The organism is Micromonospora globbae, assembly GCF_003610785.1.
Lineage (GTDB): Bacteria > Actinomycetota > Actinomycetes > Mycobacteriales > Micromonosporaceae > Micromonospora > Micromonospora globbae.
Genome location: NZ_RAQQ01000020.1, coordinates 1 through 115,343, shown reverse-complemented (window position 1 = coordinate 115,343; position 115,343 = coordinate 1). Strand labels below are relative to the sequence as shown.

89 protein-coding genes, 2 tRNA genes and 1 pseudogene (1 of these 92 running past the window's edge) are annotated in these 115,343 nt (G+C 74.7%); 61 read left to right on the top strand and 31 right to left on the bottom strand.

Annotated features, from left to right (window positions below; genetic code table 11):
• Positions 1-141, bottom strand: partial view of an ABC transporter substrate-binding protein gene (locus D7I43_RS24645; protein ID WP_120330936.1) — the beginning only. The gene continues 1,251 nt to the left of window position 1, outside the view; 141 of the gene's 1,392 nt are visible here — the first part of the coding sequence; the start codon lies at positions 139-141; its stop codon lies beyond the left edge, outside the window.
• A gap of 117 nt (positions 142-258) precedes the next feature.
• Between D7I43_RS24645 and D7I43_RS34165 the strand changes: the two genes are divergently transcribed.
• From D7I43_RS34165 to D7I43_RS24630, 3 genes are all read left to right on the top strand, one after another.
• Positions 259-1,299, top strand: coding sequence for a zinc-binding dehydrogenase (locus tag D7I43_RS34165; protein WP_120330935.1), 1,041 nt, complete (start codon positions 259-261; stop codon positions 1,297-1,299).
• The gene (locus D7I43_RS24635; RefSeq protein ID WP_120330934.1) at positions 1,296-2,114 is read left to right on the top strand and encodes a sugar phosphate isomerase/epimerase family protein; all 819 of its coding nucleotides are present in this window, start codon (positions 1,296-1,298) and stop codon (positions 2,112-2,114) included. The genes D7I43_RS34165 and D7I43_RS24635 overlap by 4 nt, the downstream gene beginning before the upstream one ends.
• A 77-nt stretch (positions 2,115-2,191) precedes the next feature.
• Entirely contained in the window at positions 2,192-3,565 is a 1,374-nt protein-coding gene (locus tag D7I43_RS24630; protein WP_120330966.1) for an MGH1-like glycoside hydrolase domain-containing protein, read from the top strand.
• 7 nt (positions 3,566-3,572) lie between these two features.
• On the opposite strand, the gene D7I43_RS24625 is transcribed toward D7I43_RS24630, so the two are convergent.
• A complete protein-coding gene (locus D7I43_RS24625) occupies positions 3,573-3,932 on the bottom strand; it encodes a winged helix-turn-helix transcriptional regulator (RefSeq protein WP_120330933.1) in 360 nt (119 codons plus the stop codon).
• A gap of 142 nt (positions 3,933-4,074) precedes the next feature.
• Here D7I43_RS24625 and D7I43_RS33270 point away from each other — a divergent pair, with 142 nt between their 5' ends.
• Both D7I43_RS33270 and D7I43_RS33265 read left to right on the top strand, forming a co-directional pair.
• The gene (locus tag D7I43_RS33270) at positions 4,075-4,944 is read left to right on the top strand and encodes an NAD(P)-dependent oxidoreductase (RefSeq protein WP_120330932.1); all 870 of its coding nucleotides are present in this window, start codon (positions 4,075-4,077) and stop codon (positions 4,942-4,944) included.
• Complete coding sequence (locus D7I43_RS33265) at positions 4,941-5,837, top strand: NAD(P)-dependent oxidoreductase (RefSeq protein WP_240033132.1); 897 nt, start codon at positions 4,941-4,943, stop codon at positions 5,835-5,837. Before D7I43_RS33270 ends, D7I43_RS33265 begins: the two co-directional genes overlap by 4 nt.
• Before the next feature lie 62 nt (positions 5,838-5,899).
• On the opposite strand, the gene D7I43_RS24610 is transcribed toward D7I43_RS33265, so the two are convergent.
• Positions 5,900-6,439 (bottom strand): hypothetical protein, encoded by a 540-nt coding sequence (locus tag D7I43_RS24610; protein WP_147427287.1) that lies wholly within the window; start codon positions 6,437-6,439, stop codon positions 5,900-5,902.
• 297 nt (positions 6,440-6,736) lie between these two features.
• On the bottom strand, positions 6,737-8,050 hold the full coding sequence (locus D7I43_RS24605; protein WP_120330930.1) for an aminotransferase-like domain-containing protein: 1,314 nt from the start codon (positions 8,048-8,050) through the stop codon (positions 6,737-6,739).
• A 48-nt stretch (positions 8,051-8,098) separates the two neighbouring features.
• Between D7I43_RS24605 and D7I43_RS24600 the strand changes: the two genes are divergently transcribed.
• The 11 genes from D7I43_RS24600 to D7I43_RS24550 all read left to right on the top strand — a co-directional run bounded on the left by D7I43_RS24600 (position 8,099) and on the right by D7I43_RS24550 (position 38,046).
• Positions 8,099-9,406, top strand: coding sequence for an MFS transporter (locus tag D7I43_RS24600; protein WP_120330929.1), 1,308 nt, complete (start codon positions 8,099-8,101; stop codon positions 9,404-9,406).
• A gap of 130 nt (positions 9,407-9,536) precedes the next feature.
• On the top strand, positions 9,537-9,941 hold the full coding sequence (locus tag D7I43_RS24595; protein WP_120330928.1) for a DUF2267 domain-containing protein: 405 nt from the start codon (positions 9,537-9,539) through the stop codon (positions 9,939-9,941).
• 330 nt (positions 9,942-10,271) lie between these two features.
• The gene (locus D7I43_RS24590) at positions 10,272-13,739 is read left to right on the top strand and encodes an AMP-binding protein (protein ID WP_120330927.1); all 3,468 of its coding nucleotides are present in this window, start codon (positions 10,272-10,274) and stop codon (positions 13,737-13,739) included.
• Positions 13,736-16,930 carry a thioesterase domain-containing protein gene (locus D7I43_RS24585; RefSeq protein WP_120330926.1) on the top strand — a complete coding sequence of 1,065 codons (3,195 nt, stop codon included), beginning with the start codon at positions 13,736-13,738 and terminating at the stop codon, positions 16,928-16,930. Before D7I43_RS24590 ends, D7I43_RS24585 begins: the two co-directional genes overlap by 4 nt.
• Positions 16,927-19,236, top strand: a complete 2,310-nt coding sequence (locus D7I43_RS24580; RefSeq protein ID WP_120330925.1) for a lantibiotic dehydratase — start codon at positions 16,927-16,929, stop codon at positions 19,234-19,236. The genes D7I43_RS24585 and D7I43_RS24580 overlap by 4 nt, the downstream gene beginning before the upstream one ends.
• Entirely contained in the window at positions 19,233-22,748 is a 3,516-nt protein-coding gene (locus D7I43_RS24575) for a non-ribosomal peptide synthetase (RefSeq protein ID WP_120330924.1), read from the top strand. The genes D7I43_RS24580 and D7I43_RS24575 overlap by 4 nt, the downstream gene beginning before the upstream one ends.
• An 11-nt stretch (positions 22,749-22,759) precedes the next feature.
• Positions 22,760-28,228: a type I polyketide synthase gene (locus D7I43_RS24570; RefSeq protein ID WP_120330923.1), complete on the top strand. Its 5,469-nt coding sequence runs from the start codon at positions 22,760-22,762 to the stop codon at positions 28,226-28,228.
• A 26-nt stretch (positions 28,229-28,254) separates the two neighbouring features.
• Entirely contained in the window at positions 28,255-29,208 is a 954-nt protein-coding gene (locus D7I43_RS24565) for a TauD/TfdA family dioxygenase (protein ID WP_120330922.1), read from the top strand.
• Positions 29,208-29,396, top strand: coding sequence for an MbtH family protein (locus D7I43_RS24560; RefSeq protein WP_120330921.1), 189 nt, complete (start codon positions 29,208-29,210; stop codon positions 29,394-29,396). The genes D7I43_RS24565 and D7I43_RS24560 overlap by 1 nt, the downstream gene beginning before the upstream one ends.
• Positions 29,393-32,512, top strand: a complete 3,120-nt coding sequence (locus D7I43_RS24555; protein ID WP_120330920.1) for a non-ribosomal peptide synthetase — start codon at positions 29,393-29,395, stop codon at positions 32,510-32,512. Before D7I43_RS24560 ends, D7I43_RS24555 begins: the two co-directional genes overlap by 4 nt.
• Positions 32,512-38,046, top strand: coding sequence for a non-ribosomal peptide synthetase/MFS transporter (locus tag D7I43_RS24550; protein ID WP_120330919.1), 5,535 nt, complete (start codon positions 32,512-32,514; stop codon positions 38,044-38,046). Before D7I43_RS24555 ends, D7I43_RS24550 begins: the two co-directional genes overlap by 1 nt.
• Positions 38,047-38,208: 162 nt before the next feature.
• Here D7I43_RS24550 and D7I43_RS24545 read toward each other — a convergent pair whose 3' ends face one another.
• The 3 genes from D7I43_RS24545 to D7I43_RS24535 all read right to left on the bottom strand — a co-directional run bounded on the left by D7I43_RS24545 (position 38,209) and on the right by D7I43_RS24535 (position 41,110).
• Positions 38,209-39,453, bottom strand: coding sequence for a hypothetical protein (locus tag D7I43_RS24545; RefSeq protein ID WP_120330918.1), 1,245 nt, complete (start codon positions 39,451-39,453; stop codon positions 38,209-38,211).
• A gap of 56 nt (positions 39,454-39,509) precedes the next feature.
• Entirely contained in the window at positions 39,510-40,334 is an 825-nt protein-coding gene (locus D7I43_RS24540; RefSeq protein ID WP_120330917.1) for an LLM class flavin-dependent oxidoreductase, read from the bottom strand.
• Between the two features lie 80 nt (positions 40,335-40,414).
• Positions 40,415-41,110, bottom strand: a complete 696-nt coding sequence (locus tag D7I43_RS24535) for a YdcF family protein (RefSeq protein WP_240033131.1) — start codon at positions 41,108-41,110, stop codon at positions 40,415-40,417.
• Positions 41,111-41,251: 141 nt separating this feature from the next.
• On the opposite strand from D7I43_RS24535, the gene D7I43_RS24530 reads away from it, so the two are divergent.
• Positions 41,252-41,746 carry a type II toxin-antitoxin system PemK/MazF family toxin gene (locus D7I43_RS24530; RefSeq protein WP_120330916.1) on the top strand — a complete coding sequence of 165 codons (495 nt, stop codon included), beginning with the start codon at positions 41,252-41,254 and terminating at the stop codon, positions 41,744-41,746.
• A 22-nt stretch (positions 41,747-41,768) separates the two neighbouring features.
• Here D7I43_RS24530 and D7I43_RS34160 read toward each other — a convergent pair whose 3' ends face one another.
• Entirely contained in the window at positions 41,769-42,419 is a 651-nt protein-coding gene (locus D7I43_RS34160) for a flavodoxin family protein (protein ID WP_120330915.1), read from the bottom strand.
• Positions 42,420-42,575: 156 nt separating this feature from the next.
• On the opposite strand from D7I43_RS34160, the gene D7I43_RS24520 reads away from it, so the two are divergent.
• From D7I43_RS24520 to D7I43_RS33765, 3 genes are all read left to right on the top strand, one after another.
• Positions 42,576-42,920, top strand: a complete 345-nt coding sequence (locus D7I43_RS24520) for an ArsR/SmtB family transcription factor (protein WP_120330914.1) — start codon at positions 42,576-42,578, stop codon at positions 42,918-42,920.
• Positions 42,904-43,377, top strand: coding sequence for an SRPBCC family protein (locus D7I43_RS24515; protein ID WP_120330913.1), 474 nt, complete (start codon positions 42,904-42,906; stop codon positions 43,375-43,377). The genes D7I43_RS24520 and D7I43_RS24515 overlap by 17 nt, the downstream gene beginning before the upstream one ends.
• A 278-nt stretch (positions 43,378-43,655) precedes the next feature.
• The gene (locus tag D7I43_RS33765; RefSeq protein ID WP_240033130.1) at positions 43,656-43,811 is read left to right on the top strand and encodes a hypothetical protein; all 156 of its coding nucleotides are present in this window, start codon (positions 43,656-43,658) and stop codon (positions 43,809-43,811) included.
• Between the two features lie 71 nt (positions 43,812-43,882).
• Here the strand turns inward: D7I43_RS33765 and D7I43_RS34290 are convergent, their stop codons facing one another.
• The 3 genes from D7I43_RS34290 to D7I43_RS24495 all read right to left on the bottom strand — a co-directional run bounded on the left by D7I43_RS34290 (position 43,883) and on the right by D7I43_RS24495 (position 48,727).
• Positions 43,883-47,206 (bottom strand): glycosyltransferase, encoded by a 3,324-nt coding sequence (locus D7I43_RS34290; protein WP_120330911.1) that lies wholly within the window; start codon positions 47,204-47,206, stop codon positions 43,883-43,885.
• Positions 47,206-47,814: a hypothetical protein gene (locus D7I43_RS24500; protein WP_120330910.1), complete on the bottom strand. Its 609-nt coding sequence runs from the start codon at positions 47,812-47,814 to the stop codon at positions 47,206-47,208. Before D7I43_RS24500 ends, D7I43_RS34290 begins: the two co-directional genes overlap by 1 nt.
• A gap of 265 nt (positions 47,815-48,079) precedes the next feature.
• Positions 48,080-48,727 carry a GGDEF domain-containing protein gene (locus D7I43_RS24495; protein WP_120330909.1) on the bottom strand — a complete coding sequence of 216 codons (648 nt, stop codon included), beginning with the start codon at positions 48,725-48,727 and terminating at the stop codon, positions 48,080-48,082.
• 263 nt (positions 48,728-48,990) lie between these two features.
• Here D7I43_RS24495 and D7I43_RS24490 point away from each other — a divergent pair, with 263 nt between their 5' ends.
• From D7I43_RS24490 to D7I43_RS24470, 5 genes are all read left to right on the top strand, one after another.
• Positions 48,991-49,230, top strand: a complete 240-nt coding sequence (locus tag D7I43_RS24490) for a DUF397 domain-containing protein (protein ID WP_120330908.1) — start codon at positions 48,991-48,993, stop codon at positions 49,228-49,230.
• A gap of 130 nt (positions 49,231-49,360) precedes the next feature.
• Positions 49,361-50,242, top strand: coding sequence for a helix-turn-helix domain-containing protein (locus D7I43_RS24485; RefSeq protein WP_396844142.1), 882 nt, complete (start codon positions 49,361-49,363; stop codon positions 50,240-50,242).
• Positions 50,243-50,368: 126 nt separating this feature from the next.
• Positions 50,369-51,433 carry a LacI family DNA-binding transcriptional regulator gene (locus D7I43_RS24480; RefSeq protein ID WP_120330906.1) on the top strand — a complete coding sequence of 355 codons (1,065 nt, stop codon included), beginning with the start codon at positions 50,369-50,371 and terminating at the stop codon, positions 51,431-51,433.
• Position 51,434: 1 nt separating this feature from the next.
• Positions 51,435-51,638: a hypothetical protein gene (locus tag D7I43_RS24475; RefSeq protein WP_120330905.1), complete on the top strand. Its 204-nt coding sequence runs from the start codon at positions 51,435-51,437 to the stop codon at positions 51,636-51,638.
• 137 nt (positions 51,639-51,775) lie between these two features.
• Positions 51,776-53,227 (top strand): serine/threonine-protein kinase, encoded by a 1,452-nt coding sequence (locus tag D7I43_RS24470; protein WP_120330963.1) that lies wholly within the window; start codon positions 51,776-51,778, stop codon positions 53,225-53,227.
• Between the two features lie 99 nt (positions 53,228-53,326).
• On the opposite strand, the gene D7I43_RS24465 is transcribed toward D7I43_RS24470, so the two are convergent.
• Positions 53,327-54,163 (bottom strand): MOSC domain-containing protein, encoded by an 837-nt coding sequence (locus D7I43_RS24465; protein ID WP_240033129.1) that lies wholly within the window; start codon positions 54,161-54,163, stop codon positions 53,327-53,329.
• 207 nt (positions 54,164-54,370) lie between these two features.
• On the opposite strand from D7I43_RS24465, the gene D7I43_RS24460 reads away from it, so the two are divergent.
• The 5 genes from D7I43_RS24460 to D7I43_RS24440 all read left to right on the top strand — a co-directional run bounded on the left by D7I43_RS24460 (position 54,371) and on the right by D7I43_RS24440 (position 58,829).
• Positions 54,371-55,162 carry a DedA family protein gene (locus D7I43_RS24460; RefSeq protein ID WP_120330903.1) on the top strand — a complete coding sequence of 264 codons (792 nt, stop codon included), beginning with the start codon at positions 54,371-54,373 and terminating at the stop codon, positions 55,160-55,162.
• Positions 55,159-56,289, top strand: coding sequence for a sensor histidine kinase (locus D7I43_RS24455; protein ID WP_120330902.1), 1,131 nt, complete (start codon positions 55,159-55,161; stop codon positions 56,287-56,289). The genes D7I43_RS24460 and D7I43_RS24455 overlap by 4 nt, the downstream gene beginning before the upstream one ends.
• Positions 56,280-56,924: a response regulator gene (locus tag D7I43_RS24450; protein WP_120330901.1), complete on the top strand. Its 645-nt coding sequence runs from the start codon at positions 56,280-56,282 to the stop codon at positions 56,922-56,924. Before D7I43_RS24455 ends, D7I43_RS24450 begins: the two co-directional genes overlap by 10 nt.
• A gap of 551 nt (positions 56,925-57,475) precedes the next feature.
• Complete coding sequence (locus D7I43_RS24445; RefSeq protein ID WP_120330900.1) at positions 57,476-58,066, top strand: hypothetical protein; 591 nt, start codon at positions 57,476-57,478, stop codon at positions 58,064-58,066.
• Positions 58,067-58,409: 343 nt separating this feature from the next.
• A complete protein-coding gene (locus tag D7I43_RS24440) occupies positions 58,410-58,829 on the top strand; it encodes a protein-tyrosine phosphatase family protein (RefSeq protein WP_420870237.1) in 420 nt (139 codons plus the stop codon).
• A gap of 241 nt (positions 58,830-59,070) precedes the next feature.
• Here the strand turns inward: D7I43_RS24440 and D7I43_RS24435 are convergent, their stop codons facing one another.
• Positions 59,071-61,344: an ATP-binding cassette domain-containing protein gene (locus tag D7I43_RS24435; protein ID WP_120330898.1), complete on the bottom strand. Its 2,274-nt coding sequence runs from the start codon at positions 61,342-61,344 to the stop codon at positions 59,071-59,073.
• 169 nt (positions 61,345-61,513) lie between these two features.
• On the opposite strand from D7I43_RS24435, the gene D7I43_RS24430 reads away from it, so the two are divergent.
• The 3 genes from D7I43_RS24430 to D7I43_RS24420 all read left to right on the top strand — a co-directional run bounded on the left by D7I43_RS24430 (position 61,514) and on the right by D7I43_RS24420 (position 64,509).
• Positions 61,514-62,239: a MerR family transcriptional regulator gene (locus D7I43_RS24430; protein WP_120330897.1), complete on the top strand. Its 726-nt coding sequence runs from the start codon at positions 61,514-61,516 to the stop codon at positions 62,237-62,239.
• Positions 62,240-62,343: 104 nt separating this feature from the next.
• Entirely contained in the window at positions 62,344-63,600 is a 1,257-nt protein-coding gene (locus D7I43_RS24425; protein ID WP_120330896.1) for a D-alanyl-D-alanine carboxypeptidase family protein, read from the top strand.
• A gap of 93 nt (positions 63,601-63,693) precedes the next feature.
• Entirely contained in the window at positions 63,694-64,509 is an 816-nt protein-coding gene (locus D7I43_RS24420) for a peptidylprolyl isomerase (RefSeq protein WP_240033128.1), read from the top strand.
• A 17-nt stretch (positions 64,510-64,526) separates the two neighbouring features.
• Here D7I43_RS24420 and D7I43_RS24415 read toward each other — a convergent pair whose 3' ends face one another.
• Positions 64,527-65,576 carry a LacI family DNA-binding transcriptional regulator gene (locus D7I43_RS24415; RefSeq protein WP_120330894.1) on the bottom strand — a complete coding sequence of 350 codons (1,050 nt, stop codon included), beginning with the start codon at positions 65,574-65,576 and terminating at the stop codon, positions 64,527-64,529.
• A gap of 154 nt (positions 65,577-65,730) precedes the next feature.
• Positions 65,731-66,804 carry a LacI family DNA-binding transcriptional regulator gene (locus tag D7I43_RS24410; RefSeq protein ID WP_120330893.1) on the bottom strand — a complete coding sequence of 358 codons (1,074 nt, stop codon included), beginning with the start codon at positions 66,802-66,804 and terminating at the stop codon, positions 65,731-65,733.
• A 140-nt stretch (positions 66,805-66,944) separates the two neighbouring features.
• On the opposite strand from D7I43_RS24410, the gene D7I43_RS24405 reads away from it, so the two are divergent.
• The 7 genes from D7I43_RS24405 to D7I43_RS24375 all read left to right on the top strand — a co-directional run bounded on the left by D7I43_RS24405 (position 66,945) and on the right by D7I43_RS24375 (position 75,090).
• Positions 66,945-68,252: an extracellular solute-binding protein gene (locus D7I43_RS24405; protein WP_120330892.1), complete on the top strand. Its 1,308-nt coding sequence runs from the start codon at positions 66,945-66,947 to the stop codon at positions 68,250-68,252.
• Complete coding sequence (locus D7I43_RS24400; RefSeq protein ID WP_120330891.1) at positions 68,249-69,247, top strand: carbohydrate ABC transporter permease; 999 nt, start codon at positions 68,249-68,251, stop codon at positions 69,245-69,247. Before D7I43_RS24405 ends, D7I43_RS24400 begins: the two co-directional genes overlap by 4 nt.
• Positions 69,248-69,249: 2 nt before the next feature.
• Complete coding sequence (locus D7I43_RS24395; protein WP_396844051.1) at positions 69,250-70,110, top strand: carbohydrate ABC transporter permease; 861 nt, start codon at positions 69,250-69,252, stop codon at positions 70,108-70,110.
• 89 nt (positions 70,111-70,199) lie between these two features.
• A complete protein-coding gene (locus D7I43_RS24390) occupies positions 70,200-72,578 on the top strand; it encodes a beta-xylosidase/alpha-l-arabinosidase (protein ID WP_240033127.1) in 2,379 nt (792 codons plus the stop codon).
• Entirely contained in the window at positions 72,575-73,579 is a 1,005-nt protein-coding gene (locus tag D7I43_RS24385; protein ID WP_204985279.1) for an acetylxylan esterase, read from the top strand. The genes D7I43_RS24390 and D7I43_RS24385 overlap by 4 nt, the downstream gene beginning before the upstream one ends.
• A 105-nt stretch (positions 73,580-73,684) precedes the next feature.
• Positions 73,685-74,512, top strand: a complete 828-nt coding sequence (locus tag D7I43_RS24380) for a M15 family metallopeptidase (RefSeq protein ID WP_204985278.1) — start codon at positions 73,685-73,687, stop codon at positions 74,510-74,512.
• A gap of 71 nt (positions 74,513-74,583) precedes the next feature.
• Positions 74,584-75,090: a DinB family protein gene (locus D7I43_RS24375; protein WP_120330889.1), complete on the top strand. Its 507-nt coding sequence runs from the start codon at positions 74,584-74,586 to the stop codon at positions 75,088-75,090.
• A gap of 46 nt (positions 75,091-75,136) precedes the next feature.
• Here D7I43_RS24375 and D7I43_RS24370 read toward each other — a convergent pair whose 3' ends face one another.
• A complete protein-coding gene (locus D7I43_RS24370) occupies positions 75,137-75,952 on the bottom strand; it encodes an alpha/beta hydrolase (RefSeq protein ID WP_120330888.1) in 816 nt (271 codons plus the stop codon).
• Between the two features lie 350 nt (positions 75,953-76,302).
• Here D7I43_RS24370 and D7I43_RS24365 point away from each other — a divergent pair.
• From D7I43_RS24365 to D7I43_RS24355, 3 genes are all read left to right on the top strand, one after another.
• Positions 76,303-76,374 (top strand) — tRNA-Glu (locus D7I43_RS24365).
• A 31-nt stretch (positions 76,375-76,405) separates the two neighbouring features.
• Positions 76,406-76,479: transfer RNA gene (locus tag D7I43_RS24360), tRNA-Gly, on the top strand.
• Positions 76,480-76,513: 34 nt separating this feature from the next.
• Positions 76,514-77,713 carry an RtcB family protein gene (locus tag D7I43_RS24355; protein ID WP_120330887.1) on the top strand — a complete coding sequence of 400 codons (1,200 nt, stop codon included), beginning with the start codon at positions 76,514-76,516 and terminating at the stop codon, positions 77,711-77,713.
• Between the two features lie 27 nt (positions 77,714-77,740).
• Here D7I43_RS24355 and D7I43_RS24350 read toward each other — a convergent pair whose 3' ends face one another.
• The 9 genes from D7I43_RS24350 to D7I43_RS24310 form a co-directional block, all read right to left on the bottom strand.
• A complete protein-coding gene (locus D7I43_RS24350) occupies positions 77,741-78,124 on the bottom strand; it encodes a UBP-type zinc finger domain-containing protein (protein ID WP_240033126.1) in 384 nt (127 codons plus the stop codon).
• Positions 78,125-78,194: 70 nt separating this feature from the next.
• The gene (gene fmdA / locus D7I43_RS24345; RefSeq protein ID WP_120330885.1) at positions 78,195-79,448 is read right to left on the bottom strand and encodes a formamidase; all 1,254 of its coding nucleotides are present in this window, start codon (positions 79,446-79,448) and stop codon (positions 78,195-78,197) included.
• An 87-nt stretch (positions 79,449-79,535) separates the two neighbouring features.
• The gene (locus D7I43_RS24340; protein ID WP_120330884.1) at positions 79,536-79,820 is read right to left on the bottom strand and encodes an FmdB family zinc ribbon protein; all 285 of its coding nucleotides are present in this window, start codon (positions 79,818-79,820) and stop codon (positions 79,536-79,538) included.
• Positions 79,821-79,975: 155 nt separating this feature from the next.
• Positions 79,976-81,463 (bottom strand): DHA2 family efflux MFS transporter permease subunit, encoded by a 1,488-nt coding sequence (locus D7I43_RS24335; protein ID WP_120330883.1) that lies wholly within the window; start codon positions 81,461-81,463, stop codon positions 79,976-79,978.
• A 188-nt stretch (positions 81,464-81,651) separates the two neighbouring features.
• Positions 81,652-82,557 carry a Gmad2 immunoglobulin-like domain-containing protein gene (locus D7I43_RS24330; RefSeq protein ID WP_240033125.1) on the bottom strand — a complete coding sequence of 302 codons (906 nt, stop codon included), beginning with the start codon at positions 82,555-82,557 and terminating at the stop codon, positions 81,652-81,654.
• Positions 82,554-84,056 carry a sensor histidine kinase gene (locus tag D7I43_RS24325; RefSeq protein WP_120330882.1) on the bottom strand — a complete coding sequence of 501 codons (1,503 nt, stop codon included), beginning with the start codon at positions 84,054-84,056 and terminating at the stop codon, positions 82,554-82,556. Before D7I43_RS24325 ends, D7I43_RS24330 begins: the two co-directional genes overlap by 4 nt.
• A 10-nt stretch (positions 84,057-84,066) precedes the next feature.
• Complete coding sequence (locus D7I43_RS24320) at positions 84,067-84,747, bottom strand: response regulator transcription factor (RefSeq protein ID WP_120330881.1); 681 nt, start codon at positions 84,745-84,747, stop codon at positions 84,067-84,069.
• A gap of 95 nt (positions 84,748-84,842) precedes the next feature.
• Positions 84,843-85,421: an AMIN-like domain-containing (lipo)protein gene (locus D7I43_RS24315; protein WP_192902257.1), complete on the bottom strand. Its 579-nt coding sequence runs from the start codon at positions 85,419-85,421 to the stop codon at positions 84,843-84,845.
• 138 nt (positions 85,422-85,559) lie between these two features.
• Positions 85,560-86,162, bottom strand: coding sequence for a CGNR zinc finger domain-containing protein (locus D7I43_RS24310; protein WP_120330880.1), 603 nt, complete (start codon positions 86,160-86,162; stop codon positions 85,560-85,562).
• A 95-nt stretch (positions 86,163-86,257) separates the two neighbouring features.
• On the opposite strand from D7I43_RS24310, the gene D7I43_RS24305 reads away from it, so the two are divergent.
• The 3 genes from D7I43_RS24305 (at position 86,258) to D7I43_RS24295 (ending at position 89,666) form a co-directional block, all read left to right on the top strand.
• On the top strand, positions 86,258-87,004 hold the full coding sequence (locus tag D7I43_RS24305; RefSeq protein WP_120330879.1) for a phosphodiesterase: 747 nt from the start codon (positions 86,258-86,260) through the stop codon (positions 87,002-87,004).
• Positions 87,001-87,672: a LysE family translocator gene (locus D7I43_RS24300; RefSeq protein WP_240033124.1), complete on the top strand. Its 672-nt coding sequence runs from the start codon at positions 87,001-87,003 to the stop codon at positions 87,670-87,672. Before D7I43_RS24305 ends, D7I43_RS24300 begins: the two co-directional genes overlap by 4 nt.
• A gap of 173 nt (positions 87,673-87,845) precedes the next feature.
• Positions 87,846-89,666, top strand: a complete 1,821-nt coding sequence (locus tag D7I43_RS24295; protein ID WP_120330878.1) for a bifunctional metallophosphatase/5'-nucleotidase — start codon at positions 87,846-87,848, stop codon at positions 89,664-89,666.
• Between the two features lie 20 nt (positions 89,667-89,686).
• Here the strand turns inward: D7I43_RS24295 and D7I43_RS24290 are convergent, their stop codons facing one another.
• Together D7I43_RS24290 and D7I43_RS24285 are read right to left on the bottom strand one after the other, a co-directional pair.
• Positions 89,687-90,451, bottom strand: coding sequence for a VOC family protein (locus D7I43_RS24290; RefSeq protein WP_120330877.1), 765 nt, complete (start codon positions 90,449-90,451; stop codon positions 89,687-89,689).
• 164 nt (positions 90,452-90,615) lie between these two features.
• The gene (locus tag D7I43_RS24285; RefSeq protein WP_120330876.1) at positions 90,616-91,872 is read right to left on the bottom strand and encodes an MFS transporter; all 1,257 of its coding nucleotides are present in this window, start codon (positions 91,870-91,872) and stop codon (positions 90,616-90,618) included.
• Positions 91,873-91,947: 75 nt separating this feature from the next.
• Here D7I43_RS24285 and D7I43_RS24280 point away from each other — a divergent pair, with 75 nt between their 5' ends.
• The 14 genes from D7I43_RS24280 (at position 91,948) to D7I43_RS24215 (ending at position 109,356) form a co-directional block, all read left to right on the top strand.
• Positions 91,948-92,931: an ArsR/SmtB family transcription factor gene (locus D7I43_RS24280; protein ID WP_120330875.1), complete on the top strand. Its 984-nt coding sequence runs from the start codon at positions 91,948-91,950 to the stop codon at positions 92,929-92,931.
• Positions 92,932-93,050: 119 nt separating this feature from the next.
• On the top strand, positions 93,051-94,325 hold the full coding sequence (locus tag D7I43_RS24275) for a snapalysin family zinc-dependent metalloprotease (RefSeq protein WP_338042005.1): 1,275 nt from the start codon (positions 93,051-93,053) through the stop codon (positions 94,323-94,325).
• Between the two features lie 156 nt (positions 94,326-94,481).
• On the top strand, positions 94,482-95,201 hold the full coding sequence (locus D7I43_RS24270) for a hypothetical protein (protein ID WP_147427286.1): 720 nt from the start codon (positions 94,482-94,484) through the stop codon (positions 95,199-95,201).
• Between the two features lie 170 nt (positions 95,202-95,371).
• Positions 95,372-96,565, top strand: coding sequence for a LacI family DNA-binding transcriptional regulator (locus D7I43_RS24265; protein WP_240033123.1), 1,194 nt, complete (start codon positions 95,372-95,374; stop codon positions 96,563-96,565).
• The gene (locus D7I43_RS24260; RefSeq protein WP_120330872.1) at positions 96,562-97,494 is read left to right on the top strand and encodes a carbohydrate ABC transporter permease; all 933 of its coding nucleotides are present in this window, start codon (positions 96,562-96,564) and stop codon (positions 97,492-97,494) included. The genes D7I43_RS24265 and D7I43_RS24260 overlap by 4 nt, the downstream gene beginning before the upstream one ends.
• A gap of 1 nt (position 97,495) precedes the next feature.
• Positions 97,496-98,335: a carbohydrate ABC transporter permease gene (locus D7I43_RS24255; RefSeq protein ID WP_120330871.1), complete on the top strand. Its 840-nt coding sequence runs from the start codon at positions 97,496-97,498 to the stop codon at positions 98,333-98,335.
• A gap of 33 nt (positions 98,336-98,368) precedes the next feature.
• Complete coding sequence (locus tag D7I43_RS24250) at positions 98,369-99,661, top strand: ABC transporter substrate-binding protein (protein ID WP_120330870.1); 1,293 nt, start codon at positions 98,369-98,371, stop codon at positions 99,659-99,661.
• 4 nt (positions 99,662-99,665) lie between these two features.
• Entirely contained in the window at positions 99,666-100,853 is a 1,188-nt protein-coding gene (locus D7I43_RS24245; protein WP_120330869.1) for an ADP-ribosylglycohydrolase family protein, read from the top strand.
• Positions 100,850-102,196: an ADP-ribosylglycohydrolase family protein gene (locus D7I43_RS24240; RefSeq protein WP_120330868.1), complete on the top strand. Its 1,347-nt coding sequence runs from the start codon at positions 100,850-100,852 to the stop codon at positions 102,194-102,196. The genes D7I43_RS24245 and D7I43_RS24240 overlap by 4 nt, the downstream gene beginning before the upstream one ends.
• Positions 102,197-102,281: 85 nt before the next feature.
• Positions 102,282-103,220 carry a ribokinase gene (locus D7I43_RS24235; protein WP_120330867.1) on the top strand — a complete coding sequence of 313 codons (939 nt, stop codon included), beginning with the start codon at positions 102,282-102,284 and terminating at the stop codon, positions 103,218-103,220.
• Positions 103,217-105,166 (top strand): SUMF1/EgtB/PvdO family nonheme iron enzyme, encoded by a 1,950-nt coding sequence (locus D7I43_RS24230; RefSeq protein WP_192902256.1) that lies wholly within the window; start codon positions 103,217-103,219, stop codon positions 105,164-105,166. Before D7I43_RS24235 ends, D7I43_RS24230 begins: the two co-directional genes overlap by 4 nt.
• A gap of 4 nt (positions 105,167-105,170) precedes the next feature.
• The gene (locus D7I43_RS24225; protein ID WP_120330866.1) at positions 105,171-107,336 is read left to right on the top strand and encodes an alpha/beta hydrolase-fold protein; all 2,166 of its coding nucleotides are present in this window, start codon (positions 105,171-105,173) and stop codon (positions 107,334-107,336) included.
• A complete protein-coding gene (locus tag D7I43_RS24220) occupies positions 107,333-108,535 on the top strand; it encodes a CaiB/BaiF CoA transferase family protein (protein ID WP_120330865.1) in 1,203 nt (400 codons plus the stop codon). The genes D7I43_RS24225 and D7I43_RS24220 overlap by 4 nt, the downstream gene beginning before the upstream one ends.
• On the top strand, positions 108,535-109,356 hold the full coding sequence (locus D7I43_RS24215; RefSeq protein ID WP_120330864.1) for an HpcH/HpaI aldolase/citrate lyase family protein: 822 nt from the start codon (positions 108,535-108,537) through the stop codon (positions 109,354-109,356). The genes D7I43_RS24220 and D7I43_RS24215 overlap by 1 nt, the downstream gene beginning before the upstream one ends.
• Positions 109,357-109,595: 239 nt before the next feature.
• On the opposite strand, the gene D7I43_RS24210 is transcribed toward D7I43_RS24215, so the two are convergent.
• Positions 109,596-111,032, bottom strand: a complete 1,437-nt coding sequence (locus tag D7I43_RS24210) for an MFS transporter (protein WP_120330863.1) — start codon at positions 111,030-111,032, stop codon at positions 109,596-109,598.
• An 89-nt stretch (positions 111,033-111,121) separates the two neighbouring features.
• Between D7I43_RS24210 and D7I43_RS24205 the strand changes: the two genes are divergently transcribed.
• Positions 111,122-111,664 (top strand): winged helix-turn-helix transcriptional regulator, encoded by a 543-nt coding sequence (locus tag D7I43_RS24205; RefSeq protein ID WP_120330862.1) that lies wholly within the window; start codon positions 111,122-111,124, stop codon positions 111,662-111,664.
• Between the two features lie 30 nt (positions 111,665-111,694).
• Here D7I43_RS24205 and D7I43_RS24200 read toward each other — a convergent pair whose 3' ends face one another.
• The 3 genes and pseudogenes from D7I43_RS24200 to D7I43_RS24190 form a co-directional block, all read right to left on the bottom strand.
• Entirely contained in the window at positions 111,695-112,324 is a 630-nt protein-coding gene (locus tag D7I43_RS24200; protein WP_120330861.1) for a DUF305 domain-containing protein, read from the bottom strand.
• Positions 112,325-112,392: 68 nt separating this feature from the next.
• Entirely contained in the window at positions 112,393-113,286 is an 894-nt protein-coding gene (locus tag D7I43_RS24195; RefSeq protein WP_120330860.1) for a DUF1996 domain-containing protein, read from the bottom strand.
• 291 nt (positions 113,287-113,577) lie between these two features.
• Positions 113,578-113,793: pseudogene (locus D7I43_RS24190) on the bottom strand (C39 family peptidase); the annotation flags it as partial.
• Between the last annotated feature and the right edge of the window lie 1,550 nt (positions 113,794-115,343).

The window sequence follows — 115,343 nt, the reverse complement described above, 5'->3', positions numbered from 1 at the left end:
GCGGTCGGCGACGTCCTCCAGGCTCCACACCGTGATCCGGTTGTTGTCGCTGTCGGCGTCGTCGCCGCAGGCCACGAGGGTGGCGCCGAGAAGGGCGAGGATCAGGGGAGCGGCGAGCGTCCGCATCGGAGTGAATGACATCGACGGCACTCCTCTCGAAGGGTACATGGCGGATTCAACCCCTTCGATTGATCAATGACAAGACATATGCCGATTTTTTGTTCTAGGATGGAACTCAGTGCTACCGGGATGTGACTCATGGTCAACTGGGTTGTCTCCTTGGCCGGGCCCCGCAGGATCAGCCTCGAGCCCTGCCCCCGGGATCCGCTCGGTCCCGGCCAGGTCCGGGTGCGCACCCGCTACTCCGGCATCTCCGCCGGCACCGAGCTGACCCTCTACCGGGGCAGCAACCCCCGGCTCAGCAAGGACTGGGACGAGGCCGCCCGGATGTTCGTGCCCCGCCAGTCCCCGGTGCCCTACCCCCTGGTCGGCTTCGGCTACGAGGAGGTCGGCGAGATCGTCGAGGTGGCGCCGGAGGTCATCGACCGGCATCCCGGTCAGCTCGTCTGGGGGATCTGGGGCCACCGGGCCGAGGCGGTCCTGGCCGCCGACGCCGTCCACCCCCTGCCACCCGGGCTCGACCCGCTCGCCGCCGTCTTCGCCCGACCCGGCGCCATCGCGCTCACCGCCGTGCTCGCCGGGGACCTGCACCTCGGCGACTGGGTCGGCGTCTTCGGGCAGGGCGTCATCGGGCTGCTCGCCACCCGGCTCGCCGTGCTCTCCGGCGCCCGGGTCGTGGCCGTGGACCGCATCGCCGACCGGCTGGCCCACGCCACCCGCTACGGCGCCCGGACCACCGTCGACGCGACAACCGAGTCGGCGGCCGCCGTGCTGCGCGGCGCCACCGGTGGCCGGGGCGCCGACGTCTGCCTCGAGCTGTCCGGGGCGTACCCGGCGCTGCACGAGGCGATCCGGGCCACCACCCACGCCGGCCGCGTCGTGGCCGCCGGCTTCTACCAGGGGCAGGCCGACGGCCTCGGCCTCGGCGAGGAGTTCCACCACAACCGGATCCAGCTGGTGGCGGCCCAGGTCTCCGGGCCGACCCCGGCGCCCGGCCTGGCCGGCCGGTGGTCCGGCGCCCGCGTCGCCCAGACCTTCATGGACCTGGTCGCCGAGGGAAGCGTGGACCCGCTGCCGCTGGTGAGTCATGTCGTCGACGCGGGCGCGGTGGCCGACGCGCTGGCGTTGCTCGACCGCGGTGACGGTGACGTCCTCCAAGTGGTGCTGAGGTTCCCATGACCATCCCCATCGCCTGCCAGGAGCAACTCCTGCCGGGCACCGACCTGATCCAGAAGTACGCCCTGGCCGTCGCGCTCGGCTACGACGGCATCGAGCTGCGCGGGCGCGGCGACCTCGCCTTCGCCCGCCGCCTGCCCGAACTGCGCCGGGCCCGCGCCGCCGGCGTCGTCATGCCCACCGTCTGCGTCGAGATGGACCACTTCATCGGCGACTTCGACCCCGTACGCTCCGCCGACGCCGTCCGTAACCTGCGCTCCCAGCTCTCCGTCATCGCCGAGCTGGGCGGCGTCGGGGCGATGACCCCCGCGGCGTGGGGCATGTTCTCCCGGCGACTGCCGCCGTTCGAGCCGCCCCGCCCGCCGGCCGGTGACCGGCAGGTGCTCCTGGACGCGCTCGGCACACTCGGCGAGCACGCCCGCGCCGAAGGGGTCACCCTCTTCCTGGAACCGCTCAACCGGTACGAGGACCACATGGTCAACCGGCTCGACGAGGCGGTGGTGCTCTGCGCCGCGCTCGGCCTGCCCTCGGTGCGCGTGGTCGCCGACACCTTCCACATGAACATCGAGGAGGACGACGTGCACCGGGCGCTGCGCGCCGCCGCGCCCTACCTGGGGCACGTGCAGGTCAGCGACTCCAACCGGTACCAGCCGGGCGCCGGCCACCTCGACTGGCGCGCGCTGGTCCGCACCCTCCTGGAGATCGGCTACGGGGGGTGGCTGGCCCTGGAGTGCCGGCTGCGCGGCGACCCGGTCCGGGCGTTGCAGCAGGCCGCCACGGTGCTGCGGCACGCCGAGCCCCGGCAGGCCGCCGCGTGAGCGCCGCCGAACCGGCGGGGCCCGGCGTGAGCGCCGCCGCGCCCGGCGGGAACACCGCTGGACCGGAGGGGGACGGCGTGAGCGCCGGTGGGGCGGAGGGGCCCGGCGCCGACACGGAACGGCTGTGGCGGCTCGCCGTGGCCACGCTGGACGGCAACTGGGAGCACGACCACACGGTGCCGTCCCGCACCCTCTACCCGCACCAGTGGAGCTGGGACTCGGCGTTCATCGCCGTCGGGCTGGCGCACGTCCGCCCCGACCGTGCCTGGCGGGAGCTGGAGAGCCTGTTCCGGGCCCAGTGGGCCGACGGGCGGGTGCCGCACATCGTGTTCAACCCGCGGCTGCCCGTCGGCGCGTACTTTCCCGGGCCGGAGTTCTGGGCGTCCGACCGGGCCGACGGCGCGCCGGCCGCGGCGACCTCCGGCCTGGTGCAACCGCCCGTGCACGCGCTCACCGCCTGGCTCGCCTACCGTCGGGCGCCCTCGGACGCGGCCCGCGCGGCCCTGGCGCGGCTCTACCCCCGGCTGGTGGCCCAGCAGCGCTACCTCGCCACCCGGCGGGACGTGGGCGGCGGCGGGCTGGCCTGCGTGGTGCACCCGTGGGAATCCGGCCTCGACAACAGCCCCGCCTGGGACGGCCCGATGGCCGCCGTGCCGGCCGACGTCGCGGTGATGCGCGCGTACCGGCGGCACGACACCCGGCACGCGCCCGCCGCGCACCGCCCCACGGACCTGGATTACGCGCGGTACGTGGCGATCGTCGCCGGCTACCGCGACGGCGGCTACCGCGACGACGACCTGGGCCGGCGGCACCCGTTCCTCGTGGAGTGCCCGCTGTTCAACGCGGCGGCCGGCGCCGCCGAGCACGCGCTGGCCCGGATCGCGCCGCTGGTCGGCGCCGACCCCGGGCCGCACCGGGAGCGGGCGGCCGGCATCACCGAGGCCCTGGTGCGTCGGCTGTACGACCCGCGGACCGGGACGTTCCGGCCCCGCGACCTGCGGACCGGGCGGCTGGTGCCGGCGCGGACGGTGCTCGGGCTGGCGCCCCTGATCCTGCCGGACCTGCCGGCACCGCAGGTCGCGGCGGTCGTGACCGAGGCGTGTTCGGCGCGGTTCGGTGTGGCCCGACAGATGGATCGGCCGTTGCCCAGCTACGACCGGACCGCGCCGGACTTCGAGCCGCTGCGCTACTGGCGCGGGCCGAGCTGGATGAACATCAACTGGCTGGTCCGCCGCGGTCTGCTCGCCCACGGCCGGGCCGATCTCGCCGACGGCCTGCGCCGGTCCATGCTCGGGCTGGTCGCGGGCGCCGGCTGCCACGAGTACTTCCATCCGGACACCGGCGCGGGGCTCGGCTCACCCGCGTTCGGCTGGACCGCCGCGCTCGTGCTCGACCTGCTGGCCCGCGAGCCGGCGCCCGCCGGCGCGGTCGGCGGGCGGCCGGCCGGGTGACGGGCGGTCAGGCGGGCGTGGCGACGCCCTCGGCGGCGAGGCGCTCGGACCGCCGCTGACCCCACTCGCCGAGCGGGCGCAGCGCCTCGTTGAGCGACGCGCCGTGCTCGGTGAGGGAGTACTCCACCCGCGGCGGGACCTCGCGGTAGACCTCACGGTGGATCAGCCCGTCCTCCTCCATCTCCCGCAGGTGCTGGATGAGCATCTTCTCGCTGACGCCGGGCAGGCCGCGCCTCAGCTCACCGAAACGGCGGGTGCCGTAGTTGTTCAGCTCCCACAGGATCAGCGACTTCCACTTGCCCGACACCACGTCCATGGCGGCGTCGATGCCGCAGATGTAGGGGCCGCGCCTGGCGCCGGATGTCATCGGACCTCCAACGGTGTCCCGTCCTCACTTACCTGAAGGTAAGTATTGAACAAATTAGTGGGTACTTGTCGCACCGACGGTACCCGGGAAGCATGGTCATCGGCGCGCCCGTCACCTCACCGACCACAGCAGAGGAAATCCGATGACCACCAGCACCACGTTCCTGGGACTGGGAGCGATGGGCACCGCGCTCGCGACCGCGGCCCTCGACGCCGGCCGACCCGCCGTCGTCTGGAACCGCACCCCGCAGCGGACGCACGACCTCGCCGCACGCGGCGCCGCCGTCGCGGCGACCGTCGCCGAGGCCGTCGCCGGTGACGGCGTGATCGTCGTCTGCCTGTTCGACCACCGGTCCGTGCACGCCGTACTCGACCCCGTCGCCGCCGAGCTGTCCGGGCGTACGGTCGTCAACCTGACCACCACGACCCCGAACGAGTCCCGCGAACTCGCCACCTGGGCCGCCCAGCACGGCGCCACCTACCTCGACGGCGCCATCATGGCCGTCCCGGAGACGATCGGCCAGCCGGGCGCGGCGATCCTGTACAGCGGATCGGACGCCGCGTTCACCCGCCACCGCGCGCTGCTGGACCTGTGGGGCACCAGCAGCTTCGTCGGGACGGACGCCGGCCTGGCACCGCTGCACGACATGGCCATGCTCGTCGGCATGTACACGATGTTCGCCGGCTTCCTGCACGGCGCGGCGATGGTCGGCTCCGAGGGTGTGTCGGCGACGGAGTTCACCGCGCGGCAGGCGCCCTTCCTCGCCGCCATGACCGGCCAGCTCGCCGGTCTCGCCGCAACGGTCGACGCCAAGGACTACACCGGCGCCGGGCAGCAGAGCCTGCGGTTCACCGAGGCCGCCCTGGCGGCCCTGCTGCGGGCCACGGCCGAGCAGGGCGTCAACGGGGAGGTGCTCAAACCCGTGCACGACATCGTCACCCGGCAGATCGCCGCCGGGTACGGCGAGCACGGCACCGCCCGCATCGTCGAGGAGCTGAGGAGCGCCCGGTGAGCGCCACCCGTACCCCTGTCACCGTCATCGGTCTGGGCCCGATGGGCCAGGCCATGGCCGCGACCCTGATGCGCGCCGGGCACCCCGTCACGGTGTGGAACCGCACGCCCGCCCGCGCCGACGACCTCGTCGCCGCGGGCGCCACCCGGGCCGACACGCCGGCGGACGCCGTGGCCGCCAGCGACGTGGTCATCCTCAGCCTCACCGACTATCCGGCGATGTACGACATCCTCGGCCCGGTCGTGGACGACCCACGCCGGGTCCTCGCCGGCCGGGTACTGGTGAACCTGAGCTCCGACACGCCCGACGCGTCCCGGGCCGCCGCCGAGTGGGCCGCCGGACACGGCGCCGACTTCGTGACGGGCGGCGTGATGGTGCCCGCGCCCGCGGTCGGCACCCCCGCCGCCCACGTGTTCTACAGCGGCCCGAAGGCGGTGTTCGACGCGCACGAGCCGGTGCTGCGCCCGATCGGGCGCCCCGCGTACCTCGGGGAGGACCCCGGGCTGGCGCAGCTGTTCTACCAGGCCCACCTCGACGTGTTCCTCACCGCCCTGGCGAGCCTCCTGCACGCCACGGCCCTCGTCACGGCGGCCGGCGTGCCGGCCGGCGACTTCCTGCCCGGCGCGCTCGACCTGCTCACCGACATCCCCGCGATGATCGGCGACGGGCGGGAGCTGGCTCGCGAGCTGGAGGCCGGTGAACACCCGGGCCACCTGAGCACCGCCCGGATGATGGGCGCCACGGCGGACCACATCGTGCGTACGAGCCAGCGGGCCGGCGTCGACCTCGCGCTGCCGGACGCCGTGAAGTCGTACTACGACCGGGCGATCGCCGCCGGGCACGGCGACCGGAACTGGACGGCCCTCTTCGAGGTGGTCAGGGCGCGACCCTGAGCCGGACGCGCGGCGGCCGGGCGGAACCTCCCCGCCCGGCCGCCGGCGTCACCGACCGGCGGCTACAGCAGATTGGTGATCACCCAGTTGGACGGTCCGCCGTTCTGGGTCATGCCCTCCGGCGTGAAACAGGCCGTCTGGTCGCCGGTGGTCTCGGTGATGACCTGCCGCACCTGCGCACCGGCGTACAGGCCCGACGTGATGGGCCCGTCGGCGATGGCCAGCAGCTGGCCGTTGACGGTGTTGGAGAACCGGAGCGTCCAGTTCCAGTTGCTGGTCTCGCCGGTGTTCCAGTGGAACGTCTGTGTGCCGGTGCCGCCGGCGAGCAGTGCGGTGCACGACGTCGTGAACGTTCCCGAGAACGGTGCGACGAACGACAGCTGGGTGAGCGGCCGGGCGAGGTCGACGCACGCCACGGCCGTGTCCTGCCCGCTGATCGTCACCGTCTGAGGCGTGTTGGTGAGCCCCGGGCTGTAGTTGATGACGTTCGTGCCGGTGCAGGTGACCGAGATGAGCGTGGACGCCGACGCGGGCTGAGCGACCGCGAGGAACCCCAGCAGAAGCGCGGCAGCGCTGGCGATCGAGAGGGCCTTCTTCGTCATCGCGAACTCCTCGTGCGATGGTCGGGCGGGGTCGCCGGCCGGGGCGCGGCACACGCGCACAGCCTCTCGTCGTCGATGGGCGGCGGCGAAACCCCCATGTGGAACCTCAGGGGCGTGCACGTCTGGCTGATCCGGCGCGCGCCGGCCCCTGGTATCGGCTGAGTTTGGCTGGGTGGCCACCCAACACACAGCGTAACCAACCCTGCGCCGGTGGTGCATCGCCTGTTGGGACGACTTCGGACGGTTGGGGGCGACCACCGGCCGGGCCGCAGTCGCCGCCGGACGCCGCCCGCCTGCTCAGCCGCCGAGCAGCCGGGCGAGGGCGTGCAGCGCCGTGCGGACGCTCGCGTCGTCGGCGCTGAGGCTGACCCGCAGCCCGGCCGGCGCGCTGCGCCGGGCCGCGAACTCCGCCGTGCCGGCCACCGCGAGACCGCGGCGCCGGGCCCGCTCGGCAACCTGCCCACCGTCGCCGTCGAGGCGTATCCAGGCGAACGGGGCCGGCCCGGGCGCGTACACCCGGTCCCCGAGCAGGTCCCGGGCGAGCGCGGCGCGGGCGGCCAGCTCGGCGGCCCGCGCCGCGGCGAGCGGGACGGCGGCGCCCCCGAGCACGAGCTGGGTGGCCACCTCGGCGACCAGCGGGGCGGGCGCCCAGGCCAGTGCCCGGGCGGCGGCGCTCAGCGGGGCGGCGAGCGACGGTGGGGCGTACCGGTAGCCGATCCGCAGTCCCGGCGCCAGGGTCTTGGTGATGCCGCCGAGCAGCACGGTGCGCGGGTGCAGCGCGGCCACCGGTGGCGGCCGGTCCGGCAGCAGCGCCCCGAAGGGGTCTTCCTCGATGACGGGCAGGTCGTGGGCGGCGGCCACCGCCGCGATCTCCTGCCGACGCCGGGCGGGCATGGTGACCACGGTCGGGTTGTGCAGGGTGGGATGCAGGTGCAGGGCCGCCACCCGACGCCGGGCGCAGATCCGGTCGACGGCGTCCGGTCGGGGCCCCCACTCGTCGCTGGGCACCGTGGCCAGTTCGACGCGGAGCAACCGGGCCGCCGCGAGCAGCCCCGGGTTGGTCAGCTCGGTGGTGACCACGACGTGCCGGGGCTGTGCCAGCGTTGCGAGGGCCGCGGCGAGCCCGTGCTGGCCGCCGGCGGTCACCTCGACGTGCGCGGGGTCGGGGCGCCAGTCGCCGTACGCCAGCCAGCGGGCGCCGGCGATGCGGTGCCGTACGGCGTCGGCGTCCTCGCCGCTGACCGCGAGCGGGTCGGCGGCGATGCGGTGCAGCACCGGCGCCACCGCCCGGTGCACCGCCCCGTGGCCGGGCGGGTGCACCGTGGCGAGGTCGAGCAGGGCAGCGCCCGGGGCGGCCGGCCGGGACGGGGCCGGCGCCACGAACGTCCCGCGGCCGACCTCCCCGGTGAGTAGCCCGCGCCGGACGGCGACCTGGTAGGCCCGTCCCACGGTGGCGACGGTCACCCCGAGCCGCCGGGCCAGTTCCCGCTGCGGCGGCAGCCGCTCGCCGGGCCTGAGCCGGCCGGCGGCGATGTCCGCGCCGATCGCGTCGGCGAGGGCGAGGTAGCGGGGGACGCCGGTCGGCGGCGCGGGGGGCTCCCAGATTGTCACCGTGACAATCTAGCCGCCGGGGTGCTCGCCGCTCACCGGATTGTCACCGTGACAATCGCCGTCGCCGGGTTCCCGCGGCGGGCCGGCGAGGCTGCCCTCATGTCCCTCGACCTGTGGCGGCACGCCACCTTCCGCCGTCTCTGGCTCTCCGACGCGGTGAGCACGCTCGGAACCCACGTCACCGCCGTCGCGCTCCCGCTGGCCGCCCTGACGGTGCTCGGCTCCGGCGCCGCCGGGGTGGCCGCGCTCACCGCCGCGAGCACCGCCCCGTACCTGCTGCTCGGCATCCCGGCCGGCGCGATCGTCGACCGGCTGCCCCGCCGGGCGGTCCTGGTCGTGGCGGACCTGGTCCGGGCGGCGCTGCTGGCCAGCGTGCCGCTGGCCTGGGCCGCCGGGCTGCTCACCCTGACCCACCTGGTGCTCGTGGCGCTGCTCGCCGGGGCGGCGACGGTGCTGTTCGACGTGGCGTACTTCGCCGCCGTGCCGGCCGTCGTGCCGCCCGGTCGGCTGGCCGACGCCAACGCGCGGCTGGAGGCGACACGGGCGGTCGGCCAGACCGCCGGGCCCGGCGTGGCCGGGGTGCTGGTCGGCGCGCTCGGTGCGCCTGCCGCCCTCCTGGTCGACGTGGCCAGCTTCGTCGCCTCGGCGTTGTTCCTGGCGCGTACGCCCCGGCTGGCCCGCTCCCGCGCCGGCCGCGCCGGGGTCTGGCGCGACGCCGCCGGCGGCGTCCACTTCGTCCTGCGGCAACCGGTGGTCCGCGCGCTCACGCTCTGCTCGGGGCTCACCAACCTCTGGCACGCCGGATTCCTGGCCATGCTGATGGTGTACGCGGTGCGCGACCTGCGGCTGCCCGCCGCGACGGTCGGGCTGCTGGTGGCCGGCGCGAACGTGGGCTACGTGCTCGGCGCGGCGGTGGCCCGGCCACTGCGGGACCGGGTCGGCCTCGGCCGCGCGATCACCGGCGCGGCGGCACTGCAGGGCGGCGCCGCGCTGGTCCTGTTGGCGCAGCCGGTCTGGATCGCCGCGGGGCTGGCCGTCGGCGCGTTCGCCAGCGGCCTCTACAACGTCAACGCGGTCAGCCTCCGGCAGGCGGCGACGCCGCCGGCGATGCTGTCGCGGATGACCGCCACCAGCCGGTTCGTCATCTGGGGCGCCATGCCGCTCGGCGCCGCCCTCGGCGGTGCGGCGACCGGGCTGCTCGGCGCCCCGGGCTACCTGGCCCTGGCGTCCGCCGGCATGGCCGCCGCGGCGCTGCTCACCCTCGCGTCGCCGGTGTGGCGCACCGCCCGGTTCCCGCAGCCGCCGACCGACCCGGCGGGCCGGGAGGTGACCGACGCGGGGGCCGTCCGGGCCTGAAGCCCGGCGCTGCCGGCCGGGAGGGGACGCGTACGGGCTGGGCGGCCTCGGCCGGGAGCGGGGTGCTGCGCGGTGTCGTTTGCGCTGCCCGGCGCGGGGTAAGCGCGGTGCCGGACGAGGGAGGGGCGGCGTGCGGTTTCCCCGCTTCATCGACGCGGTGTCCCGGCGGTCCGGGCTTCCGCCGGAGCAGGCCGCCACCGTTGCCCGCGCGGTGTTGCAGACGATGGCCGAGCGCGTCAGCGGCGGGCCGGCGGACGACCTCGCCGGGCACCTGCCGGACGAGGTGGACGGCTACCTGAACCGGGACACTCCCGGTGCGGCGGCGGGCGGTTCCGCGACCGGGCCCGGCGAGTTCCTGCGGCGGGTGGGGGAGCGGGCCGGGGTGGACGACGCGACGGCGCGCATCGGGACCGGCGCCGTGTTCGCGACCCTCCGGGAGGCGGTGACGGTCGCCGAGTTCCGGGAGATGGTGGCGCGGCTGCCGCGCGCCGGGGACGGCGGAGTGGCCCCTCGCCCGCCGTCGTACGATGGCTGATCAGGGACCAGGTGCGGCAAGCTGTCCAAGGTCCGACATCCGGCGAGTTTCCGGAAAGTTTCCGGTCAGTAGCGGTAGTTGACCGCAAAAATATTCGCCTCGCCTCCTCTACGCGGTAACTCCTCAACGCGCTAGGGGGATGATCGGACTATTTCCTCCGTCCCTCGTCTGAGGCTCCGGTCGGCTCTTCGGCCGGACTGTCATCGACGATCTTTTCACCCAGGTATCGAGACTTATGCTGCTTCCATTGTGAAGTCCTGGGGGGGATCATGATCACGCTTGTCCAAGGCTGCGCGTCCGTCCTCTGTGGAGCGCACACCGCGTCCTGAGATGGCGAACGACACCCTGATCCATCGCTTCGGCGATGTCGCCGCCGCCTGCCCCGAGCAGCCCGCCGTCCTCGGCGAGACCCGACGGTTCAGCTACGCCGAACTGGCCGGCCTTGCCGGTGGGTACGCCGACGCGCTCACGGCCGCCGGCGCCCGGCCGGGCGACCGGGTCGCGCTGCTCACCGCGCACGGGGCCCCGACCATCGCCGCGATCCTCGGCACGCTCGCGGCCGGGTGCGCGTACGTGCCGCTGGACCCGGGCTTCCCCCGCCGGCGACTGCGGCACATGCTCGCCGCCGCCGGCGTACGCATCGTCCTGTATGGATCCGAGCACGAGGAGCTGGCCCGCGCGCTGGATGTCGACGGCACCACGGTCCTCGTCGTGGACGACCCCCGCCCGGCGCCGCTGCGCCCGCGACCGGTCGACCCCGACGCGCTGGCGTACGTGCTGTTCACCTCCGGCTCGACGGGCCTGCCCAAGGCGGTCGGCCAGACCCACCGCAACCTCCTGCACGTCGTCCGCAACCAGATCGACACGCTCGACATCGGCCCGGCCGACCGGCTCAGCCTGCTCGCCTCGTTCAGCTTCGACGCGGCCATCCCCGACCTCTACCCGGCCCTGCTCACCGGCGCCGCCGTGATCCCCGTCGACCTGCGCCGGCACGGGCTGGCACACGCCGTCGACCAGCTCGCCCGCCACGGCGTCACCGTCTACCACTCGACCCCGACCGTCTACCGGTTCCTCCTGGACACCCCCGGCGTCGAACGGCTGGACCGGGTACGCGTCGTGCTGCTCGGTGGCGAGCAGGCCACGTACGCCGACGCCGCCCGCGGCCGTGGCCGGTTCGCCCCCGGATGCGTGCTCGTCAACGGCTACGGCGCGACGGAGATGACGTTCGCGGCCCGGTACGTGACGCCCCTGGCCGAGGCCGACCCGGCGGCCACCGGCCCGCTGCCCATCGGCACCGCGCTGCCCGGCTACCAGCTGCGCCTCGCCGACGACGGCGAGATCGTGGTGCGCAGCGTCCACCTCGCCCCCGGCTACCTCGACCGGGACAGCGACCGGTTCACCACCGACCCCGACGGGGTGCCGGCGTACCGGACGGGCGACCTCGGCGAGCGGCTGCCCACCGGCGAACTGCGCTGCCTCGGCCGGCTCGACCGGCAGGTCAAGGTGCGCGGCTTCCGGGTCGAGCTGACCGAGATCGAGGCCGTCCTCGCCGCCGAGCCGGGCGTCGCCGCGGCCCGGGCCATCGCCCGCGACGGCGAACTGCTGGCCTACGTCCGCCCGGCCGCCGGCCCGCTGGACCCGGCCGCCCTGCGCGCCTCGCTCGCCGACCAGGTGCCCGAGTACGCGGTGCCGCGCGCCGTCGTGCCGATCGACGAGTTCCCGCTCACGGTGACCGGCAAGGTCGACGAACGCGCGCTGCCGGACCCCGACCGCCGGGTGCCGCCCGGAGCGGAGCCCCGTACGCCCACCGAGCGGGCCGTGCACGACATCTGGTGCGCCGTGCTCGGCCGCGACGCCGTCGGACGCACCGACAACTTCTTCGACGTCGGCGGGCAGTCCCTGCTCCTGGGCCAGGTGCAGCAGCGCCTCGCCCAGCGCTTCGGGGTGCGGCTGCCGATGCTGCGCCTGTTCGACCACCCGACCGTGGCCGCGCAGGCGCGGCTGCTCGACGACCCGCCGGCCGACCGCGCCCCCGCCCCGGCGCTCGCCGCCCCGCCCGCGCCCTCGGTGGCGGCCCGCGAGTACACCGGCGACGAGATCGCCGTGGTGGGCCTCGCCGGCCGGTTCCCGGGCGCGCCCGACGTGGCCACCTTCTGGTGGAACCTCTGCGCCGGGGTCGACTCCATCCACGACCACACCGACGCCGAGCTGGCCGCGCTCGGGATCGGACCGACGCTGCGCGCGGACCCGCGGCACGTGCGGGCCGCCGGCCGGCTCGACGGCGTCGCCGACTTCGACGCCGAGTTCTTCTCCTTCGCCGAGCAGGAGGCGGCGCGGACCGACCCGCAGCACCGGCTGTTCCTGGAGACCGCCTGGGAGGCGCTGGAGGACGCCGGCCACGACCCGTCGCGCTTCCCCGGCCTCATCGGGGTCTTCTCCGCCACCTCGGCCAACCGGTACTTCCTGTTCCACCTCATGGACAACCCGGCCGTCGTGGGCGACGTGGACCCGGACGACTGGGAGGCCCGGCTCATCGGCCGGCAGTTCACCGACCACCTGCCCGGGCAGGTGGCGTACCGGCTGGGGCTGACCGGCCCGGCGGTCGCCGTGCAGAGCGCCTGCTCCAGCTCGCTGGTCGCCGTCTGCCTCGCCGCGCAGAGCCTCGCCGACTACCAGTGCGACATCGCCCTCGCCGGCGGCGTGAACGTCACCTGGCCCCGGTACCGCCACACCCCCGGCGGTCTCGCCTCGCCGGACGGGCGGTGCCGCGCCTTCGACGAGGCCGCCAGCGGCTCCGGCTTCGGCTCCGGGGTGGGCGTGGTCGCGCTGCGCCGGCTCGCCGACGCGCAGGCCGACGGCGACCGCGTCTACGCGGTCCTGCCCGGCTGGGCCGTGACCAACGACGGCCCCGACCGGGCGGGCTTCGCCGTGCCCGGCCCCGCCGGACAGGCCGCCGCGGTGGCGAACGCGCTCGCCGCCGCCGAGGTCGCGCCCGGCGAGGTCCGGTTCGTCGAGGCCCACGGCAGCGGCACGCCGCTCGGCGACGCCATCGAGGTGGCGGCGCTGCACGAGGTGTACGCGGGCGGCCCGGCCGACAGCTGCGCCCTCGGCTCGGTCAAGACCAACATCGGGCACCTGGACGCCGGCGCCGGGATCGCCAGCCTCATCAAGGCGGTCCTCGCCGTGCAGCACGGCGTGATCCCGCCGAACCTGCACTTCACCCGCCCGCACCCGGAGATCGACCTCGCGGCCGGTCCGTTCTACGTGCCCACGAAGGTGCGGGACTGGCCCGAGGCGCCGCGCCGGGTCGCCGGGGTCAGCTCGTTCGGGCTCGGCGGCACCAACGCCCACGTGATCGTCGAGCAGCCGCCCCCGGCCGAGCCGGTCGACGCGCCGGCGCCCGCCGCGCACCTGCTGCCGGTCTCCGCGCGGACCCCGGCGGCGCTGGCGGAGGCGCTGCGCCGGCTGCGGCGCCACCTCGCCGGCGCGGCCCCGGCGCTCGCCGAGGTGGCCGCCACCCTGGCCCTCGGCCGGCGGGCGTTCGCCTGCCGCGCCGCGGTGGTCGCCGCCGACCTGCCCGGTGCGCTGGCCGCCCTCGACGAGCTGCTGGACACCGGCGTCCCGGTCGCCGGCGAGCCGGGTGAGCTGCGCGAGCTGGCCGCCGCCTGGGTGGCCGGCCGGGACGTGGACTGGACGGTGCTGCACCCCGAGGGCGCCGTGCGGCGCACCGGGCTGCCCACCTACCCGTTCCAGCGGCAGCGGTACTGGATCGACCCCCCTCAGAAAGGCACGCGGTGAACTGGTTCGTCTCCGCCGGTGGCCGTGACCCGGCCCCGGTGCAGCTGTTCTGCCTGCCGTACGCCGGCGCCGGCGCCAGCGCGTTCCGGCACTGGCAGGGCGGCCTCGGCCCGGGCGTCGAGGTGCTGCCGGTGCAGTTGCCCGGCCGGGAGAACCGGATCACCGAGGACCCGCGGTTCCAGGTGGCCGACGTCGCCCGGGCCGTCGCCGAGCGGGCCACCGGCCCCTACGCCCTGTACGGCCACTCGATGGGCGGCCGGCTCGGCTTCGAGGTGGTGCGCGAGCTGCGCCGCGAGGGGTGCCCGCTGCCGCTGCGGCTCTACGTCGGCGGGGCACGGGCCCCGCACGTGACGGCGCCGAGCCTCTTCGACGGCCTGTCCACCGTGGACGACGACGAGCTGCTGCGCCGTCTCGGCGAGGGCGGCGGCCTTCCGGCCGAGGTGCTCGAGCACCCCGAGCTGGTGGAGCTGCTGCTTCCGCTGCTGCGCGCCGACTTCGGCCGGGTGGACAGCTACCGGTACGTGCCCGGCGAGCCGCTGCCCGTGCCCATTGTGGCGTTCAGCGGCCGGCACGACCGGGCGGTTACCCGCGCGCACAGCGAGGCGTGGCGCGAGCACACCGCCGCCGGGTTCACCCTGCACGAGATCGACGGCGGGCACTTCTTCCTGCACGACGCGCTGGACGAGCTGCTGTCCGTGATCCGCGCCGACCTCGACGCGGCCCTCGCCCAGCCGCCGGCCGCGGCGACCGCCGTCGCACCGGCGACCGCCCGCACACCGGCGACCGCCGTCGCACCGGCGGACACCGCCGCGCGCGCCCCGCTGCCGCCGGCGACCGCCGCGGGCGCCGCCCAGCCGACGGGCGGCGCGGCCGGCGCCGCCGGGCACCGGGTGCCGTTGGGGGACACCGGCTGGTCGGTCTGGCGGGACGCCATCCTGCGCACCACCGGCTTCCCCGCCGACGGCCTCACCCTGCTCAGCGCCCCGCAGGCCGCGGCGGCCGCCGACGAGATGCTGGCCACCGGCGCCGGCGCCGAGCAGTTCGACAAGGAGTTCGCCGAGGCCCTCGCGGCGAGCGGCCGCCGGCTCGTCGAGCTGGCCGGTGACCCGCTGCTGCGCGAGGCGGTCACCTGGCAGAACCGCAACGCCCTGCTCGCCCTCGACGGCCTGCGCCGCGGCGGCCCGGACGCGCCCCGCAACGTGCGCCGCCGCGACCGGGAACGGGCCCTGCTCAAGTACTGGCAGCGCTACTGCGGCAAGAACGAGACCGTCGGCTTCTTCGGCCCCAGCTGCTGGGCCACGCTGGACCCGACCAGTCCGGTGGCCGCCGAGGTCCGTCCCGGCCCGACCCTCACCCGCCGCCGCTGGGTGTGGTTCGAGTCGTGGGCGCTCGCCGCGTACGCCGATCACATCGGCCAGGACCTGGCCGTGCGGGCCTGGTGGCCGCCCGTACTGGCCCCGCACCTGCGCCTCGTCGACCGGACGGTGCTGCGGCCCGGCCGCCCGCCGGTGTCGCTGTCCCCGGTGGAGGCCGCGCTGCTCGCCGCGGCCGACGGCCGCCGGCCCGCCCGGGACCTCGTCGCCGACCCGGCGGTCGGGCTGCGTCGCCCCGAGGACGGGTACGCGCTGCTCGACCGCCTCGTCGAGCGGGACCTCGTCACCTGGGACGCCGGCCTGCCGGTCAGCCCGGCCGCCGAGGACGTGCTGCGGGAGCGGATCGACGCCATCGGCGACGCGGCGGCCCGCGAGTCGGCGCGCGCCGGCTTCGACCGGCTCGTGGCGGCCCGCGACGCCGTCGCCGCGGCGGCCGGCGACCCGGACCGGCTGCGCGCCGCGCTGGACGCGCTCGACGAGACGTTCACGGCGCTGACCGGCCTGCCGCCGCGCCGCCGCGAGGGGCAGATGTACGCGGGCCGCACCCTCTGCTACGAGGACACCGCCCGCGACCTCGACGTGGTCTTCGGCGCGTCGCTGCTGGACGGGATCGCCGCGCCGATGGGCGTGCTGCTGCAGGCCGCCCGCTGGCTCGCCGGCGCGCTGGAGGAGGCGTACGGCGCGGTCTTCCGGGAGCTCTACGAGGAGCTGCGCGCCGAGACGGGCGACGGGCCGGTGGCCCTGTCCGATCTGTGGTTCCTGACCCAGGGCATGTTCTGGGGCGACGGTGAGCGCCCGGTCGACGCGGTCGCCGCGGAGTTCGCCGGCCGGTGGGCGGGGCTGTTCGGGCTCGACGCGCTGCCGCCGGGCACGACCGAGGTGCGGCTGCGTGCGGACGACCTCGCCGCACGGGTCGCCGAGGCCTTCCCCACCGTGCGCCCGGAGTGGAGCAACGCTCGGCTGCACAGCCCCGACCTGCAGATCTGCGCCGCCGACGCGGAGGCGCTGGCCCGGGGCGACTACACGGTCGTCCTCGGCGAACTGCACGCCGCCTGGCCGTCCTTCGACTGCCAGGTGTTCACGCCGTCGCACCCCGACGTGGAACGCCTCCGCGCGGCGCTCGCCGCGGACCTCGGCGAGCGGCGCATCCGGCTGCTCTTCCCGACCGACTGGCCCCGCCGCACCAGCCGCGTCGCCGAGGCGCTGATCGGCCCGACGGACCGGCAGCTCGCCTTCGCCCCGGCCCCGGGCGCGGACCCGCAGCGCGCGCTGCCGACGGTGGCGCTGACCGTCACCGACGAGGCCGGCCGGCTCGTGGCGACCGCCCCGGACGGGCAGCGCTGGCCGCTGACCGAGATCTTCGCCGGGCTGCTCGCCGCGCACGCCGTCGACGGGTTCAAGCTGGTGGCCGCCGCCCCGTACACGCCGCGGATCACGCTCGACCGGCTCGTGGTGGCCCGGCAGACCTGGCGTACCACGGTGGGGGAGAGCGGCCTGGGCACGGTGACCGGGGAGCGGGAGCGGTTCCTCGCCGTCCGCGCCTGGCGCCGCCGGCTCGGCCTGCCCGAGCAGGTGTACGTGAAGCTCGGCACCGAGACCAAGCCCTGCTTCGTGGACCTGAGCAGCCCGGCGTTCGCCAACATGTTCTGCGCCATGGTCCGCGCCGCCCGCGGCGACCGCGGCGACGACGTGTCGCTGGTGGTCAGCGAGATGCTGCCGGGCCCGGACGACGCCTGGGTGCCCGACGCGCAGGGGCGGCGCTACTTCAGCGAGCTGCGCCTGCACATCGTGGACGACGCCGTGGAGGTGGCCCGGTGAGCCACCGGATCCCCCTGGGCGACACCGGCTGGTGGGTGTGGCGGGACGTCGTGCTGCGGACCGCCGGGTTCCCGGCGGCCGGGCTGGCCGCGTTCGCCGCCCCCGAGGCGGCGGCCGAGGCGGACGCGCTGCTGGCCGGCGGCGGCAGCCGGGACCTGTTCGACAAGGCGTTCGCCGCCGCGCAGCTCGACGCCTCCAGCCAGGCGAACCGGATCGCCGCGGACCCGCTGCTGCGCGAGGCGGTCACCTGGCAGAACCCGGACATGCTCGTCGCGCTCGACGGGCTGGTCCGCACCGACCCGGCGGCCCGCAACTGGCGTCGCCGCAAGCGGGAGTCCACCCTGCTGCGGTACTGGCAGCGCTACTGCGGCAAGGCCGAGACGATCGGCTTCTTCGGGCCGGTCTGCTGGGCCCGCTTCGACCCCGACGATCCGCGGACCCGGGTGCGCCCCGGACCGGCGCTGGTGTCCCGGCGCGAGGTGCGCTTCGAGGCGTGGGCGCTGACCGCGTACGCCGACCGGCTCGCCGACGACCTGGCGGTGCGCCGCTGGTGGGCGCCGGCCCTCCCGCCGCACCTGAGCGTCGCGGGCCGGCAGTTGCGCCGCCCGCTGCACCCGCCCGTGGACCTCACCGCGGCCGAGGCGCGGCTGCTGTCGTACTGCGACGGACGCACCCCGGCCGAGACGGTCGTCGCGCGCGCCCGCGCCCACCCCGACAGCGGGTTGCGCTCCGCGGCCGACGGGTTCCTCCTGCTCGACCGGCTCGTGGAGCGGTCCCTGCTCACCTGGGACGCGGCGCTGCCGATCAGCCCCTGGGCCGAGCGGGCGCTGCGCGAGCGGCTCGCCGCCATCGGCGATCCCGCGGTGCGGGCCGAGGTGACCGCCGGGTTCGACCGGCTCTGCGCGGCCCGCGACGCGGTCGCGGCGGCGGCCGGCGACCCCGACCGGCTGGCCACCGCCCTCGCCGCGCTCAACAGCGAGTTCACCGCGGTCACCGGGCGGCCGGCGACCCGGCACCGCGGGCAGATGTACGTGGGCCGCACGGTGCTCTACGAGGAGACCGTCCGCGACCTCGACCTCACCATCGGGTCGGCTGTGCTGGACGCGCTCGCGCCGCCGCTGGCCATCGTCCTGCGGGCGGCGCGCTGGCTCACCGCCGAGATCGGCACGGCCCTGCGGCGGCTGCTCGACGACCTGTACGCCGAACTGCGCGACGACGGCCCGGTCCGGCTCGCCGACGTATGGTCGCTGGCCCAGGGTCTGCTGCTCGCGGCCGACGGTCCGCTCGCCGGCGCGAGCACGCAGTTCACCGCCCGCTGGGCGGAACTGTTCGGCCTCGACCGGGTCGACGCCGGGCAGACCGAGGTCCGGCTGCGCAGCGCCGACCTGGCCGAGCGGGTCGACGCCCTCTTCCCGGCGACCGCGCCCGGCTGGCCGTCGGCGCGGATCCACAACCCGGACGTGCAGATCAGCGCCGCCGACGTGGCCGCCCTCAACCGGGGCGAGTTCCTGCTCGTCCTCGGCGAGATGCACCCGGCCACCACGCCGTTCGACAGCGCGGTCTTCGCGCCGTTCCACCCCGACCCGGCGGCGCTGCGCGCCGGCCTGGACACCGACCTCGGACCGGCCCGGGCGCGCGTGCTCTACCCGGAGGGCTTCCCCCGGGTCACCACCCGGACCACGTACGCCTCGGTGGGGCCGGCCGACCGGCAGTTCGGCATCGACACCGCCCGCGGCGCGGACGTGGACCGGCTCGTGGCCGCCACCGAGGTGCGGGTCGACCGCGACGGCGCGGAGCTGACGGCCGTGCTGCCCGACGGGAGCCGCTGGCCGCTCGTGGAGATCTTCGCGCACCTGCTCGGCTCCCTGCTGCTGGACAGCTTCAAGCTGGTCGCGCCGGCCCCGCACACGCCGCGGATCACCATCGACCGGCTCGTGGTGGCCCGCCGCACCTGGCGGACCACCGTGGGCGAGAGCGGCCTGGCCGGCGTGAGCGGCGACGCCGAACGGTTCCTCGCGGTGCGCCGGTGGCGCCAGCGCCTCGGCCTGCCGGAACGGGCCTTCGTGAAGGTGGGCACCGAGGTCAAGCCCTGCTACGTCGACTTCACCGGCCCCCTGTACGCCCACTCGCTGTGCGCGATGGTCGACGCCGCGGCCCGGACCGGCCCGGACGTGTCCGTCGTGGTCAGCGAGCTGCTGCCGGCGCCCGAGGACGCCTGGGTGCCCGACGCGCAGGGCCGGGGACACGTCAGCGAACTGCGGCTGCAGATCACCGATCCGAAGAGCTACCGGGGAGAGAACGGGTGACCGACATCCTGTCCATCAGCGCCGTGGAGGGCGAGCCGCTGCCCTGGCCGGACGCGACGCTGGCCGAGCTGATCGTCGCGCAGGCGGCCCGTACCCCCGACGCGGTCGCCGTGCGCCAGTGGGACGACCGGCTCAGCTACCGCGAACTGCTGGACCGGGCAGCCGGGGTGGCGGCCGCGCTGCGGACGCGGGGCGTCGGCCGGCAGAGCCGGGTCGGCGTGTGCGGGCACCGCCGCCCGGACCTCGTCGCCACCGTGCTGGGCGTGCTGCTCGCCGGCGCCTGCTACGTGCCGCTGGAGCCGGGCGGCCCGCGCCGGCGGCTGCGGGAGATCGCCGCCGACGCCGGCGTGTCGGTGGTCGTCGGCGACGCCGCGGAGACCGAGTTCGCCGACGCGGAGGGCATCGAGGCGGTCGGGCTGCCCGGCCCGGCGCCGCTCGCACCCTGCCCGGCCCGGCCGGGCGACCCGGCGTACGTGCTGTTCACCTCGGGGTCGACGGGCCGCCCCAAGGGGGTGCTCACCACCCACCGCAACGTCGTCGAGTTCGTGCACGGGGTCGTCGCGCTCAGCGGCGCCGACGCCGGGGTGCGCAGCCTCGGCATCGCCTCGCTCGGCTTCGACGCGGCCACCATGGACCTCTTCGTGCCGCTCGTGCTCGGCGGCGCGGTGCAGCTGCTCGGCGCCGAGGACCGCGCCGACCCGGTCCGCCTCGCCCGGTTCATCGCCGCGCACGAGGTGAACTGGGGCTTCATCACGCCGACCGTCCTGTCCATGCTGGACCCGGCCGAGCTGCCCGGATGGCGGGTGATCCTGTGCGGGGGCGAGGCGGTGCCGGCCGACCTGGCCGCCCGCTGGGCGCCCGGGCGGACCTTCCTCAACGGCTACGGGCCCACCGAGACCACCGTGCTGGCGGTCAGCGGCCCGCTCACCGCGGGCGAGAGCGACCCGGTGCCGATCGGCCGGCCGCTGCCCAACCACCGGGCGTACGTGGTCGACGCCGACCTGCGACCGGTGCCGCCGGGGGAGACCGGTGAACTGCTCATCGGCGGCCCCGGACTGGCCGACGGCTACCTGAACCGGCCGGCGCTGACCGCCGAACGGTTCGTGCCGGACCCGTTCTCCGGCGAGCCGGGGGCACGGCTGTACCGCACCGGCGACCTGGTCCGGCAGGAGCCGGACGGGCGGATCGTCTACCTCGGCCGAGCCGACCGGCAGGTGAAGATCCGCGGCCAGCGCATCGAGCTGGGCGAGGTCGAGGCGGTGCTCGCCGACCTGCCCGGCGTCGACCGGGTGGTGGTCGAGGCCGTACCCGGCGCGGCCGGCGCCGAGCTGGTCGCGTTCCTGACCCCGGCCGACGCGCCGGACGACGCCCGGCTGCGCGCGTACGCCGGCCCGAGGCTGACGGCCGCCATGCTGCCGGCCCGGGTGCTGCGCCTCGACGACCTGCCGGTGAGCCCGACCACCGGCAAGGTGGACCGCCCGGCGCTGCGCGCCCTGGCCGCCGCCGACCGCGACGCGACGCCGGTCGCGGAGCCGGCCGGCTCGGACGAGCCGCTGGACGCGGCGGTGCGGCGGATCTGGACCCGCCTGCTCGGCGCGGCGCCCACCCCGCAGACCGACTTCCTCGCCGCCGGCGGCAACTCCATCGCCGCGATGCGGCTGGTCGCCGCGCTCCGCGCCGAACTGGGCCGGCACGTCGACACCCGCGACGTCTTCACCGGACGCACCTTCGCGGCGCTGGTGGAGCGGGTGCGCTCCGCCGCGACGACGGACGGGGACGGCCTCACCACCGGCAACCCGCCCACCCTGTCCCCGCCGCAGCGGCGGCTCTGGTTCGTCGACCAGCTCGCCCCCTCCAGCGCGCCGTACAACATCGCGGTGGCGCACCGGCTGCACGGCCCGCTGGACGTCGCGGCGCTCGGCGCGGCGCTGCGGGCCGTCGCCGAGCGGCACGACGTGCTGCGCTGGCGGATCCCGCAGACCGGTGGCGTGCCGTACGCGGTGCGGGAGGAACCGACCGACGTGGCGGTGCCCGTGGTCGACCTGACCGGCAGCGCCGACCGGGAGGGCGAACTGGCGGGGATGCTCGCCGCCGGCGCGGGACACGCCTTCGACCTGGCCACCGGGCCGCCCTGGCAGGTGACCGTCTACCGGCTGGCGGCCGACGAGCACGTGCTGGCCGTCACGCTGCACCACGCGGTCTTCGACGGCTGGTCCGAGGCGCTGCTCTACGACGACCTCGCGGCCGCGTACGCGCAGGCCCGCGCCGGAGAAACCCCCCGGCTGTCCGCGCTCACCGCCACGTACGCCGACTACGCGGTGTGGCGGGCCGAGCGGGACCGCCGCCGCGGGGACACCGACCTCGCCTGGTGGACGGGCCACCTCCAGGGCGCGCCCACCGTGCTGGACCTGCCCCGGGACCGCCCGCGACCGGCCGTGCAGACCTACGCGGGCGCCGAGGCGGCCGTACGGTTGCCCGAGGCGACCGACCAGGCCGTGCGCGCGCTCGCCGAACGGCGCGGCACCACGGTCGCCGCGGTGCTGCTCGCCGGGTTCGGTGAGCTGCTGTCCCGCCTCACCGGGGGCGACGACCACGTGCTCGGCGCGATCGTCGCGGACCGGCGGCTGGCCGCCTTCGACGACGTCGTCGGCTTCTTCATCGACACGATGCCGGTGCGGGTACGCACCGGCGGGGCCAGCTTCGCCGAGCTGGTCGACCGGTGCGCCGCCGAGCTGCACGAGGTGACCACCCACCCCGGCGCGCCGCTGGAGCGGATCGTGGAGGCCCTCGGCGTCGGGCGGGACACGTCCCGGGCGCCCCTCGTGCAGGTGCTGTTCAACGTGCTCAACTTCGTCCCGCCCCGGCTGACGCTCGACGGACTCACCGCCGAGCCGGTCCCGGTGCCGAAACCCGGATCCCCGTTCGACATCACCGTCTACGTGGTCGAGCGGGCCGGACGGGTCGGCGTCGAGGTGGTCTACAACCCGGACCTCTTCGACGGCGAGCGGATCGACGCGCTCCTGGCCGACCTCGCGGCCCTGGTCGGCGCGCTCGCCGCCGCGCCGGACGCGCCCGCCCGCGACGTGGCCGCCGAACTGCCCCGGCCGACCGTCCGGGTGGCCCAGCTCGGCGCCATGACCGTGGCCGCCGCCGACCCGCCGCGCGCCGTCCTGCCGGCCGGCCCCGACGGGCTCACCGAGACCGAGGAACTCATCGCCGGCATCTGGCGGGCGGTGCTCGAACGCGACCGCGTCGGCGTCACCGACAACTTCTTCGACATCGGCGGGCACTCCCTCGCCCTGGCCGAGGTGCACGCCCGGTTGACCGCCGCCACCGGCCGCTCGATCGCGATGCTCGACCTGTTCCGCCACCCCACGATCCGGGCGCTCGCCGCCAGCCTGGACGGCGCCGCCGACCGGCCGGAGCTGGCCCGCGCGGCCCTGCGGGCCGCCGCCCGACGCAGCCGTACCCGTCGTAATCCACCCCGCCGCCCCGGCGGCACCACGCACTGAAGGACACCGTGATGGACGATTCGACCGCAACCGAACTGTCCGGCGAGGGCGACGGCATCGAGCCGATCGCGATCGTCGGGATGGCCGCCCGCCTGCCCGGCGCCGCGGACGTGAACGAGTTCTGGCGCAACCTGGTCGACGGGGTGGAGTCGGTCACCGAACTCACCCGCGAGGAGCAGCTCGCCCGGGGCGCCTCCGCCGAGGAGGTGGACGACCCCGGCTGGGTCAACCGGGCGCCGCTCGTCGACGGGTACGACGAGTTCGACGCCGGCCTGTTCGGGATGACCGCCCGGGAGGCGGAGATCACCGACCCGCAGCACCGGCTGTTCCTGGAGTCGTGCCACGCCGCGCTGGAGGACGCCGGCTACGACCCGTCCCGCTACGACGGGGCGATCGGCGTGTACGCGGGCACCGGCGGCAACACGTACCTGCACCGCCACGTGCTGCGCAACAAGCGGGTCGGCGGCAGCCCGCACAGCGCCGTCTCCATCGCCACCGGCAACTCGCCGAACTACGTGGCGACCAACGTGTCGTACCGGCTGGACCTGCGCGGGCCGAGCCTCACCGTGCACACCGCCTGCTCCACCTCGCTGGTCGCGTTCCACCTCGCCTGCGAGGCGCTGCGCAACGGCGAGTGCGACATGGCGCTCGCCGGCGGCGTGAACATCGAGCTGCCGCACGTCGGCTACCTGGGCATGGACGGCTTCACCTCGCCGGACGGCCGGTGCCGGCCGTTCGACGCCGGCGCCAACGGCACCGTGTGGGGCAGCGGCGCCGGGGTGACCCTGCTCAAGCGCCTCTCCGACGCGATCGCCGACGGCGACACGATCCGGGCCGTCGTGCTCGGCAACGCCATCAACAACGACGGCGCCGGCAAGGTCGGCTTCACCGCCCCGAGCATCGACGGGCAGATGGAGGCCATCGCCCAGGCCGTCGCCATGGCCGGAGTCGACCCCCGCACCATCAGCTACGTCGAGGCGCACGGCACCGGCACCGCCATGGGCGACCCCATCGAGGTGGCGGCGCTGTCGGCCGTGTACGCCAAGGACACCGACGACCGGGGCTGGTGCGGCATCGGCTCGGTGAAGTCCAACATCGGCCACCTCAGCCAGCCGTCGGGGATCGTGAGCGTCATCAAGACCGTGCTCGCCATGGAGCACGGGCTGATCCCGCCCACCATCAACTACGAGACCCCGAACCCGGCCATCGACTTCGCCGACACCCCGTTCTACGTGGCGAACACCCTCACCAAGTGGGACACCGACGGCGGCCCGCGCCGGGCCGGCGTCAGCTCCTTCGGCATCGGCGGCACCAACGCCCACGTGGTGCTGGAGCAGGCGCCCGCCGCGTACGGCGCCGCCCGGCGGGTGCGCCCGGCACAGCTGCTGCACGTGTCGGCGCAGACGCCCACGGCCCTGGACGCCGCGCTGCAGCGGCTCGCCGCGCACCTCGACGGCGCCGCGGACGCCGGTCCGGAGTACCTCGCGGACGTGGCGCACACGCTGCGCGTGGGCCGCCGGGAGTACCCGCACCGCGCCGCCGTGGTGGCCACCGACCTGCCCGACGCCGTGGCCGCGCTGGCCAACCCGCGGCGCGTGCAGCGGGGCGTGGCCGAGGGCGCGCCCCGCCTGGCCTTCCTCTTCTCCGGCCAGGGCGCCCAGTACGCCGGCATGGGCGCGCAGCTCTACGCCGAGGAGCCCGGTTTCGCCGCCACCGTCGACGAGTGCGCCGAGCTGCTCCGCCCCGAGCTGGGGCTGGACATCCGGGACCTGATCCTCGGCCGCGACCCGCAGGCGGGGGAGAAGCTCACCGAGACCCGCTACACCCAGCCCGCGCTGTTCGTGGTCGAGTACGCCCTGGCCCGCCTGTGGCAGGACGCGGGGGCGCGCCCGGCGGCGATGATCGGGCACTCGATCGGCGAGTACGTGGCCGCCACCGTGGCCGGCGTGCTCACCCTCCCCGACGCGCTGCGGGTCGTCGCCGCCCGCGGCCGGCTCATGCAGTCCCTGCCGGCCGGTGCGATGCTCGCCGTCTCGCTCGACGAGAAGACGGTCGCCGAGCGGCTGCCCGAGGGGCTCGCCGTGGCGACGGTGAACGGCCCGGGCACCTGCGTGGTGGCCGGTGAGACCGAGGCGGTCGCGGCCTTCGCCGAGGTGCTGAAGGGCAAGTGCAAGCTGCTGCGCACCTCGCACGCCTTCCACTCGCCCATGATGGAACCGATCCTCGACGAGTTCACCGCCCTCATGGCGTCGGTGACGCTGCGCCCGCCGACGGTGCCGTTCCTGTCCAACGTGACCGGCACGTGGATCACCGACGCGCAGGCCACCGACCCCGCGTACTGGGCGGCCCACCTGCGCCGGCCCGTGCGGTTCGGCGACTGCGTGGCCACCCTGCTCGGCGAGGGCACCTGGCAGCTCGTCGAGTGCGGCCCCGGCAAGCAGCTGGCCAACCTCGCCCGGATGCAGGTCGCCCGGGCGTCGTCGGACCAGCGCAAGCTCACCCCGCTGGGCAGCCTCCCCGGCCCCGGCGAGTCGACCGGCGACCTGGCCACCCTGCTCGGCGCCGCCGCCGTGCTCTGGTCCGCCGGTGTGCCGGTGCGGCTCGGCGACGACCCGCAGGCGCGGCGGGTGCCCCTGCCCACGTACCCGTTCGAGCGGCGCCGCTACTGGGTCGACCCCGACCCGGAGCCGCAGGGCGGGGCGCCGGCGGCACAGAGCGGCCCCCGTCCACTGCCGGAGTGGTTCGCCGTACCGGTCTGGCGGCAGGCCGCGCCGCAGCCGCCCACCGAGACGCTCGGACGGTGCCTCGTCCTCGCCGACGGGCCGCGCGGCGACGCGCTGATCGCCGGCCTGCGCGCCGCCGGAGCCGACCCCGTCGAGGTACGCCCCGGCGACGCCTTCGCCGCGACGCCGACCGGCTACCGGCTGCGCCCGGGCGTCCGCGAGGACCACGACGCCCTCGTGGCGGCGCTGTCCACCGACGGCGTACCCGCCCGGCTCGTGCACGCGCTCACCCTCGACGGGGTGCCGACCGGCACCGACATCGCCGCCACGTGGGCGGCCCAGGAGCGGGGCTTCTTCAGCGCGCTGCACCTCGTGCAGGCACTCGCCGGCGCCGGCCTGACCGCGGAGGAGAACGGCCTCACGCTGGACCTCGTCACGAGCGGCATCGGCGACGTCCGTGGCGACGACCTGACCCGGCCCGAGCACGCCACCCTCGCGGGACTGACCCGGGTGCTCCCCGCCGAGCTGCCGGGGCTCGCCGTCCGGCTCGTCGACGCCGACCCCGGCGACCACGACGGCCGGGCCGTGGTCGACGAGCTGCGCCGGCCGCGCGACCCGCGACGGCCCGAGGTGGCGTTGCGCGGCGGCCGGCGCTGGGTCGCCGACCACGAGCAGGTCACCATCGAGGGCGAGAGCGAGCCGGGCGCCCTGCGCGAGGGCGGCCGGTACGTGATCACCGGCGGCCTGGGCGGCATCGGCATCACCCTCGCCGAGGACTTCGCCCGCCGGGCCCGCGCCCGGCTCGTGCTGCTGGCCCGCTCCGGCCTGCCGCCCCGCGAGCGGTGGGACGACCACCTCGCCGTGCACGGCAGCGCCGACCGGGCCGGGCGGGCCATCGCCGCCATCCGCCGGATGGAGGCCGCCGGCGCCCAGGTGCTGGTGCTGGCCGCCGACGTCACCGACCCCGACGACCTGCGCCGGGTGCGGGCCGCGGCCGAGGAGGCGTACGGCGGGATCGACGGCATCGTGCACGCCGCCGGCCTGCCCGGCGGCGGCATGGCGGAGGTCAAGGACCGCGCCGAGGCCGAGCGGGTGCTCGCCCCGAAGCTCGCCGGCACCCTCGCGCTGGCCCGCGTCTTCGGCGACCTGCCGCTGGACTTCGTGGTGCTCTGCTCGTCCGTCACCTCGGTGATCGGAGGCTTCGGCCAGGTCGACTACTGCGCCGCGAACGCGTTCCTCGACGCCCACGCCCGCGCCGGACGCGGCTGGCGGGCGCCCGTGCTGTCGCAGAACTGGGGCGGCTGGGCCGAGGTGGGCATGGCCGTGGAGACGGACGTGCCGGCCGGATTCCGGGCCGCCGGACGGGACACCGTCACCACCACCGTCGACCATCCGGTGCTCACCACCCGGGTCACCGGACCGGAGGGTACGGTGCTGCACGGGCTGGTCTCCGCCACCACGCACTGGGTGCTCGACGAGCACCGCATCGGCGGCGTGCCGGTGGTGCCCGGCACCGCCCACCTGGAGTCGGTCCGGGCCGCGGTGGTCGCGGCGCTGCCCGCCCCCGGCCCGGACGCGGCCGTGGAGCTGCGCGACGTGGTGTTCCTGGAGCCGTTCGCGGTGCCGGAGGGCGCCATCGCCCAGTACCGGGTGGAGCTGACCCCCACCGACGACGGCACGGACTTCGCGGTCCGCAGCCTCACCGGCGGCCAGCTGCGCACGCACGTGCGCGGCGCGGCCGGATGGGTCGACGAGCCGGCGCCGCCGGCCCGGGAGGTGACCGTCGCGGGCCGCCGCGTCGACGACGACGCCTCGTTCGGCCGGGGCCGGACCAGCATGCTCACCTTCGGACCGCGGTGGGACGCGCTGCGCGAGCACCACCTCGGCGACGGCGAGGAACTGGCCCGGATCGAGGCGCCCGCCGAGGCCGCCGGCGACCTGGCGTCGTGGGGCCTGCACCCCGCCCTGCTCGACGTGGCGACCGCGTTCGGGCGCGGGCAGGGCTCCGGCACCTACCTGCCCCTGTCGTACGGCCGGATCGTGGTGCGCGGGCCGCTGCCGGCCCGCTTCACCAGCCACCTGCGGCACCGCGACAGCGCCACCGACGAGGTCGTCGCCGCCGACCTGACCCTGCGGGACGAGGCGGGCCGGGAACTCGTGGCGATCAGCGACTTCGTGCTGCGCCGCGTCGACCAGGGCGCGGTCACCGGCGGACTGGCCGCCACGGCCCCGGCCGAGGAGACCCCGGCCGGGCCGAGCGAGGACATCCGGCCGGTGGACGGGGCGGAGGCGTTCCGCCGCAGCCTCACCGCCGGTCTCGGCGCGCAGGTCGTCATCGCCACCCGGACGGTGGCCGACCTGCGCGACCGGGCCGGCCGGGTCACGACCGGAAGCCTCGAGGACGAGCCGGACACGCCGGCCGCCACGCCCGCGGTGACCGGCGGCGGCTCGGCGGCGCCGAGCACCGAGCTGGAGATCGCCATCGCCCAGGTGTGGCGGGACGCCCTCGGGGTGGCCGAGGTCGGCGTCGACGACGACTTCTTCTCCCTCGGCGGCAACTCCCTGGTGGCGGTGCAGCTCATCGCGGCGATGCGCAAGGCCACCGGGGTCCGGCTGCCGATGCGCAGCCTCTTCGAGACGCCCACGGTGGCCGGCCTGGCCGCCCGCATCGGGGAACTGCGGGCCGCCGCGCCCGCCACCGACGAGTCACGGGAACCGGCGGCGATCCCCGCCATCCCGCGGCTGCCGCGCGCCTGACCACGAGACGACAGGAGTAGATAGCCATGAGCGACACCATCGCCACACTGCCGGTGGTCGTCGAGAACGACGGCCGGGCACTCACCGACCTCATCGCCGACCGCCGCGGCGAACTGCGTGCCGCGCTGGCCGAGCACGGCGGGCTGCTGTTCCGCGGGTTCGAGGTCGGCGGGGTGGACGGGTTCGACCGGGTGGTCCGCGCCCTCTCCGGGGAGCCGCTGACCTACACCGAGCGGTCCTCACCCCGCCACGCCATCAAGGGCCGGGTCTACACCTCGACCGACTACCCGCCGGACGAGGAGATCTTCCTGCACAACGAGAACTCCTACCAGGCGCGCTGGCCGCTGACCCTGTTCTTCTACTGCATCACGCCGCCGGAGACGCAGGGCGCCACGCCCCTGGCCGACGTGCGCCGGGTGTACGAGGAGATCGACCCGCAGGTGCGGGAGGAGTTCGTGCGGCGTCGCTGGATGCTCGTGCGCAACTTCCACGAGGACTTCGGGACCCCGTGGCAGCACGTGTTCAACACCGACGACCGTGCCGAGGTCGAGGCGTACGCGGCGGCGAACCGGATCGAGCTGGAGTGGCGCGGCAAGGACGGGCTGCGGACGCGGGCGGTGCGCGACGTCGTCCACCACCGTCCCGGCTCGGACACCCCCCGCTGGTTCAACCACGCGACGTTCTTCCACGTCAGCACCCTCCCGAAGGACTACCAGGAGGGGCTGCTGGCCATGTTCGGCCCCGACGAGCTGCCGTCGAACACCTACTACGGCGACGGCGGCGAGATCCCCGCCGACGTGATGGACCACCTGCGGTCCGTGTACCGGGCCGCGACCGTCCGCTTCGACTACCAGCGCGACGACGTGCTGGTGGTGGACAACATGACCGCCGCGCACGGCCGGGAACCGTTCACCGGCCCCCGCAAGATCGCCGTCGCGATGGCCGAACCGCACACCCCCGAGAGCAACGGAGCGAACTGATGGCCGAATCCCGATGCCTCGTCGTCCGCAACGACGAGGAGCAGTACTCGATCTGGTCGGCCGACCGGGAACTGCCCGCGGGCTGGCACGACGCCGGCTTCGCCGGCAGCCGCGAGGAGTGCCTCACCCACATCGACGGCGTCTGGACCGACATGCGCCCGCGCAGCGTGCGGGAGGCGGCGTCATGACGCGGGAGTGGACCTTCCCGGCCTCGTTCGCCCAGGAGCGGATCTGGATCGCCAACCAGCTCGATCCCGCCTCGCCGGTCTACAACGTCTCCAATCCGTTCCGGTTCCCCGTCGGCGTGACCCCGGAGCAGGCCACCGAGGTGGTCAACCGGGTCGTGGCCCGGCACGAGGCGCTGCGTACGCACCTGCGGGTCGACGACGGGGCGCTGGTGCAGGTCGTCCGCGAGGCGGAGCCGTTCACGCTGCCCGTGGTGGACCTGCGCCACCTCGCCGGCACCGAGCAGGTGCGCCGCTTCGACGCCGAGCTCACCGAGCTGGGCCGCACGCCGATCCCGCTGGACGCCGCCCCGCTGTGGCGGGCCCGGCTGCTGCGGCTCGGCGACGACCAGGTGGCGCTGCTGTTCGTGGTGCACCACGCCGTCTTCGACAGCCACTCGGCGGTGCTGCTCGCCGCCGAACTGGCCGCGTTCAGCCGGTCCGTGCTCACCGGCGTGCCCGCCGACGTCCCCGAGCTGCCCGTCCAGTACGCCGACTTCGCGGTGTGGCAGCGCGAACAGCTCACCGGCGAGGAGCTGGAGCGGCAGCTCACCTTCTGGCGGGACCACCTCGCCGGCGCGCCCGCCGCCACCGGGCTGCCGCTGGACCGGCCCCGACCGGCCCAGCTCGGCTTCGCCGGCGACGAGGTGCACTTCGACCTGCCCGACGGGCTGCTCACCCGGGTCGGCGAACTCGCCACCGGCGCGTCGGCCACCCCGTACATGGTGCTGCTGGCGGCGTTCGCGGCGCTGCTGTCGCGCATCTCCGGCGACGAGGATGTGGTGGTCGGCGTGTCCACCGCCGGCCGCGACAACCCCGAGCTGGCGCCGCTCATCGGCATGTTCGTGAACCCGGTGGCGCTGCGCTGCGACCTCGCCGGCGACCCCACCTTCGCCGAGCTGGTCACCCGGGTACGCGACGGGCTGGTCGACGCGATGGAGCACGGCCAGACCCCGTTCCAGCGGATCGTCGAGGCGGTCGCCCCCCAGCGCGACCCGTCGGTGCAGCCGATCTTCCAGACCGCGCTCAACTGGATCCCGGACTCCGGCCTGGACCCGGTGGCGCTGGGCACCACGAAGGACGACCTGGCGTTCGACATCACCACCACGACGAGCCGGCTGGTCTACCGGACGGCGCTGTTCGACCGCACCACCGCGGAGGCCCTCGTGGCCCGGTACGTCCGGCTGCTCGACGCGGCCGTGACGGCACCCGGGCAGCAGGTCTCCGCGCTGCCGCTGCTCGACGACGCCGAGCGGGAGCGGGTGCTCGTCACGTGGAACGACACCGCCCGCGAGGTGCCGGCGACCACCGTCGTGGAGGAGGTGCAGCGGCGCGTGGCCGCCGCCCCCGACGCCACGGCGCTGGTGCACGAGGGCGTCGCGCTGTCCTACGCCGAGGTGAACGCGCGGGCCAACCGCCTCGCCCGGCTGCTGGTCGCCCGCGGCGCCGGCCCGGAGACCCGCGTGGCGCTGGCGCTGCCCCGCTCGGTGGAGCTGGTGGTGGCGATCCTCGCCGTGCTCAAGTCGGGCGCCGCGTACGTGCCCGTGGACACCGGCTACCCCGCCGGGCGGATCGCGTACCTGTTGGAGGACGCGCAGCCAGCGCTGGTGCTGGCCACCGCGGAGACCGCCGCGCTGGTCCCGGCCGGTGCGCTGGTGGTCGACGCCGGCACCGGCGCGGACCTGGCCGACGGTGACCTCACCGACGCCGACCGGGTCGCCCCGCTGCGCCCCGAGCACCCGGCGTACGTGCTCTACACGTCCGGCTCCACCGGGCGTCCCAAGGGCGTGGTGGTCGAGCACCGGGCGGTCGCCGCCTACCTGGCCTGGGCGCGGCACACCTACCCCGGCCTCGCGGGCACGGCGCTGCTGCACTCGCCGGTCTCGTTCGACCTGACCGTCACCGGGCTGCTCGGCACGCTCACCGCCGGCGGCACGGTCCGGCTGGCCGCCTTCGACGACGCGGCGGCCCGCGCCGGCGGCCGACCGTCGTTCCTCAAGATCACCCCGAGCCACCTGCCGCTGCTCGAGCCGGAGCTGTCGCCCACCGTCGACCTGGTGATCGGCGGCGAGGCGCTCACCGGCGAGCAGCTGGCCGGCTGGCGGCCCGGGCACGAGGACGTCGCGATCGTCAACGAGTACGGGCCGACCGAGGCCACCGTGGGCTGCGTGGCGGCCCGGATCGCGCCGGGGGAGACGCTGCCGGCCGGCCCGGTGCCCATCGGCGGTCCCACCTGGAACACCCGGGCGTACCTGCTCGACGCGGCCCTGAACCCGGTGCCGCCGGGGGTGGTCGGCGAGCTGTACGTCGCCGGCGACCAGCTCGCGCGCGGCTACCTGCGCCGGCCCGGGCTGACGGCGGAACGCTTCCTGCCCTGCCCGTTCGGGCCGCCCGGTGCGCGGATGTACCGCACCGGTGACCTGGCCCGCCGGCGCGCCGACGGGACGCTGGAGTACCTCGGCCGCCGCGACAACCAGGTGAAGGTCCGCGGCATGCGGATCGAGCTCGGCGAGATCGAGTCGACCCTGCTCGCCCGCCCCGACGTGCGGGAGGCGGCCGTGGTGGTGCGCACCGACTCCGGCGAGCCAGAGCTGGTCGGCTACGTGGTCGGCACCGCCGACCCGGCGGCCCTCGCGGCCGACCTGGCCGCCGAGCTTCCCGCGCACCTGGTGCCGACGGCCTTCGTGCCGGTGGACGCGCTGCCGCTCACCCCGAACGGCAAGCTCGACGTCGCGGCGCTGCCCGCGCCGGAGGCCGCCGCCACCGCGGACGGTTTCGTGGCTCCCCGCACCGAGGCCGAGTCGCTGGTCGCCGACGTCTACGCCGAGATCCTCCAGGTGGAGAAGGTCGGTGCGCTCGACGACTTCTTCGCCCTCGGCGGTAACTCCCTGCGGGGCATGCGGGCGATGGCCCGCATCCGCGCCGAGGTGGACGTGGACCTGCCGATGCGGGCCCTGTTCAGCAGCCCGGTGGTGGCCGACCTGGCCGCCCAGATCGAGCAGCGGATCGCCGCCGAACTCGACGGGCTCTCCGAAACCGAGGTCGCCGCCCTGCTGGCGGCGGAGAAGGACACTCCCTGATGACCGACCTGAAGGACCCGGCCCGGGACGCCGCCCGGCAGGCCCTCATCGCGCAGCGGTTGCGGCGGCGTCAGGCCGCCGCGACCGCAGCGCGGATCACCCCGCGTCCGCCGGACGCCGAGGTGCCGCTCTCGTACGCCCAGGAGCGGGTCTGGTTCATGGACCAGCTCGCCCCGGGCGAGGCGGCGTACCACATCGCCGTGCCGATGCGGGTGCGCGGCCCCCTGGACGTGGCGGCGCTGCGGGCCGCGCTCGACGGCCTGACGCGGCGGCACGAGTCGTTGCGGACGCGGTTCCCCGCCGACGCCGACGGCAAGCCGACCGTGGTGATCGAGGAGAGCCTCGAGGTGCCGCTGACCATCGTGGAGGCCGCCGACGAGGCCGCCGCGCAGGAACTGGTCGAGGCCGCCGCCGCCGAACCGTTCGACCTGGCGCGCGGCCCGCTGCTGCGCGCCCTGCTCATCCGGCTCGCGCCCGAGGACCACGTGCTCTTCCTCGGCCAGCACCACATCGTCGGCGACGGCTGGTCGGTCGACGTGCTGCTCCGCGACCTCGTCACCCTCTACCGGGGCGGCGAGCCTCCGGCGCTGCCCGTCCAGTACGGCGACTTCGCCGTCTGGGAGGCGCGGGAGCTGGCCGGGCCGGCCGCCCAGGGGCACCTGGAGTGGTGGAAGCAGCGGCTCGACGGCATCACGCCGTTGGAGCTGCCGCTGGACCTGCCGCGGCCGGCCACGCAGACCTACCGCGGCGACTTCGTGGAGTTCACCCTCGACAAGGCGACCACCGACGGACTGAACGCGCTCACCCGCGCCCACGGCGGCACCCTGTTCATGACGCTGCTCGCGGCGTACCAGGTATTCCTGTCCCGGCACGCCGGCCAGGAGGACTTCGCCGTCGGGGCGTCGGTGGCCGGCCGGTCCGCGCCGGAGCTGGAGAACGTCGTCGGCATGTTCATCAACATGCTGCCGCTGCGCGCCGAACTGGCCGGCGACCCGACGTTCGCCGAACTGCTGGAGCGGACCCGGCGCAGCGTGCTCGACGCCCTGGAGCACGGCGACGTGCCGTTCGCCCGGGTGGTGCACGAGCTGGGCCTGCCCCGCGACGTCAGCCGCTCGCCGGTGTTCCAGGCCATGTTCGTCCTGCAGAACTACGACATGGGCCGGTACGCCGAGGTCCCCGGCACCAGCGAGGTGACCTTCGACTGGACGCCCATGGAGCTGCGGGCCACCCGGTTCGACTTCGAGCTGCACGCCGTGGAGACCGTCGACGGCCTCTGGGGCAAGCTCGTCTTCAACACCGACCTGTTCACCCGCGAGACCGTCGAGCGGATGGCCGGCCGGCTCGGCGCGCTGCTGCGGGCCGTGGTCGCCGCGCCGGACACCCCGGTCTCCGCGCTGGACCTGCTCGCCCCCGGCGAGCGGGAGCTGCTGGCGGCCTGGAACGACACCGCCGCCGACTTCCCGCGTAACCAGACGCTGCACGCGCCGATCGAGGAGCGGGCCGCCCGCACCCCGGACGCCGTGGCGCTGCGCTTCGAGGGCCGTTCGGTGACGTACGCCGAGCTGAACGCCGCGGCGAACCGGGTCGCGCACCGGCTGCGCGCGGCCGGCGTGGGCCCGGAGACGCTGGTCGGGGTCTGCGCGGAGCGTTCGGTGGAGCTGGTCGCCGGCCTGCTCGGCGTACTCAAGGCCGGCGGCGCCTACCTGCCGCTGGACCCGGAGTACCCGGCCGACCGGCTGGCGTTCATGCTCACCGACGCCGACGCGCCGGTCGTGCTGGTGCAGGAGCACCTGCGCGACGTGCTGCCGGAGACCGGCGCCACGGTGCTCGTCCTCGACGACGACGGCGTGTGGGCCGGGCAGCCGGAGACCGACCCCGCCCCGGTGGCCGGTCCGGAGCACCTGGCGTACGTCATCTACACCTCCGGTTCCACCGGGCGGCCCAAGGGCGTGCCGAACACGCACCGGGGCATCGTGAACCGGCTCGACTGGATGCAGAAGACGTACCGGATCGGCCCGGACGACGCGGTGCTCCAGAAGACGCCGGCGAGCTTCGACGTGTCGGTGTGGGAGTTCTTCTGGCCGCTGCGCGAGGGCGCACGGCTGGTCCTGGCGCGGCCGGGTGGGCACAAGGACGCCGGCTACCTGCGCGACCTGCTGGTCGCCGAGAAGGTGACGACCACCCACTTCGTTCCGTCGATGCTGACCGTGTTCCTGGCCGAGGACGGCGTCGAGGCCGCCACCGCTCTGCGGCGGGTGATCTGCTCCGGCGAGGAGCTGCCGCTGGCGACGGCCACCGACTTCACCGCCCGGCTGCCCTGGTGCGGGTTGCACAACCTGTACGGCCCGACCGAGGCGGCCATCGACGTCAGCTCCTGGCACTGCGACCCCGCGCTGCTGGCCGGGCTGGCGAGCGTGCCCATCGGCGCGCCCATCGCCAACCTGCGGCTGCACGTGCTCGACGCGGCCGGCAACGAGTGCCCGGTCGGGGTCGCCGGTGAGCTGCACATCGGCGGTGTCGGGCTGGCCCGCGGCTACCACCGCCGCCCGGCCCTGACCGCCGAGCGGTTCGTGCCGGACCCGTTCTCCGGCGAGCCGGGCGCCCGCCTGTACCGCACCGGCGACCTGGCCCGCTGGCGGATCGCGCCCGCGGCGCCCGACGCGGCTGGCGTCGACGCAACGCCGGCCGGGGTCATCGAGTTCCTCGGCCGCATCGACCACCAGGTGAAGCTGCGCGGGCTGCGGATCGAGCTGGGGGAGATCGAGAGCGCGCTGCGGGAGCAGCCCGGGGTGGTCGAGGCCGCGGTGATCGTCCGCGAGGACACCCCCGGCGACAAGCGGCTCACCGCGTACGTGGTGGGGACGGCCGAGCACGCCGACCTGAAGGCGGCGCTGAAGGAGACCCTGCCGGAGTACATGGTGCCGGCGGCGTTCGTCACCCTCGACGCGCTGCCGCTCAGCCCGAACGGCAAGCTGGACCGCCGCGCGCTGCCGGCGCCCGTGGTCACCCGCGAGGCGTCGGTGGCGATGGTCGAGCCCCGCGACGACACCGAGCGGCTGCTCGCCGGCATCTGGTCGGAGGTGCTCGGCGTGCCGGCGGTCGGCATCGACGACGACTTCTTCGACCTGGGCGGGCACTCGATGCTCGCCACGCAGGTGGTCGCGAAGATCCGCAAGGCGGAGCACGGTGGCCGCGCCGTCGGCGTCATGGACCTCTTCCAGCAGCGCACCATCCGTGAGCTGGCCGCCTTCATGTCCGGCAGCGCCGGCCAGGAGGGGCCGCGGCGGCTGCTCTACGAGCTGACCAAGCCGATCCCGGCGAAGCAGCGGGTGGTGTCGTACGTCTGCGTGCCGTACGGCGGCGGCAGCGCGATCGTCTACCAGCCTCTCGCGGACGCGCTGCCGGCCGGGCACGCGCTGTGGTCGCTGGCGATTCCGGGGCACGACGTGGGGCTCAGCGAGGACGCGGTGCCGTTCGACGAGCTGACCACGCGGGTGGCCGAGGAGATCCTGGAACGGGTCGAGGGACCGCTCGTCCTCTACGGCCACTGCGGCGTGGGCAGCGCGATCGTCACCGAGGTGGCCCGCAAGGTGGAGGCCGCCGGGCGTGAGCTGGAGGCCCTCTACATCGGCGCGATGTTCCCGTTCGCCCGTCCCAAGGGCATCTTCGCCGCGCTGCGCACGCGGATGGAGAAGCTGCGCAGCAACCGGCACTACGCGAGCTGGCTCAAGTCGATGGGCGTGGACACCGACGAGCTGGATCCGGAGCAGGCCGACCGGATCATCAGCAACATGCGGGCCGACTCCCGGGCCTCCGAGGAGTACTTCACCGGCCTGCTCGACCGTCGGGTGACGAAGCTGCGCGCGCCGATCGTCTCGGTGGTCGGCTCCGAGGACCCGGTCACCGACTACTACACCGAGCGGTACGCCGAGTGGCAGTTCCTCAGCGACGACCTGACGCTGGTGGTGCTGGACCAGGCCGGGCACTTCTTCCTCAAGTACCGCGCCGACGAACTGGCCGAGATCGTCACCCGCACCCACCGGGCCGTCGCCGCCGGCGACGTGTCCGCGCTGACCCGGGAGGCGCGGGGCGAGGACGCCGGCTGGGCCGTGCACGACACGATGCGCGTCGGCGTGGACGAGCGGCGGCAGGCCAACACGGTCAAACCGAGCATGGGCCGGTTCGTCGCGGTCACCGCCGGCCAGGTCGTCTCCACGACCGGCTCCGCGCTGACCGCGTTCGCCCTGCCGATCTGGCTGTTCAACCGGACCGGCTCGGTCACCAACCTGGGCCTGCTGTGGGCGCTGGCGCTGATCTGCGGCGTGCTCATGCTGCCGGTCGCCGGGGCGATCACCGACCGGGTGAGCCGCCGCCGGATCATGATGATCGCGAGCAGCAGCGCCGGCTCGGTGCAGGTGGTCCTCGCGGCGCTGCTGTGGACCGACACCCTGGCGCTCTGGCACATCTACGGCCTCGTGGCGTTGAGCCAGGTCGCCGGGTCGTTCCAGCGCATCGCGTTCCAGTCGGCCGTGCCGCAGCTGGTGCCCAAGCGCTACCTCGGTCACGCCATGGGCATCACCCAGCTCTCCAACGGCGTCGCCATGCTGCTCATGCCGGTCTTCGCCGCCGGCCTACTGGCCGCCATCGAGCTCAAGGGCATCGTGATCATCGACGTGGTCAGCTACCTGGTGGCCGTGCTCACCCTCGCGATGGTCCGCTTCCCGAACGCGCTGGGCTGGCGACCCCGGGAACGGCTGCTCGTGGCGATCGCCAACGGGCTGCGCTACTCCTGGAACCACCGCGGGTTCCGGCTGATGCTCGGCTACTTCGCCCTCGGCAACATCTTCCTGGCCCCCGCCCTGGTGCTCGTCACGCCGCTGGTGCTCTCCTTCGGCACGGCGACCCAGGTGGCCCAGGTGGCGCTCGCCGAGGCCCTCGGCGCGGTGGCCGGCGGTGTGCTGATGTCGATCTGGGGCGGCCCACGGCACCGGCGGATGATCGGCGTGCTCATCGGCAACCTCGGCACGGCGATCGGCTGCGTGCTCATCGGCCTCGACGCCTCGGTGGCGATGATCGGCGTGGGGATGTTCTGGCTGGCCATGGCGATGACCACCGCCCAGTCCATCTACGCCACGATCGTCCAGGTCAAGGTGCCGCAGCGCTTCCACGGCCGGGTGTTCAGCCTCAACCAGACCATCTCCTGGTCGACCCTGCCGATCGGCTTCGCGCTGGTCGCACCCGCGACGACCAACCTCTTCGAGCCGATGTTCGCCCCGGGCGGCGCCCTGGCCGGATCGGTGGGCGCGGTCATCGGCACCGGCCCGGGCCGGGGGATCGCGTTCGCGTACATCTGCTTCGGCGCGACGCTGGTCCTGATCACCCTGGGCGGCTTCGCGATCCGGCTCCTGCGCCGCTTCGACATCGAGGTCGAGGACTCGCTGCCGGACGACCTCATCGGCGCGCAGGAACGCGAGCGGCGCCTCGCGGCGCGCGCGGCGGAGCGGGAGTCGGAGAAGGTGCCGGTCGCCGCCTGAACCCGCCCGGCCTCCGGACGTCCCCCGGAGGTCGGGCGGCCTCCGGTCGCTCCAGGCCCGGCGGGCCTCCGGTCGCCGGTGTACGCGCCGGCCCGCGGCCCCGCACGCCGTGACGGCCGGAGGCGGGTGGGGCCTCCGGCCGTCTCCCGGAGGCCCCACCGGTCAGACCGTCCCGGGCGGTTCGGTGAGGTCCTCGTCCGGCAGCTCCGACGGCTGCGCCACCCACGCCGAGTAGACCGGCAGGCCGTGCCACGGCCCGGCCGGCACCCCGCCGCGGGTGTCGGTGGCGACCGCCACCACGGCGTACGGGTGCCCGAACCGCAGTTCGGCGAACCGGGCGACGTTCTCCGGCGGCAGCCCGGTCGCCAGGGCGAACGCCGTCACGGCGGCGGCCTCGAACCCGTACCGGCCGTAGCGCGCCACCGCGGACTGGACCGCCTCGTACATCAGCGGCGGGCCGCCCATCAGCTCGCCGAGGGCCCGCGCCGCCGAACCGAACCCCAGCGCCGCGGCCGTCAGGTCGTGCCGGCTCTCCGCGGACCAGCCGGGCAGCACCGCGCTGACGTGCTCCTCCCGGGCGTACGCCCGGGTCTGCTCCTCCCGCAGCGACCACAGCGGGGTGTCGCCCAGCGGCAGGTCGTAGAGGGAGCGCCGGCCCACACCCTTCTCCACCGTGGACCGGGCCGCCTCCACGGCCACCTCGTGAGCCGCCGCGAGCACGTCGGCCGCCGGGACGTCCGGCATGGCGGCCACGGAGACCACCAGCATCCCCGCGTCGCGGCCGTCGACGCTCTCCGGCCGGGCCGCGGCCGCGTGCACGGCCACGTCCCCGGCCCGCGCGGTTTCGGCGATCCAGCAGTCGTGGCCGTGCCACGGCGTACGCAGCACGTGGCGCAGCCGCCGCCCCCAGGCGCTGTCGGGGCCGAGTGCGTCGCCGGTCGCCACCTGGAACGGGTCGGCCCAGGAGATCCGCGTGGCCAACGCGGTCGCCATGACCAGCAGCGTTTCCGGCGACAGCGTGAGGGGGAACCTCTCGATGAGGCCCAGGGTGCGCTCGCGCGCCCACGCGTCCAACGCCGCCTGGTCGGGCAGCGGGCCCGTCTCGGTGCGCTCCGGCAGCGTGGCCCGCCACCCGGCCAGCGCGTCGGAGGCCGACCGCTCCCACAGCGCGCTCGCCGACGCGACCAGCGGGTGCGGCGCGTCCAGCAGGGACCGCGCGGTGGCGGCCGCCCGGTCCACGTCGGTGCCGAGGACGTCCTCCAGTTCGGCCCGGGCGGCGCCGGTGGCGGCCGGGCCGGCCAGGGCGAGCAGCAGCCACGCACCCAGCGGGGAGGCGACGTGGTGACCGTCGCCGACGAGGCGGTGCATCCGTTCCGCGTATCGGGCCACGGGCCCGGTGAGAACCATCACCGCTCCACTGTGCCCGCTGCCCGCCGCCACGTCAGCCCCGATCGTCGGGCGGGTCAGCGGGGCGGGCCGGCGAGCACGCGTTCCCGGGCCGCCTCCACACCTCCGCGCCACCAGCCCATCGCCTCGATCCACCAGGTGAGCCCGACCGCCGCGTACGGCGCGACGGTCCGCGCGGCGTTCTCCGGTGACGTCCAGCCTTCGAGCCCGATGTCGAACCCGTCGAGCGACCCCCGCTCGGCGGCGACGAACCGCACCGCGTCGGCGAACTGCTCGACCGGCACGGGCACGCCCATGCCCGCGCCGGCGAACGTCGGGACCACTCCGTCCCAGCGGGCGGCGCGGCGCAGGCCGGGACGGTTGGGCCACCGGCCGGCGCACCAGACGGGTACGCGCGGCCGCTGGACCGGCGTGGGCAGCATCCGCACCCGCTCGCCCGACGGCAGGGGCACCTCCTGGCCCGACCACAGTGCCGTGAGCTGCGCGAGTGACTCGTCCAGCCGCCTCCCGCGCACCCGCAGGTCGGGATCTTCGCCGAACGCCGTGTACTCGGCGTCCATCGAGCCGATGGCCGCACCGAAGACGAGCCGACCGCCGGACAGCGTGTCCAGGGTGGCGGTCTCCCGGGCCACCACCTGCACCCGGCGTCGCGGCAGTGCGGTCATGAGGACGCCGAGCCGGATCCGGGAGGTCCGCGCCGCGATCGCGGACGCGACGACCACGGGGTTCACGACGGGCCAGTCCGGCTCGTGGTAGAGCACGTGGTCCCAGACGAACACGCCGTCCCAGCCGCGTTCCTCGGCGGCGACGGCCAGCTCGACCAGGGCCGCGGCGTCGGCGAACGGCCCGACGTTCGGGAGTCCGACTGCGTATCGGGGCACCGAGCAACCCTAACGGCCGCCCGGCGGTGACGCGACGACCGCGCGGGATGTCGCCACGGTCGCGAGCGCGCCGGCAGATGTCAGCCCGGGTGCCCGGTGAGGAGCGCCACGTGCTCGCTCCACAGCCACCGCAGGTAGCGCTTCAGGTCGTCGAGGGAGGCGAGCCATCCGCTGTCCGCGTACCTCACGATGCGTGCGGCCTCGCCGGGGAGCAGGTCGTAGGCGGTCGCGTGCGTCTCCGGGACGGCGGTGTGGGGAGGAACCGTCACCGGGTCGGGCACGAGGGCGATGCGAAGGCCCCGCTCGTCGAGGGCCCTGAGGACCGTGAGGTACACCCGCGGCAGGTGGTACGGCGAGACGGTGAGCCCGAGGCTCGTGATGCCCAGTTCGCCGACCCGGTCGGCGATCCACGCGGCCTGGAGGCCGGTGTGGGGCGCCGGCCCGGTCTGGAGGAGGGCGCCGTCGAGGCGGCTGAGCCCGAGATCACGCAGGTAGGGGAGGGTGAGCTCGCGGTACGTCGCCTCGCGCGGGTTGCCGTTGGCGACCAGCAGATGGTTGATCTCCGGGCGGGCCTGCCAGCGGTCGATGGCGTGGGTGAGGCGCCACTCCTCGCCCTGGCCGGTGGGCACGGCGAGCGCGTCCACCCGGTCGGCGGCCGAGGCGGGCAGCGCCAGGATGGCCGTGAAGGCCGTCATCACGTCCATGAGCCCGCGCGTGGTGACGGCGGTGAGGTCCGCGGCCGGCACGACTCGGGGCAGCGGTCCGTTCGGGTGCACCCATGCCTCCGCTGGGGTGAGGGTCCGGCGTGTGTGCCGGGGGTCGTCGGGAGGGGCCCTCCTCCGTCGGACACGGTAATGGGTTCGTCACGGGTTCCCTGGCTCGGGGAGGGTGGGGCGGAGCGGATAGGCTGCCGGGCCGTGGCAGGTCTGTTGAGGAATGTGGCGGCGCGCATCGGTCGGGTGGGTGGGGTCGTCGTCCCCCGTCCGCGTCGGTCGGGGCCCGCGCCGGCCCAGGTCGCCCGGCGGCGCCAGGTCGCCTCGTTGCAGCGGCGCGAGCTGTCGTACGCGCCCGAGCTGGACGGGCAGGCCGACCCGGGTGAGATCGTCTGGACCTGGGTGCCGTACGAGGACGACCCCCGCCAGGGCAAGGACCGGCCGGTGCTCGTGGTCGGGCGGCAGAGCCGGACCCTGTTCGGGCTGATGCTCTCCAGCCAGAGCGAGCGCGACGGCCAGCGGCACTGGCTCGCGCTCGGCCCGGGCACCTGGGACCGTGAGAAGCGGCCCAGCTGGATCCGGTTGGACCGGGTGCTCACCATGCGGGAGGACAGCATCCGCCGCGAGGGTGCGATCCTGGACCGGGAGCGCTTCGAGCGGGTGAGCCGGGCGCTGCGCGCCGGCTACGGCTGGCGCTGAGCGACGGCGGGGAGCGACCCGTTCAGGCCGGTTCGCGGCTCGGTCCGACCGCCGCGCCCCGGGCGTCCGGCGGCGGGTACGGCTGCTCGGCCAGCAACCGGGCCAGGTGTGCGCTGTTGAGGGCCAGAGCCCTGGTGGTACGCCCGGTCGTGTCGGGCTTCGGCCGGGCGTCGAGGTAGTCGACCTTGTGCAGCGCCTCGCCGACCCAGTACGTCGCCCCGGCGGCGGGACAGGTGAAGCCGACCTCGTTCAACGCCTGCTGCACCTCGGCGATGGTGTGGTGCGCGCCGTCCTCGTTGCCGACGACGGCCACCCCGCCCACCTTCCCGTACGTGAGCAGCCGGCCCTGGGCGTCGGTCTCGGACAGCTCCGCGTCGAGGCGTTCCAGCACCATCTTGGTCACCGAGGAGGGCTGACCGAGCCAGATCGGAGTGGCGATGACGAGGATCTGCGCGGCGAGCAGCCGGGCCCGGATGGCCGGCCACCCGTCGCCGTCGCCCTCGTCGGTGGAGACGCCGAAACGCACGTCGTGATCGATGACCCGGATCAGCTCGCCGTCCACGCCCTGGTCGGCGAAGGCGTCGAGCACCTCCCGGCCGAGCACCTCCGAACTCGACGGCGCCGGGGAACGCTTCAGGGTGCAGTTCAGGACCAGGGCCCGGATGGCCGTCACGGTGCTACCTCCTCGGCCGGTGCCGTGTGCGCTGTCCGTTCTACCCGTGCGACGGCGCGGAACACCTCCACGAGGTTTCCGGATCCGCTTGACACCGCGCCCCGACGGCGTACGTTCAACTTATCGGTTTATCAACCAAGTGGTTGAGAGAAGGTCATGACGGCAGATCCGGTCAGCCTCGTGTTCGCCGCCCTCGCGGATCCGACCCGCCGGGCCATCCTCGCCCGGCTGGCGTCCGGCGAGGCGACGGTCAACGAGCTGGCGGCACCGTTCCCGGTGAGCGTCCAGGCCATCTCGAAGCACCTCAACGTCCTGGAGCGGGCCGGCCTGATCGTCCGCACCCGGGAGGCCCAGTGGCGGCGCTGCCGGCTCGATCCGGCCCCGCTGCGCACCCTGTCCGAGTGGGTCGACCAGTACCGAAGGCTCTGGGACGACCGTTACGACACGTTGGACGACTATCTGCGTGACCTGAAGGAGAGAAGCGATGGGACAGCTCAGTGACCTGGTGATCGACCTGCCGTCGGACCGCGAGATCACCCTCACCCGCACGTTCGACGCGCCGCGCGAGCTGGTGTTCGCCGCCCACAGCGAGGCGGAGCACCTCACACACTGGTGGGGCCGGGGCAACCCGCTCGACGTCGAGATCGACTTCCGGGTCGGCGGCCGGTACCGCTTCGTGGAGCACACGAAAGACGGCAACTCCTACGCCTTCCGGGGCGAGTTCCGCGAGATCGTGGTGCCGGAGCGCATCGTGCAGACCTTCGAGTTCGAGGGCATGCCCGGGCACGTGGTGGAGGAGACCCTCGTCTTCACCGAGCGCGACGGCCGGACCGTGGTGACCGGCACCAGCCGCTTCGACACCACGCAGGAGCGCGACGGCATGCTCGACAGCGGCATGACGCAGGGGGCGGCCGAGTCGTACGCCGCGCTCGAACGGTACCTGGCCACCCTGGTCTGACGACCGGCGTCGGGGCGGACCGACGTGCCGGTGCACGCGTGACAGCGGTGTGTAACGCCGGCATGCGCGCGGGCGCTGCACAGTATGCACTGGGGAGTCGCACCGGGTTCCGCACAGTGGCGGCGACGGGGTCGCCGTCCGGACCGGAGAGGACGGCCGCGATGAACGGTGATGTGCCACGCCCCCAGGCTGGTTCCGAGGATCATCTCCCCGTTACTCCAGGCTGGACGTGCGGTACCTGCGGCGCGGAGTGGCCATGTGCCACGAAGCGGCGCCGGTTGCTGGAGGAGTACCGCCGCGATCGTGCCGCGCTCGGGGTCTATCTGGCGTCCTGCCTCGCCGCGGCGTCCGACGAGCTGCGCCGCGTTCCGGTGTCCGTCCTGCAGCAACGGTTCACGGGCTGGCTGCCCCGGCCACCACGGCACTCCTTCTGAAGCGGTGCGGCCGGCGGCCCACCGGCCGCCGGCCCGCACCGACTGCACCTCCTTTCTGCTGTGACCCGTGGTCAGATCCGGGTGCTCGCCCGGATCTGCCGCGCTGTGGCGGGGACCGGCGCGCGTCGGGCGCGCCTGGTCGCCGCGGGGGTGCCGGTCGGCCAGCCGAGCAGCCGGGGGCGCCGTCGGGCGCTGACGTCCTCGACCCAGCCGACCAGCAGCACGATGACGAACAGCAGGACGAGCGCCACCCCGAGGGCTCCGGCCTGCCCGAGCCACCAGGCGTCGATCCGGTCGTCGACGGCGAAGCAGACCGCGATGGCCGCGTTGTGCCAGAGGTAGATGGTCAGCGCACGGCTGTTCAGCCAGGTGACCAGCCGGTCCAGTGGTCGGGCCCGGGCCAGCCAGCGCAGCGGCGGGCGTGCCCGCAGCAGCACGAGCACGAAACCCAGCGAATAGAACGCCTGGGCCAACGGGACGTCGTTCAGATCGATCCCGTCCGCGGGATGGGTCACGGTCCACCCCACCCCGATTCCCAGGCACAGGGCCGCCGCGGCGAGCAGGGCCGCCAGGGGGAGGCGGTGCAGTGCGCCGTCGCGGTGGGCGAAGCCGACGAGCCAGCAGGCGCCGAACGTGGCCAGGTCGGTCACGACCGAGTTGACCTGGCCGCTGAGCGGCGCCGAGGTGGTCTGCAGCACCACCACGGCGGCGAGGGGCAGCAGCACGGTCGGCAGTGGCCACCGGCGGTAGAGCCCGAGCAGCACGGGGGAGAGCAGCACGAGCCAGAGGTACGTGACCAGATACCACAGCAACCCGGTGACGTCCTGCGCCCAGTCGCTGCCGGCCGGCTCGGCGATCGGCAGCAACCAGGTCGACAGCCCCGGCCACGCCGGCCGGTCGGGCCATCCGTGCCACACCATCAGCGGCACGAGCACCGCGCCGAACACCCACAGGGCGGGCAGGAGCCGCCGCAGCCGGCCGTTGACGGCGTGGGTGGGCGCACGGTCCAGGGACCGGGCCATCAGCGAGCCGCCGAGCGCGAACATCACCCCCATGGCGGGGAACGCGAAGCTCAGCCAGGCGTAGCCCCACATGTGGTAGACGATCACCCGCATCAGGGCCAGCGCGCGCAACGTGTCGAACCAGCGGTCGCGCCCGGCGCCGGCGGGCGCCGCCGGGCGTGGTCCGGGCGGCACGACGCTTCCGTCGACCACCCTGCCCTCGTGACCCGCCGGCGGGTCACCGGCGCGCTTGAGCTTCCGCCAGCGCAGCCGGGTGCCGGTCAGCGCGGTCACCGTCGACTTGACCAGGACCAGGTACATGAGCTGCCGGTACGCGAACTGCTGCAGGGGCAGCGCCAGCAGCGGCAGGAGACGCTCCCGGTCGAGGCGGAAGGCCACCACCGCCGTGACCGCCTGCACGGCCAGCATCAGCAGCCACGCCGTCGCGGTCTCGGTCGTGCCCAGGAAGAACAGGCCGTAGAGGGCCATCACGTCCAGCACGGGCCCGAGCAGAGGCAGCGCCACACCGAACAGGGCGAGCATCGGCAGGCCGAAGCGCCCGAACCGGCCCGAGGGGCCCCGGTCGAACACCGCCCCGCGGTGCTTCCACATCGCCTGCATGGTGCCGTAGCTCCAGCGGTACCGCTGCCGCCACAGCTGGGTCAGCGACGCGGGCACCTCGGTCCACGCCCGGGCGCGCTTCTCGTACACCACGCGCCACCCGGCCCGGAGCACGGCCATCGTGATGTCGGTGTCCTCGGCGAGGGTGTCGTCGCTCATGCCGCCCGCGGCGAGCAGCACCCGGCGCCGGAACGCCCCGATGGCCCCCGGCACGGTCGGCATGCAGCCCAACGTCTCGTACAGGCGGCGGTCGAGGTTGAAACCGATGACGTACTCGATGTGCTGCCACCACCCGAGCGGCCCCCGGCGGTTGGCGACCTTGACGTTGCCGGCGACGGCGCCCACCGACGGGTCGGCGAACGGCTGCACCAGCCGGCGCACGGAGTCCCGCTCGAACACGGTGTCACCGTCGACCATCACGATGATCTCGTGGCTGGCGTGCGCGATGCCGAGGTTGAGGGCGCTCGACTTGCCGCCGTTGGGTTTGCGGATCACCCGGACGTTGCGCAGCCCGAGCGCCTCCACGAGGTCGGCGGTCCCGTCGGTCGAGCCGTCGTCGACGACGATGACCTCGATCCCGCGATGGTCGCCGTTGGCCAGCGACCGGACGCTCGCGACGATGCCGGCCTGTTCGTTGTAGGCCGGCACGACGATCGTCACGGGCTCGGTGACCGGAGGCCCCCAGTACCCGCGCCGGCGACGCCAGGCCAGCCGCGGCGCGAGGACGAGCAGCAGCAGCGTACGGACCAGCATGAGGAGCCCGGCCACCACGAACAGCACGCGCAGCGTGGCGATGAAGAGGTCGGCGACCTGCACCGCCACGACCACCGAGCCGGAGTGCCAGCGGTCGGCCGCCGACACCGGCCGGTTGACCGGAACGGCCGCCACGCCGTCGTCGTCGATCTCGTCCCGGGTCCGGTTCACACCGTCTCCGACGGTGACGAACTCGTAGCCGCGGGCCAGCATCGCGGGGATGAACCGGTCGAGCGCGGCGACCGTCTGGGCCCGGTCGCCGCCCGCGTCGTGCAGCAGCACGACGGCGCCCTGCCCGGCCGGCGGGGTCATGTTCCGCAGGATCGCGTCCACTCCGGGCCGGGCCCAGTCCTGGCTGTCGGTGTCGTTGACCGCCGTGAGGTAGCCGAGGTCACCGGCCTGTCGGATGGCGGCCCAGGCGTCGTCGTCGACGGCGTCCGCCCGCGACGAGTACGGGAGACGCAGCAGGGTCGTCCGGACGCCGGCGGCGTTCATGATGGCCATCTGGGTCTGGGTGTACTCGAGTCGGCGCTGCCAGCCGGGCAGCAGGGTCGCATCCGGGTGACTGAAGGTGTGCACCCCCAGTTCATGGCCCTCCGTGGCGATCCGTCGGGTCAGGTCGGGGTGGCGCGCCACCTGGCTGCCGACCACGAAGAAGGTCGCCCGCGCCCCGTGGCGCCGCAACACGTCGAGGATCCGCGGCGTCCACACCGGATCCGGTCCGTCGTCGAAGGTGAGCGCGATGGTGCGGGGCGGCATGCGATAGGACTGCTGCCCGCCGTCGGTCGTGTCGATTACCGGGCCGCCCGAGATGATCTCGGCCGGTACGCCGCCCTGCTCCCCGGTCTCCCGCACGTGGTCGGGCGTGAACTCGGAGTTCGCGTACGCCTCCACCAGCAGCACGCTGAGCAGGACGGTGACGAGCGTCCCGTAGACCACCCAGCTCGTCCGCAGCGGAAACCGGACCCGACGTGGCCTCCTGGGCGGGGAGGGCACGGGCCGCTTCGTCGTGACGGTCATCAGGCCAGGTACCTCCGTGCGGCGTCGAGGAGGGCCGGTGCGGTCGGTGTCACGGGCGGGGGCGTCTGGGGCGACGGGCTGGGGAGCGTGCCGGTCGGTGACGGTGAGGGTGACGCCGACGGCGGCGTGGGCCCTGCCGTCGAGGGGGACGGGCGGGAGGGATCGCGGCCGGGACCAGGGGATGGCGAGTCCCGACCCGGTTCGTCACCCACCGGCCCGGGTTCGGCGAGGACGGGCGGCCAGGGCCCCGCGTCGTCGGCGCTGTCGCCGGCCGGGCCGAGGCCGCCGCCTGCGACCTCGCTGGCGCCGGCGATCACGGGAGGGAGGGGCGGCAGCCCCTGCTCGGGCGCCTGGTCGGCGGTCTCCATGCCGGTCTCGTCGTCGAGGAGCGGCGCGGGCTGGGGGACGGACGGTCCGGTGAGGACGGCGAGCCCGACGACCGGCACGTACACGAGGGCGCCGGCCGCCAGGAGTACACCGCACCGGCGCATCAGGCGCGCGCGCCGTCCGGTCGCGTCGACGAAGACCGGCACGGGGCCCGGGGACTGCGCGACGGCGATGTCGCGGGCGGCTGCGGGCGAGTTGCCATCGTGAATGCGAACGACCACCCGGCCGAGGCTAGGGATGGCAAAAGCGGCTTATGTCCACTTTGCCGTCATCGGGTCGTGCTCGGGATTTCATATTCCGAACAACCGGATGGACGAGGCGAAGGGGCGACGAACATGCCGGGAGTTCTCATTCACGTCCAGGCGTGACGAGACGTCGATAAGACGCCGATATCGCCCGGCCTGGTCAACGACGGCCCCGTCACGTTTCCCCGCCCGGCGCGTTGAGCGGACGGAAGTTGGCGGGCGGAAGGTGGGAGGTTGCGGGTCACTCAGGAAGGTGGACGGTGTCGACCAGCTGGCGGGTCTGCCGGCCGGCGCTCAGGCTCTTCGCCTGGTACATGGCCGCGTCCGCCTCGCGCAACGCCTCGGTGAGCTGCGTCGGGCCGGTCACCGGCGCGAGGCCGACCGACGCCGTCACCCGCAGGGTGAGCGTGCCCAGCGGGATGGGGGCGGCGAGCATCTCGCAGAGCCGGCGGCTGGCGTGGTCGATCCAGCGACGGTCCACGGTGGGGCTGACGAGCAGGCCGGCGAACTCGTCGCCGCCGAGGCGGGCCACGAGGTTGTCGCCGGCGAAGGCGGCCAGCCGCTCCGCGACGCTGATGAGCACGTGGTCCCCCGCGGCGTGCCCGTAGCGGTCGTTGACCTGCTTGAAGTCGTCCAGGTCGAGCACCACGGCGATCAGGGGCCGCCGGCCGGCGTCGGCCAGCAGGGCGGCGGCCAGCCGGTAGAAGGCGCGGCGGTTGGGAAGCCCGGTGAGAGGGTCGTGGCTGGCTGCGTGTCGTTCGGCGGCGAGTTCGGCCTGCAGGTGCGCGATCTCCGCCTCGGCGCGTAGCGCACGGCGGCGCAGCTGCCAGGAGGAGAGCAGTGCCCCCGCGGCGCAGATACCGGACGCGACACTCATCGGATCCGGCACACGAGCCCTCCCGTCACGCCGCCGCCCGAGCCCCGTCGCGGCCGACGCGCCCGGCCGGGCCCCCGTTTTCCCTGGTCACGGCCCAGGTCAGGTAACTCACTGTGAACGGATGGGTACCGTACACATGGGTTATCATGCTCGCCGTCCGATGCAGATGCAAGAGCAGCTGCACGTGCAGCACCGTCCGATGTCGACACGTCTTCCGCGCCGCCACCGCTCCTCCCCACGGCATCGGCCGGCTATGAACAGAAAGACCCCTCCGCATGCAGCAGCCGATGAACGGCGTCCCCGTCAACCAGCTTCCCCCGCTGACCTGGCAGAAGAGCCGCCGGAGCAACCCGAGCGGCAACTGTGTCGAGCTGGCGGCGCTGCCGGGGGGAGCCGGCATCGCCGTACGGAACTCGCGGTACCCGGACGGGCCGGCGCTCATCTACACCGTCGAGGAGATCGCCGCCTTCGTGCTCGGCGCCCGCGACGGCGACTTCGACCACCTGATCGCCTGACCGGCGCCCCGCGACGCGCGGCACGCCACCGGTCACGGGGAGTGCGGCGCACCGCCGGTCCGTGGCATGCTTACCAGTCGGCCGGGCCGGAGCCCGGTCGTGCGTGGTGCGCGGAGGTCGGCACGTGACGATGGTGGACGCCGACGGCGGCTCGGCGACCGGGCCGACCGTGCTGCGCATGCTGCTCGGCGCGCAGCTGCGGCGCCTACGGGAAGCCAGCGGCGTCACCCGGGAGGGCGCGGGCTGGGAGATCCGCGCCTCCGAGTCGAAGATCAGCCGCATGGAGCTGGGCCGCGTCGGCTTCAAGGAACGCGACGTCGCCGACCTGCTCACCCTCTACGGCGTCACCGACGCCGAGGAACGGGAGACGCTGCTCAAGCTGGCCCGCGACGCGAACAGCCCCGGCTGGTGGCACCGGTACGGCGACGTGCTGCCCGCCTGGTTCCAGTCCTACCTCGGCCTGGAGGCCGCCGCCGTACTGATCCGCACCTACGAGGTGCAGTTCGTGCCGGGCCTGTTGCAGACACCCGCGTACGCCCGCGCGGTCGTGCTGCTCGGGCACGGCTCGGCCGCACCCGACGAGATCGACCGGCGGGTGGCGCTGCGCATGCGTCGCCAGGAACTCCTGCGCCGGGCGGAGCCGCCGCAGCTGTGGGCGGTGATCGACGAGGCGGCCCTGCGGCGTCCCATCGGCGGGCCGGGCGTGATGCGTGACCAGTTGACCGCGCTCATCGAGGCCACCCGGTCGCCCAACATCCGTCTGCAGATCATCCCGTTCGCGGCCGGCGGGCACGCGGCGGCCGGCGGGGCGTTCACCATCCTGCGCTTCGGCGACCAGGATCTGCCCGACATCGTCTACATCGAACAGCTGACCAGCGCCATCTACCTCGACAAGCGGGACGACCTCGACCACTACGCGCTGGCCATGGAGCGGCTGTGCGTCGAGGCCGAGCCGCCGGAGCGTACGCCGGACCTGCTCGCGCGGCTGCGCGACGAGGTCTACCCCGCCTGATTCCGCGCCCCGCCGCCGCGACACGAGGGGCGCGACCTCGGTCGCCGCGCATCCCTGTTGACCGTTTCCCGCCGTCCCGCTAGTCTCTGAATCGATCCAGTTCTGAATCGATCCAGAGGGGGAGCGGTGAAACCCACCCTCCAGGCCGTGGCCGACGCGGTCGGCGTCTCCCGCAGCACCGTGTCCAACGCCTACGCCCGCCCCGACCAGCTCTCCGCGGCCCTCCGCCAGCGCATCCTCGAGACCGCGAAGGCGATGGGCTACCCCGGCCCGAACCCGACCGCCCGCTCGCTGCGGCGGGGCTACGTCGGCGCGATCGGGGTGCTGTTCACCTCGCGCCTGTCGTACGCGTTCACCGACCCCTTCGCGGTGCGCTTCCTCGCCGGCGTCAGCGCGGCGGCCGAGGGGCACGGCACCAGCCTGCTGCTCGTGCCGATGCCCGGCGACCGCGCGGAGGCCCGCCATGCCGTGGAGAACGCGGCCGTGGACGGCTTCTGCGTCTACTGCGCCGGCGACGAGACCTGGGCCCTGAACGCGCTCCGCGACCGCGGGCTGCCCTTCGTCACCACCGCCCCACCCGAGGACGCCGGCCCCGACGACCGCTACGTCGGCATCGACGAACGGGCCGCCGCCCGGGGCATCGCCGCTCACGTGGCGAGCCTCGGCCACCGGCGGGTGGCCCTCCTCGGCGACTCGGTGCTGCCCGACGCGCCCGCCGGCCCGCTGCGACTGCCCGCGGCCGACCGGGTGCCGCACACGACCACCCGCGGCCGGTTCGCCGGCTTCGCCGACGCGTTCGCCGAGGTCGGCGTGGCCTGGTCGGACCTCACGGTCCTCACGGCCCCGGGCAACGACCGGCGGGCGGCCGCCGCCGCGGTCGCCGGCCTGTTCGACGGGCCGGACGCGCCGACCGCCGTGCTCGCCTGTTCGGACGTGCTCGCCCTCGGCGTCCTCGACGTCCTCGCCGGGCCGGAGCACGCCGGCCGACCGCCGGTCTCGGTCACCGGCTTCGACGACATCGCCGAGGCCGCCACCGTCGGCCTCACCACCGTGCGTCAACCGGCCGAGGAGAAGGGCCGGATCGCCGCCGAACTGCTGCTCGACCCGCCCGCCGACCCGGCGGCCGCACACGTCCTGCTGCCCACCGCACTCGTCGTCCGGACCTCCACCGGACCCGTCCCGAGGAGCTGACATGGAACAGCCCACCGGCTTCGTCACCGCCGTCGACGCGGTGGTCCGGCACGTCAACTCGGCCCGCCCCGACGCGCCGGTCCGGGCCGACCGCACCCGCCCACCCCGGCTCACGCCCACCCGACTCGCCGCCGCCGCGGCGCTGCGCCGCCTCGCCGACCGGATCCAGCCCGCACCCGTCCCGTCCACGCCGCCCTGCGCCTGAACCCGCGCCCGCCGGGCCCGTGGGCTCCGGTCCACGGTCCCGGCCATCTCCGCATCCGGGCACGGACACGTCGATCGGTGCCGAATCGGGCGCGTTGAGTGGTGGGTCAGGCCGTCGGCCGGGCACACTGGACGACCATGTCGCCGTTCACGCCCACTCTCCGGTTGCACGATCGGTACGTTCTGCACGAACGGATCGGTCTGGGCGGAATGTCCGAGGTGTGGCGTGCCGACGACGAGGTCCTCGGGCGACCCGTCGCCGTCAAGGCGCTCGCCGCACCGCTCGCCACCGACCCGCACCTGCGGGCCACCATCCAGCGCGAGGCCCGCGCCGCCGCCCGCCTGACCCACCCGCACGTCACCCACGTGTACGACTACGGCGAGGCGACCCTGCCCGGCGGCGAGGTCGTGCCCTACCTCGTCATGGAGCTGGTCGACGGGCGCAACCTGGCCGACCGGCTCGCCGAGGGGCCGCTGCCGTGGGCCGAGGCGGTACGGGTCGGGGGACAGGTGGCCGCCGCGCTCGCCGCCGCCCACCGGATCGGCGTGGTGCACCACGACATCAAGCCCGGCAACGTGATGCTCACCGAGACGGGCGCCAAGGTCCTCGACTTCGGCATCGCCGCCCTCGCCGGTCCGCACCACCCGCTCGCCGGGCAGACCGGCGAGGTGCTCATGGGCACCCCCGCGTACTTCGCGCCGGAACGGCTCACCGCCGGCCCACCCGACCCCGCCAGCGACGTCTACGCCCTCGGCGCACTGCTCTACCGCACCCTCACCGGACGGGCGCCGCTGCCCGTGCAGACGTGGGAGGACGCGCTGGAGGTGCACCGGCGGCGTACCCCCGTACCGCCGCTGCGGATCCCCGGCCTGCCCGCCGACATCGCCGACCTCGTCCTCGCCTGCCTCGCCACCGACCCGGCCCGGCGCCCGCGCGCGGCGCAGCTCGCCACCCGGCTCAGCGCCGTCCCGCCGGCCGACCCGCCCACCGCCGTCGTGCCGGCCCTGCCCACCGGGCGGGCGGCCGTCGCGGGCGCGCAGGCGCCCACCCTCGTCGACCGGCGACCCGCCGCACCGCAACCGGCCGCCGCGACGCCCCGCCGCCGCTCCCGTAGCCCGCTGGTCGCGATCACGGCGGCCGGCCTCGCACTCCTGGTCGCTCTGGGCGCGATGGCCGTCCTCGACGACGAGCGCGGCACACCGTCCGCGACCGGCCCGAGCGCCACGCCGTCCGCGCCCTCGCCCTCCGCCACGTCCGAGTCGCCGACGCCGCCGCCCACCTCGGCACCCCCGCCGACCACGGACGCCCCCGTCGCGATCAGTCTGCGCGAGCTCGCCACCGAGTTCGCCGCGCTCCTCGCGCAGGCGCAGGCACAGGGGCAGATCGACCGGCGGACCGCCGAGGACCTGCGCGACGAACTGGCCGACCTGTTCCGGGGCAAGCCGAAGGACCGGACCAAGCGGGTCGAGGACCTGCGCAAGCGGATCGGCGAGGCCGTCGAGCGGGACCGGCTGTCGCCCGACCTCGCCGACCGGTTCGACGACCTGCTGGACCGGGTGGACGTCGGGGTCGGCCGCGACGACGGCTGACCCGGGCGGGCTGACCCCGCGCGGACCGGTGGCGTCCGCCGGGCGGGAGCGTCGGTTGCGCCCCGCCGGCACTCCGCGCGTCGGTCGCGGGCCCGCCCCTCAGTCCAGCTCGACCCGGTCGCCCACGGCGACCCGGCCCGGCGTGACCACCTGGGCGTACGCGCCGACGCACGGCTGCCGCCCGAGGCCGGGCAGCGGCTCGATCCGGTTCAGCCGGGCCGGCACCCGCAGCGCGTCCGGCTGCCGCGGGAGGCGGCCGTGCACGAGGGTCGGCACGGCGCAGCGCGGCGTCGGCGCGAGCACCCGCAGCACCAGTTCCGCGCCGACGCGCAGGTGGCGACCCACCCAGCCGTTCTCCACGAACCCGGCCCCCGGCGCGTCGACCACGAGGTTGGGCCGGTACCGGTCGGCCGCCACCGGGCCGTCGGGCAGTTCGGCCGAGACACGGTCCAGGGTGGCGGTGGTGACGAGGTGGATCGGCGCGAAGTCGAAGAAGCTGCCGGGCGCCGCCGCGCCGAGCGTCGTGACCTCGACCGGCACCGTGGCGGTGACCCCGGCGGCGAGCACGGCGTCCGGGACCGCCCGGTCGAGGGTCGCGCCCGCGGGCGGGGTGTCGGTGAGCGTCACCGGCGCACCGAGCACCGTGGACAGCACCGTGTCCGCGTCGTCGTCGCATGTGGACACGACGCGACCGTCGGGCAGGGTGATCCGTACCGGGTCCGGAGCGCCGCCGGCCGCCCGGAGGGTGAGCATGCCGCGCCACCGCCGCGGGTCCTTCGCGCTGACCACCCGCCCGCTCCCTGGGTGCAGCAGCGCCCACACCCGGTCGCCGGAGACGCCGGCTGGCCCCACCGCGGCGGCGGCGAGCTGCTCGCCGAGCATCGACTTCACGGGGTAGCGCCAGAGCTGCGCCACCCGCCCGCGGGAATCGGTCACCGCCCGACCCTAACGAGCGCCACGTCCCGCCGTACGCCAGGCCCGCCGCGAGGCACCTGAGGGCCGGGACCTCAGGGACGGGGACGTGCCCACCTGTCCTCCCGGGCGGGGTGCGGTTTCCCGCACCCGGCCGGGTGCGGTTCCGCGGCCCGGTCGGGTGGCCTGCCCCATGGCCGGTTCCCAGGAACGGTTCGTAGCGTTGGAGCCATGATTCGTACCTCGCACGTCCTCCTCGCCGCGGGAAACCTCTCGGCCGACGCCGAACCGCCCCAGGACGGACTGGTCGGCTACGTCACGGACCTCGTGGAACGGCTCGGTGGCCCGGGCGCCGGCCTGGCCGTGGCGCTGGAGAACCTCTTCCCGCCGATCCCGAGCGAGGTGATCCTCCCGCTGGCCGGATTCGTGGCCGGGCAGGGGCGGATGAGCGTGCTGGGGGCGATCTTCTGGACCACGCTCGGCTCGCTGCTCGGCGCCCTGGCCCTCTACGCCATCGGCGCCGCGCTCGGCCGGGACCGCATCCGGGCGGTCGCGGCACGGCTGCCGCTGGTGAAGCTCAGCGACGTCGACCGCACCGAGGCGTGGTTCATCCGGCACGGTGTCAAGGCGGTCTTCTTCGGGCGGATGATCCCGATCTTCCGGAGCCTCATCTCCATCCCGGCCGGCGTGGAGCGGATGCCGGTCGGCGTGTTCGCGCTCTACACGACGCTGGGCAGCCTCATCTGGAACAGCACGTTCGTGTTCGCCGGCTACCTGCTCGGTGACAACTGGCATCTCGTGGAGGGGTACGTCGGCGTACTCCAGAACGTCGTCATCCTGGTGTGCGCGGCGGCCGTCGTCTGGTTCGTGGTGACCCGGGTCCGCCGCGCCCGACGGGGCGGCCGCGACCCGGAACCGGCGGCGGCCCCCACCCTGGGCGCGGGCGTTCCCGACCCGAGCGGCCGAGGCACCCTCTACCGCAGCGGCGGGTGGGGCGACGACGGACGCGGCGCGGCGGGATGACCCACCCCGCCCGGGTCGGGGTCGGCGTCGCCGCCGGTGTGCTGACCGCCGCCGGCGGCCTCGCCTTCCTCCTGGCGGCCGCCGTCGCCGGCGCCGCGTCCGCCCTCGTCGCGCCGGCCCGCCGCCGGATCGGCGCGCTCATCCCGCGGTACGCCACGACACTGGTACGCCTCGAACGACGGCGGCTGGGCGAACTGCTCGGCGCCAGCGAACTGCCTCCGGTCCGCACGGCCGGCTGGCGGGACGTCGCCTACCTGGCGGCCCGGCTGCTCCCGGGCGCGCTCGGCGCGCTGGCGTTCGGGCTGCTGGGGATCGGCGCGGTGCTGGCCTGGATCCTGGTGTCCGCCACCGTGCGCGGTGACCTGTCCCTGGCCGAGATCCTGCTGCAGGTCGTCATCGGCGCGGTCCTGTTGCTGCTCAACGTGCAGGCCATCGCCAGCGTCGGCGCGCTCGACGTCCGGATCGCCCGCCGGCTGCTCGACCGCGACGCCCGCGCGGCGCTGGAGGACCGCGTCCGCGAGCTGGCCAGCACACGCGCGGGCGTGATCGCGGCCGTGGACGCCGAACGCCGGCGCATCGAGCGCGACCTCCACGACGGGCTGCAACAACGACTCGTCGCGCTCGGCATGCTGCTCGGCCGCGCCCGACGCAGCCGGGACGCCGAGCGCACGTACGCCCTCGTCACCCAGGCCCACGAGGACCTCCAGCGGGCGGTCGAGGAGCTGCGCGAGGTGGCGTGGCGGGTCTACCCGTCCGCGCTGGAGGAGAGCGACCTGGGTGAGGTGCTCGGCATGGTCGCCCAGCGGTCCACGGTGCCGGTGCGGATCCGCTGCGACCTCCCGGTACGCCCCGACCGGCAGATCGAGACCGTGCTGTACTTCGTGGCCTGCGAGGCGCTCACGAACGCCGCGAAACACGCCGCCGCTACCCTGGTCACGATCGACATCGGCGTACGGGAGGGGACGGTCCGGATGCGCGTACGCGACGACGGCGCGGGCGGCGCGGACCCCTCCGGGCCGGGCCTGTCCGGGCTGGCGCGCCGGGTCGCGGCGCTCGACGGGCGGCTGCGGGTGGAGAGCCCCGCTGGCGGGCCGACCACCGTGCTGACGGAACTGCCGTGCGGGTAACCCTCGCCGAGGACTCGGCGCTGCTCCGCGAAGGGCTCGTCCGGCTGCTCGCCGAGGAGGGCCACGACGTCGTCGCGGCGGTGGGCTCCGCCGACGAACTCGTCGCCGCCGTCGCGCGCGAACGGCCCGACGTCGTCGTGACCGACGTCCGGATGCCACCGAACCACACCGACGACGGGCTGCGCGCCGCGCTGGAGATCCGCCGCCGCTGGCCCGAGACCGGCGTCCTCGTCCTGTCCCAGTACGTCGAGCGGCGGTACGCGAGCCAACTGCTCGCCGACCGGCCCGAGGGAGTCGGGTACCTGCTGAAGGACCGGGTCGCCCAGGTCGACGACTTCCTCGACGCCCTGGACCGGGTGGCCGCCGGCGCCACGGCACTCGACCCCGAGGTGGTCCGCCGCGTGGTGGCCGGCTCGGACCGGGCCGACCCGCTCACCCGGCTCACCCCCCGCGAACGGGACGTCCTGCACCACATGGCGCAGGGCCACACGAACGCGGCGATCGCCCAGCGGCTGCACGTGTCACTCAGCGCGGTGGAGAAACACGTCAACGCGATCTTCGACAAGCTCGACCTGGGAGAGGCGGTCGGCTACAGCCGCCGGGTGCTGGCGATCCTGAGGTACCTGTCCACCTGAGTGCTCATCCGACCCTCCGGCGGGCGTCTCGACCGGTCGCCGCGCCGATCGAGGGCCGTGCCCCGGGGGCCTGTGAACGCCCCCGATGCCGCAATGTCGCCGGCCCGGGGTGGGTCACCCGTTGTGGCGGGATGACCGGGGGCGGCTTGTCCGATTGTGGGTGGTCTGGGGTGTGGTCGGTGGCACCCTGGGGCCGGAATCGTGGGCGGGCCGGGGTCGTTGAACACCCCTGACGGCCGAGGCAGCAAGACCCCCGGCCCCGGTGGCCCGCCGGCACAGGTGAGGTCCCGGGAATGATGGCCGGCCGCCGGCCGTTGAACACCGATCCACGGCCCCGGTAGGGCGTCGCGTCACCCGGCCTCGCGCCGGGAATGACGGCCGGCCCCGGGTCGTTGGACACGGACCCGGCCCGGTGCGGCACCCCCGCCCACCACAGGCCGCGGAACCCCGAGACTTTCCCCCCTTCGAGCGCACCCGTGTGCTCGTCCCCCGAGATCCACGCCCCGATCCCCCGAACGGGCGTGGGCCTTCACCCCCGAGGAGCTTTCATCATGAACACGATCCTGCGGAAGAGCGTGCTCGGTATCGCTGGTCTGGCGTTCGCCGGTGGCGTGGTCGGTGGCCCGATCGCGGCCCACACCAGCGAGCACCACGCGGTCGACGCGCGGCCGGTGGCGGTCGTGCAGACCGACAAGCCCGACACCGGGAAGCTGATCCCGCACGGCACTCAGGGTGCGCAGTCGCGTATCGAGCTGAACGACGAGCAGGTCGCGAACGTCAAGGCGATCATCGCGGCGACGAAGAAGTCCGGTATGGACGAGCGGGCGGCGGTCATCGCGATCGCGACGAGCCTGCAGGAGTCGAAGCTGGAGAACCTGGGCCACCTGGGTGACCGCAACGACCACGACTCGCTGGGCCTGTTCCAGCAGCGCCCGAGTTCGGGTTGGGGTACGCCGGAGCAGATCACCGATCCGGAGTACTCGACGATGGCGTTCCTCAAGGGTCTGAAGCAGGTCGACGGCTGGCAGGACATGCCGCTGACCGACGCCGCGCAGACGGTGCAGGTGTCGGCGTACCCGGACGCCTACGCCCAGTGGGAGCAGCAGGCCGCTGACCTGGTCGCCCAGCACTGGAACAGCTGACACCCCCACAGCTGACACCGCACGACCCCACAGACCTGGCACAAGGGGGAAACACGCTGGCCGGCACCCGAACGGGTGCCGGCCAGCGGCATGTCCACACCCGTCCGGCCCCGTCCGGCCCCGTCCGGCCCCATCCTGTCCCGTTGATCATGAGGTTGGCGGGGACGAACCGGGCAATCCGCCCCGTCAACCTCATGATCGACCGGAGGATCGGGGGGTGGGAACACCGGCGGGTGCGCCGGAGCCCCGTACGCCGCTGCGGTGCCCGAGCCGGGCCGGCGGGAGGAGAGGGCCGTGCCGGGACTGGTCACCCGATCGTTGCGCGAGACGGCAGAATGCCGGGATGAGCATGGAGTCGTCCTGGGCGGAGCAGTCGGGCGTGGTCGTCCTGCCGAGCGGTGCCGTGGTACGGGGGAGGCGCATCGCCGATCCGGCGTCGCCCGCCGACTTCGCTCTGCTGCTGGCTCCCGGACCGGCACCGACCTGGCCGTACCGCCGGATCCGGTGGCCCGACTTCTGGGTGCCGCTCGACCGCGACGATGCCCTCGACGCGCTGCGCGAGGCGCTGCGCCGCGCGCACGGCGGCGGGCGGGTGGAGGTCGCCTGCCGCGGAGGCCAGGGGCGTACGGGGACGGCGCTGGCCGCGCTCGCCGTGCTCGACGGCATGCCCGTGGAGCGAGTGGTCGACTGGGTACGCGCGAACTACCGGCCCCGCGCGGTCGAGACGCCCTGGCAACGGCGGTGGCTTCGCCGGCTGTCCTGACACGTCGGGCGCGGCCACCACCGAACACGTCGGGCGCGGCCACCACCGGAAACCGCCCCGGCCGGATCGGCCGAAGGCCGGCCCCGCCCTGTCCCGCGCCGCCGTGGCGCCCGCCGGGGTCCGTGGGCCCGAACCACGCGCGCCGGGGTCCGGAGGCCCGAACCACGCGCGCCGGGGCCCGGAGGCCCGAACCACGCGCGCCGGGGCCCGGAGGTCCGGACCCCGGCGGCGTTCGCTGGTCTCAGGCTGCGACGTACTCGCGCAGGTGCCGGGCGGTGAGCGTGTCAGCCGTCGCCACCAGGTCGGCCGGTGTGCCGGTGAAGACGATCCGGCCGCCGTCGTGGCCGGCGCCCGGGCCGAGGTCGATGAGCCAGTCGGCGTGCGCCATCACGGCCTGGTGGTGCTCGATGACGATCACCGTGTTGCCGGCGTCGACCAGGCGGTCGAGGAGCGCGAGCAGTTGGTCGACGTCGGCCAGGTGCAGGCCCGTGGTTGGTTCGTCGAGCACGTACGTGCTGGTCTTCTCGGCCATGTGGATGGCCAGCTTGAGGCGTTGCCGCTCGCCGCCGGAGAGGGTGGTGAGCGGCTGGCCCAGGGTGAGGTAGCCGAGCCCGACGTCGGCCAGCCGGCCGAGGATGAGGTGCGCCGGCCCGCTGGGGAAGAAGTCGTACGCCTCGGTGACCGGCATGGCGAGCACCTCGCTGATGTTCTTGCCGCGCAGCCGGTAGGTGAGCACCTCGTCGGTGAACCGTCGCCCCTCGCAGCGTTCGCAGACGGTCGCCACGCCGGCCATCATGGCCAGGTCCGTGTAGATCAGGCCGATGCCCTTGCACGCCGGGCAGGCGCCCTCGGAGTTGGCGCTGAACAGCGCCGCCTTGACGCCGTTGGCCTTGGCGAACGCGGTGCGGATCGGGTCGAGCAGGCCGCTGTAGGTGGCCGGGTTGCTGCGACGCGAACCGCGGATGGGGGATTGGTCCACGATGACCACGCCCTCGCGCCTGCGCAGTGAGCCGTGGATCAGTGAGCTCTTGCCCGAGCCGGCCACCCCGGTGACCACGGTCAGCACGCCGAGCGGGATGTCGACGCTCACGTCGCGCAGGTTGTGCAGGTCGGCGTGCCGGATCGGCAGGTGCCCGGTCGGCCGGCGTACCTCGGGACGCAGGCCCACCCGGTGGTCGAGGTGGCGCCCGGTCAGGGTGTCGGAGCGGCGCAGGCCGGCCACGTCGCCGGTGTAGCAGATGCGGCCCCCGGCGGTGCCGGCGCCGGGTCCCAGGTCGACCACGTGGTCGGCGGTCGCGATGGTCTCCGGCTTGTGCTCGACCACCAGCACCGTGTTGCCCTTGTCGCGCAACCGCAGGAGCAGGTCGTTCATCCGGGCGATGTCGTGCGGGTGCAGGCCGACGGTCGGCTCGTCGAAGACGTACGTCACGTCCGAGAGGCTCGACCCGAGGTGCCGGACCATCTTCACCCGCTGCGCCTCCCCGCCGGACAGCGTGCTGCTCTCCCGGTCGAGACTGAGGTAGCCGAGACCGATCTCCACCAGCGAGTCGAGCACGTCACTCAGATTGGCGACGAGTGGGGCCACCCCCGGGTCGTCGATGCCCCGGACGAACTCGGCGAGGTCGCTGATCTGCATGGCCGAGCACTCGGCGATGTTGCGCCCGGCGATGCGCGAGGAGAGGGCCGCCTCGTTGAGCCGGGTCCCGCCGCAGGCGGCGCAGGTGGTGAAGGTGACCGCCCGGTCGACGAACGCCCGGATGTGCGCCTGCATCGAATCCCGGTCCTTGGACAGGAACAGCCGCCGGACCTTCACCACGAGGCCCTCGTACGTCCAGTTGAAGCTGTCCGTCTTGATCTTCGTAGCGGGTTTGTGCAGGAAGTCCTCCCACTGCTGTGGCGTGAAGTCCTGCAGCTTGACGTCCGGGTCGAACAGCCCGGAGCCGACGATGGTCTGCCAGTACCAGGAACCGACGGCGAAGTTCGGCACCTTGACGGCGCCGTCGTTGAGCGAGCGCTCGACGTCGACCAGCTCGTGGACGTCGAGGTCGGACACCTTGCCGAGCCCCTCACAGGCCGGGCACATGCCCTCGGCCAGGTTGAAGCTGAACGCGCCCGCGCTGCCGACGTGCGGGGTGCCGAGCCGGCTGAAGACGATCCGCAGCATCGCGTACGCGTCGGTGGCCGTGCCCACGGTCGAGCGTGAGTTCACGCCGAGCCGTTCCTGGTCGACCACGATGGCCGCGCTCAGGTTGCGCAGCGAGTCCACGTCGGGACGGCTCTGCCTCGGCATGAACGACTGGAGGTAGGCGCTGTAGGTCTCGTTGATGAGGCGCTGGGACTCGGCGGCGATGGTGCCGAAGACCAGCGACGACTTCCCCGAGCCCGAGACACCGGTGAAGACGGTGAGGCGGCGCTTGGGGATGTCGACCGACACGGAGGCGAGGTTGTTCTCCCGCGCACCCCGTACCTCGATCATGTCGTGGCTGTCGGCGGCGGTGGGTGTTGGCTGCGGCATGCGAACCCTTCGCGAGATGGGGCGGGCGAACGCCCACCCTGGCACCGGGGTCTGACAGATTCATTCTCCCATTGACGCCCCCGTGGAGGGTTTCACGATCATCAGCACGGGACTGTCGGGGGAATCTCCCGTAAAGTCTCAAACGACGTGACGACCCGGGGGTGATCCGATGGGGACGGTGGAGCGGCTGCGGGCGGTCGACCTGGCCGCCGGCGCGGGCATCTCGGTGCAGCAGGTGCGCAACTACGTCGACCTCGGTGTGCTCCCTCCGGTGCGGCGCACCGACAGCGGCTACCGGATCTTCACGGCCGAGCACGCGCGGGCGCTGGCGGTGGCGCGGCGGATGGCCGAGGGCTACGGGTGGACGCGTACCCGGGAGATCATGGCCGCGGTGCACCGGGGCGACCTGCCGGCGGCGCTGGCGTCGCTCGACGCCGGCCACGCCGAGCTGGACCGCGAGCGCGCCGACATCCGCCGGGCGCTCGCGGCGTTCGAGACGGTGGTGACGAGCCCGGCGAGACCGGTCCCGGCGCCGCGCCGCCCGGCCCGCATCGGCGAGGTCGCCGACCTGGTCGGTGTCCGCACCTCCCAGCTGCGGCTGTGGGAGGCCCGCGGGCTGCTGCGGCCGGTCCGCGCCCGCGGCACCGGCTACCGGGTGTACGACGAGGCCGAGCAGCGCGCCGCGCAGGTGGTCGCGCTGTTGCGCCGGGGCGCGTACCCGTTCGACATCATCGCGGCGGTGGTGGCCGAGCTGCGGACCACGGGCAGCCCGCAGCGGGCGCGGGCCGAGCTGGCGCGCCGCGAGCAGGACCTGCACGCGCGCAGCCTGCGCCGGTTGGGCGCGTCCGCCGCCCTGTACGACTACCTGCGCGACCGCGGGTCGCCCGGCACCTGAACCCGACGGCTCCCGCGCCGGGCCGACCGGCCGGCACCCCCACCGACCCCGGCCGGGTGGACCGGCCCGCCACGGGCACCTCGCACTCCCACTAGGGTGCTGGCATGACCCGGCTGCTGGCCACCACGGCGACCGCCGTCCTGCTCACCACCGGCACCGCGGTGCCCGCGGCGGTACCTGCGGGTGCGCCGCCCGCCGGCACCGCCGCCCACGTGGCCGCGGCGCCGACCGTGCCCTGCCCCCGGGCCCCGGCGCCGAAGGTCTCCCGGCCGCCGCGACCGTCCCCGCCGCCGGCCGTGCCCGAGGAGCGGGTGGTGGGAGGTGACGCGCTCGCCACGGCCGGACTGGTCGTCCCGCCGGGCGCGCCGGCCCCGCCGAAGATCACCGCGACGTCGTGGCTCGTGGCCGACCTCGACACCGGGCAGGTGCTCGGCGGATGCGGCCCGCACGAGTACGGCACCCCGGCGAGCGTGCAGAAGCTGCTGCTGGCCGCCACCATGCTGCCGCGCCTGGACCCGAAGCAGGTCGTCACGGTCACCGCCGAGGACATGGACATCGAGCCCGGGTCGTCCGCCGTGGGTCTGGTCGAGGGTGGCCGGTACACGGTGGAGACCGTCTGGCTCGGGCTGCTGCTGAACTCCGGCAACGAGGCGGCCAACCTGCTCGCCCGGCTGGGTGGCGGCGCCGACGGCGCGGCCGGGGGAGTGCGCGCGATGAACGAGTACGCGCACCGGCTCGGCGCCCTCCAGACGCACGCCGTGACCCCGTCCGGGCTCGACGGCCCCGGCCAGTTCACCAGCGCGTACGACCTGGCGCTCATCGCGCGGGTCTGTTTCGCCGACCCGACGTTCCGCCGGTACGCGCTCACCGAACGCGCCCAGATCCCGGCCCAGCCCGCCCTGCGGACCAAGGGCTTCCAGATCCAGAACGAGAACCAGCTCATCTACCGGTACCCGGGGGCGCTCGGCGGCAAGACCGGCTTCACCGACCTGGCCCGGCACACGTACGTCGGCGCGGCGGAACGCGACGGGCGACGGCTCGTCGCCACCCTGCTCGGCGCCGAGCCGCGACCGCTGCGCGGCTGGGAGCAAGGCGCGGCACTGCTCGACTGGGGCTTCTCCCTGCCCCGCTCGGCGTCCGTCGGCCGGCTCGTCGAGCCGGATGAGCTGTCGGCGAGCCCGACGGTCGAACCCACCCCGCTCCCCGCCCCCGCCGGGAATCGCCCGGCCGCCGCGAGCGGTCCGGCCGGCGACGGGTGGCCGAGCTACTGGTCGGTGGGTGCGGTGGTCGCCGCGGCCGCCGTCCTGCTGCTGGCCGGGCTGCTGTGGGCACGACGGTCGGCGCGGCGGCGGCGACCCTGACACCGACCCGCTCCGTGCGCGTGCGGATCGACAACTGTCGACGGTATGCATAGACTCCGGTCGCTCCGGCACCACGAGTCCAGGAGGATCCCCGTGTCGTGTGAACCTCGACCGCATCCCGTTCCCGCCCCGCGCCGTCCCGGGCGTACGCTGCCGCGCCTCGCCGGCACGGCGCTGCTGACCGGGGTGCTCGTCGCCTCCGGCGGCGCCGTCGCGGCGGCCGCGCCGGCCACGACGTCGGTGTCCGCCACCGCGCCGGCGAGCGCCGGCGGGCCGCGTACGACGCCCGGGCCGTGCGGGTACACGGCGACGCCGGAGGACCCCGCGGTCCGGCCGGTGCCGTTGCCGCCCGACCCGCGCCGGACGCCGGACAAGGGCCGGGTCCGCGTCACGCTCCGGACCAACCACGGACCGATCGGGCTGACCCTCGACCGCTCGGCGGCGCCGTGCACCGTGCAGAGCTTCCTGCACCTGGCCCGGCACCGCTTCTACGACCGGACCTCCTGCCACCGGCTGACCGCGTACCCCACGTTGAGCGTCCTGCAGTGCGGTGACCCGTCCGGCACCGGGTCCGGCGGGCCGGGCTACCGCTACCGCGACGAACTGCCCACCGACCTGCCGCCCGCGCCCACCGACCCGACCGGCGAGCGGCGGCTCTACGCCCGCGGCACGCTCGCCATGGCCAACGCCGGTCCGGACACCAACGGCAGCCAGTTCTTCCTGGTGTACGCCGACTCGGCGCTGCGGCCGAACTACACCGTCTTCGGCTCCGTCGACGCCGCCGGGCTGGCGACGCTCGACCGGATCGCGGCCGGCGGGGTGGCCCCGACCGAGGAGGACCCGGCGCCGGTCGACGGCGCGCCCGCGCTGCCGGTCCACATCCGCTCGGTCGTCCGGCACCACCGCTGACGGACGAGGCCGGGCGGCTACCGACCGGAGACGCTCGCCGCGCCGGCCCGGTCGGGCGGTGCGGCGGAGCTGTCCCGGACGACCAGTTCGGTGGCGAGTTCCACGCGCGGCGAGTCGACACCCTCGCCCTGGGACAGCCGCAGCACGGTGCGGGCGGCCAGCCGCCCCATCTCGACCAGGGGCTGCCGCACCGTGGTCAGCGGCGGCGACGCCCAGCGTGCCTCCGGAAGGTCGTCGAAGCCCACCACGCTGACGTCGTCCGGCACGCGCAGGCCGCGCCGGCGGATGGCCTCGTAGACGCCGAACGCCATCTGGTCGCTGGAGGCGAAGATGGCCGTCGGGGGCTCGTCGAGGTCGAGCAGCGCCTGGCCGCCGGCGAAGCCGGAGGAGTGGTAGAAGTCGCCCGGCCGCATCAACCGGTCGTCGACCGGGACGCCGGCGGCCTCCAGCCCGGCCCGGTAGCCGTCCATCCTGGCCCGGCTGCACAGGAGGTGGGTCGGTCCGGCCACGAAGCCGATCCGCCGGTGCCCGAGCGAGAGCAGGTGCTCGGTCGCGGCGAGCCCACCGGCCCAGTTGGTGGCGCCGATCGTCGGTACGTCGGTCGCCGGCACGCCGGCCGGATCGACCACCACCACGGGTACGTCGAGCCGGCGCAGCTGGGCGTGCAGCGGCGCGCTGACGTGCGAGGTCACGAAGATGACGCCGTCGGTCGCCCGGGCGCGCAGGTTCTGCAGCCACTGCCGGGCCGCCGTCGGCTGGCGGTGGATGGCGGAGACCACGGTGCCGACCCCGGCGCCCCGCCCGACGTCCTCCACACCGCGGATGATCTCCACGGCCCACGGGCTGTCGAGGTCGTTGAAGACCAGGTCGAGCAGGCCGGCGCGCCGCACCCCGCGGTTGGTCCGGCGCCGGTAGCCGTGATGGCGCAGCAGTTCCTCGACCCGTTCCCGGGTGTCGGGGGCCACGTCCGAGCGCCCGTTCAGCACCCGTGACACGGTCGGCACCGAGACCCCGGCCTCCCGCGCGATGGCGGTGATGGTCACCCTGCGTCCGTCGTCGGCGTCCACCCGCGTCTCCCTCCCCAACCGGGGGCGGACGCGGCGCCGGCGCCGGGTTCCCGGCTCGCGGCGTCGGCGCCGGGAGCCCCGGCGTCGCGTGCCGCCCCGGTCATCTTGCCGTACGGAGGGTGGTCGCCGACACGGCAGGTCGTCACCGGCAGGGTCAACCGCCGGTGATCGGAGGGGCGTCCCCGGCGGTCGCGGCGGGCACCGGTCGTCCCGGGCGCGGGGGAGGGGGGTACGCGGCGCAGGAGGCCCGGATGACCAGTTCGGTGGGGAGCCGGACGTGCGGGTCGCGTTCGACGCCCCCGATGACGTCGATGAGCAGCCGCATGGCCTCGGCGCCCATGCGTTGCAGGGGTTGCGCGATCGTCGTCAGGGGAGGGTTGACCAGCGCCGACTCGGGAACGTTGTCGAATCCGATCACGGACAGGTCGTCGGGCACCGCGAGGCCCATGCTCCGGGCGACGTCCATCGTGGAGATCGCCGAGAGGTCGTTGCCGGCGAAGACGGCGGTCGGCCGGTCGGCGAGCGCGAGCAGTTCGGCGGCCGTGGCCGCCGCGCTCTCGACCCGGAACCCGCCGACGCGTACGAGCCGCTCGTCGACGGGCACGCCGGCGTCGGCCATGGCCTTGCGGAAGCCCGCCTCGCGCAGCCGCGCCGACTCGAGGTCGGGGCGTCCGCTGAGGTGCGCGATGCGGCGGTGGCCGAGCGACAGCAGGTAGTTCGTCGCGAGCATCGCGCCGGTGAAGTTGTCGGAGTCGACGGTGGGCAGGCCGGACGGGCCGGTGTGGGGGTCGACGGCGACGACGTGGAAGCCCTGTCGGGTCTCCACCACGGTGGGCGTGACGATCACGGCCCCGTCGATGAGCGTCCCGGACAGGCGGGCCAGCGAGCGTCGTTCCCAGCCGATGCCCGCGCCGTCGCCGTCGCCGCCCGAGTACGCGAGCAACTGGTAGCCGGTGCCGGCGACCTCTCTCGACGCCCCCTTGAGCAGCTCGGTCGAGAACGGCTCGAACTCGGAGACCAGGATGCCCAGCACGTTCGTGCGGTGACTGCGCAGGCTCTGCGCACCGAGGCTGGCCTCGTACCCGAGCTGGTGGATGACCTGTCGGACGCGCTCCACGGTCGCCTGGGCCACGCCGTAACGGCCGTTCACGACCTTGGATACGGTCGCCACCGAGACGCCGGCCGTGCGGGCCACGTCCGACATCTTCACACGCTGCGGGAACGCCACGCCGACGATGATAGAGGCCGCTCCAGAGGCCGTCACCGGAGATTCGAAAACGTTATCGATAACGATTGACACTGAGTTACACGGCTGTAAAACTCCCCCCCAGCCGAGTACCGCGGACTGCTAGTCGAGGAGACGATTCGATGGCGATGAAGCACCGCGCGGGCGCCGCTCTGGCGCTGTTGACGACCAGCGCACTCCTCGTCGCCGGTTGCAACGGCGGCGAGAGCGAGACGCCGAATGAGGAAGAGCCGTTCCAGAAGCCGGTGACCCTGACGTGGTGGCACAACGCCTCGCAGGACGGCCCCGGCAAGACCTACTGGGAGAAGGTCGCCAAGGACTTCTCCACGCTCCACCCGACCGTCACGATCCAGATCGAGGCGATCGAGACCAACCAGTTGCAGCGCACCCGGCTCCCCGCCGCGCTCCTGACCAACGACCCGCCGGACATCTTCCAGGCGTGGGGCGGCGGTGAGATGCGCGAGCAGGTGGAGGCCGACTACCTCAAGGACATCACCGACCAGGTCAAGACCGAGGTCGCCGACATGGGCAGCGCGGCGGAGATCTGGCAGGTGGACGGCAAGCAGTACGGCCTGCCGTTCCGGATGGGCATCGAGGGCGTCTGGTACAACAAGGACCTGTTCGCCAAGGCGGGCATCACCGCTCCTCCGACCACCTTCGAGGAGCTCAACGCGGCCGTCACGAAGCTCAAGGCCATCAACGTCACCCCGATCGCCCTCGGCGCCGGCGACAAGTGGCCCGCCGCCCACTGGTGGTACAACTTCGCGCTGCGCGCCTGCTCCGTCGACACGCTCAAGAAGGCCTCGGTCGACCTCGTCTTCGACGACCCCTGCTTCGTCAAGGCCGGCGAGGACCTGAAGACGTTCATCGCGACCGAACCGTTCCAGCAGAACTTCATCGCCACGCCGGGGCAGAACGACCCGACCAGCGCGAACGGCCTGCTCGCCAACGGCAAGGCCGCCATGGAGCTGATGGGCGACTGGAACCGCGGCACCCTGGAGACCGTCGCCGAGGACCCGGCGAAGCTCACGAAGTTCCTCGGCTGGTTCCCCGTGCCGGCGATCTCCGGTTCGCCCGGCGACCCGAAGGCCGCCCTCGGCGGCGGCGACGGGTTCGCGTGCGCCAAGAACGCCCCGCCGGAGTGTGTCGAGTTCCTCAAGTACATCGTGAGCCCGGAGGTGCAGAAGGGCTACGCCGGGACCGGCACCGGCCTGCCCGTCGTCAAGGGCGCGGCGGACGCCGTGACCGACCCCGCGCTGAAGTCCATCCTGGAGGCGACCGCCGGCGCGACGTACGTGCAGCTCTGGCTGGACACGGCCTTCGGCAGCACGGTCGGCAACGCGATGAACGACGCGATCGTCGCCATCTTCGCCGGAAACGGCACCCCGCAGCAGGTCGTGGACGCCATGAAGGCGGCCGCACGCAAGTGACCGCCACCAACCCGACCCTGAACCCCGCCGGCGGCGCGTCAGCGCCGCCGGCGGGCCCCCGGCCCGCCGGGCGGTCGTCCGCCCGCGCCGCACAGACCCGACGCAAGTGGTACGAGATCGTCGGGCTCACCACGCCGGCGATCGTCGTCTACGTGATGTTCGTGCTGGTGCCGATGGGCTTCGCCGTCTACTACAGCCTCTACCGATGGCGCGGCGTGGGACCACCCACCGAGTTCGTCGGGCTCGACAACTACGTCCTGGCCTTCCAGGACCCGATCTTCCTCGACGCGCTGCGCAACAACGCCGTCATCGTGGTCGGATCGCTGCTCGTCCAGGGCCCCATCGCCCTGGCCGTGGCCCTGCTGCTCAACCGCCGCTTCCGCGGGCGCACCGTGTTCCGCCTGCTCGTGTTCGTGCCCTACGTGCTCGCCGAGGTCACCGTCGGCATCATGTGGAAGCTGCTCCTGACCGACGGCGGCACCGTCGACGCGCTGCTGCGCCAGCTCGGTCTGGGCGGCCTGGTGCACGCGTGGCTGGCCGACCTCGACATCGTCATCTGGACGATGCTGTTCGTCCTCACCTGGAAGTACGTCGGCTTCGCCATCATCCTCCTGCTCGCCGGCCTGTCGAACGTGCCGCCGGAGCTGACCGAGGCCGCCGCGATCGACGGCGCGAGCTGGTGGCAGACGCAGCGCCACGTCACGCTCCCGCTGCTGGGGCCCACGATCCGGATCTGGATGTTCCTGTCGATCATCGGTTCGCTGCAGGTGTTCGACGTCATCTGGGTGACCTCGGTGCCCGCCGTACGGTCGCTCGGCGCCTCGGCCACCATGGCCACGTACATGGTGGACAACGGCTTCTTCGCCCGGCTGTGGGGCTACGGCAACGCGGTGGCCGTGATCCTGTTCGTCATCTCGTTCATCGCGGCGCTGCTGTTCCAGCGCTTCCTCCTCCGCCGCGACATCGAGGGCGCCATCACCGGAAGGACGAACTGACCGTGCCCGCGACCACCGTCCCCTCCCCGCCCGCCCCGCGTCGCCCGTGGTCGTGGGCCAACCCGCTCACGTACGCGCTGGCGCTCGCGGTGGCCGCCGTGTCGATCGCCCCGGTGGTCTACGTGATCGTCGGCGGCTTCCGCACCACCCCGCAGATCGTCGCGGACCCGGCCGGGCTGCCCGATCCGTGGGTGCTGGACAACTACGCCAGGGTGCTCACGGAGAGCGACTTCTGGCGCCAGGCGTTCAACAGCGCCGTGATCGCCCTGGGCACGACCCTCGGTGTCGTCGTACTCGGCGTCTGCGCGGCGTTCGTGCTCGCCCGGTACACCTTCCGGGGGCGCGAGGCGCTCTACACCTTCTTCACCCTCGGCCTGCTGTTCCCCGCCGGCGCGGCGATCCTGCCGCTCTACCTCATGCTGCGCGACCTGAACCTGATCAACTCCTACTACGCGGTGATCCTCCCGCAGGTCGCCTTCTCGTTGCCGATCACGATCGTGATCCTCCGCCCGTTCCTGTCCGCGGTCCCCCGCGAACTGGAGGACGCCGCCGCCATCGACGGGGCCGGACGGCTGAGCTTCCTCTGGCGCATCATGCTGCCGCTGTCCCGGCCCGCGCTCGTCACCGTCGGGGTCCTCGCGTTCGTGGCCAGCTGGAACGCCTTCCTCCTGCCACTGCTCGTCCTCGGCGACGTCGACCTGCACACCCTGCCGCTGGGCGTGCAGAACTTCTCCAGCCAGTACACCTCCGACACGGCGGGGATCCTCGCCTTCACCTCGCTGGCGATGTTGCCGGCACTCCTCTTCTTCACCCTCGCCGAGAAGCAGATCGTCGGTGGCCTGCAGGGCGCGGTCAAGGGCTGACCGCGGCCGGCGAGGACGACACACCGCATGACCGTCTACCTGTTCGCCCGCCGGGCCCTCCCGCAGGGACCGACGGGCGTCGGAGGAAAGTGACCGACACCGTGACCGTGGACATCGAACGCAGCACCGCCATCTGGAACGACCCCTCCTACGACCCCGCCACCCGGGTGGACGCCCTGGTCGCCGCCATGACCCTGCCCGAGAAGATCGCCCAGCTGTACGGAGTCTGGGTGGGCGCCTCCGCCGACGGCGGCGAGGTCGCCCCGTACCAGCACGAGATGGAGGACCCGGTCGACCTCGAGGCCCTGCTGGGGACCGGCCTCGGCCAGCTGACCCGGCCGTTCGGGACCGCGCCGGTGGACCCGGCGCTCGGCGCGCTCTCGCTGCTGCGCACCCAGCAGCGCATCGTCGCGGCGAACCGCTTCGGCATCCCCGCCGTGGCCCACGAGGAGTGCCTGGCCGGCTTCGCCACCTGGGGAGCCACCGCCTACCCGGTGCCGCTGTCCTGGGGAGCGACGTTCGACCCGCCGCTGATCCGCCGGATGGCCGCCGCCATCGGGGCCGACATGCGCCGCGTCGGCGTGCACCAGGGGCTCGCCCCGGTGCTCGACGTGGTGCGCGACGCCCGCTGGGGACGGGTCGAGGAGACCATCGGCGAGGACCCCTACCTGGTCGGCACGGTCGGCACCGCGTACATCCAGGGCCTGGAGTCCGAGGGTGTGGTGGCCACGCTCAAGCACTTCGTCGGCTACTCGGCCTCCCGCGCCGGCCGCAACCTCGCACCGGTCGGCATGGGGCCCCGCGAACGGGCCGACGTCATGCTCCTGCCGTTCGAGATGGCGGTACGCGAGAGCGGCGCGCGCTCGGTGATGCACGCCTACACCGACACCGACGGGATGCCGTCGGCGGCGGACGAGGAACTGCTCACCGGGCTGCTCCGCGACACGTGGGGCTTCACCGGCACGGTGGTCGCCGACTACTTCGGCATCGCGTTCCTGCGCATGCTGCACGGGGTGGCCGGCAGCTGGGGCGAGGCGGCCGGTGCCGCCCTGGCCGCCGGCGTGGACGTCGAGCTGCCCACCGTGAAGACGTTCGGCGAGCCGCTGCGCGCGGCGATCGCCGACGGCGTGGTGCCCGAGGCGCTCGTCGACCGCGCCGTGCGCCGGGTGCTGCTCCAGAAGGCCGAGCTGGGGCTGCTCGACGCCGGGTGGAGCCCGGTGCCGCCGGCGCTGGACGGGGTCGACCTGGACGACCCGGAGGCCGTGCGCGGCGCCGTCGACCTGGACCCGCCGGCCAACCGCGAGCTGGCCCGGCAGATCGCCGAGGAGGCGGTCGTCCTGCTGCGCAACGACGGCATCCTGCCGCTGGCCGCGCCGGCGCGCATCGCGGTGGTCGGCCCGCAGGCGGAGAGCCCGACGGCGGTGCTCGGCTGCTACTCCTTCCCGGTGCACGTCGGTTCCCGCCACCCCGGGACGCCGTACGGGATCGAGCTGCCGACGCTGGTGGCGGCCCTGCGGGCCGAGTTCCCGTCCAGCGAGGTGGTGGTCGAGACCGGCGCGAGCGTCGACGGGCCGGACACCGACGGCCTCGCGGCGGCCGTCGCGGCGGCCCGGGACGCGGACGTGGTGATCGCGGCCCTCGGTGACCGGGCGGGGCTGTTCGGGCGGGGCACCAGCGGCGAGGGCTGCGACGTCGAGTCGCTGGCCCTGCCGGGTGTGCAGCAGCAGCTGCTCGACGCGCTGCTGGACACCGGCACGCCCGTGGTGGTGGTCATGGTCGCGGGCCGGCCGTACGCGCTGGGCCGGGCGGTCGACGACGCGGCCGCCATCGTGCAGTCGTTCTTCCCCGGCCAGGAGGGGCCACCGGCCATCGCCGGGGTGCTCAGCGGGCGGGTCGAGCCGCAGGGGCGGCTGCCCGTGAGCGTGCCCCGCCGGACGGGCGCGCAGCCGGCCACCTACCTCGCGGCCCGGCTCGGGCACGCCACCGACGTCTCCAACCTCGACCCCGCCCCGGCGTACGGCTTCGGGCACGGCCTCACCTACACCCGCTTCGACTGGTCGGAGCTGACGGTCGAACAGGCGGTGGCGGAGACCGACGGCGAGCTGCGGCTGGCCTTCACGCTGCGCAACAGCGGCGACCGGTGGGGCAGCGAGGTCGTGCAGCTGTACGCGCACGACCCGGTGGCCTCGGTGGTGCAACCGGTGCAGCGGCTCATCGGCTACCAGCGGGTGCCCCTGGACCCGGGGGAGTCCTGCCGGATCGAGGTCACCGTGCCGGCCGACCTGTTCTCGTTCACCGGGCGCGACGGGCGGCGCGTGGTCGAGTCGGGCGCGTTGGAGCTGCGGCTCGCCGCGTCCAGCACCGACACCCGCCTGACGGCCGGTGTCGAGCTGCGCGGGCCGGCGCGGCACGTCGACCACACGCGGCGGATGCACCCGGGTTTCACCGTCACCCCGAGCGCCGGCTGACGGTGTTCACCGACCTGCCCGAGGAGCAGCTGCGCGGGTACCGCAGCGGGGTGCGCGACCCGGCCGACTTCGACCGGTTCTGGGCCACCACGCTGGCCGAGGCCCGCTCCGCCGACCCGTCCGTGCGGGTCGAGCCCGTACCCACCGGGCTCGCCGGCATCGACGTGTACGACGTGACGTTCCCCGGCTTCGCCGGCCAGCCCGTCCGGGGCTGGCTGCGGGTACCCCGCGGCGGCCGGCCGCCGCTGCCGGCCGTCGTGCAGTACGCCGGTTACGGCGGCGGCCGCGGGCACCCGCTGGAGAACCTGCTGTGGGCCGCGGCCGGGTACGCCCACCTCCAGATGGACACGCGGGGGCAGGGTTCGGGGTGGAGCCGCGGCGATACCCCGGACCCGGCCGTGGCCGGCCCGGAGGCGCCCGGGGTGCTGACCCGGGGCATCGCCGACCCGCGCACCTACTACTACCGGCGGCTCGTCACCGACGCCGTCCGGGCCGTGGACGCCGTCCGGACCCTGCCGGCCGTCGACCCGGCCCGGGTCGCGGTGCTCGGCCACAGCCAGGGCGGCGCGCTGGCGCTCGCGGCCGGCGCGCTGGCGCCCGACCTGCGGGCCGTGGTCGCCGGGGTGCCGTTCCTCTGCGACATCCCCCGCGCCGTCGTGGTCACCGACGCCCGGCCCTACCGCGAGATCCGCGACTTCCTGGCCGTCCACCGCGACGCCGAGCAGCGGGTGCTCGCCACCCTGGCGTACGTCGACGGGGTCAACTTCGCCCGGCGCTGCCACGTCCCAACCCGCTACTCGGTCGCCCTCATGGACGAGATCGTGCCGCCGTCGACCGTCTTCGCCGCCGTGAACGCCCACGCCGGGCCCACGGAGCTGTCGGTGTGGCGCTACAACGGCCACGAGGCGGGCGGGATCGACGACGACGCGGCGGCGCTGCGGTTCCTCGCCGCGCACCTGACCGGGGACGCCGAGGCCGCTCCGGAGCCGGTCGCCGGCTGATAGACAGGACGGGTGCGCAGGTCAGCCCGGACGTGGCCCGGCGCGGCGCCGACGCGGCGGCGCGCGCGTCGGCCCCCGCCCCCGCGCCGGCGGGCCGCCCGGCTCGTGGCCGCGCTCCTCGCGGCCGGCACGCTGCTCGGCGCCTGCGGGCGGCCCGAGCCACGCCCCGCGCCGACCCCGCCCGTCCCGCAGCCGTCACCGACCGGCCCCCCGTCGGCGTCGCCCACCGGCCCGCCACCCCTGCCCGGCTTCGTGGTGCTCGGCGACGTCGACCCCCGCATCCTCACCGACATCCGGTACGCCACCCCGCACAACTTCGTGGGCCGGCCGATCACCGGTTACACCGAACCGCTCTGCCTGCTCACCCGGCGGGCCGCCGAGGCGCTGCGCCGGGTGCAGGAGGCCGCCCTCGCCGGCGGTCACAGCCTCAAGGTGTACGACTGCTACCGACCCGTGCCGGCCGCGGACGACTTCGTGGCCTGGGCCGAACGGCCGGACGAGCAGCAGATGAAGGCCGAGTTCTATCCCCACGTGGACAAGGCCCGGCTGTTCGAGGACGGCTACATCGGCGCGCCGACCGCGCACAGCCGCGGCAGCACCCTGGACCTGACCCTGGTCGACGTGCCCGCGCCGACGCAGCCGCCGTACGTGCCCGGCCAGCCGCTCGTCGCCTGCACGGCGCCGCGCGCCCAGCGGTTCCCGGACAACAGCGTGGACATGGGCACCGGCTTCGACTGCTTCGACGCCCGGGCCCACACTGCCGACCCCGCCGTCACCGGCACGGCCCGGGAGAACCGGATGCTGCTGCGGCGGCTCATGACCGACGCCGGGTTCGTCAACTACGACCGCGAGTGGTGGCACTACCGCCTCCGGGACGAGCCGTACCCGGACACCTACTTCGACGCCCCGGTGGCCCGCTCGTCCGTGCGCTGAGCGGACCGTCCGGCGCGTACGGCATGATCGGCGGGACCGGCCAGCACCACCGCGGGGAAGGAAGACGGCACATGACGACGGAGCGCATCGCCCCACCACTGACCGGCGGGGAGCGTGAGACGCTGCGCGCCTTTCTGGACTACCACCGGGCGACGCTCGCCCTCAAGTGCGACGGGCTGACCGACGAGGAACTGCGGCGGCAGTCCTCGCCGCCGTCGACGCTCTCCCTGCTCGGGCTGGTCCGGCACATGGCCGAGGTGGAACGGACCTGGTTCCGCCGGGTCATCAACGGCGAGGACATCCCCCTGGTGTGGTCGAGCAGCGGCGACTTCCAGGAGGCGTACGACGCGCGCTCGGCGACCCGGGCGGAGGCGTTCGCCGCGTGGCGGCGCGAGGTCGAGCACTCGCGGCGGATCGAACGGGAGGCGGAGTCGCTGGACGTCACCGGCCACAACGCCCGGTGGGGCGCGGACGTGTCCCTGCGCCTGGTGATGCTGCACCTGATCCACGAGTACGCCCGGCACAACGGTCACGCCGACTTCCTCCGGGAGGCGATCGACGGCACCGTCGGCGCCTGAGACCCGGTGTGGGCCGGCTGGCGGCCCGGCGCCGCCGCGGCGGCGGTCACGCGGGGCCGGGCGGCGCCGGGTCGGTGGTGGCCCGTGGCAGCGGCAGCCAGGCGAGCACGTCGGCGATCTTCGCGTCCCAGTACGCCCAGTCGTGGTCGCCGGGGGAGAAGTCGACGGTGAGCGGCACACCCCGCTCCCGCGCGGCGGCGACGAAGCGGACGTTGTCCTCGTACAGGAAGTCCTCTGTGCCGCAGGCGACGTAGAGCGCGGGCCGGACGGCGGGCCCGCCGCTCACCCGGTCCAGCAGGGCCAGGGTGTCCTCGTCGGTGCCGGCGACCGGGCGGTCGCCGAAGACGGTGCGCCGCACCGCCTCATCGAGCGGGTCGGTCGGGTGCTCCAGCCGGTGGGTGATGTCCAGCGCCCCGGAGAGACTGGCCGCCGCGGCGAACCGTCCCGGCTGCCGCAGCGCCCACTTCACCGCCCCGTAGCCGCCCATCGACAGCCCGGCCACGAACGTGTCCTCCCGGCGGTCGGAGATGCGGAAGAACGACCGGCACAGCTCCGGCAGCTCCTCGCTGAGGAACGTCCAGTAGCGGTTGCCGTGCGCCTCGTCGGCGTAGAAGCTCCGGCCGACCTGGGGCATCACCACGGCGAGGCCGAGCGGCGCCACGTACCGCTCGACGGACGTGCGGCGCACCCAGATCGTGTCGTCGTCGGTGAGCCCGTGCAGCAGGTAGAGCACCGGCGGGTCGCCGCCCGTGGTGCCGCCGGCCATCCCGATCTGCGACGACGTCCGCTGCGGCAGGATCACGGTCATGGAGGTGCTGAGGGCGAGCACCTCGGAGTAGAAGTCCACGCGCATGAGGGCCACGATCGTGAACGGTAGCCGGCGCGCGGTGGCGCGGCGAATATCGATTGCCGGCCCGGGCCCGTCCCGCATACCGTCGTCGGCGCAAGGTCACCTGATCATCCCAGGGAGGACGCCGTGCCAGCGCACGCCACCATCCGGTCCACGCGGCCCACGCCGCGCGGCGGTGCGTGGCTGTCCACAACGGAACGGGTCCTGGGTCAGCGCCGGTACGTGGGGGGCCGGCACCGGGTGAGGCGGCGCGACTGACGCGCCCGCGTACGTACGCAGCCGCCCACCCCGCCGGGGTCCGGGCGGCTTTTCCGTCCGTGACCCCGGCCCCGGGCGGGCCGGGGGGTCGCCCGCCCGGGCACGGGCCGTTGGAGCAGCGGAAGCTCACCCGGTTCTCACCCGGGAGGTCACGGGTTCGAATCCCGTACGGCTCACGCGTCGGCGCCGCCGGGCGCCGCACGTCTCGCGGTTGTAGCGCAGCCTGGCAGCGCGTCACCTCGCCACGGTGAAGGTCGCCGGTTCGACTCCGGCCAGCCGCTCCGACACCATCCGCATCGACACGAGGAGACGACCATGGGCTTCACCACGCTGGCCGGCACCCGGGCACCGGTCCGGGTCTGGACCGACCCGTACGCCATCGAGCCGCAGGCGGCCCGGCAGCTGCGCAACATCGGCGCGCTGCCCTGGGTGGAGGGTGTCGCGGTGATGCCGGACGTGCACTTCGGCAAGGGCGCCACGGTCGGCTCGGTGATCGCCATGCGGCAGGCCGTGTCCCCGGCGGCGGTCGGCGTGGACATCGGGTGCGGCATGTCCGCGGTGCGCACCTCGCTCACCGCCGCCGACCTGCCCGACGACCTGGCCGGGCTGCGCTCGGCCATCGAGGCGGCGATCCCGGTGGGCTTCGCGCAGCGCGACGAGCCGGTCGACCCGCGCCGGGTGCGCGGGCTGGAGCAGGGCGGCTGGGCCGACTTCTGGGCCCGGTTCGCCGACCTGCACCGGGGGGTCGCGCAGCTCGAGGTCCGCGCGCAGCGGCAGCTGGGCACCCTCGGCGGCGGGAACCACTTCATCGAGGTCTGCCTGGAGCAGGGCGGCGCCGACTCCGGGCGGGTCTGGCTGATGCTGCACTCCGGCTCCCGCAACATCGGCAAGGAGCTGGCCGAGCGGCACATGGCGGTCGCCCGGCGGCTGCCGCACAACGCCGACCTGCCCGACCGGGACCTCGCGGTGTTCCTCGCCGGCACGCCGGAGATGGACGCCTACCGCCGGGACCTGTGGTGGGCGCAGGAGTACGCGCGGCGCAACCGGGCCGTGATGCTGGCGGTGCTCTGCGGCGTCGTCCGGGAGCGGTTCCCGCAGGTGCGCTACGACGAGCCGATCAGCTGCCACCACAACTACGTGGCGGAGGAGAGCTACGGCGGCGTGGAGGTGCTCGTGACCCGCAAGGGCGCGATCCGGGCCGGCCGGGGCGACCTCGGCATCATTCCCGGCTCGATGGGCACCGGTTCGTACATCGTGCGCGGGAAGGGCAACGCGGACGCGTACTGCTCGGCGTCGCACGGTGCGGGGCGGCGGATGTCGCGGGCGCAGGCCAAGCGGACCTACGGCACCGCGGATCTCGTGGCGCAGACCGCGGGCGTGGAGTGCCGCAAGGACGCCGGGGTGGTCGACGAGATCCCCGCCGCGTACAAGGACATCGCCGAGGTGATGGCGCAGCAGGAGGATCTGGTCGAGGTGGTCGCGCACCTCAAGCAGGTGGTGTGCGTGAAGGGCTGAACCGGAGGGCCGGAGGACGACCGCCCGTCAGTGCAGGCGGGTCTTCCAGTCCTCCGGCACCCGGCCGCGCGGGCCGGGTGCGGGCTGGTCGAGCGGGTGCGAGTGCGGCTCGGCCAGCACCGGCCCCTCGGCGTAGAACTGGTCGGTGGAGTAGTCCCAGAACCACGACTCGCCGGGCTCGTAGCTCTGGATGATCGGGTGGCCCGTCGCGGCGGCGTGGGCGGTCGCGTGCCGGCTCGGCGACGAGTCGCAGCAGCCGACGTGGCCGCAGGCCGCGCAGCGGCGCAGGTGGAACCACCACCCGCCGGTCGATTCGCACTCCAGGCAGCCGGGGCCGCTCGGCGGCGCGGCCGGGTCGATCGCCGCGCTCACGGACTGCGGCTCGGGCTCCGGCCTCGTCTGTTCACCCACGTTCGGCAGTCTGGCACGCGCGAGGGCCCGGGCCCACCCCGCCCCCGCACGTGTGCCGGCCGGCACATCCTCAGAAGGTCGACTTCGGTGCGGTCACCTTCTGCTTGATCTTCGTGGGCCCGCTGGCCGAGGGCCGGACGTCGAAGTCGAAGATCTCGGTGGGGATGTAGATGGTCGCGCAGGAGTTCGGGATGTCCACCACGCCCGAGAAGCGTCCCTCGATCGGCGCGGCCCCCAGGAGCAGGTACGCCTGCTCCGGGCTGTAGCCGAACGTGGTGAGGTAGTCGATGGCGTGCAGGCAGGCCCGCTGGAACGCCAGCTGCGAGTCCAGGTAGCGCTGCTCCCCGTCGAGGGTCACCGAGATCCCGGAGAAGGCGAGCCACTGACAGTACTGGGGGTTGGTGTTGCCCGGCAGGAAGATCGCGTTCTCGGAGACCCCGTACGTGCGCATCCCGTCCTTGATGAGGTCGACGTGCAGGTCGACGAAGCCGCCCATCTCGATGGCGCCGCAGAACGTGATCTCCCCGTCGCCCTGGGAGAAGTGCAGGTCGCCGACGGAGAGGTTGCCGCCCGGCACGTACACCGGATAGAAGACGCGGGACCCCTTGGTGAGGTTCTTGATGTCCTGGTTGCCGCCGTTCTCCCGGGGTGGCGCGGTCCGCGCCGCGACGGCCGCGGCGGCCTCGTACGCGGAGCCGGTCAACGAACCGAGGATCGCGTCCTGCGGCAACGGGGGCAGCGCCAGTGGCGGCACCCGGTCGGGGTCGGTCTCCGCGAGCGTCCGCTCCCGCCGGTTCCACCTGTCCAGGAGGTCGGCCGACGGGGCGGTGCCCATCAGGCCGGGGTGGATCATGCCGGTGAAGGAGACGCCCGGGATGTGCCGCGAGGTGGCCCGCTGCCCGCTGAAGTCCCAGATCGCCTTGTACGCGTCGGGGAACTGGTCGGTCAGGAACCCGCCGCCGTTCTGCTTGGCGAAGATCCCCGTGTACCCCCAGCCCTGGCCGGCGAGCGGGCCGGAGTCCTCCTGCGGGATCGGGCCGACGTCGAGGATGTCGACCAGCAGCAGGTCACCCGGTTCGGCGCCCTGCACGGCGAACGGGCCGCTGAGCGCGTGCACGATGGACAGCGGGGCGTCGCGGACGTCGTCCGCCGAGTCGTCGTTGTGGATCTCGCCGTCGAACCACTCCCGGCAGTGCACGCGGAACGTCGCTCCCGGCTTGACCGTGGCCACCGGCGGGATGTCCGGGTGCCACCGGTTGTGTCCGATCTTCTCCTGATCCCTGAACTTCTTCGTCGAGTCGAGAGGGAAGATGACCTCGGGCATGTGCCGTCCTTCCGTTCCCACCGTCCGCCACGGTGGTGGTCTGTCGTCTGGCGGCGGCACAGCGCGGGATCGGCGCCGCCGGTCGTGTCACAGGCGCGGGAGCCGGGAGTGGGCCGGGTGGGCAGAGGCCCTCGGGGTGGCCGGTCGCCGTCCCGGTACGCGGGTCACCACCTGGGGCGTCTCCGCGCTCGCCGCGGCCCGGTCCAGCGCCGTCCGGAGCGCGCGGGGCGTGCGGGTCAGCCGCGGCGCCGACCAGACCCGGCCGGCCGCGCCGCCGCAGGCCGGGCAGGGCAGCGTCGGTGGTGCCTCGCCGAGCGGGAACCGCGCCTCGACGTCGCCGTCGTTCGGGCACCGGTAGTCGTACGTCGCCACGTCGCCCTCCTCACGTGCGCCGTCGTCGTGGCCGGGCGGACACCGGGGCCGCGCCGGACAGGTCAAGGATCGTGCGCATCCGGGCGGTCCGCTGGCCAACGTCCGAGGTGGTCCCCGTGGCCGCCCGATCGGGTGACGCGGTGCGGCCGGCGCGGTCAGCCCAGGTGCGCCGGCGCGCCGGTGGGCACGTCCTGCCGGCGTACGCGGATCAGCAGCAGGGTGGTCAGGCCCGAGAGCAGGATCAGCCCGGTGCCCCAGGCGAACGCCACCGAGTAGCCGTGCACCAGCGCCCGCACCTGGGTGCCCGGATCCGGCACCCGGGTCGCCAGGTACCCGGTGACCGCGCTCGTGTACATGGTGTTGAGCAGGGCCGTGCCGAGGGAGCCCCCGACCTGCTGGGTGGCGTTGAGGGTGGCGCTGGCCGCGCCCGCGTCGTGCTCCGGGACGCCGTACAGGGCGAGGCTGGACAGCGGCACGAACGTGAAGCCGAGCCCCATGCCGAGGACGACCTGGGCGGGCAGCAGGTGGGCGGCGAACGAGGTGTCCACGTCCACCTGGGTGAGCGCCACCATGCCCGCCGCGGCGAGCACCGCGCCGGCGAGCATCAGGGGCTTGGCACCGACCCGGGGCAGGAGCTGGCTGGCCGCGCCCGCGGCGATGAGCACCCCGGCGGTGACCGGCAGCGACGCGAGCCCCGCCTCCAGCGGCGTGTACCGGAGCACCACCTGGAAGTAGAAGGTCAGGAAGAGGAACGCCCCGAAGAGGCCGGCGCCGATCAGCGTGGAGGCGAGGTACGCGCCGCCCCGGTTGCGGTCGAGCAGGATCCGCATCGGCAGCAGCGGGTGGCTGGAGCGCAGCTCGATGACGACGAACGCCGCGAGCAACGCCACGCCGGCGGCGATGAACGCGAGCGTCCCGGCGGCGTCCCAGCCGTCCTCGGCGGCCCGCGTGAACCCGTACACGAGGCTCACCAGGCCCAGGGTGACGACCAGCGCGCCCGGCACGTCGTAGCGGGTGTCGCCGTGCGCCCGGCTCTCCGGCACCAGCGGGAGCGCCAGGAGCAGCGCGAACGCGGCGATCGGGATGTTGACCAGCAGGCACCAGCGCCAGCTCGTGTACTCGGTGAGCACCCCGCCGAGGAGCAGGCCCACGGCGGAGCCGCCGCCGGCGATCGCGCCGTACACGGCGAACGCCTTCGCCCGCTCCCGCGTCTCGGTGAACAGCACCGTGAGCAGCGCCAGCGAGGCCGGGGCGAGCAGCGCGCCGAAGACGCCCTGCAACGCGCGGGCGCCGAAGAGCAGCGCGCCGTTGGTGGCCAGGCCGCCCACGGCGGAGGCGAGGGCGAAGCCGACCATGCCGACCAGGAAGGCGCGCTTGCGTCCCCAGTAGTCGGCGAGGCGGCCGCCGAGCAGCAGCAGCCCGCCGAACGTCAGCGTGTACGCGGTCACCACCCACTGCCGGTCGGCGTCGCTGATGCCCAGGTCGGCCTGGGCGTGGGGGAGCGCGATGTTCACGATGGTGGCGTCCAGCACCACCATGAGCTGCGCGACCGCGATGACCGCGAGCACGGCCCAGCGGCGCGGGTGCCCGCCCTGCGTCCCGGCGCCGGGCACGTCGGCGGTGGTCGAGGGTGTTCCGGGCATGGCGAGGCCCTCCGTGCGGACGAGGATCCGGCTCGGCGCGACGGGACGGTCGCGCCCGGCCCACGTCCGGGTGCCGTCTTTCGCCTGCCCCGCCCCCGCGAACGACGTTCACGTCCGACGCTAGTGGGCGCGATCCGGTCCGCGCAGCGGCTTGCGGCATCCGCCCCCGGTCGGGCCACGCCGGGTGGTCACCGGGCGGGTGCGAGCCGCACGGGCACGCGGACGACGTTCACGCGGCTGCCGTCGTTCGCGGACACCTCGTACACCTCGACGGTGCCGGCCTGTTCGCGGGCGGCCCGCCAGGTGACCACGGCACGGTAGTCGCCCCGGCAGCCGCTGCCGCAACTCGCGGTGGTGAACGCCGTGGCGATCTCCCGGCCGCCCGCGTCGAGCACCCGCAGGCTGACGGTCGCCTCGAACACGTCGGCGGTGCCGGTGACGGTGAGCGGGCTGGTGACCCGCTGCCCGACGGTGGGCCCCGTGACCACGATCGGCGGCAGCAGGTCGGCGTAGTCCGCCCGCCCCACCGGCGCGTCGGCGCCGGCCACCGGCGGGTCGAATCGCACCCGGCGGACGGTGGAGAACTGGGTGAGCGTCCAGACGACCTGGCCCCGGCGTAGGCGGTCGGTGCGCGGGTCGCCGCCCACCGCGGCGAGCCGGACGGTCGCGACGCCCCCGGACACTCCGAGCGGTTCGGTGCCGGCCGGCAGCAGCGTGGTCATCCCGGTGGCGGCCTCCCCGGCGGTCGGTCCGGCGGCCAGCTCGGTGAGGGCCAGCCGGGAGGTGGCCAGGGTGCTCGGCCGGGTACGCCGGGTCGGCACCAGCCGCCCGTCGCGGACGAACCACAGCTCGACCGTCACGGCGCCGGCCGTCGTCGGGGCGTCGGTCACCGGCGGTGGGGCGGGACGCGGGGAGCGCGGGCCGGATGTGGCCGGTTCCCCGGCCGGCGTCACCGGCACCGGGGCGGGCGGCGTCGCGCCGGGTGTGGCGGTCTCCGGCGCCGCGGTGGGGGCGGGGCCCAGCGACCCGGAGCGGGGCGGCGCGCAGCCCACCAGCACCCCGGCGACCAGCAGCGCGACCAGCGGACGTCTCACGGCGCCTCCTGGCGGTCGGCCGGTCCGGCGTGGCGGGCCGGTGCCGCGGCGGCGTCGTCCGGTCCGGCGTGGGTGGTCGGTGCCGCGGCGGCGTCGGCCGGGGCCGGCGTGGCGTCGGGCGGGCCGGACACCGGCAGCGCGAGCCGGAACCGGGTGCCGTCGCCGGGCGCGCTGTGCACCGTCAGGTGGCCGCCGAGCAGCCGGGTGTTCTCCTGCGCGATCGCCAGCCCCAGGCCGCTGCCCGGCCCGGAACGCGCCGGGTCGACCTTGTAGAAGCGGTCGAAGAGGCGCGGCAGGTGCTCCGGGGCGATGCCCGGCCCGCGGTCGGTCACGTCGACGAGCAACCGAGCGGCGTCGCGTGTCACCGTCGCCCGGACCTCGCCGCCGCCGTGCTCGACGGCGTTGCCCACGAGGTTGGCGAGCACCCGTTCCAGCCGGCGCGGATCGGTGCGCACGGGGGTGGCCGTCCCGGCGACGGTGACGCGGTCCCGCCAACCGCGCGCGGCGACCAGGGCGTCCAGCAGGGCCAGGGGATCGACCGGGCGCGGGGCGAGCGGCTCCTGCCCGGCGTCGACCCGGGAGATCTCCATGAGGTCCTCGACAAGGCGGCGCAGCCGGATCACGTCGGCCACCAGCAGTTCGGCCACCCGCCGGGCGTCGCCCGGGAGCCGGTCGGTGTGCTCGCGCAGCAGCGAGGCCGCCGCCACGAGGGCGGTCACGGGCGTACGCAGCTCGTGCGCGACGTCGGCGGTGAACCGCCGCTCCCGCGCCTGGGCCCGCGAGAGCGCCTCGATCTTGGCCTCCAACGCCTCGGCCATGCCGTTGAAGGACGCCGCCCAGTCGCTGAACTCGTCGCGGCCGTGCACTGGCAGGCGGGTGGCGAGCAACCCCTCGGCGACCGCCCGGGCGGCCCGGCTGGCCCGCCCGACCGGTTCGAGGGTGCGCCGGGCCAGGCCGTGCCCGACCGCCGCGGCGACGAGCACGACGAGCCCCCAGCCGGCCAGCAACGCCGTACGGAGCTGGTCGAGGCCGCGGTGCAGGTCCTCCTCGGAGGTGACCACGTAGAGCTCGCCGTCGGAGCCCGGTATCCGGCCGCCGACCAGGAGCAGCCGTGGCCGGGCCGAGGGAGCGGAACGCTCGTACCCCAGCTCGCCGGCGGCCACCGTGGCCCGCAACGCCGGCCCGGGCGGCGGCGCGAACGAGGCGTTCGAGGCCTGCACGTCCCCGTCGGCGGCGAGCAGCACGTGCCGGCCGCTGCCCTCGAAGCTGCGCAGCAGCTCCGCGCGGCGCTGCTCGGTCAGCGGCCGGAACTGCCCGGCGAGCACGAGCTGGTAGCGGGCGTCCGCGGCGGCCTGCTGCACGGAGGCGTCCAGCCGTGCCTGCCGCAGCAGCAGGTACGACCCGCCCGCCAGGGACCCGGCGGAGACGCCGGCGACGAGCACGAACGCGACGGTCAGCCGGCGCCGGAGCCGGCCCGGGGGCACGCGGTTCGCGGCCATCGCGGCACGCTCACGTCGCCGTGAGCTTGTAGCCGGCGCCGCGTACGGTGCGGACGAGGCGCGGGTGGGCGGGGTCGTCCTCGATCTTGGCGCGCAGCCGTTGCACGGCCACGTCGACGAGCCGCGAGTCGCCGAGATAGCTGTGGTTCCACACCCGGTCGAGCAGCAGCTCGCGGGTGAAGACCTGACCGGGGCGACGGGCCAGCTCCAGCAGCAGCCGGAACTCGGTGGTGGTCAGCGGCAGCTCCCGTCCGGCCTTGCGGACCACGAAGCTGCCCGGGTCGATCTCCAACCCGCCGACGGTCAGGACGCCCGGCTCGGCGGGCGCGGTGGCCCGCCGCAGCACCGCCCGCACCCGGGCCACCAGCTCCGGCAGGTCGAACGGCTTGCGCAGGTAGTCGTCGGCGCCGCACTCCAGGCCGACGACGACGTCGATGGTGTCGGTGCGGGCGGTGAGCATGAGGATCGGCACGGCGCTGCTGCGGCGGACCTCCCGGCACACCTGCAGGCCGTCGAGGCCGGGCAGCATCACGTCGAGCACGATGAGGTCGACCGGTCGCGCGCGCCAGACCGCGAGCGCCTCCCGGCCATCGACGGCGGTGGTCACCCGGAACCCGGCCCGGCGCAGTCCGAGGGCGCTGACCTCCCGGATGGAGGCATCGTCCTCGACCACCAGCACGCGGCCGTCCATGACGCCACCAGCGTAGGCCCGCGCGACCGCGGGCGACCCTGGCGCAACGGACGGTGACGGGGGCCCGGGTGGCGCCGGGCCCTCGTCCGTGCGGTTCACTCCTGCCACTGGTGGGCCACGTCGACCACGATGCGGCTGTGGGCGCCGGGACCGTCGAGGACGAACGCCCGGAACGGCAGCCGCGCCCGCACCCCGACCGCGAACGTCGTGTAGCCCTCGAAGCTGCCGCCGAACACCACGTCGCGCAGCGTCCGGTAGCGCAGCACGGTGGCCGCGTGCTCGCCGACGCGGTACGGCACCGTGGCCGCGCGTTCCGCGTCGTACGCGGGCGCGCGGAGGGAGACCCGCAGCAGCGCACCCCCGGCGGTGTACGGCGACAGCGGCAGGCCCTCGCCCTCGGTCCAGGTCTCGCCGTACTCGACCGTGTAGCCGTTCGCCGGGCCGGCGAACTCGAACACCACCCGGTCGTAGCAGTCGTGCCGGCCGGTGCGCACCTCGACCAGCGGGTCGGTGCTGAGCGTGCCGGCCGCCTTCGTGCCGCTGCCCCAGGTGATCCCGCAGTACGATGCGGCGGCGGCCGCCCGGTTGGTGGCCGCCGTGCCGGCGCCCGCCGTGCCCGCCACCAGACCGGTGACCAGCACGGCCAGCGCGGCCAGTGTGCTTCTCGTCCTCATCGTCGTCTCCCCTCGCCCGTCCCGGGTGGTCACCCGCCGGCGTCGTCGCCGGCGTCGACCTCGACGGTCGGGCGGCACGGCCACGGCAGCTTCGCCGCGCCGTAACAGCAGGGTTACGGCGGTGTCGGGGGAGCGCGGTCAGCGCCCGGCGGCGTGGCGCTGGTAGTGCCGGGCGACGCGGGCGCGGTTGCCGCAGGACGGCTTGCACCACTCCTGTCGGGGGTGCTCCTTGACGAAGTAGCGCACGCAGCGGGGCGCGTGGCAGGCGCGCAACCGTTCGCGGTCGGGGCCGGCGAGGAACTCGACGGCGGCGCGGGCGAGCCCGGCGACGAGTCGCAGCCGCGCGTCGCTCACGTCGGTCCGCCAGGTGAGCGTCGGCACGGCGTCGGGCTCCCAGGCCAGCACCGGGCAGACCGGCACCGCCGCGGCGGCCCGGTTGAGCCGGTCGACGGCCTCCCGGGGAGACAGCGGGGACGCGGAGTCGGCCCGGCTGGGCGGGCCGGGGCGCACCGCCTCCGCGAAGAGGGTGCGCACCGCGCGACGCAGCGCCACGACGTCCCGCCGCAGGCTCTCGTCGGCGGCGTCGAGGCCGTCGAGGTCGCCGGCGTACGGCCGCAGGGACGTGGCCTGCTCCCGGAGCCAGGCGGACAGCCCGGCGACGTCGTCGAGGTCGTCGGCGACCCCGCCGTCGCCGTCGTGCCGGATCGTGCCGGCCAGGGCCAGCGCGAGGTGCTGGGCCATGCGAACTCCTCCCTCCGGGACCGGCTTGCGTCGCCGTCGAGATCAACTGTACCGTGCCTAATGCTTGAAGCGCCAACAACCATTAGGGAGCGGCCGTGCTGGTCATCGCCCACCTCAGCGACACCCACATCGACAGCCACCCGCGCTCCGCCGAGCGGACCGCCCGGGTGATGGACCACCTGAACGGACTGCCCCGACCGGTCGACGCGATCCTCGTGACCGGCGACGTCGCCGACCACGGCGAGGTGGCGGAGTACGAGACCGCCGCGAGGCTCCTCGCCTCCCCGACGCCGGTCCTGGTGTGTCCCGGCAACCACGACGTGCGTCCCGCGTACCGCAAGGGCTTGCTCGGCGACGACTCCGGCGCGACCGGGCCGATCAACGCCCGGCACGACGTGGCGGGCGCGGTCTTCCTGCTCGCCGACTCCACGGTCCCCGGAGAGGACGACGGCCACCTCGACCAGGAGACGCTGGACTGGCTCGCCGCCGAGCTGGCCTCCGTACCGGCCGACACACCCACGTTCGTCGCCTTCCACCACCCGCCCGTCGCGCTGCACCACCCCGTCATCGACCCGACCCGGCTCCTTCCCGCCGAGCCCCTGGCCGAGCTGGTGGCCGCGCACCCGCAGGTCGTCGCCGTGCTGACCGGGCACTTCCACACCCCCGCGGCGAGCACGTTCGCCGGCCGTCCACTGCGCATCGCGCCCGGCGTCGTCTCGACGCTGCGGATGCCGTGGGAGGGGGAGGGGACGCTGACCACCCAGGCACAGCCCTCCGGCGTGGCCTTCCACGTGTACGACGACACGGGGCTGCTCACGACCCACTACCGGGTGGTGGTGTGAGCGTGCACGGTGCCGCGCTGCTCGGGTTCCTCGTCGCCGTCGCGCCGATCACCACGACGCCCGGCGCGAGCCTGACCCTCGTCGTCTCGCGGGTCGCCGCCGGGGGGCGGCGGCAGGGCTGGTGGGTCATCCTCGGGACGGTGACCGGGCTCTACGTCCACGCCACACTGGCCGCGCTGGGGCTCGCCGCGCTCGTGCTCGCCTCCTCGCGGGCGTTCTGGGCGGTCAAGCTGCTCGGCGTCGCGTACCTCGTGGGACTCGGGCTGTGGCTGCTGTGGTCCGCGGCCCGGCGTCCCGGCCGCGGACGCCCGGGCGACCCGCGCGACGTCACGGCGTCCCGGGTGGAGCGGCGCCGCCTGCCCCGGTTGCCGTGGCGGGGGCACCACCCCTACCTCCAGGGGCTGCTCGGCAACGTGCTGAACCCCAAGGCCGCCGCCGTCTACCTCACGCTCGCGCCGCAGTTCCTCACCCCGGACCGGCCGGTGCTGGCGCCGATGCTGCTCCTCGCCACCGGGCACGCCGCGCTGCACACCGTCTGGCTGGCGGGGTGGACGGTCCTCTCCGGCGCCGCCGCCACCCTGCTGCGGACGGCCGCCGTCCGCCGCCTGCTGGACCGGCTGACCGGCGCGGTCCTGGTCGGCCTCGGCGTGCGCAGCGCGGTGGCCTGAGGCGGGTCGGGCACGGCGAGGCCGGAACAGAAGTTCCGGCTCCCGTGGCGCGTACGTCACCCCGTGTTCGGATCCGGACAGGACACTCACGACGGCCGCCTACCTCAGCGTGGTGCCCGGACGTGGGCATGCGAGTCCGCCGCGGCCGCCTACCTCGAAGGAGCCGTAGCACGATGTCCAACGCCCGGACCACGCGCCCTCGCTGGCATCGACTGGTCACCGCGACCGCCGCGGGCCTCGTCCTGACTGCGGCGTCGCCCGCCGCCAGGGCGGACGCCACCGCCGCCGACGCGAACCCGGTCCGGGTGCAGTTGCTGTCGATCACCGACCTCCACGGCTACTTCGGTGACTACACCACCACCGTGCCGGGCGCTCACGCCGGTGAGGCGACGCAGACCGTTGGCGGCGGCGCCTACCTGGCGGCCCACCTGAACCGTCTCCGCGACCAGGCCGCCCTGCCCGAGGCGAACTCGATCCTGTTCTCGGCGGGCGACGACTTCTCCGGCTGGCCCACCGAGACCGCGTACTTCTGGAACGAGCCCACGATCGAGTACCTCAACCACATCGGTGTGCGGTTCTCGACCATCGGGAACCACGAGCTGGACCGCAACCTCGACTACCTGCGCCACATGATGGACGGCACGTGCGAGGGCCGCCCCGACGGCGACCTCTGCTTCACCGACTCCACCGGCGAGCGGTTCGCCGGAGCCGACTTCGACTACTACTCCGCGAACGTCGTCGACGGCGCGACCGGCGAGCTGGTCGTGAAGCCGTACCACGTCGAGCGGGTCGACGACGGGCACGGCGGAACGCTCCCCGTGGGCTTCATCCACGCGACCACGAGCGGCACGCCCAACGAGGGACTCTCGTACTGGCCGGCCGACCAGCTGCGCTTCCTGCCGGAGGCGGCGGAGATCAACCGGTACGCCGCCGAGCTCCAGGCCCAGGGCGTGCAGGCCGTCGTCGCCGTCGTGCACGAGGGATTCGCGCAGGTCGGTGACTTCTACAACGACTGCACGAACCCCTCCGGGCCGATGGTCGAGATGAACAAGCAGATCTCACCCGCCGTCGACGCCATCGTCACCGGGCACTGGCACGCCCTCGCCAACTGCCTGCTGCCCGACCCGGCAGGCAACCCCCGCCCGGTCGTCGAGGCCGCCAACCACGGCCGCCTCATCAGCGAGATCAACCTGCAGCTGGACCCCGAGACCGGCGATGTCCTGCGCGATCGGACCACCTCCACCAATCACGCCAACACCCGTACCGTGACTCCGGACCCCGAGGTCCTCAGGATGGCCCAGTACTGGCGCGACCGCGCACAACAGCGCCGGAACGAGCCCGTCGTGGACATCGCCGGCGACCTCGCCCGCACGTCCGCCGACGCGGAGGAGTCGACCCTGGGTAACGCCACCGCCGACGCGTTCCGCTGGGCGGCGCAGCAGGACGGTGGTGCCGACGTCGGGATCGTGATGCCGAACACCCTGCTGCGCGACGTCACCTACGCGCCGACCGCCGGCAACGCCGCCGACGCTCCCGGCCAGGTGCTGTTCGGAGAGCTGATGGTCGGCGTGATCCACGAGAGCGGCGGCTTCGGCGCGGCACTCACGAGCGGTGAGCTGACCGGCCGCGGGCTCGACCAGCTGCTGGAGAGCCAGTGGCAGCAGGCCGCCGACGGCTCGGTCACCTTCCGGCCGCTGGCGGTCTCGAGCAACGTGAGCTACCGCTACGACCCCACGGCGCCCGTCGGCGACCGCGTCGACTTCGGGCAGGTCCGCATCGACGGCAAGCCGCTCAAGCCCAACGCCACCTACCGCGTCGCGACGCTGTCCAAGGACTTCGTGACCCGGTACGCCGTCCCCGGGTTCAGCGCCCTGCTCGACGCCCACCACCAGCACCGGACGGCCTACTCCGGCCCCGACGCGCTGGCCGGCTACCTGCGCGCGCACGCGCCGCTCGCCCCGCCGGCGCTCGACCGCATCCGGGCCAAGCCGTAACGCGCTCGCCCCGGGTGCGGTCAGGGCGGAGTGGTCCCGAGTATCGAGAAGAACGCGCCCTGGGGATCGGTGAGCACCGCGAACCGACCCCGCGTCAGGTCCGTCGGCTGGACGGCGAGGGTCGCACCCAGCCGCAGCGCCTCGGCGGCGACGCTGTCGGTGTCGGTGACCGCGAAGTAGACCATCCAGTGCGACGGGAGATCACCCCAGTCTTCGCCGATCATGGGCATCATCCCGGCGACGGGGCGACCCTCCCGCTGCCAGGTGGTGTAGGTGATCGGGCCCATCGGCTGGTCGTCCGCCGTCCAGCCGAACACCGACCCGTAGAACTCCTTGGCCCGGTCCCACTCCCGCGTGGTCAACTCGGCCCAGGTCAGCGAGCCGGGTACGTCGAACACCTCAGCACCCGGCATGCCGAGCGACTGCCACACCCCGAACGGCGCCCCGGCCGGGTCGGCGACGAGCGCCGTCCGCCGGGAACCGGGGACGTCGACGGGCTCGGTCAGGACCCGGCCTCCGGCGGCGGTCACCCGCCGGCAGGTCTCCTCGGCGTCGTCGGCCGCCAGGTAGGGCACCCAGGCGGGTCCGTGCGGGCCGGCTCCCCGCCCGGCGCCGGCCACCGGTCTGCCCTGCTGGTGGAATACGAGGTGAGCGTCGGCCGGGGGTTGCCGGTCCGCCCCGGCGACGGCCCAGCCGAACAAGGGCGCGTAGAAGCCCGCCGCGCCGGGAAGGTCGGTGGTGACCAGGTCGACCCAGGCGGGTGCTCCCGCGGGGATGTCTGTCATGGCTCCGGCTTCGCTCCCTCGGCTCCGGCCGTCGCCGGCACGCCCTGCCGGCATCGTGGCACCGTTCGCGCCCGTACGGGGCGGATCGGGCGAATCGGCAGCGCAACCGTCGTCCGGACGCACCACCGACCGGGTGGCCCGGGAGCCACGAAGGCGGCACCCGGTCACGCGCCGGGCGGCCGGCGCAGCGCGCGCAGCGGCGACAGGAAGACCGGAAGCCAGGTCAGCCCGTTGGCGACGGCGCCGACCAGCAGCGACGTCCGTACGTCGGTGAACTGGGAGAGCAGGCCGGCGATCGCCGCGCCCACGGTGAGCGCCCCGGTGAGCAGGAACCGGAAGGTGGCGTTCATCCGGCCGAGCAGCGCGTCGGGGGTGGCGGCCTGGCGCAGGCTGACCCCGATGACGTTGCCGATGCCGGTCCGCCAGGCCAGCGCCAGCCACCCGAGGCCGGCGAGCCACAGCATCGGCCCGGTGTCGACCAGCGCGACGAGCAGTCCGAGCGGTGCGACGAGCAGGCCGGGCAGCCAGAGCGCCCGGCCGTGCCCGATCCGGCCGGCGAGCCGCCGGGCGGTCAGGGCGCCGAGCAGGCTGCCCACCCCGCCGACCCCGAGGAAGAGACCGAGGGCGGCCGCGCCGAGGCCCAGCTCGCGGAGGAACACCACCGGCAGCATCGTGGTGGTGAGCTGCATCGTGAGGTTGATGCTCGCCGTGGAGGCGGCGAGCGGCCGCAGCAGCGGGCTGCCGAGGACGTGCCGGACGCCGGCGCCGAGCTGGCGGGCGAACCCGCCGGGCTCCCGGGTAGGGCCGGAGCGTGGCCCGCCGGCGGGGATGCGGCCGACGGCCGCGGCCGCGACCGCGTAACCCACCGCGTCCAGCACGATCGCCGCCGGTGCCGTGAGCAGCTGCACCAGCAGCCCGCCGACGCCCCGGCCGGCGATCTGCAGCGTGCCGCTGGTCGTCACGAGCAGCGAGTTCGCCGCCACCAGCCGGTCCCGGCCGACGAGCTCCGGCAGGTAGCTCTGCGCCGCCACGTCGGCGAAGACGGTGCCCAGCCCGGTCAGGAAGACGACGACGTAGAGCTGGTGGATGCTCAGCCAGCCGGCCCACCACGCCACCGGCACCGAGGCGACCAGGACCGCCCGGAGCAGGTCCGCGGCGACCAGCACGCTGCGGCGGGGCCACCGGTCGACCCAGACCCCGGCGGGCAGGCCGACCAGCAGGAACGCGGCGGTGCTCAGCGCGCCGAGCAGGCCCACCTGGGCGGGGCCGGCGGAGAGCAGGGAGACGGCGAGCACGGGCACGGCGAGCTGTCCGACGTGGAAGCCGACGTCGTGGGCGACGGCGGCGGTGTAGAGCAGCCGGAAGGAGCGCGGCCATCGGGTCGGCGCCCGGCCCGCGGCCGTCGGGGTGGCGATGGTCATGCCGGTCACGGTGCCGGCCGCGCCGGTCGCGGGGCGATAGATTCGACCCTCGCCGAATCCACCGAAGGAGTAGCCATGATGCTGGTCGGGCTCGACGCCCGGGACCTGGCCACCACCCGGTTCGCGGTGTCGCCCCTGTGGGAGGTCGTGGCCAGCGTCCGGGTCGTCACGCGACCGCACCGCTTCCCGGAACACCTGCCCTGGGCGGAGCGGGCGCGGGCACGGCTGGCGGGACTGGACTGGCGGCTGCTGGCCGAGCTGTTCCCGCCGGACAGCGGCGTCGTCCCCAGCTTCGTCTGCCCGCCCCCGTCCACCTCACAGCCGACACTCGACGTGGAGCTGGCCGCCCTGGCCGCCGCGCCGGCCGACGCCGTCCGCGCCGACCTGGACGCCCAGCCCGGGCCGCGCTCGCCGCGGGTGGCCGAGTTGTACGACGATCCGCCCGCCGGCCTGCGCCGGCTGGCCCAGGTCGTCCGGGCGTACGGGGACGCCGTGATCGCGCCCTACTGGCCCCGGATGCGGACGCTGCTGGAACGGGAGGTGCTGCTCGGCGCGCGGCGGATGGCGACCGACGGCGTGAACGGGCTGCTCAACCACCTCGACCCGTACGTCCGGCTGGAGGGCGACACCCTGCACGTCGAGCATCTGGTGGTCTCCGGCGCGGTGCGGCTGGACGGTCGGGGCCTGTTGCTGGTGCCCTCGGTCTTCTGTGGCCCCCGCGTGTGGTCCAACTTCGGCTCGCCCGGGCAGCCGGTCCTGCGGTATCCGGCCCGGGCGGTGGGGACGCTCTGGGAGCGGGATCCGCTGCCGCCCGGGCGGGGGCTGGCCCGCGTGCTGGGGCGCACCCGGGCGGCCCTGCTGCACGAACTGGCCGTGCCCACATCCACCACGGAGCTGGCCGAGCGGTGCGGGCTGGCGCCGGCCACGGTGTCGGCGCATCTCGGGGCGCTGCGCGACGCCGGTCTGGCCGGCACGCACCGGGCCGGTCGCTTCGTGCTGTACGCGCGGACGACCGCGGGGGAGGCCCTGGTGGCCGCCGCCGGCGCCGCCGCACCCTGACCCGCCCGTTCTCGCCGCGCCCTGACCCCCCGGTTCCCGGCGCGCCTGCCCCGTCGGTTCCCGGCGTGGCGTGACCCGCCGGTTCCCGGCGTGGTCGGGGCCGGTATGACGGATCCGTTATGACCGACATCGCCGGGCGTCGATCTAACATCCACGTACATCAATGTCTCGGTGGCGGTGTCGCCGCCGGAGGACCAGGGGAGTGCGTGATGTTCCGACGACAACTGCTGCGGACGGCGGTGACCGCGCTGGCGGCCGTCCTCGCGGCGGCCGGCCTTCAGGTCGCCACGGGTGCGGGAGCCTCCGCCGCGCGGACCGTCTACTACGACGCGAGCCGCACCGGCGAGTTCCGCACCAACTTCGACCAGGCCGCGCAGATCTGGAACAGCCGGGTCAGCAACGTCCGGCTCGTGCCGGGCACCCCGGCCAGCATCACCATCTACGTCGACGACGGCTGGCCGCGCGCCCAGGTCACCGGCCTCGGCTCCGGCCGGATCTGGATGGGCCGCACCGCCGTGAACCAGGGGTACCACCGCACCCGCATCGCCGCCCACGAGTTCGGGCACATCCTCGGCCTGCCGGACCGCCGCACCGGCCTCTGCGCGGACCTCATGTCGGGCAGCAGTGCCCCGGTGTCCTGCACCAACGCGTACCCGAACGCGACCGAGGCGAGCCGCGTCAACCAGCTCTTCGCCGGCAGCCTCGCCGCGGCGGAGGCGGTCGGCACGTACACCTGGAGCGGCGACGCGGACGTGAGCCCGCTCGTGGTCGGTGGCCGGCCGGCCAGCGAGAACTACTCGTTCCTCGTGTACCTGTCCGGCTGCACCGGCTCGCTGATCAAGGCGAACTGGGCGGTCACCGCCAAGCACTGCCCGACCCCCTCGTCGGTGCGGGTGGGCAGCACCAACCGCACCAGCGGCGGGACGGTGGTCGGCGTGACCCGGGCCGTCAACCACCCGACCATCGACGTGAAGCTGCTGCAACTGGCCAGTTCGGTGAGCCACGCGCCGGCACCGATCCCGAGCACCTCGGGCGCCGTCGGCACGGCCACCCGGATCATCGGGTGGGGGCAGACGTGCCCGACGCGCGGCTGCGGCTCGGCGCCCACGGTGGCGTACGAACTGGACACCTCCATCGTCTCGGACAGCCGGTGCCTGGGCATCAACGGCCCGTACGAGATCTGCACCAACAACACGAACGGCAACTCCGGCGCCTGCTACGGCGACTCCGGTGGCCCGCAGGTGCGGCGGGTCAACGGCGTGTGGAACCTGATCGGGGCCACCAGCCGCGCCGGCAACAACAACCCGACCTGTGCGACCGGACCGTCCATCTACGGCGACCTGCCGGCCATCCGGTCCTGGATCAACACCCAGGTCGGGGGCCTGCCGTCCTGACCCGACGCACACGAGCCCGGCGCGGGGGATGTGGCGGCATCCCCCGCGCCGCCGCGTACGGGGTCGGCGCGAGCGGCGACGACTGCGGGGGGTCACACCGCGCGGGCGCAGCGTGCGGTAGCGTGCCTCGCATATCGACCCCTTCCGAGGTGAACCATGCCTGTCGTGGCCGCGCTCGCACTGACCCTCGCGTTGACGCCCGCGCCGACGCCGTCACCGCCACCACAGTCCAGCGGGCCGGTGGGCGGCCTGCTCGGTGGCCTCGGGGACCTCGTCGACGGCCTGCTGGGCGCGGGCGGCGGCGCGCCGAGCGGTACACCGACCACCGCGCCGCCGACGCCCACCCCGTCCGCCACGTCGGTGCCCACGCCCGGTCCCGTCGTACCCTCCGGCTCCGTGCCCCCCGGCGTCGCGCCGTCGGGTACGGCCGTGCCGACCGCCGTGCCGACCGGCGTGCCGAGCGCCGGACCGAACGGCCTCCCGGCCGGCGGGCCCGGCCGGGGAATGCCGGGAGGCGGCCCCGGCGAGCCGGCGGCCGTGACGGCGGCGCCGCCGGGTGGCGACGGAGGCCCGGCGCCTTCGACGTCGGAGAACCTGGGCGTGCCCACCGTCGTCGGGTCCGACCCGTTCCTGCGATGGGCCGTCATGGTGCTCGGGGTCGGTGTGGTGGGGCTGGCCGTCGCCCTGTTCCTGCGGCGGCGTCCGGCGCCGCCGGCTCCGGTGCCGGCCGCGACCGGGGCCGGCGTGGGGCCGGTGCCGCCCGGTCCCGACGAGACGACCGGGAACGTCACCCGGCTGCCGACCAACCTGAACGCGATCTACGAGCTGGGCCGCCTCGACGAACGCCTCGCCCAGGAGCGCGAGCGCCGCTCCTGAGCTCGGCTCGGACGCGGCCCCGACGGCGAGCCGCGGCGGTCGACGCTGCCGCGCGTCGGGGGCCGCCGACCCCGGTTGGAAACGTTTTCGTAACGGGCCCTTGACCTCTCCACAGGGCGCGGCGCAGACTCCCCGGAAACGTTTACAGCAATCGGGTGGAGGTGCCGGGCGTGGGTCGTAAACGTTTACCGGAGTCGGCGGACGGCCGGCCCACGGTGCACACCGTCGCCGCCCGCGCCGGCGTCTCCATCGCGTCCGCCTCCCGCGTCCTCAACGGCGTCGGCGGCAGCCCGGAGACGATCCGCAAGGTGCGCGCGGCGGCGGCGGAGGTGGGGTACGTGCCGAACGCGATCGCCCGCTCCCTCCAGTCCCAGCGCACCGGCCTGGTGGCGCTCGCCGTCGAGGACATCGGCAACCCGGTCTACGTGGCGATGATGCGGGCGATCGAGGCGGTGGTCGCCGACTCCGGGCGCCAACTTCTCGTGCATGCCACCGGCGGGCGCATCGACAACGAGACGGCGCTGCTGCGGCGGCTCGCGAACCGCTACGTCGACGGGATGATCATCTCGCCGATCCGGGTCACCGACGACCACCTCGCCGCGCTCGTGGACAGCCCGGTGCCCGTGGTGGTCGTCGGCCAGCTGGGCGCCGACGCGCCGGTGGACAACGTACGGACCGACTCCCGGCAGGGCGTCGCGCTGGCCGTCGAGCACCTCGTCGCCACCGGCCGCCGTCGGATCGGCTTCGTCAACGGCCCGCTCGACACCGTTCCCGGCGCGGTGCGCGACGCGGGGTTCCGTGCCGCGCTGGCCCGGCACGGCATCGACCTCGACGAGGACCTGGTCGAGGTGGGCGACTTCCAGTACGCGGCCGGCCGCGCCGCCACCGAACGGCTCCTCGCCCGGGCCCGTCCCGACGCGCTGCTCTGCGCCAACGACCTCATCGCCGTCGGCGCGCTGCACGCCCTGCTGGCCGCCGGGCGCCGGGTGCCCGAGGACGTCGCGCTGGTCGGCATGGACGACACCGAACTGGCCCGGATGATGTTCCCGCAGCTGTCCAGCGTCTCGCTCGGCTCCGCCGAGCGCGGTCGCCGGGCCGCCGAGCTGCTCCTGCAACGCATCGCCGATCCCGCCCTACCGCCGCGGCGCGAGCAGGTGCCCCCGAGCCTCGTCGTCCGCGCCTCCAGCGGCGCGCCGCTGCCGTCGCCGCGGCCGGCCGGCGACCCGTTCTCCGGACCGTCCACCGGCGCGGCCTCGGCCGTCACCACGGACCCCGCGCCAGCGGCCGGACCGCCCGCCGACCCCGCCTCCGGGCCGGTCGGCACCCCGCCCTCCCACCCGTCCAGCGAAGGGGCGAGCTCATGACCACGCTGGCCGAACGGCCGGACGTCACACGGGCCGGGCGGTCCCGCCGCCCGAACCGCCGATCCGACCGCACCGCCATCTACCTGCTGCTGCTGCCGTCGCTGCTGCCCATCCTGGTGTTGTCGGTCTTCCCGCTGCTGCGCGGCATCTACCTCGGCTTCACCGACGCCCGCGCCGGGCGCAACGTCGACGTCAGCTTCACCGGCCTGGAGAACTACCGGGAACTCCTCGGCGACGGACTGTTCTGGAACTCGTTCAAGATCGGTCTGCTCTGGGCCCTCGGGGTGACCGTGCTGCAGTTCCTGCTCGCCCTCGGGCTGGCCCTGCTGCTCAACCAGCAGCTGCGGTTCCGTGGGGTGGCGCGGGTGCTGGCCGTGGTGCCCTGGGCCATGCCGCCCGTCGTGGTCGGCATCCTCTGGAAGCTCGTCTACCACCCGGACGCCGGTCTGCTCAACGAGTTCTTCCACCGGATCGGGGCCGACGGTCTGCGGACGAACTGGCTCGGCGACTTCAGCACCGCCCTGCCCGCGGTGATCATCGTCGGTGTCTGGGCCGGCATGCCCCAGACGACCGTCGTCCTGCTCGCCGGCCTGCAGGGGGTGGCCCGCGAGCTGCACGAGGCGGCCGCGGTGGACGGCGCCAGCGCCTGGCACCGGTTCCGGCACGTGACGCTGCCCGCCCTGACCCCGGTCATCGTCGCGATCACCTCGCTGGACTTCATCTGGAACTTCAACTCGTTCGGCCTGGTCTACGTGCTCACCGCCGGCGGTCCGGGCGGCAAGACCATGCTGCCGATGCTGTTCGCCTACGAGGAGGCGTTCCGCTACGGCAACTACGGCTACGCCGCCGCACTCGGCAACGTCATGGTCGTGATCATCGTGGCGCTGCTGGCCGTCTATCTCCGCCGCCGGATGAGGGAGGCAAACTGAGATGTTCGGGAAAACCAGCCGCGTCGGGCGGACGCTGCAGTACCTGGCCCTCGCCGGCTACCTGATCTTCCTCGGGTTCCCGCTGGTCTGGCTCCTCTCGACGGCGTTCAAGCCCCCGCGGGAGCTGGTGCAGCTGCACCCGAGCCTCATCCCGACGAACCCCACCACGCAGAACTTCGTCCAGGCCTTCACCGAGCAGGAGCTGGGCCGCGCGGCGCTCAACAGCCTCCAGGTGTCGCTGGCCTCCGCGGTGCTCACCGTCCTGGTCGCCATGCCGGCGTCGTACGCGCTCGCGCGGTTCCGCTCGAAGCTCGGCACCGCGGCGCTGGGCTGGGTGCTGCTGTCGCAGCTGTTCCCGTTCGTGCTGCTGATCATCCCGATCTTCCTGATCCTGCGGCAGGTCGGCCTGGCCAACACCCACGCCGGGCTCGTGCTCATCTACGTGGTCTGGGCGCTGCCGTTCGCGCTGTGGATGCTCCAGGGGTTCGTCCGCAACATCCCCCGCGAGCTGGAGGAGGCGGCCAGCGTCGACGGCGCGACCCGGCTCCAGGTGCTGCGCCGGGTGGTCTTCCCGCTGCTCGCGCCCGGCATCGTGGCGACCGCGCTGTTCTCCTTCATCTCGGCCTGGAACGAGTTCTTCTTCGCGCTGGTGCTGGTCAAGACGCCGGAGCTGGCGACCCTGCCGGTCGCCCTGGCCCGGTTCGTCGGCATCGAGGGCACCGCCCGTCTCGGGCCCCTCGCGGCCGGCTCGCTACTGGCCACCCTGCCCAGTCTCATCTTCTTCGCGTTCATGCAACGCCGGCTCTCGTCCGGGTCGCTCGCCGGCGCGGTCAAGGGCTGAACCATCCCCCCACCACCAAGGAGGTAATCCCCCATGCTCCGTACCCGATTCCGTCGACTCGCCGCGGCCACCGCGGTCGCGGTCGTCGGCCTCGGCGCGCTCGCCGCCTGCGGTGACGGCGGCGACGACGAGGCCACATCCGGTCCGGTCAAGCTGCGCTTCCTCAGCCTCGCCTGGCAGAAGGAGTCGCTGCAGGCCAACAAGGACCTGGTCGCCAAGTGGAACGCCGAGCACCCGGACATCCAGGTCGAGTACGTCCAGGGCGACTGGAACTCGATCCACGACCAGCTCGTCACCTCGTTCGAGGGCGGCGACGCCCCCGACATCGTGCACTACGAGGCGTCGGCGATCGGCGAGTTCAGCAAGCAGGGCTACCTGGCCGACCTGTCCGACCTGATCTCCGACGACCTGAAGGGCCAGATCGACCAGGGCGTCTGGGACACGGTCACGTTCGACGACAAGGTCGCCGGGGTGCCGTTCCTGCTGGAGTCGCAGGTCGTCATCGCCAACAAGAAGCTGCTCGACGCCGCCGGCATCGCGGTGCCGCCGGCCGACGGCGGCTGGACCTGGGACGAGTTCCAGGCCAACGCGCAGAAGCTCACCAAGCCCGGCCAGTACGGCGTGGCGTGGGCGCTGAAGTCGCCGACGAACCGCGTGCTGAACCTGGCGCTCAACTTCGACGGGAAGTTCTTCTACACCGACGGCGGGCGCACCGAGGTCCGCATCGGCGACGCCGAGAAGGAGGTTCCGAAGCGCATCCACGACATGATCTACACGACGAAGTCCGCCTCGCCGGAGGCGCTCGGCATGAGCGGCGCGGACACCCTGCCCGGCTTCTTCGGCGGCAAGTACGCGATGCTGCCCGGCTCGGTGTCGCTGCGCCAGCAGATGGTCGAGCAGGCGCCGGAGGGCTTCGAGTGGGTCACGCTGCCGCCCGTCAAGGGCCTGTCCACCAAACAGGCGGCCAACCCGCAGACGCTGTCCATCGCCGAGGACTCGAAGCACAAGAAGCAGGCCGCGGAGTTCCTGGAGTACTTCCTCAACCCCACCAACATGGCCGCCCTGGCCAAGGGTGACTGGCTGGTGCCCACCGGCAAGCAGGCCAACGAGGAGCTGGTCAAGCTCACCGGCGGCAAGCAGGGCTGGGACGTCGCCGCGGACAGCGCCGCGGACCTGACGGTCGCCCCGTTCCAGATGGCCGACGGCTACCCCGAGTGGAAGACCAAGTACGCCACCCCGGCCCTCCAGCAGTACTTCGCCAACAAGATCACCCTGGACCAGCTCGCCACGCAGCTGGTCGACGGTGGCAAGCAGGTTCTGAGGTAAGGAAATGTCACTCTTGCTCGACACTTCGGTCGGATGCCTGGTCGGCGCGGCGGTCGGGGACGCCCTCGGTGGCGCCACCGAGACGGCCCTGCCCGAGCAGATCCGCGCACGGTTCGGCGGCTGGGTCGAGGGCATCGTGCCCCCGTACCACGCCGACTGGGCCACCGCGCGGCCGCTCGCGCCGTACCACAAGGGCGACGGGCACATCACCGACGACACGTTGATGACCCACGCCCTCGTCCGGGCCTACGCGGCCAAGCGCGACCACCTCGACGCGTACGACGTGGTGGAGCTGCTGGTCCCCGACCTGATCGAGCGGGTGGTCTACATCCCCGACCTCGAGCGGGAGGGGCTGACCTTCCACCGCCTCGCGGCCGCCGAGCGGTGGTTGGTCACCCGCCTGCACCACGCGCACGCGGACCCGCGCGAGGCCGGGGTGGGCAACATCGTCAACTGCGGTGCGGCCATGTACATGGCCCCGGTCGGCATCGTCAACGCGGGCGATCCGGCCGGGGCGTACGCCGAGGCGGTGGAGATCGCCGGGGCGCACCAGCACAGCTACGGGCGGGAGGCCGCCGCGGTCTTCGCGGCGGCGGTCGCCGCGGCGGCCACCCCCGGGGCCACCGTCGACGACGTGGTCGCGGCCGCGCTGGACCTGGCGCGCGACGGAACCCGGGCGGCCATCGACGCCGTCGTGAAGGAGGCCCGGGGGCACCACGACTGGAAGACCGCGATCCCCGCGCTGCGGGCCGCCGTCGCCCCGTACGACACGGTGGGGGAGGAGTACCGCAACCCGGGCCTCGGCGCGCGCCGCCCCAGCCGGCTGCACTCCATCGAGGAGCTGCCGGTGGCGATCGGCATGCTGGTGGTGGCCGGCGGCGAGTACCGGCCCGCGGTGCTCGGCGCCGTGAACTACGGACGCGACGCCGACTCCACGGCCACCATGGCCGGCGCGATCGCCGGTGCGCTCGGCGGCGCCGCGGCGGTGCCGGCGGAGTGGGCCGAGGCGGTCGCCACCGCGTCCCGCACCGACCTCGTCGAGCCCGCCCGGGTCCTCGCGGCGGTCGCCGGCGAGGTCTTCGACCGGGACCGGGCGCGGTTCACCCGGCGCGCCGAGCGCTTCGCGGGGCTGACCGGCGGCGTGCCGGCGCAGCCCGGCCCGGCCGAGCAGGACGCGGAGCCGGCCCGGTGAGGATCACCTGGGTGCAGCCGGAGGACCTGCTGCCGCACGAGCTGGCGGCGAGCCGGGACGAAGGACGCGACGTCAGCGCGCTCGCGCGGCGCTGGACGGAGGCCGGCGGCGACCTCACCCCGCCGGTCAGCGGCGCCTCGCCGAACCCGGCGTCGCCGCGGCTGCGGGCGCTGGCCGCCGAACTGCTCGACGCCGCTGACGCGCTGCCCCCGGCCGCCGCCGAGGACGAGCCCGACGACCTGGCCGACCTCCGGGCGACCTGGCCGCGACAGTGGTCGCTGCCGACCGACGTGACGCACGACCGGCTGCACGGCGCCTGGCTCGGCCGGGCGGTGGGCTGCCTGCTCGGCAAGCCGGTCGAGAAGATCCCCCGGGAGGGCATCCGGGAGATTCTCACCGCGACCGGGCGCTGGCCGCTGCGCGACTGGTTCACGGCGCGCGGGTTGCCGGCCGAGGTGGCGGCCCGCTGGCCGTGGAACCGGCGCAGCGCGCCGACCAGCCTCGCCGAGAACATCGACGGCATGCCCGAGGACGACGACCTCAACTACGCGCTGCTGGCGCTGCGGGTGCTGGAGACGCACGGGCGGGACTTCACGAGCGCCGACGTGGCGCAGGCGTGGCTGGACTGGCTGCCCGGCGGGCGGGTCTTCACCGCCGAGCGGGTCGCCTACCGCAACCTGCTGCTCGGGTACGCCCCGCCCGAGAGCGCCCGGCGGCACAACCCGTTCCGGGAGTGGATCGGCGCGCAGATCCGCACCGACGTGTACGGCTGGGTCAACCCCGGCCGCCCGGACCGGGCCGCCGAGCTGGCCTGGCGCGACGCCACCGTCAGCCACGTGCGGGGCGGTGTGCACGGCGCCGTGTGGGCCGCCGCGCTCGCCGCGGCCGCGCCGGTCGCCGACACCGTGGACGACGTGCTCGACGCCGCCGAGTCGGTGCTGCCGCCGCGCAGCCGCTTCGCGGCCACCGTCCGCGAGGCGCGTGCCCTCGCCACGGACGCCGAGGACTGGGAGCGCGTGGTCGACGAGCTGTACGCCCGGCACGGCCACCTGCACTGGGTGCACGTACGCAACAACGCCGCCCTGGTGGCCGCCGCGCTCGCGTACGGGCGGGGCGACCTGGAGCGGTCGATCTGCGCGGTGGTCAGCGGCGGCTGGGACACCGACTCGACGGGCGCCACGGTCGGCGCGGTGACCGGGGCGCTCACCGGCGCGTCGGGGCTCCCCGACCGCTGGGTGGCGCCGCTGCGCAACCGGCTGGCGAGCAGCATCGCCGGCTTCGACGGGGTCGGCTTCGACGAGCTGGCCGCGCGTACCCGCGCGCTGGCCGGTGCCGGGTCATGAGGGGGCGGCACCGGCCGGCGCCGGGTCGGGGGACGGGCGTCGTGGGGGCGACGGCCGTCGCGCGGGAGAAGGAAGGAGGCAGGGGATGAGCGCACGCGTGGTGGTGGTGGGCAGCACCAACCTCGACCTGGTGGTGACGGCGCCGCAACTGCCCCGCCCCGGCGAGACGGTACTGGGCGAGGACTTCCGCACCGTCCCCGGCGGCAAGGGCGCCAACCAGGCGGTCGCCGCGGCCCGGGCCGGCGCCGCGTGCGACTTCGTCGGCGCGGTCGGCGACGACGCGTTCGGCTCCCAGTTGCGGGCGAGCCTCGTCGACTCCGGTGTGGACGTGCGCCGCCTGCGCACCGTCCCCGGTCCCTCGGGCGTCGCGCTGATCGCCGTCGACCGGTCGGCGGAGAACTTCATCGTGGTCGCGCCCGGCGCCAACAGCACCCTCACCGACCTCGACGCCGAGGACCGGGCGGCGATCGCCTCGGCCGACGTGCTGCTGCTCCAGCTGGAGGTGCCGCTGTCCACCGTGGTCCAGGCGGCCGACTGCGCCCGGGCCGAGGGCACCGTCGTGGTGCTCAACGCGGCGCCGGCCGCGGTGCTCCCGGCGGAACTGCTGGACCTGGTCGACGTGCTCGTGGTCAACGAGCACGAGGCGGCCACCGTCGGCGGGGTGTTCTCCGACGACCCCGCCGTCCTGCTCGACGCGCTGCTGGAGCTGGTGCCCCGCGTGGTGCTGACGCTCGGGGCGCGCGGCGCCGCGTACGCCGACCGGCGCGGCCTGCGGCTGGACATCCCGGCCCCGTCGATCACGGCCGTCGACACCACCGCCGCGGGCGACGCCTTCACCGGCGCGCTCGCCGTCTCCTGGGCCGAGCGCGGCGGCGCGATCAGCGCGGAGACCGTGGCGGCGAGCCTGCGCTGGGCGTGCGCCGCCGGCGCGGCCTGCGCCCAGCGCCCCGGCGCGTCCACCGCGCTGCCGGAGCGGGCGGCCATCGACGCCCTGCACGACGCGACCTACCGAGGTGCACCGTGAGCTTCAACCCGTACGTCCCGCGCCCCATCGACCGGCCGACGGAGGTGCCGCTCGACGAGCGGGCCGACCTGACCGTCCTCGACGAGGCGAAGATCTTCGCGGCGCCGGACGACCCGGCGCACTGGCCCGCCTGGCGGGAACAGCTGACCCGGTGGCGGGCCGACGCGCGGGCCCGCCTCGGCTACACCGGCACCCACTACGACGAGATCACCGGCGACTGCTTCACCGTCTGCCTCGCCTGGTTGTGGGACGAGACGCTCTACGACCACGCCCGCGGCGTGTTCACCGTCGACGCGTTCCTCGACGCCGCCGAGCGGGACTTCGGCGGCTTCGACGGGGTGGTGCTCTGGCACGCGTACCCGGTGATCGGCCTGGACGAGCGCAACCAGTTCGACTGGTACCGGGACGTGCCGGAGCTGCCCGAGGTGGTGCGGGCGTTCCAGGCCCGCGGGGTGCGGGTCTTCGTCGACTACAACCCCTGGGACACCGGCACCCGACGGGAGGCGGGCAGCGACGCCGAGGAGGTCGCGGCGCTGGCCGGGAAGCTTGGCGTCGACGGCGTCTTCCTCGACACCCTGAAGGAGGGCGCCGGCGAGCTGCGCGCGGCGCTCGACGCCGTCCGACCGGGCCTCGTGCTGGAGGGGGAGAGCCGCGTCCCGCTCGCGCGCATCGGCGACCACGCCATGTCCTGGGCGCAGTGGTTCGCCGACTCGCCGGTCCCCGGGGTGCTGCGCGCCAAGTGGTTCGAGCGCCGACACGTCCTGCACCACACCCGCCGCTGGCACCGGGACCACCTCGAGGAGCTGCACTCGGCCTGGCTCAACGGCGTCGGCGTGCTGGTGTGGGAGAGCGTGTTCGGCGTCTGGGTCGGCTGGAACGAGCGGGACCGCGCGGTGCTGCGGGCCATGCGCCGGGTCCAGGCCGGCCACGCCGCGTGGCTGCGGTCGGAGGACTGGGTTCCGCTCGCCGACTACCCCGGCTCCGGTCAGGTGTACGCGTCCCGCTGGACGCACGAGGGCCAACCACTGTGGACGGTGGCCAACACCGGCGGCGACCACGACGGGCCATGGCTGGTCACCGACGCCCGGCCCGGTCGGCGCTTCGTCGACCTGGTGACCGGCGCCGAGCTGAGGGTCACCGACTCGGGGCCGGGAACGGTCGCCGTGGGCGGCCCGCTGCCGGCCGGGGCCGTCGCGGCGGTCGTCGTGACCGACGCCCCGGTCACCCGGCACGCGCCGCCGACCGGCGACCCGTCCTTCCCGGCCCGCGCGGCGGTGCGCACCCGCACACCGTGGGCGCCGCGGACGGAGGTGCCCGAGGGCATGGCGGCCGTCGAGGCGGGCCGCCGTGAGCTGGTGGTCCGCCACCGGGTCCGGGAGACCGGCCTGTACGGCGAGACGCCGTACGTCGACGAGTGGAAGCCGCTGCCGCCCCGGCTGCACCACACCGCCACGCTGCGCCGCGCCGTCACGCTGGGCCGCTTCGCCATCGCCACGCACGAGGTCACCCACGGCCAGTACGCCCGGTTCCTGCGCGCCACCGGCTACCGGCCCGTCCGCCCCGAGCGGTTCACGGCCGGTCAGGGGCCGGCCGACGCCCCGGTCACCGGGGTCGACCTGGCCGACGCGCGGGCGTACGCGGCCTGGGCCGGGCTGCGGCTGCCCACCGAGGACGAGTGGCAGGTGGCCGCCGAGGCGGGGCTGCTCGCCCGCCGGGAGCCGCTCGTGTGGAACCTGACCGAGAGCGAGCACTCCGACGGGCGTACCCGTTTCGTGATCCTCAAGGGCGGCGCCGCCTACCGGGCCGAGGGCTCCGACTGGTACTTCGACGGCGGCCCGCAGCCGCCGGAGGTCTCGGTGAAGCTCCTGCTCACCGGGGCCGGACTCACCCGCTCCGACCAGGTCGGCTTCCGCTGCGCGGCCGACCTCCCCACCCCCGAGGAGTGACCCCATGAGCAGAGGTTGGCGGATCGGCGGCGCCCTGGCCGCCGTGCTCCTGGCGCTCGGCCTGGCCGGCGCGGTGCCCGGCGCGGCCGGCGCGAAGAAGCCCCGGGCCGGCACGCTGACGACGGCCACCGCGCCGTCCCCGGCGCTCGGCGGGACCATCGACTACACCGTCTACCTGCCGTACGGGTACGCCGGCGACACCGGCACCCGTTACCCGGTGCTCTACCTGCTGCACGGGCGCGGCGACACGATGCAGGCGTGGACCCGGGTGAAGGCCGACCTGGACCGGATGATCGCCGACGGCGAGGTGCCGCCGGTGATCGCCGTGCTGCCCGACGCGCCGTGGAGCAGCCGGGGCAACTGGTACGTCGACTCCCGGTACACCGGCGCGGACGACCCGGGCCGACCCGTCGAGACGGCCCTCACCCGGGACCTGGTGGCGCACGTCGACGCCACGTACCGCACGGCCGCGCACCGCGGCGCCCGGCTCGTCGGCGGCTACTCGATGGGCGGCGCGGGCGCCCTGCGGTACGCCCTCGCCCACTCCGACCTCTTCGCCAACGCGCTGGTGCTCAGCCCCGCGGTCTACCGCCCCCTGCCGCCGGCCGACTCCTCCGCCCGCGAGTACGGCGCGTTCGGAGACGGCGAGCAGCGCTTCTCCGACGAGGTGTACGAGCGGCTCAACTACCCGGCCCTGCTGCCGGGGCTGGACCCGGAGTCGCCCGTTCGGATGTACATCGCCGTCGGCGACGACGAGTGGGCCAACCCCGACCCCGCCGACGCGGCCCACGACCTCGACTACGAGGCCGCCACCCTCTACAACACCGTGCGCCGCGCCGACGGGGTCGCCGCCGAGTTCCGCGTCCTGGACGGCGGGCACGACTGGGACGTGTGGCGACCGGCCTTCGTGGACGGTCTGAGGCACCTCGCCGGCACGCTGAGCGTCACCCCGCCCGCCGGGCTGCCCGGTCCGCTGCACGGCACCCCGGGCACCGACTGGGCCGGCGGCGTCGCGGCGCACCCGGACGGCACCACCACCCTGGCGTACGCGGCCTCCGGCGCGGTGTCGGGCCAGCCGTACGCCGGCGGGCTGGACGCCGTGGTGACCCGCCTCGACGGCGCCGGCGCCGCACGGTGGACGACCCAGTTCGGCACCCCCGCCAACGACCGCCTGTACGGGGTGGTGCCGCTGGCCGACGGCGGTGTGATCGCGGCCGGGTACACCCGGGGCCACCTCGACGGGCGGCACCCCGACAGCCCCGCCGACGACGCGTTCGTCACCCGCCTGACCGCCACCGGCGAGCGGGCCTGGCTCACCCAGACCGGCGATCCCGCCAAGGCGGACCGCTTCTACGCCGTGGCCCCCGCCCCGGACGGCGGCGCCTACCTGGCCGGCTACACGAGCGGGTCGTTCGCCGGTGCGGCGACGGCCGGCGACAAGGACGCCGTGCTGGTCCGGGTCGCCCCCGACGGGCGGATCGCCTGGAGCCGGCAGCTCGGCGGCCCGGGCGAGGACAAGGCGTACGCGGTGGCGGCCGACGTGAAGGGCGTCTACGTGGCCGGCACCACCTCGGCGGGGCTGCCCGGCACGACCCCGCTCGGCGGCGCCGACGGCTGGCTGGCCCGGTACGCGCCCGACGGCACGCCCGGCTGGGTGAACGCCGTCGGCGGCGCGGGCGACGACCTGCTCGGCGGCGTCGCGGTGGCGGCCGACGGGACGGTGGTGGCCACCGGGTCCACCGGCGGTGAGGCCACGGCCGGCGGCACCGACGTGCTGACCGTGGCGTACACCCCGGCCGGCCGGCAGCGGTGGCGGACCGTCACCGGCGGGACCGGCGCGGACGCGGGCGCGGACGTCGTGCCGCTGCCCGGCGGCGGGGTCGCCGTGGTCGGCTTCACCGGCAGCCGGCTCGGCCTGCCGGTCGGTGGCGCCGACGTCCTGACCCTGCGGCTGGACGCCCGGGGCCGCCAGCTCGGCGTCGCCCAGTACGGCACCGCGCGCGACGACGCGGCCGACGCGTTCGGCGAGGAGAACGTCTACGCCACCCTCGCCGCCGACGGACGGCTGCTGGTCAGCGGACTGACCGCCGGGACACCGGTGGGCGGCGGGGCGCGCGGCAACGGTGACGTCTTCCTCGCCGCGGTCGACCCCGCGAAGGGGACGCCGTGACGGCCGGCGCGGGCCGTGGCCCGCTCGACGGCGTGACGGTGGTCGACCTGGCCACCCTGTTCGCCGGGCCGCTCGCGGCGGCGTTCCTCGGCGACTTCGGCGCCGACGTGATCAAGGTGGAGCATCCGGCGAAGCCGGACCCGTCGCGGGGGCACGGCCCGGCCAAGGACGGCGTCGGGCTGTGGTGGAAGGTGCTCGGCCGCAACAAGCGGACCGTCACCTGCAACCTCTCCGACCCCGACGGCGCGGAGCTGCTGCGCCGCCTGCTCGCCGACGCCGACGTGCTCGTGGAGAACTTCCGCCCCGGCACGCTGGAACGCTGGGGGCTCGGCCCGGCCGAGCTGCACGCCGTCAACCCGCGCCTGGTGATCACCCGGATCAGCGGGTTCGGGCAGGTCGGCCCGTACGCGCGCCGACCCGGGTTCGGCACTCTCGCCGAGGCGATGAGCGGCTTCGCGGCCGCGACCGGGGAGCCGGACGGGCCGCCCACCCTGCCCCCGTTCGGGCTGGCCGACTCGGTGACCGCCCTCGCGGCCGCGTACGCGGTGATGCTCGCCCTGCGGGCGAGGGACGTCACGGGCGCCGGGCAGGTCGTCGACCTCGCCATCATCGAGCCGATCATGGCGATGCTCGGCCCGCAGATCACCTGGTACGACCAGCTCGGCTACATCCAGCCCCGGCTGGGCAACCGCTCCAACAACAACGCGCCGCGCAACACGTACCGGTGCGCGGACGGCCGGTGGGTGGCCGTCTCCACGAGCGCGCAGAGCATCGCCGAGCGGGTGATGCGCCTCGTCGGCCGCCCCGAGCTGGTCGACGAGCCGTGGTTCGCCACCGGCAGCGGCCGGGCCGCGCACGCCGACGAGCTGGACGCGGCCGTGAGCGCCTGGGTGGCGCAGCGGGACCGGGACGAGGTCGTGGCCGCGTTCGAGGCCGCGCAGGCGGCGGTCGCCCCCGTCTACGACGTGCGGGACATCCTCGCCGACCCGCAGTACGCGGCGCTCGGCACCGTCCGCACCGTGCCCGACGAGGAGCTGGGTGAGGTGCGGATGCAGAACGTGCCGTTCCGGCTCTCCGACACCCCCGGCGACATCCGGCACGCCGGACGGCGGCACGGCCAGGACACCGACGCCGTGTTCGGCGCGCTCGGGCTCAGCGCAGACGAGCTGGCCGCGCTGCGCGAGCGGGGCGTGATCTGATGCTGCTCACCTGGCTCTACGTGCCCGGTGACCGGCCCGACCGGTTCGCCAAGGCGGTCGCCTCGGGCGCCGACGCGGTCATCCTCGACCTGGAGGACGCGGTGGTGGCGGGGCGCAAGGCGTACGCCCGGGAGGCGGTCGCCGACTTCCTCGCCGCGGAGCACCCGGTGCCGGTGCAGGTGCGGATCAACGAGCTGACCGGCCCGGACGTCGAGGCCGACCTGGCCGCCGTGACCGGCCGGCCGGGGCTGTCCGGGCTGCGGCTGCCCAAGGTCGAGTCGGCCGGGACGGTGGCGTCGATCGCCGCCCGGGTCGACGTGCCGCTGCACCCGCTCGTCGAGTCGGCGCTTGGGCTGGAGGCCGCGTACGCCATCGCGAGCGCCCACCCGGCGGTGGCCTCGATCGGTCTCGGCGAGGCCGACCTCCGCTCGGACCTGGGGGTCAGCGACGACGCCGGGCTGGCCTGGGCCCGCGGCCGGGTGGTGGTGGCGGCCCGCGCGGCCGGTCTGGCGCCGCCCGCCATGTCGGTGTACGCCGACGTCGTCGACGTCGAGGGGCTGGCCGCCTCCTGTGCCGTGGGCCGGCGGCTCGGCTTCCTCGGCCGGGCGGCGATCCACCCTCGGCAGCTGCCGGTGATCGTCGAGGCGTTCCGGCCGGACGAGCGGGAGGTGGCCCGGGCCGCGGAGCTGCTGGCCGCGGTCGCCGAGGCGGAACGGCGGGACTCGGGGACCGTGGTGCTCCCGGACGGCCGCTTCGCCGACCGGGCGATGGTCGCCGCGGCCCGCCGCACCGTCGACCTGGCCGCCCGCTACGCCGCCTGACGGCACCCGTCGCCGCCTCGCCCGGGGGCGTGCCAGCGCCGGCCCGGACCGCGCCGCGAACGCCGCGCGGCCCGAGCTGCCCATCCGGCCTGGCCCGTTCAGCTTGCCGGCTTGGCCCGTCCGGCCTGGCCCGTCGGGCCTGGCCCGTCCGGCCTGGCCCGTCGGGCCCGGGGCCGCGCCGTCGGCCTCGCCCGCCGGGGGACGTGCCGACGGCGCGGCTCGCCGCGCTTGCGGCGGGCTCAGCCGGCGGCCGGGACCGGAGCGGCGACCCGGCGCCGGCCCACGGTCGCCGCGGTGCCGAGCAGGGCCACGACGGCGCCGAGCAGCAGGACGGCGTCGGCGCCGTGGGCCGAGAAGCCGCCCGTCTGCCCGGCGGGCAGCAGGCTCGAGGCCGCGGTGATGCTGGCGGCGACGCCGAGGGCCGAGCCGACGTAGCGGGCCGTGTTGTTGGCGCCGGACCCCATCGCGACCCGGTCCGCCGGGACGCTCGTGACGGCCATCCGGGCCAGCGCCGCGTTGAGCAGACCGCTGCCCGCCCCGGAGATCAGCAGACCGGGCACGGTGCGGACCCAGGAGTGCGCGTCGGCGTAACCGAGCATGGCCAGGTATCCGGCGGCGGTGAGGAGGAACCCGAGCGCGAGCTGCCGGGTGGGCGCCACGCGCGCGCCGAGGTGACGCATCTGGTTGCTGACCACGAACGAGGCGCCCGCCCACAGGAAGGCCAGGCCGGCCGCGCCCAGCGCGCTGACGCCGATCAACCGCTGCACCAGCGTGGGCAGGACCGTGCTCGGGCCGAGCGCGGCGAGCCCCGTGAGGAACGCGCCGAGGGTGGCCGTCCGGAAGTCCGGCCGGCGGAACAGCGCCAGGTCGAGCATCGGCGCGCGGCCGCGGGCCTCGACCGCCACGAAGGCGGCGACCAGCAGGACCCCGAGCACCAGCGGGATCAGTACGGCCGGCCGCACCCAGCCGGTACGCCCGGCGGTGACGGCGACGAGCAGCAGCGCCAGTCCGGCGCCGAGGGTCAGCACCCCGGCCACGTCGACCCGGGCGGTCCGCTCCGCGCGGGACTCGGCGAGCAGCCGCCCGCCGAACACCGCGAGCACGGCGGACAGCACCGCGAGCACCAGGTACAACCAGCGCCAACTGCCGAGCGCGGTGAGGACGGCCGAGGCCAGCGGCCCGACCGCGATGCCGGCGCCGAGCATCGACGCCCAGCGGGCCGTCGCGTGGGACCGTCCGTGGTGGGTGCGGAAGGCGTGCCCGAGCAGCCCCAGCCCGGCGGCGAGGATCGCCGCGCTCGCGGCGCCCTGCACCACGCGGGCGGCCACGAAGGTGCCGGAGTCGGGGGCGACGGCGGCGCCGACCGTGCTGACGGCCAGCAGCGCCAGGCCGGCCCGGAAGATCCGGCGCCGCCCGAAGTCGTCGCCGAGGCTGCCGGCCACCAGCAGGGTGGCGGCGAGCCCGAGCGTGATCGCGTTGATCAACCAGGTCTGGGTGGTGAGGCCCGCCCCCAGGCTCCGCGCCGTCTGCGGCAGGACGGCCACCGGCGCGGTGTAGTTCACGAGGACGAGCAGCGTCGCGGCGCAGACCGCGAACAGGGCCCGGGAGCCGGAACGGGCGGCGTCCGGGTCAGGGGCGACGGCGGTCGGTGCGGTGACGCCGGCGGATGTCGACATGCGGAAGCCTCTCGGGTCGGTTCATTCGACGAACCGACAATAGCAGCGATGGTTCGCTGAATGAACCGACCCGGGGGTAGGATCACACCGTGGCACTGGGGAAGAACTACGAAGGGCAGCACTGCTCCCTGGCCAGAGCACTGGAACTGGTCGGCGAGCGGTGGACACTGCTCGTCGTCCGCGACGCCTTCTACGGCGTACGCCGCTACGGCGACTTCCTCAGCCACCTCGACATCCCCCGCGCCGTGCTCGCCGACCGCCTCGCCACGCTCGTGGGGGCGGGCATCCTCCAGCGGCACCGCTACCAGGAGTCCCCACCCCGGGACGAGTACGTGCTCACCGAGCGGGGCGTCGAACTCTGGTCGGTGATCTACCCGCTGATGCACTGGGGCGCCCGGCACTTCGCCACCGGCCAGTGGCTGCGCAGCTTCCGCCACGCCGCCTGCGGGACCGAACTCGACCCGGGCGGCCGCTGCCCGGCCTGCGGCAACGCCGACGTCCCGCCCGGTGACGTCGAGACGGTTCCCGGGCCGGGCGTGCCCGACGAGCCCCGCCAGGATCCGGTCAGCGTCGCGCTGCGCCAGCGCCCGCACCGGCTCCTCGAACCGCTGCTCCCCGCCGACCGGGCCTGAGCGGCCGACGCCTCGTCGGGCCGGCCTCGGCTACCGCGCCCCGGCCGAGGCGGGCGGCGGGTCGAGCCGGTCGAGCCGGGCCAGGGCGGCGGTGCCGTTCCGGACGACGGCGGCCGCCAGCGCGGTGACCGCGGGATGCGCACCGGACCGCTGCTCGGCGGCGGCGACCCGGACGGCCTGCGTGAGGTGGGCGCGCAGGTGCTGGGCGAGCAACCGGTGCAGCGCGGCGACGCTCGCCGACCGCAGCTCGGCGAGCTGCTCGGCGGTGACCATCCCCGGCATGTCGTGGCCCTCGTGCGGGTTGGTCGCGGGTGCGCCGGAGCCGGCCAGCAGTCCCCGGGCCCGTGTGAGGTCGGCGCGGTGGGTGGCGGCGACCTGCGCGGCGAGTCGCCGCCAGGCCGGGTCGGTGGTGCGGGCCGGCACCAGGTCGAGCGCCGGGAGCAGCCGTTCGGCCATCGCCACGTGCAGCTGGAGCCAGGCGACGTCGGTCCCGTTGAACGCCGGCGCGCCGCGCGTACCCCCTGGGCCGGCGGTGCCGGCGGGTGACGCGGCGTTGCCGGTGGTGGCCGTGGGAGGCCGCGCGGCCGGACCGGCGTGCGCGCAGCCGCTCACCAGCAGAGTCACCGCCACCAGGGCGGACGACGCGGCCGTCGTACGCATCGGGCCTCCTCTCGCGCCCGAGGGGAGCGGGCCCCGTGCCATGGGGCCCGCTCCTGGATCGATTCGGGTCAGAGCGGCCGTCCGTCGTGGCCGCACTTGATGACCGGGCGGATGCAGTCGTTGACCCGGCGGGCCATCTCCGCCACGGGCCAGGCGTTGAAGAAGTCGCCGTGCATCGTGTAGCCCGGCCCGGAGGCCAGCCGGAACTGCGACGGGTCACCGTTGACCGGGTACCGCAGCACCTGCCGCAGCTTCGGCACCGGCACCGGGTGGCTCGCCGGGCAGGCCTGGTTCACCGGGTACGCCATGTGGCTCTTGTGGTCCGGCGAGTCCAGGTCGCGGCCGTTCCAGCACTGCGGGAAGTCGAGGTACGACTCGAGCATCGTGCCGGCCGGGCAGTTCACGAAGTTCTTCGACGGCGGCACGTGCCCCGCGTGCAGGCACGACCAGCGGGCGATGCTGTTCTCCGGCCCGGTCGCGAGGGCGTTGCCGGCCACGATCCGCAGCCCCTGGGGGAGCGGCTCCGTACGGGCGACCACGTCGCTGCGTACGCCCTCACCCAGGTAGTAGAACGTGACGATCGCCGGTTCCACCGGCACGTTGTTGCGGTAGAGCGTCGGCACCCAGTACGACGAGGTGTCCACGCCCGGGTTGCAGGTCGTGGTGGAGTTCAGCAGGTCCGGCAGGGTGGTGTGCGCGTTCGTCACCGTGCTGCCGAAGAAGCTGTGCATGTGGGACGCCCCGGGCAGCCCGGGGAAGATGATCGGGTCGTCCGGCAGCCGGTGGCTGAAGCCGCAGTCGGCCGGGAACTCGGCCACGCGGATGGCGTTGGTGCCCGGGGCGGCGTCGGCCCGGGCGGTGGTGGAGACGGCGTACATGCCGAGCAGCGTCAGCAGGGCGCCGATCGCCGTGGCGAGGCGCAGCCGGCGGCGGATGCCGGCGCGGGGTACGGCCCTTTCCATCTCGGACTCCTGTCGGGGTGGGCCAGGGGCACGTCCGGCGCCGCCGCCGAAGGCATCGGAGATTCCTGGCCGGGCTGGTGGTGGTTGCGGAAGGACGAGAGAGCGCTCTCACCGTCAAGGGTCGACCTCGCGTCGACAGTTGTCAATACGTTCCGGCTCGCTCGGAGATGCGACGGCACGAGGGGTCGCCGGCGGGGTCGCCGCCGTCGGATGACGAGACGACGAAAGGGCCCGGCCCCGGTTGGGGGTCGGGCCCTTTCGCTTGTGGTGGTGCGCCTCGGTTGGGTTAGGTCAGGAGGCGCTGTAGCCGCGGGTGGCGATCCAGTCGGCGAGGTTGTCGACGCTCATCCGGTAGGAGGCCATGGTGGGGTCGGCGGAGTCGGCGATGGTGACGGTCTTGCCGCCGTCGCGGTAGCCGATGACGCTGATGTAGTGCCCGCCCTCGAAGGAGTGGGTATTGCCGTCGGTGTCCACGGCGGTGCCGGCGATGTTGGCCACGACGGCGCGGCAGCCGGGCCCCATCCCGCACGACCCCGCAGCAGCCCGTTGGCGCAGATCGGGCCCGTATGGGTGTTCCCGGCGCAGGCCCCGTGTCCTTCCACGTTCGTCGCCGCGGCCACCGGGGTTGGGCGGGTCCTCTAGAGCTGAATCGTCTCCGACATCGCCGGCCACGCCCCAGCCCCCATCCCGCGTAATCCTGTGCGACCCCGCGCGTTGCGGGTGCGAGCCCGGTGTCGTTCCCGGTTCGTCGTCCGCCGAGGCCACCTGCGGGGCCACGCACGACGCCCCCCCGCGCGCCGATCGCTCGACAAGATCGCGCAATTTCCTGGATGTTGTCGCATCGAGGGACGATCGAGGCGACAACATCCCCGATGTTGTGGCCTCGGCGCGCCGCCCCGGGGCACACCATGCCCGGGGTGGTGCGACTCGGCCTCGGCGCGCACCCCGAGGCCACGGCGTCCCTGCCCGTCCGGCCGGGGCACGGTCCAGGGGACAACTCCCCGGCTGAAGGCGGGGTCGGCGCGCGGTGGGCGCCAACTTCCGGGACGTTGTCGGGCGGGGCGCCGTTGAAGGCACAACCCGGTCGTTCGGCGGGGACCGGGTGCCGAATCGTCTACGACGTCAGCTCTAAGGCTCCGACGAGACATCAGCTCTAAAGGCTCCGACGACCACACCGGCACGGCGGTCGGCAACGGCCTGGGAATCCCGGCGGGCACGCTGCCGGCGACGCCCCTTACCGCGCTGGCCACCCCTGTGATGGCGACACCACATGTGGGCGTGTGCTGTCGAGCTGCCCCGGATATGGGGCAGGCTGCTGGCATCCCCGCGAAGGGACTTGTGTAGGGCGGGATGGTGCCGCCCGATCCACGGAGTGCTCCCGCCCGGACACGGTGAATCGACTCGTTGCTGCACGAGTGCCGTGTCGACCGGATGCCGCCGCGGGGGCGGCTCGGCCCAGGCGCCGGGGCGGCGCAGATTCACCCGCCCAAGGGGCACGCATCAGTGACCAGACGCACGAGCCGATAACGGGGCGTCAACCAGATGCCGACCCGGGCGCGCCATCGGGACGGTTTTGACCCGCCACGAAGGCGGGTGCCCCAGATATGGGGCAGGTCGACAGCATCCGCCAGACCGGTGTGGCCGGGCCGGGACGGGGGTGCGGCCGGCCCAAACGGGCTCACCTCAGTGAAGATGCCTTGCTGGCGATGCTGCCGGCATGGCGTCCGCCAGGGCATGCCGCCATGCCGAGGGGCGGCGAGCTGATCAATGGCCTTCGACTGGCTGCCCGGCCCGTGCGACGGTGCTGACCGCCGGCAGGCATGTGACCCGGATCCGCCGGGAGGCATGTGCCTCAGATACGGGGCAGGTCGACAGGATCGAACTAGGCAGTGTCTCGAAGTCGGGTGCGGCGTGTCGGTGGTCGATAGACGGCGAGGTCTCCGGTAGAGGGTTCATCGACCAAGAAGAACCTGAATACCGGAGACCTCGTGGCCACCATAGCGGTGACGAGGCGGCACGACCTGACCGACGCGCAGTGGGCGGTGCTGGCGTCGCTG

Bases quoted from the DNA above. Each gene is read 5' to 3' on its own strand.
- D7I43_RS24490 (WP_120330908.1), top strand. From the start codon at position 48,991: ATGCAGCAGCCGATGAACGGCGTCCCCGTCAACCAGCTTCCCCCGCTG.
- D7I43_RS24355 (WP_120330887.1), top strand. From the start codon at position 76,514: ATGGGCTTCACCACGCTGGCCGGCACCCGGGCACCGGTCCGGGTCTGG.
- D7I43_RS24425 (WP_120330896.1), top strand. From the start codon at position 62,344: ATGACCCGGCTGCTGGCCACCACGGCGACCGCCGTCCTGCTCACCACC.
- D7I43_RS24455 (WP_120330902.1), top strand. From the start codon at position 55,159: ATGACCCACCCCGCCCGGGTCGGGGTCGGCGTCGCCGCCGGTGTGCTG.
- D7I43_RS24635 (WP_120330934.1), top strand. From the start codon at position 1,296: ATGACCATCCCCATCGCCTGCCAGGAGCAACTCCTGCCGGGCACCGAC.
- D7I43_RS24215 (WP_120330864.1), top strand. From the start codon at position 108,535: ATGCTGCTCACCTGGCTCTACGTGCCCGGTGACCGGCCCGACCGGTTC.
- D7I43_RS24470 (WP_120330963.1), top strand. From the start codon at position 51,776: ATGTCGCCGTTCACGCCCACTCTCCGGTTGCACGATCGGTACGTTCTG.
- D7I43_RS24325 (WP_120330882.1), bottom strand. From the start codon at position 84,056: ATGGCCGCGAACCGCGTGCCCCCGGGCCGGCTCCGGCGCCGGCTGACC.
- D7I43_RS24285 (WP_120330876.1), bottom strand. From the start codon at position 91,872: ATGACCATCGCCACCCCGACGGCCGCGGGCCGGGCGCCGACCCGATGG.
- D7I43_RS24275 (WP_338042005.1), top strand. From the start codon at position 93,051: ATGACCGACATCGCCGGGCGTCGATCTAACATCCACGTACATCAATGT.
- D7I43_RS24210 (WP_120330863.1), bottom strand. From the start codon at position 111,032: ATGTCGACATCCGCCGGCGTCACCGCACCGACCGCCGTCGCCCCTGAC.
- D7I43_RS24625 (WP_120330933.1), bottom strand. From the start codon at position 3,932: ATGACATCCGGCGCCAGGCGCGGCCCCTACATCTGCGGCATCGACGCC.
- D7I43_RS24195 (WP_120330860.1), bottom strand. From the start codon at position 113,286: ATGGAAAGGGCCGTACCCCGCGCCGGCATCCGCCGCCGGCTGCGCCTC.
- D7I43_RS24310 (WP_120330880.1), bottom strand. From the start codon at position 86,162: ATGGCCCAGCACCTCGCGCTGGCCCTGGCCGGCACGATCCGGCACGAC.
- D7I43_RS24555 (WP_120330920.1), top strand. From the start codon at position 29,393: ATGACGCGGGAGTGGACCTTCCCGGCCTCGTTCGCCCAGGAGCGGATC.
- D7I43_RS24445 (WP_120330900.1), top strand. From the start codon at position 57,476: ATGAACACGATCCTGCGGAAGAGCGTGCTCGGTATCGCTGGTCTGGCG.
- D7I43_RS24315 (WP_192902257.1), bottom strand. From the start codon at position 85,421: ATGAGGACGAGAAGCACACTGGCCGCGCTGGCCGTGCTGGTCACCGGT.
- D7I43_RS24520 (WP_120330914.1), top strand. From the start codon at position 42,576: ATGACGGCAGATCCGGTCAGCCTCGTGTTCGCCGCCCTCGCGGATCCG.
- D7I43_RS24375 (WP_120330889.1), top strand. From the start codon at position 74,584: ATGACGACGGAGCGCATCGCCCCACCACTGACCGGCGGGGAGCGTGAG.
- D7I43_RS24485 (WP_396844142.1), top strand. From the start codon at position 49,361: ATGGTGGACGCCGACGGCGGCTCGGCGACCGGGCCGACCGTGCTGCGC.
- D7I43_RS24280 (WP_120330875.1), top strand. From the start codon at position 91,948: ATGATGCTGGTCGGGCTCGACGCCCGGGACCTGGCCACCACCCGGTTC.
- D7I43_RS24460 (WP_120330903.1), top strand. From the start codon at position 54,371: ATGATTCGTACCTCGCACGTCCTCCTCGCCGCGGGAAACCTCTCGGCC.
- D7I43_RS24245 (WP_120330869.1), top strand. From the start codon at position 99,666: ATGTCACTCTTGCTCGACACTTCGGTCGGATGCCTGGTCGGCGCGGCG.
- D7I43_RS24225 (WP_120330866.1), top strand. From the start codon at position 105,171: ATGAGCAGAGGTTGGCGGATCGGCGGCGCCCTGGCCGCCGTGCTCCTG.
- D7I43_RS24560 (WP_120330921.1), top strand. From the start codon at position 29,208: ATGGCCGAATCCCGATGCCTCGTCGTCCGCAACGACGAGGAGCAGTAC.
- D7I43_RS24290 (WP_120330877.1), bottom strand. From the start codon at position 90,451: ATGACAGACATCCCCGCGGGAGCACCCGCCTGGGTCGACCTGGTCACC.
- D7I43_RS24260 (WP_120330872.1), top strand. From the start codon at position 96,562: ATGACCACGCTGGCCGAACGGCCGGACGTCACACGGGCCGGGCGGTCC.
- D7I43_RS34290 (WP_120330911.1), bottom strand. From the start codon at position 47,206: ATGACCGTCACGACGAAGCGGCCCGTGCCCTCCCCGCCCAGGAGGCCA.
- fmdA (WP_120330885.1), bottom strand. From the start codon at position 79,448: ATGCCCGAGGTCATCTTCCCTCTCGACTCGACGAAGAAGTTCAGGGAT.
- D7I43_RS24270 (WP_147427286.1), top strand. From the start codon at position 94,482: ATGCCTGTCGTGGCCGCGCTCGCACTGACCCTCGCGTTGACGCCCGCG.
- D7I43_RS24610 (WP_147427287.1), bottom strand. From the start codon at position 6,439: ATGACGAAGAAGGCCCTCTCGATCGCCAGCGCTGCCGCGCTTCTGCTG.
- D7I43_RS24430 (WP_120330897.1), top strand. From the start codon at position 61,514: ATGGGGACGGTGGAGCGGCTGCGGGCGGTCGACCTGGCCGCCGGCGCG.
- D7I43_RS24295 (WP_120330878.1), top strand. From the start codon at position 87,846: ATGTCCAACGCCCGGACCACGCGCCCTCGCTGGCATCGACTGGTCACC.
- D7I43_RS34165 (WP_120330935.1), top strand. From the start codon at position 259: ATGGTCAACTGGGTTGTCTCCTTGGCCGGGCCCCGCAGGATCAGCCTC.
- D7I43_RS24590 (WP_120330927.1), top strand. From the start codon at position 10,272: ATGGCGAACGACACCCTGATCCATCGCTTCGGCGATGTCGCCGCCGCC.
- D7I43_RS24565 (WP_120330922.1), top strand. From the start codon at position 28,255: ATGAGCGACACCATCGCCACACTGCCGGTGGTCGTCGAGAACGACGGC.
- D7I43_RS24515 (WP_120330913.1), top strand. From the start codon at position 42,904: ATGGGACAGCTCAGTGACCTGGTGATCGACCTGCCGTCGGACCGCGAG.
- D7I43_RS24440 (WP_420870237.1), top strand. From the start codon at position 58,410: ATGAGCATGGAGTCGTCCTGGGCGGAGCAGTCGGGCGTGGTCGTCCTG.
- D7I43_RS24200 (WP_120330861.1), bottom strand. From the start codon at position 112,324: ATGCGTACGACGGCCGCGTCGTCCGCCCTGGTGGCGGTGACTCTGCTG.
- D7I43_RS24545 (WP_120330918.1), bottom strand. From the start codon at position 39,453: ATGGTTCTCACCGGGCCCGTGGCCCGATACGCGGAACGGATGCACCGC.
- D7I43_RS24320 (WP_120330881.1), bottom strand. From the start codon at position 84,747: ATGGACGGCCGCGTGCTGGTGGTCGAGGACGATGCCTCCATCCGGGAG.
- D7I43_RS24475 (WP_120330905.1), top strand. From the start codon at position 51,435: ATGGAACAGCCCACCGGCTTCGTCACCGCCGTCGACGCGGTGGTCCGG.
- D7I43_RS33270 (WP_120330932.1), top strand. From the start codon at position 4,075: ATGACCACCAGCACCACGTTCCTGGGACTGGGAGCGATGGGCACCGCG.
- D7I43_RS24550 (WP_120330919.1), top strand. From the start codon at position 32,512: ATGACCGACCTGAAGGACCCGGCCCGGGACGCCGCCCGGCAGGCCCTC.
- D7I43_RS24335 (WP_120330883.1), bottom strand. From the start codon at position 81,463: ATGCCCGGAACACCCTCGACCACCGCCGACGTGCCCGGCGCCGGGACG.
- D7I43_RS24250 (WP_120330870.1), top strand. From the start codon at position 98,369: ATGCTCCGTACCCGATTCCGTCGACTCGCCGCGGCCACCGCGGTCGCG.
- D7I43_RS24435 (WP_120330898.1), bottom strand. From the start codon at position 61,344: ATGCCGCAGCCAACACCCACCGCCGCCGACAGCCACGACATGATCGAG.
- D7I43_RS24405 (WP_120330892.1), top strand. From the start codon at position 66,945: ATGGCGATGAAGCACCGCGCGGGCGCCGCTCTGGCGCTGTTGACGACC.
- D7I43_RS24570 (WP_120330923.1), top strand. From the start codon at position 22,760: ATGGACGATTCGACCGCAACCGAACTGTCCGGCGAGGGCGACGGCATC.
- D7I43_RS24255 (WP_120330871.1), top strand. From the start codon at position 97,496: ATGTTCGGGAAAACCAGCCGCGTCGGGCGGACGCTGCAGTACCTGGCC.
- D7I43_RS24235 (WP_120330867.1), top strand. From the start codon at position 102,282: ATGAGCGCACGCGTGGTGGTGGTGGGCAGCACCAACCTCGACCTGGTG.